The sequence below is a fragment of the Cystobacter fuscus genome, from assembly GCF_044360685.1.
Taxonomy (GTDB): Bacteria; Myxococcota; Myxococcia; order Myxococcales; family Myxococcaceae; genus Cystobacter; species Cystobacter fuscus_C.
In genome coordinates this window covers 7,590,435-7,705,777 of record NZ_CP043491.1, presented here as the reverse complement: position 1 = coordinate 7,705,777, position 115,343 = coordinate 7,590,435, and the positions used below count along the sequence as shown (strand labels likewise).

At 68.2% G+C, this 115,343-nt stretch carries 84 protein-coding genes and 1 tRNA gene (2 of these 85 cut by a window edge); 41 read left to right on the top strand and 44 right to left on the bottom strand.

Annotation, left to right across the window (positions count from 1 at the left end; all coding sequences use genetic code 11):
* On the bottom strand, positions 1 to 52 hold the 5' portion of the coding sequence (locus tag F0U63_RS31470) for a TetR/AcrR family transcriptional regulator (protein ID WP_395835525.1). 539 nt of this gene lie to the left of the window's left edge; only the first 52 of its 591 coding nucleotides appear in the window; it begins with the start codon at positions 50 to 52; the stop codon falls past the left edge of the window.
* Between the two features lie 46 nt (positions 53 to 98).
* Here F0U63_RS31470 and F0U63_RS31465 point away from each other — a divergent pair, with 46 nt between their 5' ends.
* Positions 99 to 2,390: a molybdopterin-dependent oxidoreductase gene (locus F0U63_RS31465; protein WP_395835523.1), complete on the top strand. Its 2,292-nt coding sequence runs from the start codon at positions 99 to 101 to the stop codon at positions 2,388 to 2,390.
* Between the two features lie 235 nt (positions 2,391 to 2,625).
* Positions 2,626 to 3,618, top strand: coding sequence for a LysR substrate-binding domain-containing protein (locus tag F0U63_RS31460; RefSeq protein WP_395835521.1), 993 nt, complete (start codon positions 2,626 to 2,628; stop codon positions 3,616 to 3,618).
* A gap of 10 nt (positions 3,619 to 3,628) precedes the next feature.
* Here the strand turns inward: F0U63_RS31460 and F0U63_RS31455 are convergent, their stop codons facing one another.
* Positions 3,629 to 4,342 (bottom strand): DOPA 4,5-dioxygenase family protein, encoded by a 714-nt coding sequence (locus F0U63_RS31455; protein ID WP_395835519.1) that lies wholly within the window; start codon positions 4,340 to 4,342, stop codon positions 3,629 to 3,631.
* Between the two features lie 203 nt (positions 4,343 to 4,545).
* Positions 4,546 to 7,155, bottom strand: a complete 2,610-nt coding sequence (locus F0U63_RS31450) for a hypothetical protein (protein WP_395835517.1) — start codon at positions 7,153 to 7,155, stop codon at positions 4,546 to 4,548.
* Positions 7,156 to 7,761: 606 nt separating this feature from the next.
* On the opposite strand from F0U63_RS31450, the gene F0U63_RS31445 reads away from it, so the two are divergent.
* Entirely contained in the window at positions 7,762 to 8,814 is a 1,053-nt protein-coding gene (locus F0U63_RS31445; protein ID WP_395835515.1) for a M57 family metalloprotease, read from the top strand.
* Between the two features lie 51 nt (positions 8,815 to 8,865).
* Here F0U63_RS31445 and F0U63_RS31440 read toward each other — a convergent pair whose 3' ends face one another.
* From F0U63_RS31440 to F0U63_RS31425, 4 genes are all read right to left on the bottom strand, one after another.
* On the bottom strand, positions 8,866 to 9,507 hold the full coding sequence (locus F0U63_RS31440) for a hypothetical protein (RefSeq protein ID WP_395835513.1): 642 nt from the start codon (positions 9,505 to 9,507) through the stop codon (positions 8,866 to 8,868).
* A 105-nt stretch (positions 9,508 to 9,612) separates the two neighbouring features.
* On the bottom strand, positions 9,613 to 10,695 hold the full coding sequence (locus F0U63_RS31435; protein ID WP_395835511.1) for a quinone-dependent dihydroorotate dehydrogenase: 1,083 nt from the start codon (positions 10,693 to 10,695) through the stop codon (positions 9,613 to 9,615).
* Positions 10,696 to 10,700: 5 nt separating this feature from the next.
* Entirely contained in the window at positions 10,701 to 11,696 is a 996-nt protein-coding gene (locus F0U63_RS31430; protein WP_395835509.1) for an adenosine deaminase, read from the bottom strand.
* A 36-nt stretch (positions 11,697 to 11,732) separates the two neighbouring features.
* A complete protein-coding gene (locus F0U63_RS31425) occupies positions 11,733 to 12,422 on the bottom strand; it encodes a Smr/MutS family protein (RefSeq protein WP_395835507.1) in 690 nt (229 codons plus the stop codon).
* 239 nt (positions 12,423 to 12,661) lie between these two features.
* On the opposite strand from F0U63_RS31425, the gene F0U63_RS31420 reads away from it, so the two are divergent.
* From F0U63_RS31420 to F0U63_RS31400, 5 genes are all read left to right on the top strand, one after another.
* Positions 12,662 to 17,683, top strand: coding sequence for an amino acid adenylation domain-containing protein (locus F0U63_RS31420; protein WP_395835505.1), 5,022 nt, complete (start codon positions 12,662 to 12,664; stop codon positions 17,681 to 17,683).
* Positions 17,680 to 19,194, top strand: coding sequence for a condensation domain-containing protein (locus F0U63_RS31415; protein WP_395835503.1), 1,515 nt, complete (start codon positions 17,680 to 17,682; stop codon positions 19,192 to 19,194). The genes F0U63_RS31420 and F0U63_RS31415 overlap by 4 nt, the downstream gene beginning before the upstream one ends.
* 242 nt (positions 19,195 to 19,436) lie before the next feature.
* Positions 19,437 to 20,381 (top strand): cytochrome P450, encoded by a 945-nt coding sequence (locus tag F0U63_RS31410; RefSeq protein ID WP_395835501.1) that lies wholly within the window; start codon positions 19,437 to 19,439, stop codon positions 20,379 to 20,381.
* A gap of 101 nt (positions 20,382 to 20,482) precedes the next feature.
* Complete coding sequence (locus F0U63_RS31405; RefSeq protein WP_395835499.1) at positions 20,483 to 21,067, top strand: Uma2 family endonuclease; 585 nt, start codon at positions 20,483 to 20,485, stop codon at positions 21,065 to 21,067.
* A 192-nt stretch (positions 21,068 to 21,259) separates the two neighbouring features.
* Positions 21,260 to 23,425: a hypothetical protein gene (locus tag F0U63_RS31400; RefSeq protein ID WP_395835497.1), complete on the top strand. Its 2,166-nt coding sequence runs from the start codon at positions 21,260 to 21,262 to the stop codon at positions 23,423 to 23,425.
* Between the two features lie 93 nt (positions 23,426 to 23,518).
* Here F0U63_RS31400 and F0U63_RS31395 read toward each other — a convergent pair whose 3' ends face one another.
* Positions 23,519 to 26,257 (bottom strand): PAS domain-containing protein, encoded by a 2,739-nt coding sequence (locus F0U63_RS31395; protein ID WP_395835495.1) that lies wholly within the window; start codon positions 26,255 to 26,257, stop codon positions 23,519 to 23,521.
* 205 nt (positions 26,258 to 26,462) lie between these two features.
* On the opposite strand from F0U63_RS31395, the gene F0U63_RS31390 reads away from it, so the two are divergent.
* Positions 26,463 to 27,230, top strand: a complete 768-nt coding sequence (locus F0U63_RS31390) for a pentapeptide repeat-containing protein (protein WP_395835493.1) — start codon at positions 26,463 to 26,465, stop codon at positions 27,228 to 27,230.
* Between the two features lie 24 nt (positions 27,231 to 27,254).
* Here F0U63_RS31390 and F0U63_RS31385 read toward each other — a convergent pair whose 3' ends face one another.
* Positions 27,255 to 29,333, bottom strand: a complete 2,079-nt coding sequence (locus tag F0U63_RS31385; protein WP_395835491.1) for a hypothetical protein — start codon at positions 29,331 to 29,333, stop codon at positions 27,255 to 27,257.
* 281 nt (positions 29,334 to 29,614) lie between these two features.
* Between F0U63_RS31385 and F0U63_RS31380 the strand changes: the two genes are divergently transcribed.
* Positions 29,615 to 31,024 carry a hypothetical protein gene (locus F0U63_RS31380; protein WP_395835489.1) on the top strand — a complete coding sequence of 470 codons (1,410 nt, stop codon included), beginning with the start codon at positions 29,615 to 29,617 and terminating at the stop codon, positions 31,022 to 31,024.
* Between the two features lie 121 nt (positions 31,025 to 31,145).
* Complete coding sequence (locus F0U63_RS31375; protein ID WP_395835487.1) at positions 31,146 to 31,676, top strand: DUF3060 domain-containing protein; 531 nt, start codon at positions 31,146 to 31,148, stop codon at positions 31,674 to 31,676.
* A 112-nt stretch (positions 31,677 to 31,788) separates the two neighbouring features.
* Here the strand turns inward: F0U63_RS31375 and F0U63_RS31370 are convergent, their stop codons facing one another.
* From F0U63_RS31370 to F0U63_RS31360, 3 genes are read right to left on the bottom strand one after another with little or no spacing between them, the layout of a single operon-like run.
* On the bottom strand, positions 31,789 to 32,625 hold the full coding sequence (locus F0U63_RS31370; protein WP_395835485.1) for a MetQ/NlpA family ABC transporter substrate-binding protein: 837 nt from the start codon (positions 32,623 to 32,625) through the stop codon (positions 31,789 to 31,791).
* A gap of 20 nt (positions 32,626 to 32,645) precedes the next feature.
* Positions 32,646 to 33,326: a methionine ABC transporter permease gene (locus F0U63_RS31365; protein ID WP_395835483.1), complete on the bottom strand. Its 681-nt coding sequence runs from the start codon at positions 33,324 to 33,326 to the stop codon at positions 32,646 to 32,648.
* Positions 33,319 to 34,317, bottom strand: a complete 999-nt coding sequence (locus F0U63_RS31360; RefSeq protein ID WP_395835481.1) for a methionine ABC transporter ATP-binding protein — start codon at positions 34,315 to 34,317, stop codon at positions 33,319 to 33,321. The genes F0U63_RS31365 and F0U63_RS31360 overlap by 8 nt, the downstream gene beginning before the upstream one ends.
* Positions 34,318 to 35,125: 808 nt before the next feature.
* On the opposite strand from F0U63_RS31360, the gene F0U63_RS31355 reads away from it, so the two are divergent.
* From F0U63_RS31355 to F0U63_RS31330, 6 genes are all read left to right on the top strand, one after another.
* Positions 35,126 to 36,334, top strand: a complete 1,209-nt coding sequence (locus tag F0U63_RS31355) for a DcaP family trimeric outer membrane transporter (protein ID WP_395835479.1) — start codon at positions 35,126 to 35,128, stop codon at positions 36,332 to 36,334.
* Between the two features lie 211 nt (positions 36,335 to 36,545).
* Entirely contained in the window at positions 36,546 to 37,991 is a 1,446-nt protein-coding gene (locus tag F0U63_RS31350) for an ATP-binding protein (protein ID WP_395835477.1), read from the top strand.
* 382 nt (positions 37,992 to 38,373) lie between these two features.
* Positions 38,374 to 40,653 (top strand): M4 family metallopeptidase, encoded by a 2,280-nt coding sequence (locus F0U63_RS31345; protein ID WP_395835475.1) that lies wholly within the window; start codon positions 38,374 to 38,376, stop codon positions 40,651 to 40,653.
* Between the two features lie 286 nt (positions 40,654 to 40,939).
* On the top strand, positions 40,940 to 42,457 hold the full coding sequence (locus F0U63_RS31340; protein WP_395835472.1) for a nitrous oxide reductase family maturation protein NosD: 1,518 nt from the start codon (positions 40,940 to 40,942) through the stop codon (positions 42,455 to 42,457).
* Positions 42,458 to 42,508: 51 nt separating this feature from the next.
* Positions 42,509 to 43,636: a biotin carboxylase gene (locus F0U63_RS31335; protein ID WP_395835469.1), complete on the top strand. Its 1,128-nt coding sequence runs from the start codon at positions 42,509 to 42,511 to the stop codon at positions 43,634 to 43,636.
* Positions 43,637 to 43,950: 314 nt separating this feature from the next.
* Positions 43,951 to 44,970, top strand: coding sequence for a hypothetical protein (locus tag F0U63_RS31330; protein ID WP_395835467.1), 1,020 nt, complete (start codon positions 43,951 to 43,953; stop codon positions 44,968 to 44,970).
* Here F0U63_RS31330 and F0U63_RS31325 read toward each other — a convergent pair.
* Entirely contained in the window at positions 44,964 to 46,718 is a 1,755-nt protein-coding gene (locus F0U63_RS31325; RefSeq protein ID WP_395835465.1) for an amidohydrolase family protein, read from the bottom strand. The two genes, F0U63_RS31330 and F0U63_RS31325, sit on opposite strands and share 7 nt — an antisense overlap.
* 195 nt (positions 46,719 to 46,913) lie before the next feature.
* Between F0U63_RS31325 and F0U63_RS31320 the strand changes: the two genes are divergently transcribed.
* The gene (locus F0U63_RS31320; RefSeq protein WP_395835463.1) at positions 46,914 to 48,476 is read left to right on the top strand and encodes a phytase; all 1,563 of its coding nucleotides are present in this window, start codon (positions 46,914 to 46,916) and stop codon (positions 48,474 to 48,476) included.
* Positions 48,477 to 48,526: 50 nt separating this feature from the next.
* Complete coding sequence (locus F0U63_RS31315) at positions 48,527 to 49,552, top strand: lipoate--protein ligase (protein WP_395835461.1); 1,026 nt, start codon at positions 48,527 to 48,529, stop codon at positions 49,550 to 49,552.
* A 6-nt stretch (positions 49,553 to 49,558) separates the two neighbouring features.
* On the opposite strand, the gene F0U63_RS31310 is transcribed toward F0U63_RS31315, so the two are convergent.
* Complete coding sequence (locus tag F0U63_RS31310; RefSeq protein ID WP_395835459.1) at positions 49,559 to 52,732, bottom strand: protein kinase; 3,174 nt, start codon at positions 52,730 to 52,732, stop codon at positions 49,559 to 49,561.
* A gap of 273 nt (positions 52,733 to 53,005) precedes the next feature.
* On the opposite strand from F0U63_RS31310, the gene F0U63_RS31305 reads away from it, so the two are divergent.
* The 3 genes from F0U63_RS31305 (at position 53,006) to F0U63_RS31295 (ending at position 55,590) form a co-directional block, all read left to right on the top strand.
* Entirely contained in the window at positions 53,006 to 53,392 is a 387-nt protein-coding gene (locus F0U63_RS31305; RefSeq protein ID WP_395835457.1) for a DUF3703 domain-containing protein, read from the top strand.
* Between the two features lie 224 nt (positions 53,393 to 53,616).
* Positions 53,617 to 54,789 (top strand): S8 family peptidase, encoded by a 1,173-nt coding sequence (locus tag F0U63_RS31300; RefSeq protein WP_395835455.1) that lies wholly within the window; start codon positions 53,617 to 53,619, stop codon positions 54,787 to 54,789.
* A gap of 93 nt (positions 54,790 to 54,882) precedes the next feature.
* Entirely contained in the window at positions 54,883 to 55,590 is a 708-nt protein-coding gene (locus F0U63_RS31295) for a 2OG-Fe(II) oxygenase (protein WP_395835453.1), read from the top strand.
* A gap of 107 nt (positions 55,591 to 55,697) precedes the next feature.
* Here the strand turns inward: F0U63_RS31295 and F0U63_RS31290 are convergent, their stop codons facing one another.
* A complete protein-coding gene (locus tag F0U63_RS31290) occupies positions 55,698 to 57,956 on the bottom strand; it encodes a di-heme oxidoredictase family protein (RefSeq protein WP_395835451.1) in 2,259 nt (752 codons plus the stop codon).
* Positions 57,957 to 58,286: 330 nt separating this feature from the next.
* The gene (locus F0U63_RS31285; RefSeq protein ID WP_395848456.1) at positions 58,287 to 60,452 is read right to left on the bottom strand and encodes a neutral/alkaline ceramidase; all 2,166 of its coding nucleotides are present in this window, start codon (positions 60,450 to 60,452) and stop codon (positions 58,287 to 58,289) included.
* 295 nt (positions 60,453 to 60,747) lie between these two features.
* On the opposite strand from F0U63_RS31285, the gene F0U63_RS31280 reads away from it, so the two are divergent.
* On the top strand, positions 60,748 to 62,382 hold the full coding sequence (locus tag F0U63_RS31280; RefSeq protein ID WP_395835449.1) for a hypothetical protein: 1,635 nt from the start codon (positions 60,748 to 60,750) through the stop codon (positions 62,380 to 62,382).
* 32 nt (positions 62,383 to 62,414) lie between these two features.
* Here F0U63_RS31280 and F0U63_RS31275 read toward each other — a convergent pair whose 3' ends face one another.
* Genes F0U63_RS31275 through F0U63_RS31265 form a run of 3 tightly spaced genes read right to left on the bottom strand, consistent with a single transcriptional unit; the run spans position 62,415 to position 64,058 of the window.
* Positions 62,415 to 62,522: a DUF5953 family protein gene (locus tag F0U63_RS31275; protein WP_395848455.1), complete on the bottom strand. Its 108-nt coding sequence runs from the start codon at positions 62,520 to 62,522 to the stop codon at positions 62,415 to 62,417.
* 16 nt (positions 62,523 to 62,538) lie between these two features.
* Positions 62,539 to 63,171: an ankyrin repeat domain-containing protein gene (locus F0U63_RS31270; protein WP_395835447.1), complete on the bottom strand. Its 633-nt coding sequence runs from the start codon at positions 63,169 to 63,171 to the stop codon at positions 62,539 to 62,541.
* Positions 63,172 to 63,227: 56 nt separating this feature from the next.
* A complete protein-coding gene (locus tag F0U63_RS31265) occupies positions 63,228 to 64,058 on the bottom strand; it encodes a hypothetical protein (RefSeq protein WP_395835445.1) in 831 nt (276 codons plus the stop codon).
* 285 nt (positions 64,059 to 64,343) lie between these two features.
* Here F0U63_RS31265 and F0U63_RS31260 point away from each other — a divergent pair, with 285 nt between their 5' ends.
* The 5 genes from F0U63_RS31260 (at position 64,344) to F0U63_RS31240 (ending at position 70,031) form a co-directional block, all read left to right on the top strand.
* Positions 64,344 to 65,192, top strand: coding sequence for a DUF2381 family protein (locus F0U63_RS31260; RefSeq protein WP_395848454.1), 849 nt, complete (start codon positions 64,344 to 64,346; stop codon positions 65,190 to 65,192).
* Positions 65,189 to 67,114, top strand: coding sequence for a serine/threonine protein kinase (locus F0U63_RS31255; RefSeq protein ID WP_395835443.1), 1,926 nt, complete (start codon positions 65,189 to 65,191; stop codon positions 67,112 to 67,114). Before F0U63_RS31260 ends, F0U63_RS31255 begins: the two co-directional genes overlap by 4 nt.
* 388 nt (positions 67,115 to 67,502) lie before the next feature.
* Positions 67,503 to 68,627 carry a serine/threonine protein kinase gene (locus F0U63_RS31250; RefSeq protein ID WP_395835441.1) on the top strand — a complete coding sequence of 375 codons (1,125 nt, stop codon included), beginning with the start codon at positions 67,503 to 67,505 and terminating at the stop codon, positions 68,625 to 68,627.
* A 347-nt stretch (positions 68,628 to 68,974) separates the two neighbouring features.
* Positions 68,975 to 69,367, top strand: coding sequence for a hypothetical protein (locus F0U63_RS31245; RefSeq protein WP_395835439.1), 393 nt, complete (start codon positions 68,975 to 68,977; stop codon positions 69,365 to 69,367).
* 295 nt (positions 69,368 to 69,662) lie between these two features.
* Positions 69,663 to 70,031, top strand: coding sequence for a hypothetical protein (locus tag F0U63_RS31240; RefSeq protein WP_395835437.1), 369 nt, complete (start codon positions 69,663 to 69,665; stop codon positions 70,029 to 70,031).
* Positions 70,032 to 70,256: 225 nt separating this feature from the next.
* Here F0U63_RS31240 and F0U63_RS31235 read toward each other — a convergent pair whose 3' ends face one another.
* A complete protein-coding gene (locus F0U63_RS31235) occupies positions 70,257 to 70,703 on the bottom strand; it encodes a hypothetical protein (protein ID WP_395835435.1) in 447 nt (148 codons plus the stop codon).
* Positions 70,704 to 71,022: 319 nt separating this feature from the next.
* Positions 71,023 to 73,062, bottom strand: a complete 2,040-nt coding sequence (locus F0U63_RS31230; protein WP_395835433.1) for a hypothetical protein — start codon at positions 73,060 to 73,062, stop codon at positions 71,023 to 71,025.
* A 135-nt stretch (positions 73,063 to 73,197) separates the two neighbouring features.
* Here F0U63_RS31230 and F0U63_RS31225 point away from each other — a divergent pair, with 135 nt between their 5' ends.
* Both F0U63_RS31225 and F0U63_RS31220 read left to right on the top strand, forming a co-directional pair.
* On the top strand, positions 73,198 to 73,632 hold the full coding sequence (locus F0U63_RS31225) for a PaaI family thioesterase (RefSeq protein WP_395835431.1): 435 nt from the start codon (positions 73,198 to 73,200) through the stop codon (positions 73,630 to 73,632).
* A complete protein-coding gene (locus tag F0U63_RS31220) occupies positions 73,629 to 74,501 on the top strand; it encodes an alpha/beta fold hydrolase (RefSeq protein ID WP_395835429.1) in 873 nt (290 codons plus the stop codon). The genes F0U63_RS31225 and F0U63_RS31220 overlap by 4 nt, the downstream gene beginning before the upstream one ends.
* 4 nt (positions 74,502 to 74,505) lie before the next feature.
* On the opposite strand, the gene F0U63_RS31215 is transcribed toward F0U63_RS31220, so the two are convergent.
* The 7 genes from F0U63_RS31215 to F0U63_RS31185 form a co-directional block, all read right to left on the bottom strand.
* A complete protein-coding gene (locus F0U63_RS31215; RefSeq protein ID WP_395835427.1) occupies positions 74,506 to 76,194 on the bottom strand; it encodes an AMP-binding protein in 1,689 nt (562 codons plus the stop codon).
* Between the two features lie 9 nt (positions 76,195 to 76,203).
* Positions 76,204 to 77,031 carry an acyl-ACP desaturase gene (locus tag F0U63_RS31210; RefSeq protein ID WP_395835425.1) on the bottom strand — a complete coding sequence of 276 codons (828 nt, stop codon included), beginning with the start codon at positions 77,029 to 77,031 and terminating at the stop codon, positions 76,204 to 76,206.
* A 19-nt stretch (positions 77,032 to 77,050) separates the two neighbouring features.
* On the bottom strand, positions 77,051 to 77,926 hold the full coding sequence (locus F0U63_RS31205) for an SAM-dependent methyltransferase (RefSeq protein WP_395835423.1): 876 nt from the start codon (positions 77,924 to 77,926) through the stop codon (positions 77,051 to 77,053).
* Positions 77,923 to 78,180 carry an acyl carrier protein gene (locus F0U63_RS31200; RefSeq protein ID WP_395835421.1) on the bottom strand — a complete coding sequence of 86 codons (258 nt, stop codon included), beginning with the start codon at positions 78,178 to 78,180 and terminating at the stop codon, positions 77,923 to 77,925. The genes F0U63_RS31205 and F0U63_RS31200 overlap by 4 nt, the downstream gene beginning before the upstream one ends.
* Before the next feature lie 233 nt (positions 78,181 to 78,413).
* Positions 78,414 to 78,932, bottom strand: coding sequence for a YkgJ family cysteine cluster protein (locus F0U63_RS31195; RefSeq protein WP_395835418.1), 519 nt, complete (start codon positions 78,930 to 78,932; stop codon positions 78,414 to 78,416).
* Between the two features lie 27 nt (positions 78,933 to 78,959).
* The gene (locus F0U63_RS31190; protein ID WP_395835416.1) at positions 78,960 to 80,960 is read right to left on the bottom strand and encodes an ATP-binding protein; all 2,001 of its coding nucleotides are present in this window, start codon (positions 80,958 to 80,960) and stop codon (positions 78,960 to 78,962) included.
* A gap of 145 nt (positions 80,961 to 81,105) precedes the next feature.
* A complete protein-coding gene (locus F0U63_RS31185) occupies positions 81,106 to 81,855 on the bottom strand; it encodes a TerB family tellurite resistance protein (protein WP_395835414.1) in 750 nt (249 codons plus the stop codon).
* An 80-nt stretch (positions 81,856 to 81,935) separates the two neighbouring features.
* Here F0U63_RS31185 and folD point away from each other — a divergent pair, with 80 nt between their 5' ends.
* Both folD and F0U63_RS31175 read left to right on the top strand, forming a co-directional pair.
* A complete protein-coding gene (gene folD, locus F0U63_RS31180) occupies positions 81,936 to 82,781 on the top strand; it encodes a bifunctional methylenetetrahydrofolate dehydrogenase/methenyltetrahydrofolate cyclohydrolase FolD (RefSeq protein WP_395835412.1) in 846 nt (281 codons plus the stop codon).
* Complete coding sequence (locus tag F0U63_RS31175) at positions 82,781 to 83,713, top strand: ADP-ribosylglycohydrolase family protein (protein ID WP_395835410.1); 933 nt, start codon at positions 82,781 to 82,783, stop codon at positions 83,711 to 83,713. Before folD ends, F0U63_RS31175 begins: the two co-directional genes overlap by 1 nt.
* Positions 83,714 to 83,770: 57 nt before the next feature.
* On the opposite strand, the gene F0U63_RS31170 is transcribed toward F0U63_RS31175, so the two are convergent.
* From F0U63_RS31170 to metF, 3 genes are all read right to left on the bottom strand, one after another.
* Positions 83,771 to 84,670: an alpha/beta fold hydrolase gene (locus F0U63_RS31170; RefSeq protein ID WP_395835408.1), complete on the bottom strand. Its 900-nt coding sequence runs from the start codon at positions 84,668 to 84,670 to the stop codon at positions 83,771 to 83,773.
* Positions 84,671 to 84,773: 103 nt separating this feature from the next.
* The gene (locus F0U63_RS31165; protein WP_395835406.1) at positions 84,774 to 85,172 is read right to left on the bottom strand and encodes a hypothetical protein; all 399 of its coding nucleotides are present in this window, start codon (positions 85,170 to 85,172) and stop codon (positions 84,774 to 84,776) included.
* Positions 85,169 to 86,041: a methylenetetrahydrofolate reductase [NAD(P)H] gene (gene metF, locus F0U63_RS31160; RefSeq protein WP_395835404.1), complete on the bottom strand. Its 873-nt coding sequence runs from the start codon at positions 86,039 to 86,041 to the stop codon at positions 85,169 to 85,171. The genes F0U63_RS31165 and metF overlap by 4 nt, the downstream gene beginning before the upstream one ends.
* 107 nt (positions 86,042 to 86,148) lie before the next feature.
* On the opposite strand from metF, the gene gcvT reads away from it, so the two are divergent.
* The 3 genes from gcvT (at position 86,149) to gcvP (ending at position 90,613) form a co-directional block, all read left to right on the top strand.
* The gene (gene gcvT, locus F0U63_RS31155; RefSeq protein ID WP_395835402.1) at positions 86,149 to 87,231 is read left to right on the top strand and encodes a glycine cleavage system aminomethyltransferase GcvT; all 1,083 of its coding nucleotides are present in this window, start codon (positions 86,149 to 86,151) and stop codon (positions 87,229 to 87,231) included.
* Between the two features lie 13 nt (positions 87,232 to 87,244).
* Positions 87,245 to 87,628, top strand: coding sequence for a glycine cleavage system protein GcvH (gene gcvH, locus F0U63_RS31150; RefSeq protein WP_395835400.1), 384 nt, complete (start codon positions 87,245 to 87,247; stop codon positions 87,626 to 87,628).
* 87 nt (positions 87,629 to 87,715) lie between these two features.
* On the top strand, positions 87,716 to 90,613 hold the full coding sequence (gene gcvP, locus F0U63_RS31145) for an aminomethyl-transferring glycine dehydrogenase (protein ID WP_395835398.1): 2,898 nt from the start codon (positions 87,716 to 87,718) through the stop codon (positions 90,611 to 90,613).
* A 19-nt stretch (positions 90,614 to 90,632) separates the two neighbouring features.
* On the opposite strand, the gene F0U63_RS31140 is transcribed toward gcvP, so the two are convergent.
* The 4 genes from F0U63_RS31140 to F0U63_RS31125 form a co-directional block, all read right to left on the bottom strand.
* The gene (locus tag F0U63_RS31140; protein ID WP_395835396.1) at positions 90,633 to 92,015 is read right to left on the bottom strand and encodes a sensor histidine kinase; all 1,383 of its coding nucleotides are present in this window, start codon (positions 92,013 to 92,015) and stop codon (positions 90,633 to 90,635) included.
* 152 nt (positions 92,016 to 92,167) lie between these two features.
* Positions 92,168 to 94,858, bottom strand: coding sequence for a methionine synthase (gene metH, locus F0U63_RS31135; RefSeq protein ID WP_395835394.1), 2,691 nt, complete (start codon positions 94,856 to 94,858; stop codon positions 92,168 to 92,170).
* A gap of 22 nt (positions 94,859 to 94,880) precedes the next feature.
* Positions 94,881 to 95,945 (bottom strand): homocysteine S-methyltransferase family protein, encoded by a 1,065-nt coding sequence (locus F0U63_RS31130; RefSeq protein WP_395835392.1) that lies wholly within the window; start codon positions 95,943 to 95,945, stop codon positions 94,881 to 94,883.
* Positions 95,942 to 96,898: an ArsR/SmtB family transcription factor gene (locus F0U63_RS31125; protein WP_395835390.1), complete on the bottom strand. Its 957-nt coding sequence runs from the start codon at positions 96,896 to 96,898 to the stop codon at positions 95,942 to 95,944. Before F0U63_RS31125 ends, F0U63_RS31130 begins: the two co-directional genes overlap by 4 nt.
* Positions 96,899 to 96,919: 21 nt before the next feature.
* Here F0U63_RS31125 and F0U63_RS31120 point away from each other — a divergent pair, with 21 nt between their 5' ends.
* Positions 96,920 to 97,807, top strand: coding sequence for an alpha/beta fold hydrolase (locus F0U63_RS31120; RefSeq protein WP_395835388.1), 888 nt, complete (start codon positions 96,920 to 96,922; stop codon positions 97,805 to 97,807).
* A 21-nt stretch (positions 97,808 to 97,828) separates the two neighbouring features.
* Here the strand turns inward: F0U63_RS31120 and F0U63_RS31115 are convergent, their stop codons facing one another.
* The 5 genes from F0U63_RS31115 to F0U63_RS31095 form a co-directional block, all read right to left on the bottom strand.
* Positions 97,829 to 98,740 carry a cation diffusion facilitator family transporter gene (locus F0U63_RS31115; protein ID WP_395835386.1) on the bottom strand — a complete coding sequence of 304 codons (912 nt, stop codon included), beginning with the start codon at positions 98,738 to 98,740 and terminating at the stop codon, positions 97,829 to 97,831.
* A gap of 10 nt (positions 98,741 to 98,750) precedes the next feature.
* Entirely contained in the window at positions 98,751 to 99,992 is a 1,242-nt protein-coding gene (locus F0U63_RS31110) for an energy transducer TonB (RefSeq protein WP_395835384.1), read from the bottom strand.
* 63 nt (positions 99,993 to 100,055) lie between these two features.
* Complete coding sequence (locus F0U63_RS31105; RefSeq protein WP_395835382.1) at positions 100,056 to 101,816, bottom strand: SpoIID/LytB domain-containing protein; 1,761 nt, start codon at positions 101,814 to 101,816, stop codon at positions 100,056 to 100,058.
* Positions 101,817 to 101,877: 61 nt separating this feature from the next.
* Positions 101,878 to 102,606, bottom strand: a complete 729-nt coding sequence (locus tag F0U63_RS31100) for a glutathione S-transferase family protein (RefSeq protein ID WP_395835380.1) — start codon at positions 102,604 to 102,606, stop codon at positions 101,878 to 101,880.
* A gap of 9 nt (positions 102,607 to 102,615) precedes the next feature.
* On the bottom strand, positions 102,616 to 104,841 hold the full coding sequence (locus tag F0U63_RS31095; protein ID WP_395835377.1) for a molybdopterin-dependent oxidoreductase: 2,226 nt from the start codon (positions 104,839 to 104,841) through the stop codon (positions 102,616 to 102,618).
* 319 nt (positions 104,842 to 105,160) lie between these two features.
* On the opposite strand from F0U63_RS31095, the gene purL reads away from it, so the two are divergent.
* Entirely contained in the window at positions 105,161 to 109,057 is a 3,897-nt protein-coding gene (purL, locus tag F0U63_RS31090; RefSeq protein WP_395835375.1) for a phosphoribosylformylglycinamidine synthase, read from the top strand.
* Positions 109,058 to 109,219: 162 nt separating this feature from the next.
* On the opposite strand, the gene F0U63_RS31085 is transcribed toward purL, so the two are convergent.
* Positions 109,220 to 109,291: transfer RNA gene (locus tag F0U63_RS31085), tRNA-Cys, on the bottom strand.
* A 188-nt stretch (positions 109,292 to 109,479) separates the two neighbouring features.
* On the opposite strand from F0U63_RS31085, the gene F0U63_RS31080 reads away from it, so the two are divergent.
* The 3 genes from F0U63_RS31080 to fdxA all read left to right on the top strand — a co-directional run bounded on the left by F0U63_RS31080 (position 109,480) and on the right by fdxA (position 111,436).
* Positions 109,480 to 109,824, top strand: a complete 345-nt coding sequence (locus tag F0U63_RS31080) for a rhodanese-like domain-containing protein (protein WP_395848453.1) — start codon at positions 109,480 to 109,482, stop codon at positions 109,822 to 109,824.
* Between the two features lie 99 nt (positions 109,825 to 109,923).
* Positions 109,924 to 111,012, top strand: coding sequence for an aspartate-semialdehyde dehydrogenase (gene asd, locus F0U63_RS31075; protein WP_395835373.1), 1,089 nt, complete (start codon positions 109,924 to 109,926; stop codon positions 111,010 to 111,012).
* A gap of 88 nt (positions 111,013 to 111,100) precedes the next feature.
* Positions 111,101 to 111,436, top strand: coding sequence for a ferredoxin FdxA (gene fdxA / locus F0U63_RS31070; RefSeq protein WP_395835371.1), 336 nt, complete (start codon positions 111,101 to 111,103; stop codon positions 111,434 to 111,436).
* Positions 111,437 to 111,504: 68 nt separating this feature from the next.
* Here the strand turns inward: fdxA and F0U63_RS31065 are convergent, their stop codons facing one another.
* Both F0U63_RS31065 and F0U63_RS31060 read right to left on the bottom strand, forming a co-directional pair.
* Positions 111,505 to 112,272, bottom strand: a complete 768-nt coding sequence (locus F0U63_RS31065) for a hypothetical protein (RefSeq protein ID WP_395835369.1) — start codon at positions 112,270 to 112,272, stop codon at positions 111,505 to 111,507.
* Between the two features lie 139 nt (positions 112,273 to 112,411).
* Positions 112,412 to 113,464, bottom strand: coding sequence for a hypothetical protein (locus F0U63_RS31060; RefSeq protein WP_395835367.1), 1,053 nt, complete (start codon positions 113,462 to 113,464; stop codon positions 112,412 to 112,414).
* Between the two features lie 118 nt (positions 113,465 to 113,582).
* Here F0U63_RS31060 and F0U63_RS31055 point away from each other — a divergent pair, with 118 nt between their 5' ends.
* Positions 113,583 to 114,056: a GNAT family N-acetyltransferase gene (locus F0U63_RS31055; RefSeq protein WP_395848452.1), complete on the top strand. Its 474-nt coding sequence runs from the start codon at positions 113,583 to 113,585 to the stop codon at positions 114,054 to 114,056.
* Between the two features lie 39 nt (positions 114,057 to 114,095).
* On the opposite strand, the gene hrpB is transcribed toward F0U63_RS31055, so the two are convergent.
* Positions 114,096 to 115,343, bottom strand: partial view of an ATP-dependent helicase HrpB gene (gene hrpB, locus F0U63_RS31050; protein WP_395835365.1) — the 3' end only. It continues 1,317 nt past the right edge of the window; only the last 1,248 of its 2,565 coding nucleotides appear in the window; its start codon lies beyond the right edge, outside the window; it ends in the stop codon at positions 114,096 to 114,098.

Genomic DNA, 115,343 nt, shown 5'->3' with positions numbered 1-115,343 from the left:
CGCGCACGAGCTTCTCTCGTGTTCTCGACTTCTGTTCAGTGGATTGGCGCATGGGACCTCGGCATGATAACGATCGTTATCCTTCCGGCAAGGGCCCCATGACCACCGAACAGACCGCCTGCATCCTGTGCTCCCGCAACTGCGGGCTCCGCGTCGAAGTCGACGGCTCACGCCTCACGAGCATTCGCGGTGACGATGCGCACCCGGTCTCCAAGGGCTACCTCTGCCAGAAAGCCGCGCGGCTGCAGCACTACCAGGAGAACGCGGACCGCCTCGAGCATCCGCTGCGGCGCGAGCCGGATGGCTCCTTCGTCCGCGTTGGCTGGGACGAGGCGCTCGCGGACATCGCCAGGCGCCTCATCGCCATCCGCGAACGGCACGGCGGGCGGGCGTTCGCGTTCTACGGCGGCGGTGGCCAGGGCAACCACCTGGGCGGCGCCTACAGCCGGCAGCTCACGAAGGCGATGAAGAGCCGCTTCGTCTACAGCGCCCTCGCGCAGGAGAAGACGGGCGACTTCTGGGTCAATGGACGGCTCTTCGGTGATCAGCGCTGCCATCTCACCGAGGACGTGGAGCACGCGGACTTCGTGCTGTTCATCGGCACCAACCCGTTCCAGGCGCACGGCATCCCCAACGCACGCGACACCCTGCGCGAGCTGAAGAAGGATCCCGCGCGCCAGATGGTGGTGGTCGATCCGCGCAAGACGGAGACCGCGCGCCTCGCCGACGTGCACCTGCAGCTTCGCCCCGGCACCGACGCCTTCCTGATGGCGGCCATCCTCGCCATCATCGTGCGTGAGGGCCTGCATGACCGCGAGTTCCTCGCGCGGCGCTGCACCGGCTTCGACGCGTTGGAGGCGGAGCTGCGCTCGATTCCAGTCGAGGACTACGTCCGCCGGGCCGACGTGCCCCTCGCCGACGTCGAGCGCGTGGCCCGGGGTTTCGCCCAGGCCCGCGCGGCCTGTGTGCGCATCGACCTCGGCCTGCAACAGAGCCTCCACAGCACGCTCAACTCCTACCTCGAGAAGCTGCTGTTCCTCGTCACCGGCAACTTCGGCAAACGAGGCGGGAACAACTTCCACTCGTTCTTCCTCCCATTTCTCGGCCACACCGACGAGCGGGACAGCCGGCACCCCCGCACGGCCCATCACAAGATGCACCCCATCGCCGGGCTCTACCCGCCGAACATCCTGCCGAGCGAGATCGAGCACGAGGGAGAGGACCGCATCCGCGCGATGTTCGTCGACAGCGCCAACCCCGCACTCACGGGCGCGAACACCGCCGCCTATGAGCGGGCCTTCTCCAAGCTCGAGCTGCTGGTCGTCGTGGACGTGGCCATGACGGAAACCGCCCGGCTCGCCCACTACGTGCTGCCCGCGGCGACGCAGTTCGAGAAGTGGGAGTGCACCGGCTTCAACCTCGAGTTCCCGGACAACGCGTTCCACCTGCGCCACCCCCTGTTCCCGCCGCGGGCGGAGGCCCTGCCGGAGCCAGAGATCTACACGCGCCTGCTCGAGGCGATGGGTGAGCTCCCGGCGTCATTCCCGCTGCTGCGGCGCATCGCCACGCGCGAGCCCGCGGCGACGAAGCACCTCGTCTTCCTCGCGGCGATGGGCGCCCTGCTGGTGAAGAAGCCCCGCCTTCGGCCCTTCGCCGCGTCCATCATCTACCGCACCCTGGGACAAACGCTCCGGACCCCCCGCGCGAGCGCCTCGCGCGTTCCACCCGCAGCGGCGGCGCCGCTGCTCGCTCTGGCTCTCCAGCTGGCGAGCCGGGAGCCCGCCGCCGTGCGCCGTGCCGGGCACCGGGGCAACCGGCTCACGCTGGGCGTGTCGTTGTTCCACGCCATTCTGGAGCGCGCGGAGGGGACCCTGGTCACCCGGCATGAGTTCGAGGACACGTGGTCGTTCATCCGGCACGGCGACGGGCGCATCCATTTCGACATCCCCGAGATGCTCCAGGCGCTTCACGCGCTTCGTGACGAACCCCTGGCGAACCACCCCCTGGTGCTGGTCGCTGGCGAGCGCCGGGGCTACAACGCGAACCAGATCTACCGGGATCCGGCGTGGCGGAAGACCGACCTCGACGGTGCCCTACGGATGCACCCCGACGACGCGCGTGCGCTTGGGTTGCGGCAAGGCGCGCGAGCCCTGTGCACCTCGGCGACGGGGGAGATCCCCGTCACCATCGAACTCGACGAGATGCTCCGTCCAGGCATGGCCATCCTTCCCCACGGATACGGCATGCGCTACCGCGGGGGCGAGCCGAACGGTCCGCAGATCAATCGCCTCACGGCGAGCGAGCATTGCGATCCGCTCTCGCGCACGCCGTACCACAAGCACGTCCCGGTGAGCGTGCGCGCCCTCCAGGATGCGTCCGAAGTGACGTAGGCCACCTGGGGAAGGTGTCAAAGGACTCGTTCCGGTACCTTTGCCACCTTGATTTTCCCTCGGATGTTGCAAGTATCGTGAGCGCGGATGGGTCGACGTCCGATCCACGATGCGGTGAGGAAGGCCGTCTTGAGCCAGGCGTTTTTCGAAGAGGGCGGGAAGGCCGTCCCCATGGGGTGTTGTCGGCGGTCGAGCTCCCTCGTGCCGATTCCCGCTGACCCCATCAAGGCAAGTCATGACGCTCACCCAGCTCCGCTACCTCATCGCCATCGTCGACGCCGGCCTCAACATCAGCCGCGCGGCTGAGCGCGTTCACGCCACCCAGCCCGGTATTTCCAAGCAGATCCGGCTGTTGGAGGACGAACTCGGTCTGCAGCTGTTCGCCCGCAGGGGAAAGAATCTCGAGCATCTGACCGACGCGGGCCAGGAGGTGGTGCGCCGGGCGCGGCTGATGGTCCTCGAGGAGGCCAACATCCTCGCGCTGGCCGCCAACCACCGCGACCAGAACAGCGGTGAGCTGCGCATCTCCAGCTCGCACACCCAGGCGCGCTTCGTGTTGCCCTCGGCGGTGGCTCGCCTGCGCCAGTCCTATCCATCCGTCGCGGTACACCTGCTCCCGGCCGATGAGAAGAACCTGCTGGAGTGGGTCGGACGGGGCGAGGTGGACCTGTCGATCGTCAGTGCCGTGGGCACGCCACAGGGCTGCGTGGCGGTTCCCGCTTTTCGTTGGCAACGGGTGCTGGTGGTGCCCAGGAGTCATCCGCTGGCCAGGCTGAAGCGGCCGCCGACCATCGCCGCTCTCGCCGCCTGGCCGCTGGTGACCTACGAATCGGCGCTGCGGCCCGAGTCCTCCCTGCGCCAGGCCTTCCAGCTCGCTGGTCACGCGCCCACGCTCGCCTGCACGGCGCTGGACGCGGACCTGATCAAGACCTACGTGCGGGCCGGGCTGGGGGTGGGCATCCTGGCGGAAATGGCCGTGCTGGCCGACGACGCACGTGACCTGAAGGTCATTTCCATCGAGGGCCTGCTACCGGTCTGCACCACCTGGATCGTGCTTCGCCGCGACCAGGTGTTGTGCAACTTCGCCATGGATTTCATCGCCGGGTTGGCACCGCGGGTCGACCCGCTCGACGTGCGCAGGGCACTGGCGGGTGAGGAGGTGGACTGGGGGGCCGTGCCTTCGTGGTCCGAGTTCACCGCGGTGTCGCGCCTCGCGTCCTTGGGATGACACGTCACGCTCAGCTCTCCAGCTTCACGCTGGGCCGGGTGTTGGGGTAGATCTGCTCGATCTCGGGTTCCTTGCCCGGTTCCGGTTTCGGCCAGTGATAGGCGTTGACCGGCTGCGAGCGATTGACCCATAGCGCGTAGTACAGATGATCCGAGCGCGGGTCCTCTGTATTGGGATGCAACAGGATGGTCAGGCCGAGGCTGTTGAGTTGCAGCCAGGGGATGATGATGGGAACCAGGTCATTGGTGAAGCCGAAGTAGAACGAGGGCGTGACATGCGGGCCGCGAGGTTCCAGGTTCCAGTCGCCCAGTTCGACGTTGAAGCGTTCGGCCGTCCATTTGCGGATCAGTGCCGCTTTTTCATGGGTGTCTTCGTCGAAGTAGACGTGCGCGTGGTAGCTCTTGATGTCGGTGTACCGGCGCGGCGTGGTGGGCAGCGTGCTCTCTCCTGGGCGCAGGCTGACCGGGCGTGGTGTGGGTTGTTTGTAGGTTTCGTATCCCCACGGGCTCTTGCCCGGCGTGGGGCGAGGCGGTGCCGGTGGTGGCGTCGCACCGGGAGTCAACCTGACCTGTTCGGCCGCCAGCGCGTCGGCGGAGAATGCGGTGGAGACGAGCGTGGCGGCGGCCAGTCCGGTGTTGACGAGCAACTGGCGCCGTCCGGGCGACAGCAGGTCGGCCCAGTCCTGATCACTCTGGGTGGTGTAGATGGGTTTTCGTTCTGACATCAGCCTCGCTCCCGAGCCGCGGATCCACCGTCAGTCAAGCCGCGTCCCGGGCACTCGGCCAATGATGATTGGGCATACCCATATACTCGCGCCGGATTCCCTGCCCACGCTGGGTGCGCTGCGGCACCGCGTAGCCCACCACCCCGTCTCCGTGCGGGGCGACGAAGATCGGTCGGGCGTGTGGATGGACCGGTCAACTCGGGTCAGGGCGCGGGTCCTCCGCCCCCAGTCACGCCCCCCACGGCCATGCCCACGAACTGCACGACCGTCTTGGAGAGCTGTCCCGTCAGCGCCGCGCCGAGGGTGGTGGCCAGGCTCGCGCCGAGCAGTGACAGGGAGGCGGTCACCGTCGTGAGGCCCGCGAACCCGAGGAAGGCGCGCCAACGGAAACGCTCTCCCCATGCCGCGCGTGCCACCCACACGTCGAAGCACAGCCCCAGCAGGAGGAAGATCATCACCGAGTGGAGCATGGAGAAGACGAAGAGCACGAGATCGTTCGTGCGCGAGAGTACCTCCAGCCACGAGGGCAGCAGACAGAGCTGTGTCACCAGGCAGAGCCAGAGCGCCTTGCGCAGGCCCGTGCGTCCCCGGAGGCCCGAGAAGAAGAACCCGAACAGGGCCGCCGAGGCGAGGACGTTGACCGTGTAGAAGATGAGCAGGAAGCCCAGACCCTTCCAGGAAAAGGCCTGGGTCAGCCCCCACGCCGTGTAGGCCAGCGTCACCGGCAGGAAGAAGAGGCACCCCAGGCGCATGGCCAGCTTCGCGTTCTCCCAGTCCCCCGCGAGGGGGCCATGCGCGAACACCAGGTCCCTGGCCGGGGTGCCCTCGAACGAGAAGTTCTTCTCGACCTCGGCGATCCGCTGCTCGAGCTTCGAGGCACGCTCCTGGTAGTCGTCCAGCGACAGCTCTCCCTTCGCGAACTTCGTGCCGAGCACCTCGAGGGCGGCGTGCATCTGTTGCAGCCACGCCAGGGGCAACTCCTCCAGCCACTGCTTGCGCAGGGACAGCACCTTGTCCCGTCCGGCGAGCAGGGCCTGGCGTCGCTCGAGTGGAAGCAGCAGGACGGTGGGAAAGAGCGCGAGGCCCAACAGGGCGGGAATCGCCCATCCCCCCAGCCTGTCGTGCAGGCCGATTCCGTGGCTCGCGAAGAGGAGAGCCCCCACCCACGGCGTGGGCCCTGGCTCCCGCTGCTCGGCGGAACTGGCGAGTGAGGCCAGCAGCCCCAGGAACAGGGCATGCCCCAGGACTTCCGGAAGAGCCGTGGAGGAGCGCAGTGCCTCCCAGACGAGGGGGAGGTGGGACGCCTCGGCTTGGGCACGCAGGGCGGGCATGGACAGGGCATAGGTGATCAGCCCCGGCAGCACGAACCAGCTCCATTTCCCCTGGGGCGAGGCCCGGCCGGAGGGCTGGAGCACCAAGGGTGTGAGGCAGAGCCCAAGCAGGCTGGAGGCCATGAACAGCCGCAGCCCCCAGAGGGCGTGCTCGGAGGGCGTGGGCAGCAGGACCGTCACCCCGAGCAGGAGGGCCGAGGCCCTCCAGGGAGCGGCGAGAAGACCTCCCCACCGCGAGTGGAAGGCGGGGAAGCGCCCGCGCACCAGCCGCGTCCCGACCAGCGTCACCAGCATCACCCCGAAGGGCCACAGGGCCGGGGGAAGACGCCGTGGCGGGTCCACCAGCGGGCGCAGCAGCTCGATGAGGGGGACCACCAGGGCGAAGGCGACGAGCCACTCCGCGAGCAGCCGCGTGCGCCAGGCCCGGGGAAGCTCCGGCTCGAAGAGCTGGACGAGACGGTTGGGAACCGGGGAGGGCACGGGGAGCGAGGTCCGGGCCAGCCGGTGGGCCAGCAGGAAGAAGGCCGCGACGAGCAGGAGCAGCTCCGGGCCAGGGGTGAGCAGGAAGGAGGGGAGGGCCGCACGCAGCCGCGCCAGTTGCTGGGAGAACCGGCTCACCCACCCCAAGGGCGTCGTTTCGCCCGAGAAGGCGAGGCGGAGCTCCGTCTCGCGTCCAGGGGCCTGTCCGGTGCCCTTCCACCTGCCGACCCCGCCTTCCAGCGAATCTGGCAGAGGGGCCACCGAGCGCAGCGCGAGCCCCGGACTCTCGATGATGAACTCGTCCGTGGCGCGCGAGAAGGGAAAGCCATCTCGCGAACGGAGCACCAGCCTCTCGAAAACCGGGTAGGCGCGGCGGGACAGCGGGATGGACTTCGAGAGCGTGACCTCGGAAGCGCCGAGGGAGAGGGTGGTCGCGTGCGGCCCGCGCCGGACGAGGCGGTCGACCGGGGTGCCGTTGAGGAGGACGGATTGGAACAAGCGGGCGAGGGCCTCGTTCGTGTCGTCCGCCAGCAGGCCCAGGGACGAGGCTTGCTCCCGGGGAAAGACGGTCTCCACGTACAGCAGGGCGCCCTCCGCCACGGCTCGCAGGCGCAGGACACGGCGCGGGGGCTCGATGCCGAGGAGCTCGACGCTCCGTACCGTCACCCGAGGGGGAGTGCCCACGGAGAACTGGAGCACGTTGCGGCCTGGCGCGAGCGCTACCCCCTGGAAGTGGAAGCGCTCGGAGGCGCACTCCGTGGTGACCGGGTTCCCCCCCAGGGAGAGCTCGATGCGCTGGATGTCCGGGGCACAGCGTCCGGAGATGTCGAGCGACGTGGGGGCTGGCAGCCAGGGCGGGAGCGGCGGCTCCAACGAGAGCACGGCGTCCCGCGAGGGCCCGGCCGCCCTGGAATAGATGCGGAGCCGCACCTGCATCAGCAGCAGGGTCATCACCCCCAAGGCGCCGAACGTCAGCATCAGCCGGAGCCAGGGGAGGGGCACTCTTGATCGGAAAGTCGCCATGGCGGGTGGCCCGCGAGAATAGCCACTTTGTCTCCGCTTGGAGCGCCCTCGTCACCGGCGTGGGCATCAGCGGCGAGGCCTTCTCCCGCGTCCCCGAGCCCGGAAGGCATTTCGTCCTCGTTTACTCCGGATTCATTTCTTTCCCTCACTTCGAGAGACCAGCTTCCCTCCAGGCAATCACAATCCAAGAAGACAGTAATACAACTCAAAATCCAACCCCTCATAAGACAATCTCAAAACGCCGTTCCGGAAGCCTGGTAGTGCGATTGTCGCGAACGAGGACAGGAATGTCCTCATCCAGGACAGCACTCGAGCCCACGAGAAAGCCCTTGGAATCGTGGCGGATGGGAGGGTGGATGTAAAATCGCTTTACATCCTCGGAATGCGCCATGGAGCCTGGATCCACCGACTCACGCTTGTTATTCCATCTATTCCTGGGGTCTGTGCGTTGGCACGATGTCTGCTCAAGGCGGACGCATGACCAAATCACTCATGGCTGTCTCTCTTGGCGGGCTCTCGCTGTTGGCCACTGTCGGCTGCGGCGGGGCCGATGAATTCCCTGTCACCGGGCCGGATACCGAACCGGTGAGCCAGGCTCTCTCGTGGGAGCAGTTCAGCTCCAAGGTCTACGTGGATCCCGAGGGGGCGTTCATCGTCGACGGGGACATTCCCCTCCATGATGAGAAGCAACTGCGTGAGTTCTATGAACTGTACGTGAAGCGCGGGCAGCTCATCCTCAACACCGTGGGTGGATCGGACACGAAGTGGAGCGACACGCAGAAGCTCAACCTCACGTATTGTGTGAGCACCACCTTCGGCACCAACTACGACCGTGTGGTGCAGGACATGGCGAGTGCCGTCGGCGCCTGGGAAGGCGTGACCAACGTCAACTTCATCCATGTGAGCGCCCAGGACGGCAGCTGCACCGCCAGCAACTCCAACGTCCTCTTCGACGTACGGCCGGTGACCACGGGAGGCCAGTACGTGGCGCGCGCCTTCTTCCCGGATGATACGCGCGCCAATCGCAATGTCCTCATCGACAAGACCGCCTTCAGCGGCCTCGCTCCGAGGACGCTGGCCGGCGTGCTTCGTCACGAGTTGGGCCACACGCTGGGCTTCCGCCACGAGCACACCCGCCCCGAGGCGGGCGGCGGCTGCTATGAGGATAGCAACTGGCGCGTCCTGACGGCGTATGACTCGGCCTCCGTGATGCACTACCCGCACTGCAACGGCAGCCAGACGGGGGACCTGGTCATCACCGCCAAGGATCAGCAGGGCGCCGTCAGCCTCTACGGTGCGCCGGGCAGCCAGCCGCCTCCTCCGACGGGTGGTGGCACTCCGGTGTCCGAGACGGCCAGCGGCAGCGTGGCCAAGAGCCAAGAGGTCCATCATGGCCCGTACGCGGTGGTGGCTGGCACCACCTTCAAGGTGACCATGACCGGTTCGGGAGACCCGGATCTGTTCGTGCGGTTCGGCTCGGCCCCCACCACCTCCTCCTACGCCTGCCGCCCGTACCTCTCCGGCGCTTCCGAGTCGTGCACCCTGTCCGTGCCCGCGGGCCAGACCAAGGCCTACATCATGGTGCGCGGCTACTCCGCTGGCAGCTACAGCCTGGGTATCAGCTACACCAAGCCGTAACGAGAATGTCGAAACCACGTCCCCCGCGAGCCGAATCGGGTCGCGGGGACGTCAGCTCCTCGGCGCCTGGTGCACCCGGGTGGTGAGCCCTGCGTAGATGTCGTCGACGTCGGGCTCGCTGAATTGCAGATCCTCCGCGGGCGCCCTCGCGAACGGCGGGAGGCAGAGCATGAGCGCACGGCGGGCGTGATGAATCGCTTGCGAGCGTCGATCCACCGCATGTCTGTCCGGGGCCTCGTCTCTTTCGATGCAGTTCTGGATGAACCTCAGGGCCTGCGTGAGCTCGCCATTGAGCACGAGGGCGGCTCGAGCGAAGTTGTCGCCGATCAGATAACGCTCCGTCCCCAGCGTGCCTTGAAAGCCGTCGATGCGCTTCTGGAGGTCATCCATCCTGCGGACAGCCTCTTGCCGCTGCTCGGTCACCGCCCTCACGTCTGTCTTGGTGCCCAGCAGGCCCACGGCGGACCACGCCAGGGTCAGGGCGAACTCCGTGCCCGACTCCGCCGCGAACACGCGGTGGTAGGCGGCGATGCGTGACTTGGCCAGCTCGGAGGCGTGGGCCTGGTCGCGCTTGAAGACCTCCAGCCGCTTCTGCAGGAAATAGGTGGCCAGAGCGAAGGCGCCACCGAGGATCACCTTGTCCACGACGGTGAGCAGGAACTTCGGCCAGAAGTCGTCCCAGGGTGATGCCACGCATGCCTCCGAAAAGGTGAGGGGCCGACCGTATCATCCTCGCGGCACTCTCACTCCCGGCGCATGGGTTCTCCTGGGCCTGCCCCGGTGACGGGGGCCGGGCGCTCAGGCCCGGGGGCGGTGATCGGCGCCAATGGCCTCGCGCACCGAGCCGAGGCCATCCCGGGCGAGCAGGGGGCCCAGGCCCGCGAGCAGCCGGCGCACCATGCCGGGCCCCTCGTAGATGAAGCCCGTGTACACCTGCACCACCGAGGCCCCGGCGCGCAGCTTCTCGTACACGTCCTCGGCGGTGAAGACGCCGCCCACGCCGATGATGGGCAGCGCGCCGCTGCTGCGCGCGTAGGCCCGGCGGATGACGGCGTTGGCGGCCTCGCGCACGGGGGCTCCGGACAGGCCCCCGGCTTCCTTGGCCACCGGGTGCTCGAAGGGCCGCGCGATCGTGGTGTTGGTGGCGATGAGGCCGGCGAGCCCGCAGGCGCGCGCCACGTCCACCACCTCGTCCACGGCCTCGGGCGTGAGGTCCGGGGCGATCTTCAGGAACAGGGGCTTGCCGGGCGCCACCTGGGCGAGCCGCGCCTGGACGGCCTGGAGCAGGGCGGTGAGGAGTTCGGGCTCCTGCAACTGGCGCAGGCCGGGCGTGTTGGGGGAGCTCGCGTTGACCACCACGTAGTCCCCGAGCGGGGCGAGCGCGTCGACGCACGCGACGTAGTCGTCCACCGCGCGCTCCAGCGGCGTGTCCTTGTTCTTGCCGATGTTCACGCCCACCGGAGCGGGCCGCCAGGTGCGCGCGCGCAAGCGCTCCGCGGCGGACGGGGCGCCGTGGTTGTTGAAGCCCATGCGGTTGATGAGGGCGTGGTGCTCGGGGAGGCGGAAGAGGCGCGGTGGGGGGTTGCCCGGCTGGGGCCGCGGGGTGAGGGTACCCACCTCCACCGCGGAGAAGCCCAGCGCGAACAGGCCGTCCACGGCCTCGGCCTCCTTGTCGAGCCCCGCGGCGAGCGCCACCGGGTGGTCGAACGCGAGGCCCGCCACCCGCACCGAGGCGTCATAGGTGGCGGGGGTGAGCGCGCGGGCGCGCAGGCGCCGGCACAGCCCCAGGAAATGTCCGAGGACGCGCAGGGCGGCCATGCCCAGGCGGTGGGCGCGCTCGGCGGACAGGAGGAAGAGCAGGGCGCGCAGCAGGGAGTACATGGGGCTCACGCGGGGATGAAGGAGGCCTGGCGCGCCCAGGCGAGCGTCTGATCCACCTGGGCGGGGGTGAGCAGGCCGTTCTTCTCGACGAGCTCCACCTCGCGCAGCATGTCCGTCTCCAGCAGGTAGGTGCCGTCGGTGTTGAGGGTGAACTTGACGCCCCGGTCCCAGAAGGTGGCCAGGATGTGCTTGAGCTCGGCGATGCCGTCCACGGCGCGGGTGTGCAGGTTGGAGGTGGGGCAGATCTCCAGCACCACGCCGCGCTCGCGCAGCATCTTCATGGCCGTCTCGTCGTAGGCGGCGCGGATGCCGTGGCCGATGCGGTGCGGCTTGAGCTTGTCCACCACCGCCATGACGCCCTCGGCACCGGTGCCCCGCGTCTCACCCGTGTGCACGGTGCACTTGAGGCCCGCCTGACGCGCGCGCTCGAAGAGCTCCTCGTACTGCGTCACCACCTCGGGCTCCAGCTCCAGCGCGTTCGTCTCCGTGCCGGCCAGGTCGATGCCGTACACGCCGCGGTTGCGGTACTTGATCGCCTTGTCCACGAGGATGCTGTTGAGCCGGTGATCGAACTCGCGCGCCAGGCAGAAGATGAGGCCCGCCTTCACGCCGTACTCGAGCACGGCCCGGTCCATGCCGCGCAGGGCCGCGTGGATGATGTGGTCCAGGTCCAGCTCGGAGTTGAGGTTGCGCTTCATGGGGTTGAAGCGCAGCTCCATCTGCGTGACGCGGCTGCCGCGGTACTCCTTGCCGATGATTTCGTACACGCAGCGCTCGACGGCCAGGGGCGAGCTTTGGAGCTTCTCCGTCCAGGTGTGGAGGATCTTCAGGTAGTCCTCGAGGCTGCCCACCTTGCCGGGACGGGAGGTGATGAGCTCGACGAACTCGAAGTAGTCCTTCACCGGGAGCTTGAAGCCCTGCTGGTGCGCGAGGGACCAGAGGACATGGGGAGCCACGGAGCTGCCCATGTGGATGTGCAGATCAATCAGATCGCGTGCCATGGCGGCATGTATGCACGGAGCCGCCCAGGCGTCCAGCTACCGGCGCAGCAGAACGTAGACCGCGCCCGTTCCACCGTCCTGGGGCCGTGCGGAGGCGAACGCCAGCACCGTCTTGCCGATCCGCTTCTGGCCGAGCCAATCGCGCAGCCACTCCTTGAGCACGGGGATTTGATCGTGGGAGTTCAGCCCCCGGCCGTGGACGATGAGCACGCAGCGCTTGCGGGCGCGGTGACTCTCGGTGAGGAAGCGGTCCACGGCCTCCTGGGCCTGGGCCCGGGTCTTGCCGTGCAGATCCAACTGGCCCTGGAGGACGAAGTCGCCGCGGCGCAGCGAGCGCATGAGCCGCACGTCGAGTCCCGGAGCGGAGCCCTCGATGAAGTCGTTCGAGCCGGCGATGTCGAACTCGCCCTGGCCCGCGACCATCTCGGCCAGCTCGGCGAGCGCCTCGGCGTTCTCGTCGATGATCTCCGGGAGGCGGGGATTGGGCACGGGGGCCTCGCCCCGGTGGGTGAGCTGCTCCACTCCGTCCATGGCGGACAGGAAGAGGGAGGCGTCGTCCTCCTCGCGGACGCGCGAGGCCTTGGTCGGCTTGGGGGGCGGGGGAGGAGCCTGGGGCTTCTTGGGAGGCTCGGCCTCGGCCTGCTTCTTCTTGAGGTCCGTGAGAGCCGCCTTGAAGGGATTGTTGAACGCCTCGTTCTTCTTCTTGGGAGGGCCTCGGTCGCTCATGGTCCTTCTGTAATGCGCCAGGTGGGGCCGCGGTTCAACCGGGTTTTTGCTCGATGCCGTTCCCCCCTTGTGTATCTAGGTAACCCAGACAGGAGACCTCATTGCGTTCCACGCCCCCCTCCACCCTGGTCACCGGAACAGAATACGAACGGCTGTTGTCCTGCCTCCGGCAGAAGAGCCCGTGGGCGCTCCAGGAGCACTCCAGGAGCGCTCCGCTGGAAGGCGGGGACGGGGCGCGGATGCTCGCGCGCGTGCGAGACAGCGAGGTCGACCACGGACCGTGGCGGTCGGCGCTGGACGAGATGGATCGGCAAGCGCGGCTGCATGCCCACCATGTCGCGATCTCGGACGGGACCGTCGAGGTGACCTACGCGCGACTGCACGAGCGCACCCGCGCCCTGGCTGGACGCTTGCGAGCCAGGGGGATCGGGCGCGGGGACGTGGTCGCGGTCGTGATGGACCGTGGCCCGGCTTTCATCGAGACCGTGCTTGCCCTCTGGCGGGTCGGCGCGGCCTATCTTCCGCTGGCTCCGGCGCACCCAGAGGACTGGCGCGGGGACGTCATCAGGAGGGCGGGGGCGGCACTGGTGGTGGGCCCGTCGCGGGCCAGCGCCGTGCCGGGCCTCCCCCATCTCGAACTCGGCGCCGAGCCCGGCACCGACGTGCCAGAGAGCGAGGACGTGGAGGGCGAGGCGGTGCTCGCCCCGGAGGATCTGGCGTACATCATCTGTACGTCCGGCTCGACCGGTGAGCCCAAGCTGGTCATGGCCGAGCATCGGGGAGTCGCCCATCTGCTCCACGCCCAGCGCGACGTCCTGGGGGAGCTGGGGCCGAGGACACGGGTGCTGCAATTCGCCCACCCGTCCTTCGACGCCACCTTGTTCGACATCCTGATGGCGCTGGCCAATGGCGGCTGTCTGGAGACCCTCGACGACTCGAGAACCTCCGGAGAGCTGCTGGCCGAGGTGCTGCTGACCCGTCGAATCACCCACGCGGTGCTGCCCGCGTCCGTTTTGCGCACGCTGAGGCCGGGCCGGTTCATCGACCTCGAGCTGGTGATCAGCACGGGAGACGTGTGCCTTCCGGAGACCGCCCGGCAATGGTCGGGGTTCCACCGCTTCGTCAATGGCTACGGGCCCACGGAGGTGACGGTGGCGAGCACGTTGCACACCGTCGTGGGCGCCCCGCACGGCGAGCGGGTGCCCATCGGCCGTCCCCTCTCCAACTCCCATGTCGTCATCCTCGACGAGCGCCTGCGGCCGGTCGCCGATGGAACCCCGGGGGAGATCTGTATCGGAGGGAGCGGTGTCGGGCGCGGGTATCTGGGGCAACCCGCCCTCACCGCCGAGCGGTTCGTTCCCGATCCCTTCAGCCCCGTGCCGGGAAGCCGCCTGTACCGCAGCGGCGATATCGGCAGGCGACTGGCGGACGGCACGCTCGAGTTTCTCGGCCGGCGTGATGACCAGATCAAGGTCCGAGGCGCACGCATCGAGCTTGGACAGGTCGAGGCCGCACTGGTCGCGCTGCCGAACGTGCGCGATGCGGTGGCCGTCATCGAAGGGCGGGGTGAGCGTCTGCTGGGCTATGTGCTACCGGCCGCGGGGGACGTGCTCTCGGCCGAGGCGCTCCGCGCCGAGCTGCGTCGTCGCCTGCCCGGCTATCTGGTGCCGGACGTGATCTGTGTGGTCGACGAATGGCCGCTGACCACGAGCGGCAAGGTCGACCGGGCCCGGCTGCCACGGCCGCGTCGGCCGGAGCACGATGCTTATCAACCACCGCGCACGCCCCTGGAAGAGTCCCTGGCGGGGATCGCGGCGGAGTTGCTCCGGATGGATCGGGTCGGGGTACGGGACGACCTGTTCGAGCTGGGCGGCCATTCCCTGTTCGCCATGCAGTTCGTCGCCCGCGTGCGCGGCGTGCTGGGGGCACACGTCGAGCTGAGCGCCGTTCTCGGCTCCCGCTCGGTCGCAGAGATCGCGGCGCGTATCAAGGCCGGGCACGGGGGGGTGGAGCCAGGCCCGCGGAGGGCGGAACCCGGCACCGGGATCGCTCCGTCGTACGGCCAGCAGCGGGTGTGGCTGATGCACAAACTCAACCCGGATGCGCGGGCCTACCACTCCCAGGCGGTGCTCCGGTTCTCGGGTGACCTGGACATCACCGCGTTGCACGCCAGCCTCACGGACATGGTTAGGCGCCACGACGTGCTGCGCTCGCGCTTCCCCGAGGTGGATGGAGAGCTGCGGTGTGAGCTGGAGCCGCCCTGGGACGTGGAGGTCCCGCTACGGGATCTGACTGGCGCGGACGAAGCCCAACAGGCGGCCCTGGTCGCCGCGGCCGTTCGCGACATGTTCCAGACGCCGTTTCCGCTCGCCGAGGGCAGGCCCTTCCGCTGGCTGCTGCTCAGGCTCGGCGCGAGCGAGCACGTCTTCGTGCACGTCGAGCACCACATCGTGCACGACGGATGGTCGTTCAACGTCTTCATCCGGGACCTCCTCGAGGGCTACGCCGACCACGTGCGCGACGGCCGGGTGCGGCGCCCGGAGCTGCCCGTGCAGTACTACGACTACGCTCGCTGGCAGCGGGAGTGGTGCGGCACGGAGGCCGCCGCGGCGCAGCGCCGCTTCTGGCGCCGGGAACTGGAGGGGGCCGAGACCGTGCTCCAGCTCCCTCGCCGCGCCGTGTCCACGACCCGGACGTTCCGCGGATGGGCGCCCCGGATGGAGATCGACGGTGAGCTCGCGTGCCGTCTGCAGGACCTGGCCGACCGGAACAAGGCCTCGCTCTTCACCACGCTGCTCGCGGCGTTCTTCGTGTTGCTGCACAGGTACACGGGCTCACAGGACATCCTCGTCGGCTCCGGGGTCGCCAATCGGCGCTGGCAGGACACCGAGAACCTGCTGGGGATGTTCGTCAACACGGTCGTGATGCGCGGCCGGTTGCACGGAGACCCCACGTTCGTGGAGTTCCTGGAGCGGGTGCGGCGGACCACCCTGGCGGTCTACGACCATCAGGAACTGCCCTACGAGATGATCTTCGCGGAGTCGCCCGCGAGGCACCACGGCGGACTCCATCCGTTGATCCAGGCCATGTTCAGCTTTCACGACTCACCGCTGGGCCCGCTCGACGCGGCTCCGCTCGACGTCACCCTCGTCGAGGGGCTGAGCAATGGTTCGGCGAAGTTCGAGCTGTGCGTCGTCGCCGTTCCCCTCCATGCCGAGCCGGGGCAGGTCAGCCGGCTGGCCAGCAACGTCGTGCACATCCCCCGGTCCGAGGACCCCGTACGTGACAGCCCTCGCTCGTCCCTGCGAGGCATCATGCTGGCCTGGGAGTTCGACTCCAACCTCTTCGAGGAGTTCTTCATCACGGGCATGCTGTCCGCGTATCAGCGGCTGTTGCGCGCCATCACCGACGCTCCAGACACGCCGGTGTCGGCACTGTCCCTGTTGGATGACGAGGAGCGCGGGGCGCTCGTCTCCGTGGGGCCCCGGCGAGACGCTCCGGCGCAATGGTTGCCCGAACTCGTCGAGCACTGGGCCGAGCGCACGCCGGACGCACCCGCCGTGGTGTCGGAGGACCCGCCGCTGTCCTACCGCGAGCTCACGCATCAGGCGGCGCGGCTGGCGCGTCATCTGCGCGGCATGGGGCTCGGCCGTGGGGACGTGGTGGCGGTGTGCGTCCCGCATTCGGCCCGGCTCGTCGTGGCCCAACTGGGTGTCCTCCAGTCCGGAGCCGCCTACCTTCCGCTGGATCCCCATCACCCGCCAGCCCACCTGGAGAGGCTCATCCAGGACGTCGGCGCACGAGCCGTGGTCACGACGGCGGAACTGGCCGGCCGGCTACCCGACATCCCCGTCGTGCGGATGGACGGCGTCTCCGACGCGCCGGGGATACCGCTGCGCGCGGGAGACCCCTCCGACCTCGCGTATGTCATCTACACGTCCGGGTCGACCGGCAGACCCAAGGGAATCCAGATCGAGCACCGCTCGGTCGTGGCCCGCCTGTACGGTTTCGACGCGATCGACCTGGCGCCGGGCAAGACGATGCTGGCCATGGCATCGGCTTCCTTCGACGTGTCGGTGCTGGAGATCTGGGGGCCGCTGGTGAACGGCGCGGCGATCCACTTCCTGGGGCCCGGCTGGGACGTGCGAGGCCTGGGGCGATGCCTCACCGGCAACGCGATCACCCACGCATTCCTCACCCCCGCGGTGTTCCACCAGATAGTGGCCGAGGCCCCGGAGGTGCTCGAGCACATGGACCGGGTCCTGGTCGGGGGCGACATCGTCTCCCCGGATGCGTTCCGCGCGCCGCGGAGCAGGGGGTTCACTCGGGTGACGAATGCCTATGGCCCCACCGAGACGACCATCCTCGCCAGCGGTCAGCGGCTCGAGGACTGGCATGACGCCGAGGCGGTCCGTGTGCCCATCGGCCGGGCACTGTCCAACGCCCAGCTCGTCGTGCTGGATGCCTTCTCGCAGGTGGTGCCACCGGGCGTGGTCGGAGAGATCTGCATCGGCGGACCCACCGTGGCGCGTGGATACCTGGGCCAGCCGGGCCTCACGTCCGAGCGGTTCGTGGCGCACCCATTGGGTTCGTTCCCGGGTGAACGGCTGTACCGCAGCGGGGACCTGGGCCGGTGGCTGCCTGGCGGGGTGATCGAGTTCATGGGCCGCCGCGATGACCAGGTGAAGATCCGGGGTTTCCGGGTGGAGCTGGCCGAAGTGAGGGCTGGACTGGCCGCCCATCCCGGGGTGCTCGACGCCGTTGCCATCACCGAGCGGGTGGGGGGCGAGCCGCGGCTCATCGGCTACGTCGTGGCCGCACCGGGGGTTGCGCTGTCCGGTCAGGCCGTACGCGAGGACATGGCACGCAGGGTGCCCGGACATCTCGTGCCGGGTGTCGTCATGGTGCTCGAGGCGTGGCCGTTGAACACCAGCGGCAAGCTCGACCAGACCCGCCTGCCAACGCCGCACGCGAGCGCGGACGCGCCCTTCCTGGCGCCGCGGAACGCGACCGAGGCCCGGATCGCCGCGCTCGTCGTCGAGTTGCTGAAGGTGGACCGGATTGGTGTCCATGACAGCCTGTTCGCGCTGGGCATGCATTCGTTGCAGGCCATGAAGCTCGCCGCGCGGCTGAGCAGGCTGGCGGGCCGGGAGGTGGGCCTCGCCACGATCTTCACCCGCCCGACCATCGCGCAACTGGCCGACGTGCTCTCCTCGTTGCCTCCCTCGCGGCCCACGATTCCCAGGTTGCCCCGCGCATGACGAACGTCTTCCCGATGTCCTTCGCCCAGCGGCGGTTGTGCTTCCTCCACGGGCTCGACCCCACGGGATTCGCTCACAGCACGGCCCGCTGCTTCCGGGTGACGGGTCCGCTGGACATCACCGCCCTGTGCTCGGCCGTGGACGTGCTGGTGGCCCGGCACGAACCGCTGCGGACCGTCTTTCCGCTCGGTGCGAGCCAACACGTGTCGCCACACGGGTGCTGCCAGGTGCGCGTGATCGACGTGCCGGACGAATCCGAGGCGCTGAGACACGCGGAAGTCCTCGCCGCACAACCGTTCGACATCGAGCGTGGACCGCTGCTGCGGCTCTCCGTGCTGAAGCTGGCTCCAGAGACGCACTTCCTCCTGTTGTCGGTACACCTGCTGGCGGCAGACGGATGGTCGTTGCAGATCCTTCTCGAGGAACTGGCCATGGCGTACCGGGCGGCGGTCTCCGGTGAGCCCATCGGGTGGACCGAACTGCCCGTGCAGTACGCGGACTGGGCGGTCTGGCAGCGGGAACAGCTCACCGAGCCGCGGCGCGAGGAATTGTCGCGCTGGTGGCGTCAGCATCTGGCTGGAACCCCGCTGGTGTTGGATCTCGTCCCGCCCCGCCGGGCGATGGGACGGGGACGGCGTGTGCACCGCGTTCTGCCCGCCGAGGTCGCCGCGGCGGTGCGCTCGCTCGCGAGCACCGGGCGTCAGACCGCGTTCACGGTGCTGGCCGCCGCCTGCGGGGTCGTGCTCGGGCACCACGCGGGCAGGGAGCGGGTGTTGCTCGGTCTGGCCGTGGCCAACCGCGAACTGCCCGAGGTCGAGCGCGTGCTGGGCTTCTTCGTCAACACCGTCGCGCTGCGGATCGATCTGAGCGGGGACCCGGACTTCCGTGAGCTGCTCGGGAGGGTGGCCGACGCCACCGCCGCCGCCCATGCGCACCAGGAGCTGCCTTTCGAGCAGCTCGTGGCCGAACTCGATCCCCCGAGAGACCCCGCCCGTTCGCCCATCGTGCAGGTCAACTTCGCCCATCACCCGGCGGGGTCCATTGGAGTTTTGTCACTGCACGGCTGCGTGGTGCGCGAACACCTGCTGGACTTCGCCACCGCCAAATTCGAACTCACGCTGCGTGTCGAGGAGACCGCGGACGGAGCGAGCGTCGTCTGGGCCGAGTTTGATGAGAGCGTGTTCGACACCGGCTTCATCGACGGCCTGTTGTCCTCCTATGAGGAAGTCCTGCGTACCGCCGCTCTCGAGGTGCCGGTGTCCCGCCTGCTGCCCGCCCGAGCCGGGACGGAACGGGTCCTCACCCGGATCTTCGCCGACGTGCTCGGCGTCGAGACCGTTGGTCCGCACGATGACTTCTTTCGTCTTGGCGGCCATTCCCTGTTGTTGGTCGATGTCGCGGTCCGGGTTCGCGCCGAACTCGGTCGTGATATCGGATTGCGTGACCTGTACCAGACCCCCACGGTGGCTGGAGCCGCTGCTCGCCTCGAGCGAGCTGGAGACACACGATGAGCGATTCCTATCCAATGCCCAAGGACTGGCGGTGCCCCCTGGATCCTCCGGCCGGGTTCAAGCGTCTCCGGCAGGAGGCGCCGGTGTCTCGTATTCGAGTATGGGATGGCAGTATGCCGTGGCTGATTACCGGCTACGCGCACGCCCTCGCGGCCCTGGCCGACCCACGGTTGAGCATGGACTTCAGGTCGCCGGGCTTCCCACACACTTCACCCGCGTCGGCGACCCGGAGGGACCGGCTCTTGCCGTTCCCGTTCCGCTCCGATGAAGAGTACCGGGTCCAGCGGGCCATGATCCTCCAGGAGTTCTCGCCGCGGCGGATGGAGGCCCTGCGGCCGTTCATCCAGCGCACGGTCGACGAGACGATCGACGCGATGCTGGCCGGACCGAGGCCGACCGACTTGATGGCGGCCTTCGCGCTTCCCGTGGCCAGTCTGATCATCTGCGAGCTGCTCGGCGTTCCCCGCGAGGACTACGAGCACCTGCACGTCCTCAGCCGCACCATCGGGTCCCGCACCGCGGGGAGGGAGGCGGTCGAACGCGCGCTGGACGAGATGGACGGCTACTTCCACCGCATGGTGGACGCGAACAAGCGCGAGCCCGGTGACACGCTCATGGGCCGTGTCGTGGCCGAACAGGTGCTTCCGGGGAAGATGAGCGAGCAGGACGCGGTCTCGATGTTCCAATTCCTCTTCTACACCGGGCATGGCCCGTCCGCTTACATGTTCGGGATGGGCGCGGTGGCACTGTTGCTCAACCCGGACCAGATCGGCGAGTTCCTCGCGGCGAAGGAGCCCCCCCAGGCCGTCCAGGAACTCCTGCGCTACGTCACCGTCTCACAGAACGCCCGGCAGCGCGCCGTCACGGAGGACCTGACCATCGGTGGCCAGCTCATTCGAGCCGGGGAGGGGGTCCTGATCCAGATCGACTCGGCCAACCGCGACGAGACGATCTTCTCCGACCCGGACCGTCTGGACGTCAACCGTGCTCCCCACCGCAACCTGGCCCTCGGCCATGGGGTCCACCTGTGCATGGGACGCGCGCTGGCCCTCATCGAACTCGAGGTGGTGTTCGGCACGCTGTTCCGACGCGTCCCCACCCTGCGGCTGGCCGTGCCCCTCGAGGACATCCCCTTCAAGCAGGACGAGAACCTGCTCGGCGCGCACGAGCTGCCAGTCACCTGGTAGCCAGGAGCACTCTGGCCGTGGCCGCCAGCCCTACCTTTCCCGTCAGACCTTCCGGTAGAATGTGAGCGGTCAGGCGGGAGTGCCTGTGGGGAGGAGCGGTCATGGGTCGGGGAAAGCGTCCAGCCACCTACGAGGACATCGAGGCCCTGCCACCGGGGTGGGTGGGGGAGATCATCGACGACGAGCTGTGGGCCTTCCCACGGCCGGCGAAGTGGCACGCGTGGGTGGCCTCGGTGCTCGGCGTGAGGTTGGGAGCCGCCTTCGGGGTGGGGGAGGGGGGAGAGGGAGGCTGGTGGTTCGTGGATGAGCCGGAGTTGCACCTCGGCCGGCAGGTGCTGGTGCCAGACATGGCGGCGTGGCGCTACGAGCGGGCCCCGGGGTTGTTCGAGCGGGATGCGCCCTTCTTCGACCTGGTGCCCGATTGGGTGTGCGAGGTGCTGTCTCCCTCGACGGCGGCGCTGGACCGGGGCCGTAAGCTGCCCCTCTACCATCGGGAAGGCGTGAGCCACGCGTGGCTGGTGGACCCGAGGGCCCACGCCCTGGAGGTCTACCGACGGGGGTCACGCGGCTGGCGGCTCTCCCGGTATGGGGGCGACGAGGTGGTCCGCGCCGAACCGTTCGACGCGGAGCCGCTCGACCTGGGGAGGCTCTGGGCACCCCGGTCCATGCCAGTTCCTGGGCCTTGAGCTCGCGCTCGTTTGCTCATCTGCTTGATAGGCTCTCTTGGCACCTGTTGGCGTCAATCGAACCAAGCGTGCAACCGTCAAAACAGGGCGTCTTGACGTTATCGAGAAAACAAGTTTTTCTTTGATTGCTGGTCCGCGATGGGAACGCGCGATGACGTGTCCCGTGAGCCAGACATCAAGGGGAGCCCTCAAATGTATCAGCAGTACGGTTGGCGTCGGTCCATCGTGGCCGGTCTCGTGTTCGCGTTCACCGCTTGTTCTTCGCCCACGGACGTCGTGGGTGCCAATGGCAAGAATGCCTCGGTCCGGCTTGTTCCGGAGTCGCCAGGAGCGAGGTGTCCGCAGGGGGGAACCGCCATCCAGACCGGTCTCGACGACAATGGGGACGGCTCCCTGGGTGACGACGAGGTGGAGCAGACGTCGTTCGTGTGCAGCGGGAGCGGCAGTCCGAGCGGCGGCATGTCGCTCGTGAAGCTGCTGCCCGAGGCTGCGGGCGCCCGATGCGCGAACGGTGGCACCGCCGTTCTGTCCGGCCTCGACGCGAACGCCGACGGGATCCAGGGGGATACTGAGGTCTCGAGCACGCAGTACATCTGCGACAATGGTGAGGGGAAGAGCGGGGGCGCGTACCTGGTGAAGCTGCTCCCCGAGGCTTCCGGTGCGAACTGCTCGCGGAATGGCACGGCCGTTCTCGGGGGCATCGACGTGAACGCCAACGCGCAGCTTGAGAGCACCGAGGTAACCACGAAGCAGTACGTCTGCAACACCTTGACGGAGACGACGGGCACCAACGCCCTCATCCGGCTCGATGTCGAACCGTCTGGAGCGAACTGCTCCCAGGGTGGCACGGCCGTGAAGAGTGGCCTGGACGCCAATGGCAACGGAACGCTCGAGACGAGCGAGGTGTCGAACACCACGTTCGTGTGTAACGGGCTGCGAGGCAATGATGGTCAGAACGGCAAGAACTCCCTCGTGCGGCTCGACCCCGAGCCCGCGGGAGCCAACTGCGTGTATGGCGGCACGACCGTGAAGAGTGGCCTCGACTCGAATGGCGACAGGACCCTGAACGACTCCGAGGTCACGGCGACCCAGTTCGTGTGCAGCGCGGCCAACCTCTTCCGGACGAAGTGGGCGAACAACCCACGGGGAAGCTACACCTCAGGAGAGATCCCAAGCCTGTGGGTCCCCGTATCGCGCCGGGTCACGATCTACAAGACCAAGGATACGTCTCGCATCAAGATTACCGTCTCCGACAACTTCCGGGTAGGTGCCAACATCAACGGAGGAAGTGGTTGGTACTCGGTGCGCATGAATGGCAGTGGGATGGGCTGCGACGCTCGGCAGTACAACTCGAACTCGTCGGGATGGGGTAATAATTACCACCTGCCGTTCGCGAATGTCTGCCTCACGGAGCAACTTCCCAAGGGTCTGTACGAGTTCGACGTGTGGGGATACTCGGATGTGGGTACTGGCTTTATCGGCCATGGAACGAGTGGCAGTGCGTTGCTTCTCGCCGAGGAAATGGATGATACCCAGCCCTACGCGTTTTCAAAAGCAGGCTCTCCGGGGGGGACGACAAGCTCGTCGTTCGTCAAGGCGAGCGGGCGCGAAGTGACCTTCACGAAGCAGTCCGCATCCACGCTGCTCAAAGTGACGCTCGCGGATACTCTTCGCGCGGGTTACGTACAGGATGGTGGAGCGGCGACGGTGATGGTGCGGCTTGATGGGGTGAACACCAGTTGCTACACGGGCAAGTACGATGCACAGGGCACTGGCGGCAACTTCCTCAATCCGTTCGTGATGACTTGCATCCTTCCAAACGTCTCGGCTGCTCAGCATAAGTTGGACGTCGCATTCTCGCTGAACGCAGGTGGTGGTGATGCATACCTTGGCTGGGAGAGGAGCAGCCCACTTCTTCTCGTCGAGGAACTTCCGAACACGGGATTCACCTACTCGAACATGAGCATCGGAAGTGGTGAACTCTCTGGGGACTGGGCTGGTGTCGGTGCGCGGCAGATCACGCATGCCGTCAGCGCAATCGGGAAGACCCTGAAGGTTACCTACTCGGACACGTTCCGGGCGGTTGCCAATTGCAATGGGCGGTGGGGTTTCGTCCAGCTGTATGTCGACTATCAGCCGACCGGTTGCGTCAACGGCCAGTATGTGTGGAACTCGGGTGCTAATCAACAACACCACCATCCGTTGAATATGACGTGCCTGGTTCCCAATCTGACGCCCGGCTACCACACGTTCTCCATCTGGTCGACCACGCAGCACCCGGATGGAAGCACCTGCGGTTCCAATTACTTCGGTTGGAGTCGTGGTCAGAACCTGCTGCTGGTCGAAGAACTGCCGTAGGCGGGGGAGTTCCCTCGGGTGGTGCGTCCCTCATCGTGTGCGGCCGACAGGCTACGCCGGGGGTCGTCCGCACCACCCTCGCTGACCGCCCTGTCAGGCGCGGCCGTGAAGGAGCGGGGCCGGTTCCACCGGCAGGGTGAAGCGGAAGGTGGTGCCCTGACCGTCCTGGCTCTCCGCCCAGATGCGGCCGCCGTGGCGCTCGATGAGGTACCGGCAGATGTAGAGCCCGAGTCCCAGCCCTCCAAAACCCGACACGGGGGCGTTACGGGCCCGGAAGAAGCGCTCGAAGAGAAGCGCCTGTTGGTCCTCCGGGATGCCGATTCCGCGGTCCGAGACGGAGACGAGGGCCTCCGCTCCCTTCCGGGTGAGCGTGACGCGAATCGGTCCCTTCATGGGGCTGTACTTGAGGGCGTTCTCCAGCAGGTGGAGCAGCACCTGCGCCAGCCGGTCCCGGTCTCCCAGGACGACGAACTCCTCCGCGCACTCCTCCGCGTACTCCAGCGGGTGCTGGAGACAGGCCGGGCGGAAGTCCTTCAGGGCCTCGTGGATGATCTCCTGGAGGGGCAGGGGCTCGCGCTCCAGCTCGAGCCGTTCCGCATCGATCAGCGATGCGTCCAGCATGTCGGAGATCAACCCCGAGAGCCGATCCACCTGGGCGAGTGCCTTCTCCGCGTACTGAGGCGGGAGGGGTTGTCCGGTGGCGCACTTCTGTTTGAGCCGCTCCAGGTGGAGCTTGAGGGGGGTGAGGGGCGTCTTCAGCTCGTGCGAGGCGACGCAGAGAAAGTCATCCCGGGTTTGAATGGCCTCCTGGGCTTCGTGGAGCAGCCGCTCCCGTTCCTGCTGGGCGCGGCGCTCCGCCGTGAGCTCGACGACCACGGCACCAACGCCCACGCTCCGCCCGCTCATGGTGCGGACGGGGTAATAGCTGACGCGCCAGTGGCGCAACTGGCCCGGGGTGGCCGGGACCTCGAGCGACAGATCCAACCCGATGAGGGGCTCGCCGGTGGTCAGGACCTGGCGCAAGAGGGGCTCGACGTTGGCCGCGACGCGGGGCGCCATCTCTCGAAGCGTCTGGCCCAGTTCTTCCTCCCGTGTCTTGCCGTGGAGCGCGGCCAGGGCATCGTTGACCTGGATGAAGCGCATGTCGCGGTCGAGGAAGCCCATTCCGATGGGCGCGTTGTTCAGGAAGGTGTCGAGCACGGCGAGCGACTCCTCCAGCTTCTCACGCGCGTTCTTCTCGGCCACGAACAGCCGCTCCTGCTCCGCCTTGGCGAGGCGCTCCTCCGTGACATCCCGGTAGCTCCAGACCCGCCCGATGATGGTGTCTCCCATCCGTTGGGGCATCGTGGTGCGCTCGAGGATGCGCCCGTCGCGGAGCTCGACACTGTCCACGGCCTCCTCGTTGGAGAGCACGAACATCTCCCGGAGCCGTGAGACGAACCGCTCCGGGTCCTTGACCAGGGGCGCGCAGGAGAGGACCGCCTGTATGGCGTCCATGTTCTCCAGCGGCGCGGTTTCGGGGATCCGCCAGAGCTGCTGGAACCGCTTGTTGAAGGCGGTGATCTTCTGGTGGGAGTCCACCACGATCACGCCATCGGCGATGGAGTCGAACGTGGCGCGCAACAGCGAGAACGTCTGCTGCTGCTTCTCCCGGGCCCGGCGCTCCTCCGTCACGTCGCGGTAGCTCCAGATGCGGCCGATGATGGTGTGGCCCATCCGTTGGGGAATCGTGGTGCGCTGGAGGACGAGCCCGTTGTGGAGCTCGACGATGTCCATCCCCTCCCGCTCGGGCGCCGCATACATCTCCTGGATTCGTGCGAGGAAGCGTTCGGGGTTCTTGACCTGGGCGATCGCGGCCGGGAGGGTCTGCTTGGGGTCCGGCGTGCCCTGGAGGGCCTCCTCGGAGTACCCCCAGAGTTGCTGGAAGCGCTTGTTGAAGGCGGTGATGTGCTGGTCCCTGCTCACCACGAGCACTCCATCGGTGATGGAGTCGAACGTGGCGCGCAGCAGCGAGGCCGTCTGCTCCAGCTTCTCCCGGGCCAGACGCTGCTCGGTGATATCCACCATGATGCCGCGCAGCTTCAGGGACCGCCCGTCCTCGGCGAGCACCGTGACGATGGTCCGCAGCCACACGACGCGGCCATCCGCGGCCAGCATGCGGTACTCGAACTCGTAGGGCCTGCGCTCCCGGCTCGCCTTCAGGCAGTAGGCCTGGGCCCACTCGCGGTCCTCGGGGTGGACGTGGTTCTTCCAGAAGTCCGGCTCCTGGAGCCATTGGCGGGGGGGATGGCCGAGCAGGCGTTCCGATTGTTTGTTGACGAAGGAGAAGCGGAAGTTCACATCGGCTTCCCAGACGATGCCGTCGATGGTGTTGAGCAGCTCCTCGTACTGTCGCTGGGTCCGGGTGAGCTCCTGCTCCAGGGCCACGTGGTGGGCCGACCCGGGCTTCACGGGCGCGCGTTCGCTCAGGCGTGCGCAGGCTCCCAGGCACTGGCCATCGTTTCCGAAGACGGGGAGCACCAGGGCCCTCAGCCACCGGTCCCGCTCGCCGCCCTCGCTGACCGTCTCCGTGCCGGTGAGGGCCGTGCGCAGGGCATCCACGAGCCACGGAAGGAGAAGGAGCACCTCCTCGAGAGGCCGTCCTTCGGGAGGCTCGCCGTCCCCCCACCCAGCGGTAATGGTCAGTGTGCTGTTGATCCGGGCAATCCGGCCCTGGTCATCGACGACCAACGTGGCATGGAGGCTTTCGCCTACCTGGAGGAGCAACTCGGGAAAGGAGCGCACACTTGCCTCCAGCCTCATGTCACCTCCATGCACGTCGGCCTTCGTCATGGGCTCCTCTGCTCCCCGTGCGACGAAGCGCCTCTCCGCCACATCGGATCTGCAACACGCGAAGTCCTTTACAAAGTCGGCTCCTCTCCTGCCTGTCCTGTCTGGCGGCCTCGGGGTGGCCGGGCGCCAAGTTCCGAGGGAACAGGATGAACGGCTCGAGGTCCTCTGCTTGGAGGACTGCCCGCTGGCGATAGACTCCGAGGCCATGGTCCCTCGTCTCCACCCACGACACCTGCTTCTCCTGTTGCTGCTGTCCGGGTCCGGCCTGTCCGCGTGTCGCGAGGAGTCCGAGCAAGCGCGCCAGCAGAAGGCGCTCCAGAAGTCCGTCAAGCAGCTGCTGGAGACGCGGGAGTGTGCTGGCTGCGAGCTCACGGGCGCCCAGCTCGAGGGGGCGGATCTGGAGGGTGCACGGTTGGCGGGCGCGACGCTGGAGAACGCGAAGCTGGCCCGAGCCCGTCTGCGCAACGCCGACCTGAGTGGTGCTTCCCTGGGGGGCGCCGACGTACGCGGGGCCGACCTGCGGGGCGCGCACGTCGACGGCGCTTCCTTCGGGGCCGCGCGATTCCAGGGCGCCATCCTGGAGGGACTCGACCTGCGCAAGGTGACGGAGCTGCCCTCGGCCAACTTCGAGGGGGCCAACCTCCGTGGCATCAATCTGGAGGGAGCGAGCCTCACGGGCACGGGCGGGCCCTATCGTCGCAGTGAGCCCTCGCATGCCTATTCCCTGTCGGCCGGAGGTGCGTGGCTCGTGCGGGCGGATTTCACCGGGGCGAAGCTCCGCTTCGCCGTCCTGGCCCGGTGCAACCTCGAGGGGGCCATCTTCCGGGACGCCGACCTGCGAGACGCCGACCTGACGCACTCCAACCTGAAGGAGGTGGAGCTCCAGGGGGCCCGGTTGGCGGACGCCCTCTGGGAGGATGGGCGCAAGTGCGCTTCTCGCGCCCAGGGCAGTTGCCACCTGGCGCCCCGGTGAGAGCACGCCTGGGCCCAGCCCTCCTCACCCTCCCTTGCTCAGGGTGGTGAGTTGCTGCTTCAGCGCCGTCTTCACGCCCTCGTGGAGGGTTTGCCGGCTGGTGGAGTGCGCGACCATGGCGAAGTACGGAATGCTGCCAGGCAGGGGCTTCAGCGCATTCGCTTCTTCCGCCTCGGGTCGCGGTGCCTTTGGCGCGTGCTTGCCGCAGTCACATGCCACCTGCGCCGAGGCCCCCTCCACCCCGGGCTTCTTCGCGGACTGCAGCTCCTTCACCCCGGGCTTCTCCACGTACTCCGCCTTGATACCGGGCGGAATCTGCACTTCGTCCACCTCCAGCTTCCCGACGTTGCGTGCCTTGATGATGGCGGCGTAGTCCAGCGCCACGGTCAACAGCCGCATCAGCTCCAGCTCGAACTCGCTCGTCTGTCCCCAGAACTTCTTCCACTTGATGGAGGCCTTCATCGCGGTGCTGAACCAACCCACGTACTCGGCATCGATGGGGAAGTCGAAGAGGTCGCGCACGGGCTCCAGGTGCGCCACCAGCGTGAAGAGCAGCTCCATCAGAGGCTGCCGGGCGGTGCGCAAATCCTTCCCCGCGAGCTGCGCCTCGATGCTCTCCAGGCGTTTGACGAATTTGTTGAACGTCGCGTCGTACCGCGCCGCCTCCTTCACCTGGGTGTAGTGGTCCGCGCGGGTGACCTCCACGGGCACGACGGTGAAGGCCCTTCCCTTGGAGTTCACCTTTCCCGCGAGCTGGTTGACCGGGGTGGCGCTCGTGTTGTCGAACACTTCGACCTGCTCGCCGAGAACCGAGGCCAGCAAGTCCCAGAGCGGCCCGCGAAGCGTTTTGGGGTTCACCGAGAAGAAGGTGATCAACGGCTTGAGGAATTCGACGACGTAGATGTCCTGGACGAGGCCCAGGGCGGGGAACCTGCCCTTGCTCAGACGGCTCGTGAAGGCCGCCTTGGTCTTGTTGAGCCCGCCTTCCAACCGATTCAGCTCCAGGATGAACTTCGCGGCCGTGGCCGGGTGCAAGACCTTGCGGGTCATCTTCTTGCTCGGGTGCACCGACTTGTGCACCTCGTAGGTGAAGCCATCCCGAAGCATGATGATGGCCGCGCGCAGCCTCGTGAAGATGTCATGGAGCCGCGACAACAGGCCGAGGACATGGGTGTAGAACCGTTTGGCCTCCGCCGTGCCGTAATGCGCCACCCGGATGTCCAGCTTCTTCATGTCATCCACGAGCGCGCCGGTCACGCCCCGGAGGTCGTCCCAGTCGACGCCGTCCTTCAGGTTGTCCTGCAACGTCTTCCAGGCCTTCGAGCTCGATCCTTCCTTCAGGAACGACACGTTCAACGAGCACACGAGCTCCTTGAAGAGCCGGGGCGTGGCTCCCGCGTCCTTGGCCAGGCACCTGGCGATGCAGCCAATCTCGTCGGAGTCCGCGGCCTTCATCAGGCCCGTCATCGGGTGCATCGAGAAGTCGGCGATGACCCGTTGGGTGATGTCGTATTTGCAGAAGGCGTTGATGATCTTGCAGTCGTCGTCAAAGGCAGTCGTGTCCACCTGGTGCAACTTGGAGAAGAAGGGCGTGGACAGATAGGTGATGGTGCGAATCCTCCACTGCTTGGGCCAGACCTTGGCCGCCTGGCGGGTCAGCTCGTTGATGACGTTGCCGCCGTGCGAGTGACCGATGAAGTGGAAGTGGACCTTCTTTCCGAGGTAGCCCGAGTAGAAGGCGGGCTCGCCCTCGGCCCCACAGAGCCGGTTGGCGAGGTAGGTCCCCGAGATCGTCCGGGCCTGCACCGAGTTGTCGCCCGTCCAGCCGTGCGCCTCGAAGATGTGCAGGTTGGTGTACTGCTTGCGCAGCATCCGGAGCTCGTTCCGGAATTGCCAGTTCTCCTCCCAATACCAATCCTTGTCTTTCGGCTTCTTCGCGGCGGGCTGCGACTTCTGGGCGGCTTTCTGGTGCGCGTCGGAATCGTCCAGGGGCACGAGGCTGGGCGCGGGGTAGCTGACGGAGCGAAGCACCGGATCCATGTTGACGGGATCGACGGTACCGCTCACCAACACCACGATGTTGATGACGTTCTCCTGCGACATGACGAACTCTCCCCTGGTGCGCACCGCGCCCCTGCGCATCCTGAGCTGAGCAGGGGCGTCAGGGCGGCCATGGGCAGCCTAGCGCACGCCGTCTTCCACGAGAACCCATGCCCCCCGTCACCCCGGAGGCCTTGGCTTGTCGTTCTGACAGACGCGCCGCGCGGACCCGCGTCAGGATGGACCGGCCGGTCGTGCGCGCGCCCTGGTGCCTCGGGTTGGCCACATGGGGCACAGGCCTTGCAGTGGGCACCGTCATGAGACCTGAAGGGTTCGCCATCTGGATGGCATTGCTGTTCCTGGGCGCGTGTACCGCTCGCCGTGACGCCACTCGGCCGCCTGCTTCAGCGCGAGCGTCCGCCCTCACCGTGCGGGTCCAGCGCGCCGTCAGTGGGACGGGCACCTGGAGCCTCACCTACGAACTCCCCACTCCCTCGCACTCCGTGCGCTTCACCCGCCCGGGACATGGATTCCGCCAGTCCCATTGGCGGGTAGTGGAGCCCGCGGCGGCCTCCATCGAGCGCCAGGGCGACGAGGACGTCCTCACGGCACCAGTGGGCTCGCCCTTCCGTACCCTGCGGATCGAAGTGTCCTCCTACGAGGTCAAGCCCGAGAAGGATTACCAGGTCTTCCTCCCGTACTCGGACGGCGCGGTCCTGTTCTACACGGGCGTGCTGGGGCTCACCTCTGGTGAGGAGGAGCCACAGCCCCTGCACGTCTTGCTGATCCCCCGTCCCGGAGAGCGGGTCGTCGTGGCCGGACAGAGCAGCGAGAAGGAGGTGCGCTGGGAGAATTCCCCCCAGGGCACCTATGCTTATTTCGGCTCGGGCTCGGTGGTTCGGGAGGGGGTGACGGCGGTGGTGGACCCGGGGATGCCCCGGCCGCTTCGCGAGCACATCGAGCGCCTGCTCCCGCGCCTCTTCACGCTGTACACCGCGCGCACCGGAAGTCCGCTCTCCTTCGAGCCCACCCTGTTCATCAGCTTTGGCTCAACACCGCGTCCCGGAAGCATCAACATGAGCGGGGGGACCCTTCCAGGACTCGTTCAGCTCGACATCCGGATTGGTGCCAACCGTCTGGCGGATCCGGAGGTGACCCGGCGCCTGTCCGAACTCGTGGCGCACGAGGCCGCGCACCTCTGGAACGGGGAACTGGCCGTCCACGAGGTCGCCGGTGGGGACTGGATGAACGAGGGCGGGGCCGAGGCCTTCGCTCTGCATGCGCTCGCGGAACTGGGCACGCTCCCTGGGGAGTACGTCCGCGAGCGCATCTCGGATGCCGTGTCCGAGTGTCTGTTCCTGCTCGAGGGAGCGCCCCTTCGGGAGTCCTCCCGTCCCGGCAAGTACACGAGCTACTACCGGTGTGGCTTGATCATCTCCGCCATGGCGGGGGCCTCCGCACGACAGTCGCGCCCGGAGGCGGACATCTTCACGCTCTGGGGACGGCTGCTCCGGGACGTGGGACCTCGGGGACACTACGACGAGGAGCGCCTGTACGCGGCGTTCGCGTCCGAAGGCGTTTCTCCCCGCACGCTCGCCGTCATCCGGCGGCTGGTGGACGGCCCCAACACAGATGCCGAGTCACGGCTCCTCGCGGAGTTGCGGCTCCTGGGATTCGAGCCACGGGTCTGTGACGGCGATTCCGCGCGTACCTCTTCTTGCGTGCGTGTCGGGCGCGTGCCCTTCCTTCCTTGACTCCTCCGAACGCGACGGAGCCTTGCACTTCGGCGACGCCGCGTGTTGATTGCACCGCCAGCGGAGGCCCTCCTGGCCTCCGTGTCATGTGTCCCAGGACATCGTCACAGGGAGGGGTGCAATGTCGAAGTTCGTTCGTGGAACGGTTCTGTCGGGTGTGATCGCGAGTCTGCTGCTGGCTCCAGCCATGGGCGCGGCGCAGGGCCGTACGTCCGTGAAGGTGGGCAAGGACGGCAATGTGGAGGTGAAGACGGGCGACACGGAAGTGAAGACCGGTGGCGCCGGGACGAGCGTCCGCACGGGTGACACCGAGGTGGAGACGCGGGGCGGAGAGGAGGGCGAGCGCGCCCGGACCGAGGAGCAGTCGGACGACGCGCGGATCGAGATCTCGGGCATGGGCGCCAAGGAGACGCACCGTTGCTCGTCGAAGACCGAGGTGGACGTTAGCGGCAGCGACAACGAGGTCACGCTGACGGGCGAGTGCAAGCGCGTGAGCGTGAGCGGTGCTGGCAACACGGTGAAGGTGGAGGCCGTCGGCTCCATCGACGTGACGGGTGCCAACAACGCCGTCACCTGGAAGAAGGCCGTGGGCGCCAAGAAGCCCAAGGTGAGCCGCAGCGGCGCCAACAACAAGGTGACGCAGTCGCCTTGAGGTAGCGGAACGAGCACACGGGAGGCGCGTATCGCCTCCCGTCCTCGGGAAGACGGGAGGCCCGTTCCACGGCAGCCCGCCGGTGTCTGACTTCAGGCGGGCCGGGGAGTTGTCAGAAGGCCGGAATCACCGCGCCGCCGTAGGTGGATTCGATGTAGCGGCGCACCTCGGTGGACTGGAGCGCCTTCAACAGCGTCTTGATCTCGGGCCGCTCTTCGTCGCCCTTACGCACGACCAGAATGTTCGCGTAGGGGTTGCCCTGCGCGGCCTCCTGGGCCAGCGTCTTCGCGTCGAGCTGGAGGTTCTTCTTGGCCTCGAGGTAGTAGTTGCCGTTGATGATGGCGGCATCCACGTCCTGGAGGGTGCGCGGCTGCTGCTCGGCATCAATCTCATTCAGCTCCAGCTTCTTCGGGTTGCCCACCACGTCCTTCAGGGTCCCGCTGGAACCCACGCCTTCGCGAAGCTGGAGCAATCCCTGCTGCTCCAGCAGGCGGAGGGCCCGGCCCGCGTTGGTGGGATCGGCCGGGATGGTCACCTTCGCCCCCTCGGGCAGGGCGGCGATGGTCGCGTGCTTCGTCGAATAAATTCCCAGGGGTTCCAGATGCACCGCGCCCACGTTGGCCAGCGATAGCTTGCGATCGGCGCTGAACCGCTCGAGATACGGCACGTGCTGGAAGTAGTTCGCGTCCAGCTGTTTGTCCGCCAGGGCGATGTTCGGCTGGACGTAGTCGGTGAATTCGATCACCTCGATGCGAACGCCGTCACGTTCGGCCAGCGGGGCGGCCACGCGCAGGATTTCCCCATGGGGCACGGGGTTGACGCCGACCTTCAACGTACGGACGGCGGTACCGGGCTGCTGCTCGGCGGGCGCGTCGGACTTCTTGCAGCCCGTCATCGTCAGCACGGAGAGCAGCAGGGGAGTGAGCAGTACCTTGGACAATTGCTTCATGGTTGGGTCCTCCAGGGAAATCAATCGAGGGCACGCGCGGGACGTGAGGTGGTGCGATCGAACCGGGCCGCCAGTCCGTCCCCGATCCACTGGACGAACTGTACCAACACCAGCAGCACCACGAGACATCCCAACATGACGTCGGTGCGGAATCGCATGTAGCCATACTTCACGGCGAGGTCGCCCAGGCCTCCCCCACCCACGGCCCCCGCCATGGCGCTGTAGCCCAGCAGGCTGATGATCATCAGCGCGGTGCCACGGATGAGCGAGGGCAGCGCCTCGGGGATGAGCACGCGGAGGATGACCTGGCGATGGGTGGAGCCCATGGCGACGGCGGCCTCCACCAGTCCGGCATCCACCTCCCGCAGGCTCTGCTCCACCACGCGTCCCATGAAGGGGATGGCCGCCACCACCAGGGGCACGATGGCGGCGGTGGTTCCAATCGTGGTGCCCACCAGCAGGCGGGTCAGCGGGACGATGGCCACCATGAGGATGATGAAGGGCACGGAGCGCCCCACGTTGACGAGCGTCCCCAGCACCCGGTGGAGCAGGGGCCGTTCCCACAGTCCTCCCCGGTCGGCGATCGCCAGCAGCACGCCCAGGGGCAGCCCCATCAGGAACACCAGCACCGCGGCCACCGACGTCATGTAGAGCGTCTCGAGGGTGGCCTTCCACAGCGAAACCAACAGCTCGCTAGACATGGGCCCGCTCCTCCACCGTCAGGCCCTGCTCGCGCAGGAAGGCCAGCGCCTGAGTGACGGCCTCTGGCTTGCCCGTGAGTTCGAAGAGCAAACGCCCCACCGAAGCCCCGGCCACGCGATCCAACGAGCCCTCCATCAGATTGGCGTCCACTTCGAAGCGGCGCGCCATGGTGGTGAGGACGGGCTGGCTGGCCTTCTCGCCCACGAAGGTCAGCTCCACCAACCGCCGTCCGGGATGGACCGGCCAGTCACGCGCCGCGAACGGCGCGTAGAACAGCTCATGCAACCGCGAGCCCGGACGCGTCACCAGATCGATGACCTTTCCCTGCTCCACCAGCTGCCCCCGCTCCAGCACCGCCACTGAGTCACAGATGTCCTTCACCACGTCCATCTGGTGGGTGATGAGCAGGATGGTCAGTCCGAGCTGACGGTTGATGTCGCGCAGCAGCCCGAGCACCGAGCGTGTCGTCTCTGGGTCCAGGGCGGAGGTGGCCTCGTCGGAGAGCAGGAGCTTCGGCCGTGGTGCGAGTGCCCGGGCAATCCCCACCCGTTGCTTCTGGCCGCCGGAAAGCTGGGCGGGGTAGGCGTGGGCCCGGTCCGACAGCCCCACCAGTTGCAGCAGCTCCGCCACCCGCTCCTGGATGCGTGGGCGCGGCCAGCCAGCCACCTCCAGCGGATAGGCGACGTTGCCCGCCACGGTCTGCGAGGAGAAGAGGTTGAAGTGCTGGAAGATCATCCCAATGCCCTGCCGGGCCTGGCGGAGCTCATGGGGCTCAAGGGCCAGCATGTCCCGACCCTCCACCCGCACCTCGCCCGACGAGGGACGCTCCAGGAGGTTGACGCAGCGGATGAGGGTGCTCTTGCCCGCGCCACTCTGTCCCAGCACGCCGAACACCTCGCCAGGAGCGACCCGCAGGGAGACGCCTCGCAGGGCAGCCACCTCGCGGCCCTCCTGCCTGTACACCTTGCTCACCTCTCGCAGCTCAATCACGCATCACGGCCACTCCGGCTCCCTCCAGGAAGGAGGCCCGCACCACGCGAGGCCTCCGTGTGTCTGGGCGCAGGGGGGAACCGGGGAAAGCGCTGCGCGTTGGAACTGGCGGAAATATGGGGACGGAGAGGGGATTGCAACGAGGAGCGGGATGAAGATCCCGGTGGAAACGAAAACGCCCCGGTCCGTTGTCGGGAACCGGGGCGGCGCAGAAGACGTCAGGCCTCTGGGGCTGACGTTGCTTCTAGGCATGAAACGCGCGCGCACAAGCTCCTTCTTCACCCGGGCGACAGGTGGTGGAACAGCGACAACAGCACTGGAGGGAGGCGCACACGTGCGGATTGCTACGACGTGCGACGCTCGGTGTCAAGCTGAGCCAGCGCTGATTCGACGGACTTGATGCCCTTGGCCGGGACGGGGCTGCTCCGCCGGACTTTTGCATCGGAGGCGTTCCCTGAAGTCTGGATTGCGTGTGCCTCGGCGCCGCCCTGTTCTCGAGCCCGGCCACCTCCACCACGCTGGCTGCTTTTACCGTCATCTCCTTGGCCGCGACCTTTCATTGGACGCGCGAGGGCCATGCTGGGTGAACGCCTGTCGACGATTTTCGAGACACACGTTGGCCGTAGCCGCCCTGTCCATCACCACGGTCAACCCGTGAGCTCCCAACGCCTTCAGCACCTTCAGCACCTCATTGAGCGCGAAGTGTCGTGATGACAGGTGAGGTGATGGCAGGAGCCGTGCTATGCCCTCGCGTCGGCTGGTTCGGGTGGGGTCCTCTCACTCCACTCAAATACTGGGAACTCAAAGCATGACTGGTTTGAAGCGCCTCGCAACGATGCTCGCCGTACTGACCTCGACCCTTCCGCTCGCCGCCGCCGCGGAAGATGCCGCCCTGCCGCCTGGAACGTTCCTGATTCCCGGCACCGACACGACCCTGAACGTGTACGGGTTCGTGGAGGTTGACGCGACGTACGACCTCGATGGTCGCACCTCGGACATCAACAACTTCGACTGGGCGAGTTTCCTCGCCGTGCAGCCGTTCGACAACCTCGGCGTCGCCGAGCCGATGAAGCGGCAGGTGTTCATCACCGGGCGGGCCTCGCGTCTTGGTGTCATGAGCAATACCCCCACGCCGCTCGGTGCCCTCACCGTGCGGCTGGAGGCTGACTTCGTCGCGCCGAACACGTTCCAGGGCGAGCTGGCGACGAACAGCACCGCGTTCCGTCTGCGCCACGCGTACGGACAGCTCGGCGGTCTCCTCATCGGCCAGACCTGGTCCACCTTCTTCGACGGCGAGTCGACTCCCGACACGGTCGACTTCAACCCCGCCGCCGCGCTCGCCCTCATGCGCCAGCCGGTGGCCCGCTACACGTTCAGCTTCAGCCCCGAGGCCTCTCTCGCCCTCGCGATCGAGAATCCGCAGAGCCTCACCTTCTCCAAGGACTATGACGCGGTGCCCGACTTCATCGGCGCCTTCCGCTACGGCGGGAAGTGGGGCCATGTGTCGGCCCGCGCGGTGACGCATGAGTTCCGCACCACCGAGCACACCAGGCGCGCCTACGGTGTGGGCCTCTCGGGCAGCCTCAAGTTCGCCAATGAGACGCTCGTCGCCGCCGTGCAGGGCGGTGATGGCATTGGCCGCTACATGTTCAACTCGCTCCTCCAGGGCGCGTTCGATACGGGCGACCAGCTCGAGCTGTGGCGGTCCTACGCGTACCACATCGGCCTCACCCACTCCTGGTCCCCCGCGCTCCGCTCGAACGTCATCTGGACCCAGACGTTCTTCGCCGAGAACGATCGGCTCGAGGCCGCGCAGCGCGCGTTCTCCGAGGGCGCCGGGACCACCGACTTCATCCCGAACAAGCGGATCGATCAGCTGTTCGTGAATACGTTCTGGAAGTTCACGAAGAACACCGAAGTGGGTCTCGAGTACACCTACGGCAAGCGCACCACGTTCGGGCCGGAGAAGGGCACGATGCACCGCGTGAACGCCCTGGCCCGCTTCAGCCTCTACTGAGAGGTTTCGGGAAGTCCTCCAGAGGAGGGCGGGAGGAGTCCCCCGGCGAGTCCGGCCGGGGATCCTCCTCGCTGGACGGGGTTGCTCCGCCGCGCTTCCGCCGCGGCGGCGGTCTGGCGGGAAGAGACTCGCGGCCCGAGGTGTTCTCTTGGGTCCGGTTGCCTCGCGGCGGCTCATTCGCCCACGGGAGCCCGGCGCTGGGAGCGTGGTGATGAGTCAGGCCCGGAATGGCCGTTCGGAGTGGTTCGAGTTGTCGGAGGAAGGCTGGCGGCGCTCCAACCGTGCCCGGCCGCTCGGTCAGCTCGTGCGCGAGGCCCTGCAGAACGCGTTCGATCAGCGCGCGAGTCGGGTGAAGGTGCGCCTGGAGGAGGACGAGGTCCGCATCGAGGACGACGCCCCCTCGGGACTGGCGCGCGACGAGTTCGCCTTCACCGTCTTCCTCGGGGAGAAGGACACGCCCCCCACGTGGCGGGGCCGCAAGGGCCGGGGCCTCAAGGAGATGATCGCCGCGAGTGACCGCGCCGAGGTGGAGACGGTGGGGCGCACGCTCGTCTTCGACCACACCGGGCGCCACGTGAAGCCCAACACGCGCGAGGTGGGCACGTGCCTGCGGCTCTTCCGCCGCACGAGCGCGAGCGAGCGCGAGGCCGCCGTCCAACTGCTGCGCCTCACCATTCCCCCGCCCGGCGTCGAGCTGGTCATCAACGGACGCACGGTCCGGCCTCCGCGCGTGAAGGACTCGCTGGAGGACTGCCCGCTGGAGACGGTGGAGCTGCACCGGGGCGTGGAGCGGTACGTCGAGCGGCCCACCCGGGTGGACCTCTACCACCCGCGCCCCGGGGAGACGCCGCACCTCTTCGAGCTGGGACTGCCGGTGGAGCCGCACCACCTGCCATGGCATGTGGACGTGCAGCAGCGCATTCCGCTGGCGGCCGAGCGCGACGCGGCGAGAGACGCCTACAAGCGCACGCTGGCGGCCATCCTCCTCGAGTCGCTGGCGCCCGAGCTCAGCCGCCAGGAGCTGTCGGGGGCGTGGGTGACGGAGGTGCTCGCGAATTTCACGCTGGGCCCGGAGGCGCTCGAGGCCTACGTGGCGAAGGTGTTGCCCGCGAGGGCGGTGCTGTCCGTGGGGCCCCGGATGGATGACCGGGCGCGCCAGCTCGGGGCGAAGGTGGTGGACCTGCGGGGAATGCCACTGCCGGCGCTGGAGCAACTCGAGACGCTGGTGGAGTCCGCGGAAGCGTACGTGGAGCGGATGGAAGGCCCGCCACGCGACATGCGGGTGAACCCCGGGGCGCGGGCCGAGCGCTTCGTGGGGCTGGTGCGCTGTCTCTCGCGCGAGCTCACCGGGCGCGAGGCGGGGGTGGAGTTCTTCGAGCGCAAGGTGCGCGACCCGAGCGCCCAGGTGGACGCGGAGTACGACCGCGAGCGCCACCTGCTGCGGGTGAACATGCGCGGGCAGGTGCGCTTGGACGAGCCGCTGGAGCCTCGCACGCTCGGCATCATCCTGCATGAACTGGCGCACGATCAGGGCGACGAGCACGACTTCGCCTTCATCGACCGGCTGGAAGGCTTCGCGGGCAGGGCGCTGCGCTGTCTGGTGGACCAGCCCGATCTCCTGGCTCCCTACGCGAGCCCGAAGAAGCGGACGGGGTAACAGGAAGTGTTTTCCCGGGGCCCTGGAGAAAGACTCTCGAATATCGAGAGGCGAGATGTCTCGTCACGGAGTCCCTGGTAATCCCATATCAAATGGAAGACGTGAATGGGCTCGAGGGTCGAACCAGACCCTGGACCGTCCGAATTCACGACAGGAAGAGGGGAAGGCGAAACCCCGCGTTTTCAAATGGGTTTCGCTGGATGTGTGTCAATTGAGTTGACATGCTCGTGCCCGCGGTATGTCGCATGCGAGCGCCAGCGGCGCTCCCATTGAAGGATGTATGTCATTGGAATCACGAGGATGAGGGGGATCGGCATGCATCCTGCTCAAGGTCCGCCCCACGCGGTGGCACCCCCGTCACCGCCGAGTTGGAGGTCAATCCTTGATTCGTCATCGCATTCTGGCCGCGCTGCTCGCCCTGCCGCTCGCGGCGTGCACGGTGGAAGACGCGGACACGACGCCGCCCATGAACGACGAAGGTGCTGGCACCCTGTCCACGTCCGATGTGAAGGCCGCCCTGAGTGTCATTCCCGGGGCCCAGGTGCTGGGCACCCATGACAATGGCCTGCCCTTCATGGTCCGTGGCGAGTTCGGTTCCACGGGACAGTCCTCGCGCGGACTGGCGGCGCGTGACGCGCATACCCTTCTGGGTGAGGCGCTCGGACGCATCACGCCCATCTTCCGGCTGAACACGGCGGACCTGGTGCTGGTGCGCAGCCGCGTGGACGAGCGCGGCCACACCCACGTGCGCTACGCCCAGATGAAGAATGGGCTGCCCGTGGTGGGCCAGGAGCTCGTCGTCCATGTGAATGAGTCCGGCCTCGTGTATGCCGCCAACGGCTCCGCCCGTGACGGCGAGCAGGTGGCCACGAAGGCGTCGCTCTCCGAGGCGTCCGCCGCCCGCGCGGCGCTGAGTGCCACCGAGGGCACGAGGCTCGCCGCCGAGAGCACCCGGCTGGTCTACTTCCGCCCCGAGCCGGGAGGCCCCCTCGCGCTGGCCTACGAGGTGGTGGTGACGGGCCAGGCCCCCGGACAGCCCATCCGCGACCACGTCTTCCTCGACGCGGGCAATGGCTCCGTGCTCGGCCGCTCCGCGGACATCCACACCGTGCTCAATCGCGCGGTGTACTCGGCCAACAACAGCTCCTCCCTGCCGGGAACGCTCAAGCGCAGCGAGGGCCAGGCACCCACGGGTGACTCGCACGTCGACGACAACTACACGCACCTGGGCACCACCTACGACTGCTACAAGACGAACTTCAACCGCGACTCGTACGACAACGCGGGTGCGTTGCTGAAGAGCTCGGTCCACTTCGTCGATATCGGCGATGTCTACACCACCAACGCCTACTGGAACTCCCAACTGCTCCAGATGCAGTACGGCGACAGCAATGGCGTGGAATCCGCCCCGCTGGGCAAGTCGCAGGACGTGACGGTTCACGAGCTGACGCACGCCGTGACGGGTTCCGAGTCCGGCCTCGTCTATGCCAACGAGCCCGGCGCGCTCAACGAGGGCTTGAGCGACATCTTCGCCGCCTATTGTGAGAGCTGGACGAAGGGCTGGTCCGTGGATGCCCCCATCTGGATGGTCGTCGACGACGTCTGGACTCCGGGCACCCCGGGCGATGCGCTGCGCTACATGGCCAACCCCACCCAGGACAACGTCTCGTATGACTATTACCCCGAGCGCTACGTGGGCAGCTACGACTACGGCGGCGTGCACCTGAACTCGGGCATCGCCAACCTGGCCTTCAAGCTGCTGTCCACGGGTGGCACGCACCCGCGCAACAAGACGGCCACGGTGGTGACGGGCATCGGCATCCAGAAGGCCGGCGCCATCTTCTACAAGGCCAACACGGAGTACTTCACGGCCTCCACCACCTTCGCCCAGGCGAAGACGTACACCGCGCAGGCCGCGACGGACCTCGGCTACGACGCGGCGGCCGTGACGGCGGCCTGGGAGGCGGTGGGCGTGGGCATCGCGGAGCCGCCTCCGCCCCCGCCCTGCACGTCCACCATCGCGCTGAGCAACGGTGTGGCCATCACCGGCATCTCCGTGGCCGCGAAGGCCTGGAGCTGCGCCTACACGCTGACCGTTCCCGCGGGCGCCACGGCCCTGAAGTTCGACATCAGCGGTGGCACGGGTGACGCGGACCTGTACGTGAAGTTCGGCTCCGCGCCGACCGAGTCGTCCTACGACTGCCGCCCGTATCAAGGCGGCAACACGGAGAGCTGCACCATCTCCACGGCTCAGGCGGGCACGTACTACGTGAAGCTCCTGGGCTACTCGGCGGTCTCGGGCCTGAGCCTCAAGGCCTCGTACACCACGGACAGCGGCGGCGGCGGTGACGTGTTGACCAATGGCGTGGAGACGGCCGCGTACTCGGGCACCTCGGGCTCGTGGACGTGCTTCTCGCTGAGCGTACCGAGCGGCAAGAGCTCGCTGGTCTTCACCCAGACGGGCAAGAGCGGCACCACGGGCGACGCGGACCTGTACGTGCGGCAGGGCTCGAAGCCCACCAGCAGCTCCTACACCTGCCGTCCCTACAAGAGCGGGAGCACGGAGAGCTGCACCATCAGCAGCCCGGCCTCGGGCACCTGGTACGCGTGCTCGTATGGCTACAGCGCCTACTCCAACGTGACGCTCAAGGGCACCTACTAGCCCCTCACGCCCGGGGGGCCCTCACTCCCCGGGCGGTCCCAGGCGGTGGGTTCACGCCGCCTGCTTCTCTTGTCCCGGACAGGGGAGGAAGCCGACGCTACCGCACCTGTTCGGCATCCAGGGTAGAGCCCCCTCCAAATCCTTGAAATGACATGTCTTGCCTGGGCCCTCGACGGGCGGCCGAGCCGCGGGGTGGAGGGGGAAGGGGAATGACGAAAGCCAGCCAACTGTCCGGCGCCCGACCCCCTGTTTCCCGTCGAGAGCGGGGCTCGCACAAGGAGCGTGGATGCGCATCAGCCGTTCGTCGAAGGCCGTCTCGGCCCTGGCCGTCGTGGGTGTTCTGACTTCTGGCACCGGAGTGCTCGCCGCCGCCAATGAGGCGGCCTTCCCCTCGGAGCTGTCCATGTCGGCCGCCGCGGCCACGCCGGAGTTCTCCCGCGTGCTGTGGGTGTCCCCCTCGGGACAGGACACCGCCGCGGGCACCGAGTCGGCGCCGTTTCGCACCGTGGCCAAGGCGCTGTCGCAGGTGAAGCCGGGCGAGGCCATCTTCCTCAAGTCCGGCACGTACACGGAGCGGCCACGGCTCGAGGAGAAGGGCGGCTCATCCAGCCTCTATCTCACGCTCAAGGCCGCGCCCGGCGCGAAGCCCGTCTTCAAGGGCGGCACCGGCAGCAAGACGCCCCTGCTGGACGTGCGGGGCGCGTACTGGCGCGTCGAGGGCCTCACCTTCGACGCGGCGGGGGACAAGGCCTTCGCGGCCTACTGGCGCGGAGGGGGAGCGCATCACGGCATTCTTCGTGGCTGCACGCTCAAGAATGGCACCGAGGGCGCGGGCGTCTACGTCGCCGACAAGGCCCGGGACGTGCTCATCGAGGGCAACTCCATCTCCAATTTCCAGCGCGCGGGAGATGACAGCCATGGCGTGTGCGTGCAGACCAACTCCAAGAACGTGATCGTCCGCGCCAACGACATCCATCACAACTCCGGGGATGGCGTGCAGTGCCTGAGCTCCGAGGGCGGCGCCACCGAGGAGGGCACCCCGTTCGACAACCTGCTCGTCGAGGACAATGACCTGCACGAGAACCAGGAGAACGGCGTGGACATCAAGACGTGCACCCACGTGACGCTCCGGGGCAACCGCATCTGGGGCCATCGCCGCACCCCGTCGTCGGCGGGAGAGGGGGTGGTGGTGCACCTGTCCGCGCGTGACGTCACGCTCGAGGACAACGAGGTGCGCGACAACGGCCGGGGCATCCAGATTGGCGGCATCCGCCAGGGAGAGCCCCCCACCCACATCGTCCTGCGGCGCAACCGCGTGTTCGACGGCTACAACGCCGAGAGCAATGATGGCTCGGGCATCCGCGTGGATGCCGCCATCGACGTGAAGGTGGACAACAACACGGTGTGGAACATGCCCGCCTACGGCCTCATCGTGGGCAACGGGGACACCGGGTCCAGCCAGGGCGTGCGGGTGCGCAACAACATCCTGGGCGCGTGCTCGGCCGCGACGGTGCGGCTGGGCACGACCCTCCAGGACACCGCGTTCGATGGAAACCTGTACGCCGCGCTCAAGGGGGCGGCCGTGCTGCGCAAGGGGGGCAGCTACCTGAACCTCACCGCCTGGCGCTCGGCCACCGGGTGGGACGCGCACTCGCTGGACACGAGCCCCTCGTTCCTGAGCGGGGCCACCGAGGACTTCTGGCTCGATCTCGCCTCTCCCGCCCGGGACGCGGGCCTGTCCCTGGGCGACACCTACTGTGGCAAGGGTCCGGACATCGGCGCGCGCGAGTCCGACTGCCCCTGAGCCCTCTGGCCTCTGTCTTCCCGGAGTGGTGAACTTGCGTCTGGAGATCTCATGCCCGCTTCCACGTCCGAGTTCCCACCCGTCGCCATCCTGTATCAGGCGGTCCCTCCGCCGGAGATCGATGGCATTCGCAAACCCATGAAGCCCGGGGGCTACAGTGACAGCGGGGCGGATATCGGCCATGCCCTGCGCGCGGCGGGCGTCCCGCTGATCACTCCCCGCCCGGACCCCGACCCCGCTCAGGCGATGGACTGGGTCTTCCCCGATACCGCCGAGGGCATCGCCGAGGCGCTCGGCCGGGGAGCCCGCGTGCTGTGGGCCAACACCGTGCTGTTCTCCGGTCACCCGCTGGAGGCCGTGGTGGGTCAGGGCGTGCGCGTCGTCGGCCAGCACCCGGCGCGGGTGGATCGTTACGATGACAAGTGGATCACCCAGGGGGAGCTGCGCGAGGTGGGATGTCCCGTGCCCGCCTCCGTCCTGATTGGCATGAAGGAGGAGTCCGGTGTCCTGGCCGTGGGCGCCCTGTCCGAGGCGCGGCTCCAGGAGCGGGGCTTGCTCTTTCCCCTCGTCATCAAACCCGTGCGCGGGCGGGGCAGCCAGGGGGTGGGGGTGGTGCGCTCCCTCGCGGAGCTGGAGCGTTCCGCGGCTGGATTGCTCGCGGCCCGGGATCCGGTCCTGGACATTCCCCGGTACGGCCAGCGGCTGATCCTGGAGCGCTTCCTGCCTGGAACCGAGGTGACCCTAACGGTGATGCCGCCGGGCTCCTACCTCATCGAAGGCACGGAGCGGACCTTCGCCTCGCACTGGGCCCTTCCCGCCGTCAGGCGTTTCAATCACCACGACGGCATCGCGCCCTACAGCGGCGTGGTCGCCGTGGTGGCCAACAGCGCCTTGCTCTCCGCGCGGGAACAGGGCGAGCCCGCCATGCAACGGCTCTCGGCATGGTGCGCCCTGGCGGCGAGCAAGGTCCAGGCACTCGCTCCCATCCGGATCGACTGCCGTTCGGCCGAGGACGGAGAGTTCCTCCTGTTCGATCTGAACATGAAGCCCAACATGACGGGGCCCGGCCGGCCGGGACGCGACGAGCAGGACAGCCTCTGCTCCCTCGCGGCGCGTGGCGTGGGCTGGTCCTACCAGGAACTCCTGCTCAACATGCTGCGGCAGGCCTGGCCCTGTTGATAGGATTTGGATTGTCTCTGGGGACGAGGGCTTCGCGTACCGGGTGACAGTCCGAGGCGCGGAGCAAAGACTTGTGCACATATGGCTCGGTAGTCCGAGCGCACGCGGTGCTTTGTTTCAGTACCCACCCTGGCATGTGTCCGGTTCCTCCACCCAGGGCTCCCTTCATGTTGAACTTCCGCCGTCGAATCCATCGTGCTCCGCGCGGGTGCGCGCTCGTGTTCCTCTTGCTCCTGACCGGAGTGGCTTGTGCCCCTCTGGCTCAGTCCGAGCAGGGCTTTGGAGTCCTCCCCGTTCCGTCTGGACTCAAGTCCGTGGCTGATTGGGAAGAGGAGTTTCTCTCCCATTGGGATGTCGAGCATGCGGAGAGCTTCCTGCCCGCGAGCAACTCGCGCGACAGTTGGCAGTTCTACAGCCTCGCCTATGGCATCGATGGCAACACCTCCATGTACCGGGCCACGGGCAAGGTCCAATACCTCGACCGGGCCCTGCTCTACGTCGACAACATGGTCAACACGGCCAGGGACTCCTGGTCGCTCGAGGGAAGTCAATTCGATGATGTGTACAAGGGCTGGTCCTCCGGGCAACCGGAGACCCTGGGGGAGGAAGTGCCGTTGTTCGAGAGCTATTGCTGGCGCTATGTGACCCGCCTGCTGCGCGTCATCCGTGAAACCCCCGCGCTCTACGACAACGCCAGATATCGCCGGCAATACGAACAGCTGCTGGAGTTCTCGGAGAAAGAGATTTTCGAGAAATGGTTTCAACGCGGGGCGGACGCCCATATCTACCGGGAAAACACGCACATGGCCTCGCACTGGGCCTCCATCGCCATGGACCTGTCGCTCATGACTTCCGATGCGGCACGCAAGGAGCGCTACCGGGAGGTGTTCAACCTCATCAACCGGGGTCTGCCGAACCACCCCTCGTCGCTGCGTGAGCAGTTGGGCACCCATCCCACCAACGCGGCGGCCTCCTTCTGGAGCGACGAGTGGGGGGTCCACTCCGGCCCTGGCCAGGACGTGTCCCACGGTAACGCCGTGGTGGGGTACATCGTCGAGGCGCATGAGGCGGGAATGGAATGGACGGACGAGGACGTGCGCACCCTCCTCGTGACGCTCGACTCCGTCATCTGGCCTTCAGACGGCCAGTACGCCCAATTCGTTGATGGCTCGGGGAAGGGCGATGGCTGGTTCAACGATGGCTTCATGAAGCTCGGCCGTTACGACGCCAAGCTCCAACTCCGGCTCGAGACCCACATGGTCGGCTGGAACACCCAGTTCTTCGGAAACGCCGCGCTCAATGTGCGATTGCTGTCCGAACGGTCCGCTCATTGAACTCGCAGCACGCGCCCGAAGCCGCGCTCCCGGCCCAGCTCGGGCACGGGCGCGCCGCCGTGCACCGCGAGCCGTCCGTTGATGAGCACCGTCTCCACCGCGCCCCCGTTCTGGTTCACCAGCCGCACGAAGCCATCGAAGCCCTCCACTGGGGACTCGCGGGGCGTGTCCAGCTCGGCGCCAAGCCGCTCCGGATCCAGCACCACCACGTCGGCCCTCCGGCCCGGTGCGAGCGTCCCCGCGTCCAGGCCCAGCCAGTCGGCGATCTCCCCCGTGAGCCGGTGCACCGCGCGCTCCACCGGCATCACCGGCTCCCCGCGCTTGTCCGCCTCGCGCACCAGCCGCAGCATCCGCAGCGGGAAGTTGTAGTGCGCCATGTTGCGCAGGTGCGCCCCCGCGTCGGAGAAGCCAATGAGCACGTCCGGGTGGCTCACGATGGACTCCAGCGCGCGCGGCCGGTCATTGCCCATCACCGTGTACCAGCGCAGCTCCGGGCCGTGGCGCGCCACGAGGTCCAGGAAGGTGTCCACCACGTCCTGTCCCCGCTCACGGGCGATGTCCGCGAACGAGCGCCCCACCAGTGAGGCGTCCGGCGCCTTCAGCACCTCGGACTGGTTGAAGTCCCGGTGGAACACCTTGGGCAGCAGCCGGCTCTTCCACTGCCGCTTGAAGCGGGCGCGATACGCCGGATCTTCCAGCAGCCGCTGGCGCTCGGCCGCGTCCTGCAGGTGCAGCGCCGCCGCTCCCGCGCCGAACTCCTCGAAGACCACGAGATCGATGCCGTCCGACCACAGATCGAAGATGTCCGGCAGCGCCTGCCAGCGGAAGTCCGCCTTCAGCATCCGGTTGAAGAAGCGCGACAACAAGCCGATCTGCCAGTGGATGCCCCGGTTGGCGCGGGTGTCCATCATGGAGATGGCCGTCGTCTTCAACGGCTGGCGGAACAGCCCCATGCTCTCCCACAGGAAGAGCAGGACGTTCACCTTGGTGGTGATGTTGGGCACGCCTTGGAAGACGCGCCGCCGCTCCCGGAGGATGCGCGTGAAGCGGCGGTATTCGGACCAGTTCGCGAAGGTGGAGGGGAGGGGACGGCTGCGGATGTCCCGGTTGCCGCCAATCTTGTCCCACGGCAGCGTCATGATGGAGAGGCCGGCGTAGCCCGCGTCGAGCCCCTCGTGCAGCAGGGCCTCCATCCGGCCGAGTTCCTCCGCCGAGGGCTTCACCCGCTCGTCCAGGCTGCGCTCCAGGCCCATCACGTACGCGCGGATGGCCGAGTGCCCCACGAAGGAGCCCACGTTGGGTCCCAGTGGCAGCCCGTCCAGGTGCGAGAGGTACCCGCCGAGCGAGTCCCAGTTCTTCCCGCGCTCCAGCAGCGCGCGCACGGTGTCGTAGGGGATGGCTTCCACGCGGCAGAACTGGTCGGCCAGGTCCTCGGGCGTGCCCACCGCGAGGCTGAGCGAGCAGCTCCCCACCATCACCGAGGTGACGCCATGCCGCACGGACTCGGAGAGCGAGGGGGCCAGCTCCACCTCGGCGTCATAGTGGGTGTGCAGATCGATGAAGCCGGGCATCACCCAGCGGCCGGTGGCGTCGACGACGCGCGTGCCGGGCCCGTGGGGAAGGGGAGACTCGCTGAGGGCCGCCACCCGCCCGTCGAGGATGCCCAGGTGCCGCACCCGCGGAGGGCTGCCTCGCCCGTCGAAGAAGAGTCCATTGGAGATGACGAGCTCGTACGGCGACGCGGGCATAGGGCCCTCCCGTGACAGCAACCGACCCCGAGCCTAACGGCCCCCAGGGGCGAAGGCCCAAGGCCATCCTCGGGTCCTCCGGGGGATGTGTTCCAGGGAGTGCTCTTCACGGAGTTGTTGCTCGGCTCCCGGGGACGCTCCCCCAACATGCGCCGCCCGCGCCGCATGGGCGCTGCATCCACCCTCGAGGAGTTCATGTCCGCAAAGCGTCGTGTCCTGGGAAGCGCCTCACTGGCGCTCGTGCTGGTTCCGCTCGCCTCGCTCGCCGAGCCGACCGTCATTCCTCCGCGCGCGGAGACTCCCGTGCTGCACCGCTACGACGAGGCACCGCGCTCCCCGGACTCGGACGACCCGGCCATCTGGATCCACCCGAGCCGTCCGGAGCGGGGTCTCGTCATCGGGGTGCTCAAGGAAGCGGGCCTGCAGGTTTACGACCTGAGCGGACGGGTGGTGCAGACCGTCCTCCCGCCGAACCGTCCAGCGATCTCGGCCGGAGATCCCGTGGCGCCCGGGCCGCGGCCCGAAGCGGCGACCTCCGCGTGCCCGGAGAGCGAGAGCGGCGAGACCTTCGGACGTTTCAACAACGTGGACATCCAGTACGGCTTTCCGCTGCGCGGCGCGGATGGCCGGGTCCGGAAGGTGGATCTGGCGGTGGTGACGGACCGCGGCTGTGACCGGCTGCGCATCTACGCCATCGACCCCGGGCGCGCGGGCGGGCCGCTGTTCGAGGTCACCGCACGCACGGCGCAGCGCGTCTTTCCGGAGCGCTTCGTGCGGCCTTCGCCCTTCCAGCCCACGGGAGAGCCGGAGGGCGTGAGGCCGAACCCGTTGGATGACCAGAACACGGCCTACGGGCTGGCGCTGTACCGCGACCCGTCCGACCGCTTCCACGCGTTCGTGACGCAGCGCAGCCGCGCCGTGGTGGCCTGGCTCGAGCTGTACGAGGCGGGCACGGAGCAGGTGGGCTACCGCAAGGTGCGCGAGTTCCGCTTCGACTCGCGCTTCTCCATTCCCCGGCCGGACGGCGGTGGACACCTGACGTGGTCGCCCTGCCGGGAGGAGCCGGCGGAGGATCCGCAGTTCGAGGGGCTCGTGGTGGATCAGCAGGAGGGCATCCTCTACGCGGCGCAGGAGGTGGTGGGGCTGTGGAAGATCCCGCTGAGCGTGTCGCTCCCCCGCGTGGTGGACGTCCCGCGTGGCCGCCTCATCGAGCCGGTGAAGTCCTTCGGGGCCCCGTACTGGGCCGTGCCGGACGACGGCGAATACGCGTGTGAGCCGGAGGCCCCGGCCCCGGCGCCCGAGGGCACCCTCGCCGTGCCGGGCAACCTCGCCGTGGGAGGCAAGCACCTGGAGGCGGATGTCGAGGGGCTCGCGCTGTACTACGCGGGAGAGGAGAAGGGCTATCTCGTCGTCTCCAGCCAGGGCGACGACACGCTCCACCTCTATGACCGCGAGGGGGGATGGACGCGTGAGCGTGGCAACCGCCATCTCGGCAGCTTCCAGGTGGAGGGCGTGGGCGAGACGGATGGTCATGACGTGGTGAACGTGCCCATGGGCGCCGGGTTCCCCCGGGGACTCGTCGTCCTCCAGACGGGCAAGGCCCCGCCACCGCCGGGCACCGGGCCGGTGAATGGCTACGAGTACGACGGCTCGACGCAGTTCAAGTTCGTGCGCTGGGACGACGTCGCGGAGGCGGTCCCTCCTGGTTTTAAAGTGGATACGGACGATTACGATCCGCGTGATCCGCACGAGGACTGAGGCGCGCGAGCCGGCGGCCAGGCCGGGGCGCGCGGTGTAGCCTCGCGTCCATGTCTCCAGCGCCTGTCCGCATCCTCCTGTCCCAGACGTTCAACCCCTGGTTCAACCTCGCCACGGAGGACTGGATCTTCCGTGAGATGGACACGCGCACGCGCACGCTCTTCCTCTGGCGCAACGCCAATACGGTCGTCATCGGCCGCAACCAGAACCCCTGGTCCGAGTGCAACCTGAAGCGCATGGAGGAGGATCAGGTCTTCCTGGCGCGGAGGACCAGTGGCGGCGGCGCGGTGTTCCACGATCTGGGCAACACGTGCTTCACCTTCCTGTCCTCCCGGGAGGGCTACGACAAGGCCACGAACGTGACCATCCTCCTGGAGGCGTTGAAGCGGCTCGGCGTGACGGCGGACTCCGCGGGGCGCAACGATCTGGTGATCCCCCTGCCGGACGGACCGCGGAAGATCAGCGGCAGCGCGTACCGGGAGACGCGCGAGCGGGCCTTCCACCACGGCACCTTCCTCATCTCCACGGACCTCACGCGCCTGTCCAACTACCTCACGCCCCACCCCAAGAAGCTCGAGTCCAAGGGCCACGCGTCCGTGCGCGCCCGGGTGATGAACATCACCGACCACCAGCCGGACGTCACCCACGAGGCCCTCGTGCAGGCGCTGATGTCCGCCTTCCAGGAGCACCACGGCGCCACGGCCGAGCCCGAGCTGTTGGACCAGGCCTTCCTGGAGCGCCAGCCCTCGCTCGCGGAGACGTTCGAGCGCTTCTCCTCCTGGGACTGGCGCTTTGGCAACGCCCCCCAGTTCAACCACCAGATGGCCGAGTACCTCTCCTGGGGGTTCTTCCATGTGCACCTGGACGCGGAGAACGGCCATGTCCGCCGCGCCCAGGTGTTCTCGGACTCGCTCCACTCCGAGCCGGTGCAGGAGCTCCAGGACGCGCTGGTGGGTACGCCCTACAGCCGGGCCGGGGTGGCGCGTGCCGTGGCCGGGGTCAAGGCCCGCCACCCGGCCCTGGAGCGGGAGCTGGGCGAGTTCGAGGCGTGGCTCATGGCCCAGGTGGAGGTGTGAGGGCCGTCAGCCGAGGGCCGCGCCCGCCTTGAGCGCCAGGACGCGGTAGCCGAGCCGGCCCGCTTCCGCCTCGAGGCTTCTCAGCTCCTCGGTGGCCCCGGTCTCTCCGCCCGCGAGCGCCAGCTCCGCCTGAAGCAGCCGCACCTCCAACCGCACGCCCAGCATCTTTCCCCGGGCCGCGTGGAGGCCGAGCACGTCGAGTTCCCGGGCCGCGGCCTGTCGTTCCTCGGGAGTCCCCGTGCGCAGCGCCACCCGCGCCTCGGTGAGCACCACCTCCGAGGTGACGAGCACGTGCTCGTTGTGCGCCGTCAGCTCCCGGGCCCGGGCGAGCGCCTCGCGGGCCCGCTGGGACTCGCCACCCGCCAGCAGGGCCTGGGCCCGCACCGCCTGGGCCCTGCCCTGCATGGGCAGATGCCGCTGCTCCGCGTAGAGCGCGCAGGCGCGCTCGGCCAGCGCCAGGGCCACCAGGGACCGCCGCGACTCCAGTTCCAGCCCCGCGAGCGCCAGCACCGTCTCGGCGATGAAGAGCCGCATGCCCTGGGCCTGGCGCAGCACCAGGGCCCGTTCCAACCACCGCCGGGCCAGGGTCAGCTCGCCCCGGTCCAGGTAGAGCAGGCCCAGCTCGTAGCTCGCCCAGGCCTCCATGAACTCGTCGCCGAAGACGATGTTCTGCACCTGCCTCGCCTGCTCGAGCAGACGCTGGGCTTCCTCCAGGTCACCGCGCCGCCGCAGCACCATTCCCAACTGCACGTCGTAGGCGGCCTCCTCGGCGCGCATCTCCAGGCGGCGGAACATCTCCTTCACCCGGCGCGTGTGCTTGAGCGCCACCTTCAAGTCCCCCAGGTTGCAGCTCAGCCACGCGGCATTGCCCAGGGCCTCGGCCTCGAGAACCTGATTCTGCAGCTCCCGGGCCACGCGCAGCGCGGTGGCGAAGGAGCTCCGGGCGTCGCGCATCCTCCCCAGGTCGATGAGCACGATGGAGCGCGCGATGATGCTCCGGGCCGCCCCGCCCCGGTCCCCCTTGGCGAGCGACAGCCGCACGGACTCCTCCAGGTGCGCGAGCGCCTGCACATGCTCGCCGAGGTTGCGCATGGCGAAGGCCTGGGCGAGCAGCGCGGAGGCGACGATGAGTTCCTGGCCAGCCCGGCGTGCCCGGGTCACCGCCCGCTCGGCGTGCCGCCGCGAGGCCTGGAAGTCACCCGCCTGGGCCGTGGCCGTCGCCGCCACCAGATCGATGCGCGCGTCCTCGCCCACCGGCAGCCGCTGCAACGCCTCGAGGGTGCTCAAGGCCTCGCGCGTCAGGCCCGCGGAGGCCTGTGCTCCGACGAGCGCCGTGCCGTACTCCACGTTGTCGGGGAAGAACTCGAAGAGCGTGCGGTAGGCCTCGATGGCGAGCGACCACTCGGCATGCATCTCGTGGTGGCGTGCCACCACCAGCAGCCGCTCCTCGCGCGGCAGGCCCTCGGACAGCTCGAAGGCCCGGCGCGCGGAGGCGCGGGCGCGCGTCTCGAGGAAGAAGTGCTTGAAGGCGGTGGCGAGCGCGGAGTGGCCGGGGGCGAAGTTCGGCTCCAGCGCCACCACCTGCTCGAGCCGCTCGACGGCCAGCGGGGCTTCATGGTTGCGCAGCGCGAGGAGCCCCTCGGCGTAGAGGCGCGCGGCGTCGGGATGGGTGGGCATGGCGCCGCGCACCCGGCGTACCTGCTCGTCCGTCAGGGGTCCGATTCCCAGCCGCTCGCGCAGCCGGGCCCCCAGTCCCAGGACGATGGACAGCAGCTCGCGCTCCATCCCGGTCTGGGTCAGCAGCACCGCCGTCTCCCCCGTGGCGGTCTCCTGCAGGCGCAGGTTGAGCCGGATCCCCGCGGAGTCCGCCGCCCCCAACACGAGGTAGGAGCCCGTGAGCACCAGCTCCACGCCCGAGTGGGCGCGGATGCGCTGGAGCGTGTCCGGGGCCAGGTTGTCCACCACGGGCAGGGAGAGTTCCCGGCACATCCGGTCCACGCTCTCTCCCGACAGCAGGCGCACCTGGCTGCCCGCGGTCAGCTCCGCCGACAGCATCTCCGCCAGGGCCGTGGAGAGCCACGCCGAGGAGGCCTGGCCAGAGAGGTTGCGTGGGGCGAGCACGGCCACCACGCGCCGCGCCGCCGCGTAACTCCCCGGCGAGGTCATCACCGGGACGGACTCGACGGAGGGGTGCTTCTCCGGGTGGAGGAGGGCCCGCGGGTGCTCGGGGGCACGGGAGGTGGTGCTGCCCCTCAGGGCCTCGATGAACTCACCCGCCGTGGTGAAGCGCTCCTCGGGCTGACGGGCCAGCCCGCGCAGCAGGGCGGCCTCCCAGGCGGCGGACAGCCCGGGAACGAGGTGGCGGGGCGAGGGCGGTGGCTCGAAGAGGCGCTTGACGGCGACGATCATGGGCGTGTTCCCCTGGAAGGGGAGCTGGCCCGTCGCCATCTCGAAGAGCACCACCCCGAAGGAGTAGAGATCGGAGGCGGGTGTCAGGCTCCGGCCTTCCACCTGTTCGGGGGACATGTAGCCGAGGGTCCCCATCACGGTGCCCTCCTGCGTCGCGATGTCGTCGTCGAGCCCCTCGCCGCACGCCAGGCCGAAGTCCGTCACCACCGCGCGCATGCCCGCGCAGGCCGTGGGCACCAGCATCACGTTGCTGCTCTTGAAGTCGCGGTGGATGACCTGCGCGGCATGCGCGGCATCGAGCGCCGCCGCCATCTGCTCGGCCAGGGGCAGCAGTTTCTCGGGAGCCAGCCGCCCGTGACGCGTCAGGAACTCCTTGAGGGTTTCACCTTCCAGGAACTCCATGGTGAGGAACGTGAACGCGGACGAGGCGGCCCCGGGCTCCGTTCCCAGGGGGTGCTCGCCCAGGTCGAACACCCTGCACACATTGGGGTGCGTCACGCGGCGTGCCAGACGCAGCTCGCGCTTGAAGCGCTTGAGCATCTGCGGAGCGGCAGCCCCGCCGGGGTGGATGATCTTGAGGGCCACCCGCTCGTGCAACGACAGGTCTTCCACCGCGTAGACCGCGCCCATGGCCCCCTCGTCCACGAAGCGGAGGATCCGGTAGCGGCCCGCGATCAGCTCGCCCTCGGTGAGCCGCCGCGAGGACAAGGCGGCGTGGCCGCTGGGAACCGTGCACGTGATGTCCTTGTCGCGAGGGCTCTCCCTGGGCACGGGTTCCTTTTCGGCACTGGGTGAGCGAAGACTCATGATGGACGTGCGACCCCGATGACGAACAGTTCCGCGCGCAGTGTAGCGGATGCGCTTTCACGGAAGGGGCGCGGATCACGACCCATTTCAAGGCTTCCCAGAAAAACAAGAGAGGTGTCCTGATCGAGAAGGTGTCAAACATCTCTCGGGAAGGTCTCGGGAAGGTCTCGGGAAGGTGGCGGGCGCGTGCCGCCCCTCCTTCGCGAGAAGGTAGCGTGGTCGCGGAGGAGGGAAGTCATGCCGATGGAGTCGACGCTGCGTGCCGCGTTCGAGGTCGAGTTGCGCCAGGCGGCCGAGGCGGAGCGGGAGGGGGGATTGCCGCGCGCCTGGCGTCACCTGGAGCGGGCCCACATCTTGAGCCAGGCGTATGCCGGGCCCCATGTCCGGGTGCATTGCCGCATGTTCGCCTTCGGGTGGCGGCGCGGAGACGTGCGCGAGCTGCTCGGACAGCTCGCGAGACTCCTGGTGGCCGGGCCTGGCTCGTGGCTCGGCCGGGCCCCTCTCGGCAACACGGGGGGCGCCAACGTGGGCATTTTCACCCCCATGCCGATTCCCGAGGACCTGCGAGTCCTTTTGGACACGGCCCGCTCTCCTGGTGAACGTAGACGGCCAGGCAGTCCGTGAGCCGTTACACGCCGATTGTCCTGGTGACATTCGGTTCTGGCGGGCGGCTCCGCCGGTAGCAGGCCTTTTTCCAGCCCGGCTCGATCTTCACGTTTCCCCTGCTGGGGCAGGAGAACTTGAGTCGCCTAGTTGCAACAGAGTTGCTTTTGCTATAGGGTTTCACTCGCTTCATTCGTGAAGCGAATCCCCCTCCCCATACATCAGTGGTCACAAAGGAAAACTCCATGCGCGCAATGCGTAATGTGCTGTTCCTTGGCTCTGTGCTGTCCCTGGCGGCTTGCGGTGGTAATGAGCTGGACATGGTGGCCGGGCCCGAGGAGCTCGGTCAAAGCGTGGCACCGTTGCATCAGGCCGTCCCGGGCATGCGCATCGATGGTGACTACATCGTGAAGCTGAAGGATGGGGCGGAGGCTCGCTCCGTGGCGGCCATCCTGGGCGTCTCGCCGAACCTCGTGTACACGCAGGCCGTCAATGGCTTCTCGGTGACGCTGAACGAGACGCAGCTGCGCGCCCTGCGCCGCAATCCCAACATCGAGTATGTCGAGGAGGACCAGTTCGTCACGTCGACCGCCACCCAGACGGGCGCCACCTGGGGCATTGATCGCATCGACCAGACCTCCAGCACGCTCAACAGCACCTATACGTACACCAGCACGGGCGCCGGCGTGCACGCGTACATCATCGACACGGGCATCCTGACGAGCCACTCGAACTTCGGTGGCCGCGCCACCGCGGTGTATGACGCGCTCGGTGGCAACGGCCAGGACTGCAACGGTCACGGCACGCACGTGGCTGGCACGGTGGGCAGCTCCACCTACGGCGTCGCCAAGGGTGTCTCCCTGCACGGCGTGCGCGTTCTGGACTGCAATGGCTCCGGCTCCAACTCGGGCGTCATCGCCGGCATCGACTACGTACGCACCAAGCACGTCAAGCCGGCCGTGGCCAACATGAGCCTGGGCGGTGGCTACTCCGCCACCATCAACACGGCGGTGACCAACCTGGCCAACGCTGGCGTGTTCGTCGCCGTGGCCGCGGGCAATGACAACGCCGATGCCTGCAACTACTCGCCCGCCAGCGCCCCGATCGTCACCACCGTGGCCGCCACCACCAAGACCACCGCCCGCGCCTCGTACTCCAACTACGGCAGCTGCGTGGACATCTACGCCCCGGGCTCCAGCATCACCTCGACCTGGTCCAACGGCAGCACCAACACCATCAGCGGCACCTCCATGGCCTCTCCGCACGTGGCCGGCGTGGCCGCGCTCTACAAGGCCACCTACGGTGATGCCTCCCAGGCCACCATCGACGCGTGGCTGAAGAGCAACGCCACCAGCAACGCCGTCACCAGCAACATCTCCGGCACGCCCAACAAGCTGCTCAACAAGGGCTCGCTGTAGGATTCCGCGGACGCACGGATGAGCCCACCGGGGGCCGTGGTCTCACGCCACGGTCCCCGGTGTGCATTGCGGGTAGACTGGGAGGCCACCGCCATGACCGATTTCATCGAAGTCCACGACGACGTCCTTCCTCCTGGGCTCTGCCAGGACATCATCCAGCGCTTCGAGCGGAGTCCGCACAAGCACCGAGGCCAGACGGGGGGCGGCGTCGACCTGAGCAAGAAGGACAGCCATGATCTCCTGCTCAATGCCCACCCCGAATACCAGGAGCTGCTCCGTCTCCTCCTGGAGCGTGCCTTCCCTCCGCTCCGAAGCTACCTGACCCAATACCTGTACGCCCTGGTCGGCGCCGTCTCGCTGTCGATGAAGCATCCCCAGACGGGTCAGTTGATGACGATCACCCGGGAGAACTTCTCCCAGCTCCAGGGCCCCGTCCTGGATCAACTCATCGGCACGGTCTATCGCTACGGCAACCTCCAGGTGCAGAAGTACCTCCAGGGCTCCGGCGGCTATCCGCACTGGCACTCGGAGATCTTCCCCAAGGACGCGAGCTGCGAGCCCCTGCACCGCGTCCTCGCGTTCCAGTTCTACCTGAACGACGTGAGCGACGGCGGCGAGACCGAGTTCTTCTACCAGGAGAAGAAGGTCCAATCCAAAGCCGGCCGGATGCTCATCTTCCCCGCAGGATTCACCCACACCCACCGGGGCAATGTCCCGCGGTCGGGTGACAAATACATCATCACCTCCTGGGTGTTGTTCCACCGCGCCGAGACGCTGTACGGCGGCAGGCCCCCAGCGTAGGGCTCGCGCGCTCCCACGAGGCCAGCAGGGAGCACGCGGGATGAGTCCCGCCGAGGGCACACCAGCCCCCAGCGGCTTGAATCAACACTCCGTACCGCGAGCCTGGCTCAGAGTGACTCGAGGAACGCCAGCACCGCGGTCCGATCGGCCTTGCTCAGCGCCTCGAACCTGGTGCGGCTGTTGGCCGCCTCGCCCCCGTGCCAGGCGATGGCCTCCATCAGCGTGCGAGCACGCCCATCATGCAGGTAGCGCACGTTCTGCGCGCCGCCCTGGACGTACTTGAGCGAGCCAATCCCCCAGAGCGGGGCGGTGCGCCACATGCCCGGCGCGGCCTGTCCTTCGGTCAGCGTATCGGCCAGCTCCGGCCCCAGGTCGTGGAGCATCAGGTTGGTGTAGGGATGAATGGTCTGGTTGCGCAGCTCGGCGAACGGATGGTTCGCGCCGGTCTTCAGCTGGGGGGTGTGGCAGGTCCCACACTGCGCCTGGGCGAACAGGGTGGCGCCACGGCTGATCTGAGCGGGGTCCACGTCATGCTCGGGCGCGACGCGCATCCCGTCGGGGTAGCCGCTGCGCAGGCTGCGCTGGGCCGGGACCCCGAGCAGCGAGAGGTAGGAGGAGATCCGCTCGAGCTCCGTCTCGGAGATGGAAGTCGCCGCGGTCGACGCGTTGCAATTGGCCACGCCCTTCTGGCAGTCGAGCGTCTTGTAGACGGGGGAGGTGACTCCCAGGTCCTTGAGGAGCGCGGCGCCCGACTGATGACGCAGGCTGGCCTTGCCCGCCTTCCAACCAAACCGGCCGAGGTGCTGCTTGCCGGTCTCCGGGTTGATGGCCCAGTTCGGCACACCCTTCACACCATCGCCGTTCGCATCCGTGGGGTCGGCCAGGGCCAGGAGCGTCGCCTCGTCCACGGCCTCGAGCAGGCCCAGGCCGACGACCTGGGGCGCCTGCCGGACGGAGTACTGCGCGGGCACGGGCCCCTTGAAGGCGTAGACGGGCTTCTGCAGTTCCACGGTCTCGCCATCCGGCAGGGTGCGCACGGTCTTCACATACGACTGCACGGAGACGGAGTAGTCGGGCGCGCCCACGGCCTTGGCCCGCTGCTGCACGTTGACGCCGTAGGTGGGATCCGGAGTGTTCCCCGCGGTGGTGCTCGCCGCGGCGGTTTCGATGGTCATGGTGTCCAGCGTGCCGCCCAGGGGGGTAACCGCGCTGCGCCCGTTGAGCGTGTGGCACCCGATGCACCGGATGTTGTTGTAGCGAGGCCCCAGCTGATTGGCGTGCTGGGTGAACGCGGGGTTGATGTCCGGGCTCTCGGAGTGCTTGCCGTCGACGAACGAGGTGTGGAACAGCCGCCGTCCCTCGACGAAGCGCCTGGTGTTGGCGATGCCGATGTTGCTGGCCATCTGCTGGAACACCCGATGCGGCTCCTCGGAGTAGTTGTAGGAGACGCTGGCCTCGCCACCCAGCAGGGCGCTGTCGGGCACGGGGACGGAGTCGAGGATGGGGGCAACGCCGTACCACGCGCGCATGCCCACGCCCACCTGGTACAGGTTCTCGAAGGAATAGTAACGGCTGCCTCCGCCATCGATGATGGCCTTGTTGTCGGCCGTATGGGGGAGGAACGGCGCGGGGGCCAGCTCGATCACGTCACCCACCTTGAACGGGGTGCCCGGCTTGGGGGCGCGCCAGTTGTCGGTGATGACGACCATGCAGTCTTCGCGCGCGGAGGTCGCGTGGCAGATGTTCTTGTTTCCCTCCTTGGGGTTCTGGAAGCCGACGTTCATCTTCCAGCCGTAATCCCGGATGTCGGGGTCATCGCGGCGGAACGCACTGAGGCCCGTGTTGATGAAGGTCCCGTCGTTCACGCGCAGGGAGATCTCGATGCGCGAACGCCCGGCGGGGACCTGGTCACGGATCATGAGACCAAAGGTCCGGTTCTGGAAATACCACGTCGGGAAGGTGAAGTAGTTGCCCGGGCCGACATCCGGCTCGAACCAGGGCTCGCCCCGCTCTCGGGCATGGCGGTTGGTCGGACGGAAGCCCGCGAGGGTGACGAGGGTTCCATCGGCCTCGGTGTACTGGATCTGCTCGAACACCGGCGTGCCGGCGGCGTAGAGCGGGACATAGTCCGTCGCTCCCAGCCCGGGAATGGGCACGGGCACGGGAGTGGGCTCCGGCACGGCCTCGACCGCCGACGGGGCCGCGGACGCGGGGGTCGGCTGCGGCGAGGCGTCGCTGGTCCTCGAGTCAGCGCCGCCGCACGCGGAGAGCGACAGCATGGCCGCGAACAACGCGGGCAGGGCGGCGGCCGGAGGTGGCCGCGCGAGATTTCTCTCCCGCCCAGCGGATGAGGCCCGGGTCTTCATTTCATTTTCTCCTCAAATGGAATGCATCGGCGCTGCTGATTTCTTTTAACGATCAGCAAGCCAGGAAAACAAGAACTTCTTGTGAATGAAGTCATGGCATGTCTGTCATGGGATGGTTGAACTGTCTTTCTCGAAAAATGAGAGGGATGTAGGGGATTGGCGCAGCGGGCCGGGAAAAGCCGCTGACGGTGCTGACGGAGGCATCCGGGATGACAAGAAGAGTCTTGGCATCGGGCCGGTAGCCAGCCGCCTCCAACAGGGATGCAGCCGAGGAGGGCCGCTGAGAGTGGTGCGGCACGTCCTCGGCTGGAATCCCCAGTCCAGAGTCGTTTACAGCACCGTGAATGGCGCTGAAACCCCTTCATAGGGACTGATCTGCCCGGTCCATCCAGACTTCCAATGGCCCTTGTGGCGGATGCGGTATGTGCCGGCCTCGGCGTTCTTCGTGTCCCAGGTGATCGTGATCTTGGAGTAGGAGATGCCGCTGCGTTCCCACCGGTAGGTCGTTGCCGGATCCCAATCCCACGCGATCGCGACCCATGCGCTGTTCACCTGTTTTTCGATCGCCAGGAACGAGCCCTGCGTCTGGAGATTGTTGTTCGGATGCCCGCCCCAGTACTGCACGGTCACCAGGCTGCCTCTCGCATAGCTCGCGGCCGGCTGGGTGATCACGCTCCCGAAGTCCTTGTCGAGCGGCTTGTCGTCCAGCACCACCTTCGGGGTCAGATCGACCGTCTGGCCCGTCACGTCCTCGGGCGTGGGGCCCGCCGGGACGTCGGCACCGCTGACGATGGCCTTGCTGAGCTTGACATATTCCTGCTGGAAGGCGGCCAGCTCGTTCGGGCCGAACTGCGTGCAGGCGCCCTCATACCACTGCAGGGCGTACTCCTCCCGGGTGGCCAGATAGGACGCGTACGAGTTGGAGAGCCCGGCGATGACCGCCGTGTCGACGCCGACGCTCGCGAGCTCCGTCTTCACCGTGTCCTCCAGGCGGCGGCCCGCCATGGTGGTCACCTCGGTGGGGACGGCGACGATGGCCAGGTTGCCGATCTTCAAGACCTGGAGGGGCATGATCTGCGGGGTCATGGTCGGACCATTGATGTTGAGGCCCGCCACACCGGTCGGGATCAGCACCGGTTTTTCCGCATGGCACTGCTTGTACGCCGCGTTGCTGGTCGCCGGCCACGCGAAGGCGAAGACACCACCCAGGAGGTTGAAGAGCGCTGCCTTGCCGGCGCCCTCACTCCACTGCACGCTGTCCACCGTGGTTCCGTTCGGGAAGAGCGGCGAGGGGCTCGGATTGTCATACGGGCTGCCGGCCGAGAAGGAAGCCCCCATGCCGGCCGCGCAGGTCGTGGTTCCCGCGGAAGCGACATAGAGCGTCCTCATGTCCACCCACTCGTGGCGGAAATCCACCGAGCCGGTCAGCTCCTTCGTCGCGCCGTCGTAGAGCTCCTTCGCCTTGTTGTATTGCTTGAGGGTGGCGTTCTCCAGGCTCTTGTTCTTCTCGAAGGTCAAATCAGGGGGCGCCTGGCCGAACCCGATGTTCGGCGTCACGTCGCCGGCGTTGGCCTGTGCGAACGCGGCCACGAACGTCTTGGACGCCAGGTAATCCGTCCCCTTGTCCTTCTCGAAGAGGTACGACGCCCAGCCCTTGTTGTCGCCGCTGATCAACTTGTTCTCGGGACCGATGCTGTCCGGGTGCACCGCGTACCAGTTCACCATGCCGAGCTCCTCGCCATCGAGGCCGACGAGCTTCAGGAGCGTCATGGTCTTGTCCGTGATGCCGTCATACCGGGCCCGCTCCGCCGCGGGGTTGTTGTTGTAGGCTTCCACCGCGCGGTTGCCACCGACGCCCTCGATCGTTCCTTCGTTGACGAGGATCCTGCCGGGCTTCACGTTGTTGTGGGCGCGCAGGATGGACTGGTAGATGCCGTCCACGATGGCGTCGAAATTCTGTTTCACGAACCCGTTGACGGTCGCGTCATACAGGAAATACCCCGAGTAACCCCCGGGGCCGCTGTGGGTATGCGTCGCCGACAGGAGGACGTTCTTCGTGTTGTAATACTGCGCGAGTTCGGTATTGGCCGCGATCTTCTCGCTCACTTTCAGTTTCACGCTCTGGAAGAGCTGGCCCAGATCGGCGCTGACGAAGACGACCCGCTTGCTACCGTCGCCGATGACGAACGCCCGTGACCTCAGCCGCATGTGGATGCCGGCAGTCTTCTGTTCCGAGACGGCGAAGCCCATCATCGTGATCTCTCCGGCCGGGCCGGTGATGTCATAGATGCCGCTTCCGATGAGAAAGACGTTGCCACCGGCCTGGGCGGTCACGCCACTCACGCCTTGATCGTTCCGGTGATGCACTGTCTCTTCCGATGACGAGCCGTTGTTCCGGGCTCCGTCCGAGCACCCGGGGGTACAGACGATGCATCCCCAAAGCAGCAAGGGCAGCAAGGAAAGAATCCGATGAATTCTGGCTGTGATTGTGCGCATGAACACCCTCCCATCTGTTCCTGGAAAACAAGCAAAAGCATCAAACAATGTACCAACCGTGTGGTTTTAGCAAATACATATGATTTGACATCATGCCCAATGCTGAACAATCCGTGCTTGACCTGAGCGCGTTGGGCTTGGAGCAGCGCACCCGGCCCGGGTCCATCCACTTCCGGCTGTCGTTCCAGACAGAGAGGGCGCGAGCCGCTCGGCCCAGCCCCTTGCCCGGAAGGCGCGGGTGAAGGTAGGAAGCCACCCTCTCTGGCCGGAGAGCAGTCGTGAGAGGGGGTTCTTCATGCAAGCCAGGGTTCTCCACCCGAGTCTTCGCGCGGCCTCACGCGCCGTGCTGCTCGTAGGAGCCATCGTCCTTTGCGCCTGTCCCTCGGGGGGTGGCTCGCGGCCCGAGCCCTCCGACGCGGGCACAGCGCCCACTCCCCGGTTCACCCTCGAGCTGGAAGCGGCTCCGGTGACGGTGGCCCAGGGTGCGCGCGTCACGACGACGGTGCGTCTCTCGCGTCTGGACGGCTTCCAGGAGGCCGTGTCGCTCGAGCTGAGGGACGCTCCTACGGGGCTCTCGGCGCCGCCGCTCACGGTGGGCGAGGGAGAGAGCCAGGCCGAGTGGAGCCTGGAGGCCGCGCCCGATGCCCCCGTGGGAGGCCCTCATGCGCCGCGGGTGCACGCCGTGGGCGGGGGCCTCGAGCAGCAAGGCGTGCTGACGGTCCATATCACCCGGCCTCCGCCGGGCTCGCTCGACCCCAGTTTTGGGCGGGGAGGGCGGGTGGTGCTGGAGGCCTCGCTCGGCTCGCTCCGCGGAGGACGCTCGCTGCCCGGGGAAGCCGGCACGTGGATCATCGCGGCACAGGTCATCGCCAAGGACGGCTACTCCTTTGGCTCCTGGCTCGACCGCTTCCTGGTGGATGGGCGCCGGGATCCGGCGTTCCGGTCGTCCGGGGTCCTCTTCCAGGACTTCCTGGAGACAACGCTCTCGCTCGTGCGGGACGGAGACGGCGCGCTGCTGTGCGCCTCCGAGGGGTCGCTCTCCCGCTACCTGCGCGACGGCGGGGTGGACGTGGACTTCGGCTCGGGCGGCTTCGTGCGCATCAACGAGCTCGACCACCGGCTCTTGCGCCCCCGTGCGCTCGCGGTGCTGCCCGAGGGACGGTTGCTGCTGGGCGGCGGGGTGGCGGACTGCGACCGTGGCTCCGCGCGGTGCCTGGTGGGGTGTAACGGCTGCATGCCCTTCGGACTGGCACGGCTGACCCCCCAGGGCGCGCTGGACACCTCCTTTGGCGGCGGAGGCTTCGTGGCCACGGCGCTGGGTCAGGACGCCGAGGTGCGTGCCCTGCGGCTCCAGGAGGATGGAAGGATCGTCGCGGCGGGTGTGGCGAGGACAGGCGAGCGGCGTCTGCTCTTCGTCGCGCGCTTCCTCGCGGGCGGCACGCTGGACCCGGATTTCCATGGGACGGGCGTGCACGCGCTGGACTGGAGCCCGACCGGGCGGGAGTGGGTGGACGTGCGCGTCCAGTCCGGTGGGCAGCCCGTCGTCGTCGCCGGGCATGAGGGGGACTTCCGGCTGGTGCGCTTCACCTTCGCCGGGGAGCTGGACGCCACCTTCGGCGGAGGAGGCATCGTCACGACCGACTTCCTGGGCGGGGTGGACGAGCCCTCCGTGTTGGTGCCGCTGGCCGGAGACCGACTGCTGGTGGGGGGCACCCGCTGGGCGGACGGGGGCGGCTCCCGAAGCGCCGTGCTCGCCCGCTACCAGCCGGACGGGACGCTGGACACGACGTTTGGCTCCGGCGGGCGCTCGGTGGTGGGCCCTGGCGGGGTCTGGGATCTGCACCTGTTTCCGGACGGCCACCTCTCCGTCCTGCTGCGCGAGGGCTCCGGGTTCGAGGAGTCCCTCGTGCTCGGCCGCCTCCTGCCGTGAGCATGCTCGCGCCGGACACTTTCTCGGAGACCTCAAGGGGTGGAGCGCCCGCCAATCTCCGGGAAGCGCTCGTAGGCCCGTTTGAGCGGGTCCAAGTGCGCGGGGTTGTCCAGGTCGAGCCGCGTGCCCGTGAGCCCGATGCGCGCGACCTCCGTTCTACAATGGCATGCGGTCCTTCGCTCCTCCGAGCAGCTCGAACGTGGCGTCCCACGTCTGGGAATCGGATTCAGCGCGCGGTGGCATGCAGTAATGAGCGGGCCGCTTGTCTTCGTCTGGGGCCCTCGGGTCAGCGCCTGCGGCGAGCAGCAGCTTGATCATGGGGAGGTCCAATCGAAGTGCCGCAAGCCCGAGAGCCGTGTATCCAGAAATCCCGCCCCAGTCGTTGATGGTCCGGGCTGCTCCCGCGTACAGGAGCAGAGCAGCCATGGCAAGGCTGCCCACCTCCGCGCTTATCCGCAGTGGCGTGTCGCCTTCGCCGCTGCGCACGTTGGGGTCGGCCCCCGCCCTCACGAGCACCTCAAGGGCCGCCACCTCTTGCTCGCAGACGGCCGTCAACAGGGGTGTTTGGTCCCGCTCGACATCCCAGGCATTGACGTCCGCGCCGTGCTCGATGAGCACCTTGAGCATGTCGACCTCGCCTCCATCGCAGAGTGCGAAGATGGCCTCTTGCAGTGGACGCAGCCCCCGCCCCTCTGACTGTGGCTCGTTCGGATTGGCTCCCCCTTCTAGCAGTGCCTTGACCCGTGCTGTATCGTGCTGTTTGATCGCAGCGAAGAGATCCTTCGACATGATTTACCTATCCGCCATCGGATGACCTGAGACGCAATTCGTCCCTTCGAGTCGCTTCAGGTACGCGATGCCTTTTTGGAGGTCACCGATTGCTTTATCATGGCCAGCATCGGATTTTCCTCCGATTCGAGTTCGTCGAGCTTACTGTTCTTACAGATTTGACCTTCGTGACGAGGAACACGGTCATACTCCTCGACGGTGGTGTAGAACTTACCTTTCGCTGGATTTACCGTGGTCCGCCAAATCTTGGGTTCCCTGACGGCCATGAGCGGGGCCGAATCAAAGTCCGGCACGACCTCCTCTGCTTCCTGACGCTCAAATTCCTCCATGAGCCGCCGCGACTCCTCCGCCACCTCCCGCAGACGGGCCTCATACTCCCCTTGAGCGTCGACCCACTTCGGGCGACGGTCGATGTTCGGCCCGGCGGTGCTGGAGGGATAGAGCAGGACGAGGCCCACGAGCAACGGACCTACGCGGGGGAGGAATTCAGCCAGCGTCCTGGCGCGTCCAGCCTGCGCGACGCCCTCCGCCCCCCTCACCACCTCGGCGGCCTGCCCGCTCGATTTCGCGGCGCGCGAGAAGCGCTCGAAGGCCCGTTCCGCTGCGGTGAGCTTGCGGTTCAACTGTTCCCACTGACGCAGCTCGATGTCTTGGCGTGCCCGAGATAGCAGTGCCCTGGCCTTGTCCAGGTCCGCCTTTCCAATCCACGACCGTTCCGGTGTCGGTTCCATCGGCGCGGAAACGAGCCGGATGCGCGGGCCCGAGGAGGGAGTCGACGCGAAGGCATGGGGCCGTGGCATCGACTGCGGGGCGGGCGCGCTCTCGCAGGCTGAGGCCAAGAGCAGAAGTACAAGGCAGGCTCGGAAACGCATGGGAAGGTCCTTCATTCGAGCTAGGACCTGGCGGGTCCTGGCGGGGCCGCTCAGAATATGAAAGGGCGCCCCGACAGCTACGGACAAGTGCGCCGGGGGCACGGAACAGGCCAGGGTGCCGCAGCTGCAACTCGGGCCAGGGCGAGCGCAAACGCAGCGGCAGCCCATGCTCGGGGGCGGTGCAGGCTCTAGGCCGCCCCACGGGTGAGCGCAGCCCACGCACGAAGTACTGCGGGAAGCTGCTAAGGTGCCCACCTGGGAGGTCATGCACCTTTGCTCCAATCCTCTACCTTGGCCCTCGTGCTTCTACTCCTCGGGGCCGTGGCACGGGCGCAGCCGGCACCGAATCGCATCCATCGCCAGCGCTCGATCACTGTCACCGGCAACCCCGCTGATCAGCTGCCCGAGGTACGCGGCGCAAAGGGCATCGGGATCACGTTCCACTTTGACGGGCTGATCCATGAAGAGTCCATCAGGGTGGACGAGTCCCGCATCCGCATCGTGGACGTGGGCAAGAAGTCTCTGCTTGTCGAACCCCTCACAGAGCCACGGGCGGATCAGCCCTCGGAAGTGTCAGTCATGTTCGCGGATGGAGAACAGGAGCGCGCCGCGTTCAGGATGGTTCCTCACCCCTCCGATGTGGATACGTGGATTGAAGTGACACGGCAGACGGAGCAACCCGGCGCAGTTTGTCAGGCGCGGATTGATGAACTGCGCGCCCGTTGTGGCGCTCAGCGCCCTACCGCGTTTCGGCGCTCAGGCCTCCTCCCGGACAGGGGCATCCTGGCGCGGACGTTTGAGCGGTACGCGGACACTGCTGGCGGCCTCGTGTCAGAGGGGGGCGTGTCCTTTCTTGGGCGTGATTGGGCTCTCGTGGACGTGGAGATCCGCAACCCGACCGGACAACCGTGGGCGCCGCGCGTGGCGACGTTCAAGAGCAAGGACGGAACGCCCGTAACCGTGCGCCTTGTGACTCCCGAGACGGAGGAGATTCCACCCGGAACGTCCCGGAATGTGCTGGTGGAAACGGACGATCCGCCCGCTGGGGCGGGGGTATTCTTCACCCTCGAAGTGAGCGGAGCGGATGGCCGTTTCCTGCGGGTGGGGAACGTGGAACTCGCGCCACGCACGCTGGAGGGCAAGCGGTGATCGTGTTCATGAGAAGCAAGGGGCTCCCAGCGGGCACCATGGTTGACGGCTGGAAGGTCGTGCGGGCGCTGGGCGGTGGGGGCTTTGGTGCCGTGCTGCTGGTGGAGAAGGACGGCAAGCTTTTCGCTCTGAAATTCGCCCTTCATCGAGAAGCCAGCCGCGACGATAAGCGGACGCACGCCCGCACGCTGCGCGAGTTGGCGATCCTGCTGACGACGGATCATCCCAACATCATCAAGCCGCACGGCTACGGCAAGTATCCCGACGCGCGGAAGGGAAACGTCTTCGTCGTCCTGGACTACGTGGAGGGCTGGACGCTGGCCCAGTGGGTGGAGCGCAAGCACCCCACGGCGGAGGAGATCATCCGCGTGTTTCGGAAGATCGCCGCCGCTCTGGCGTACCTGCACGCGCGGGGCGTGCTTCACCGAGACTTGAAGCTGTCCAACGTGCTGATCCGCAAGAGCGACGGGGCGCCCATCATCATCGACTTTGGGTGCGCGATTCACACTCACTCCGAGGAGTTGACGGACGTTCCCATTCCCCCAGGCACCCCGCGCTACCAGCCCCCGCAGGTGTTTCGCTTTGCTCGGGAGAACAAGAACAAGCCCGGTGCCCATTACCCGTTCCAGGTGGCAGACGAACTCTTTGCCCTGGGGGTGATGCTCTACGAGGTATTAACGGAGCCGCGCCCCACGGAGGAGGACGGGAAACCCGTGCTCAACAGTCTGCGGGAGGTGCCCGCGTCTCCTCGGGTGAAGAATCCCCGAGTGCCCGAGGCTCTTAGCGATCTGGTGATGGACCTGTTAGAGCGCGAGCCCGAAGACCGGCCAGAGAGCGCCGAAGCCGTGGAGCGCGAGCTAGCGGAACTGGAGGAGCACAAGGGGAAGGAGTACGCCGCGCCTGTTCACCCTCCCTCGGAGCAGCGAGCCCCCCCGGAAGACACGAACCTGATCCAGCTTCCCGAGACGGAGCGGCGCGGCTTGGCTGCCCGGCTGGCTCTCCACGTGGGCGCGCTCACTACGCGCATGCTCCGCTGGCGCAAGGGGTTGGCCATGGGGAGCGCGGTGGTTGCCGCCGTGCTGACTGCCGCGTTGGCCCTCTGGCCTTTTCAGGGGGAGGAGCACACGCACCCACCCGAGACGCGCGCGCCCGTTGTCGCATCCGCGCCAAGCGCGAGCCCCACCACGCCGCCTGCGTCGCCTGCCGTCCCTGATTCCCGAGCGGGAACGGCCCAGAACGCTTCGACGCCCCGAAGGGGGCAAGCGATGGACTCAGCGCCCGCCGTTCCTGCCGCCGTACAGAAGGAAGGATCAACCGTGACGACCGAGAAGCCTGACGCCTCCAAGCAACCGCCCACCGCACGGGCACAGAAGCCGCAGCGTGACGCGCACGCCGCCGAGTTCCTCGCGTGGTGCAAGTCCTTTGCGATTGTGGGCACCGTCGCAGCCGTTGCCGCCGGGTGCCCCGGTGCCCAGGTGCGGCCCGAGCCCTTCGAGTGCCCCGCAGGCGCGTGGGAGTTGATGTGGGAGAAATGGAAGTGGGGTGACAACGGGATCCGCGTGCTCCTTGACGACAGGTACAAGGAAGATGGGGACTCTTGGTTGCAGTCCGGTCCCGTTGTCGGCGTGTCGCTTCAAGAGACACAACAGACGCGCTCCAAGAAGCCTGTCCCCGTGGGCACCCGGTTTATCGGGCACCTGTGGGTCGTGCCCGAGCCGTCCCGGAGCGGCAAGCCTGGGCATGTTGTCGTGAGGTATGACCGCATGGAGTTTCCCAATGGGGATAAGGCGCCCGTGTGCCTGATCGCAGGTGGCGACCGGACCCTTCCCGTGGAAGAAGTGAAGGACGGCACCGGGAGAGTCACGGGCATGGTCGGCCGAGCCCGTCCCGTCTACCGCTGGAAGCTTGAGCGGCCCGAGTAGCGCTTCGCGTCCGCCCTCCGCAGCGGCGCACGGGCGCCGCAGCTTCCCGGTCCCGGTGGAGAGCGCGCCAGGGGCGCAGCGGGGCTCTCCCCGGCGCCGCGCGCCCATCAGACACTCCGGGAGCTCTGCTCGGGCAACCCTTCCCGTGGAACATGCGCTAGGGTTCGCAGCAACACCCACCGTGGTACGCGGCGCGCGTCGGACGATCACTCACTCGTGCGCGGCTGTCTTCCTTGGCTGCTACCTCCCAGGTAGGTAGGCAGATTTTCCTCTGTCCCGCACGCTTTTTTCTGACCTCCTACATCGTTCACTCCAGGCCCATTCCTTGGGTAGCCTCCTCTTCCGCGCGCGGCGATTGCGCCCCGCGAGTTCAAGGAGAGTCCCACACATGGATGTTACGGAGTTTCACATCCCGAAAGGGGCCATCCTCTTTTCCGAGGGAGGGGTGTCCTACGAGTTCCGCAAGCACCTGGGAGAGGCCAATCACGGGCTGAGTCTGTTTCTGGCTCGCAAGCGCACCACAGAGGGGCCAGGGGGCCGTGTTCTCCTCAAAGCCATTGGACTGCCGAGCGGGCGGGCTGGCGCGCGCGCCTTCAAGGCCCGCGCGAAGCTGGAGGAGGAGGTGACGCTCTCCATGGCCTTGGAGCACCCGGGCATTTTGCGCGTCCTCGGGATGCACAAGGCGGAGGGAGCTTGGTACGTCATCATCGAGCACCCCGAAGCCAACCGCTTGGAGGATCTGTTGACTCTGGTGATGGAGGGTGACGGGTACTTCTCGCCGTCTTTCGTGCTCTACGTGGGCGCGAAGGTCGCGGACGCTCTGCACCATGCCCACTCCCGCACGGATACGAACGGGCGCCCGCTGGGCATCGTTCACCGTGCGATCAACCCCGCAACCGTCTTCATAGACTGGCGCGGAGGCGTGAAGCTGGCGGACTTCGGTCTAGCGCTCTCCAGCTTGCCCGGTCGCATCGTGTCCACGGTGCGGCGCCCCCAGGGCGATGCCTATTACTCCTCGCCTGAGATGCTCATGGGCGTCAAGCCCGATGCCCGCTCGGATCTGTTCTCCCTCGGGCTGGTGATGCTGGAGAGCGCCACCGGAGAAAACCTGCTCTATGCGCCTGACGGTGTACCGGAGAAGGTCAAAGCGACGCTCTCCCGCAGCAAGCGTGCCCGCGTGGAGCGAGCGATCAGGCGGGCGAAAAAAGCGGGCTGTCCTGATGAGGTGGAGGGCATGATCTGGCGGGCAGCGACCTACACGCCCGAGGAGCTTGACGCGCTGACCAAGGAGCTTCCGCAGTCATTGAAGGTGCCCCTGTGCAAGCTGCTGGCGCGTTCACGCTCGGAGCGCTTCCAGACGGCCGCAGAAGTGGCGGACGCTCTGCGGGGCTGGCTCGGGTCTTCGTTCGGTGCGCGGGAAGCGGCGGACGAATTGGCGAAGGTTGCAGAGGAGGGAGCAGACAGGCTGGCGGAACTCGACATGCCACGGCGCAAGAGTGCACGGAGCGCGTAATGTGTCCCGAGGGGGGCCGCGTGTCCGACGCGGGCGCGCTCTCCCGCCGCTTCCATGTGTCGGCGCGCCATCGAGGCGCGCGTCTCGCCGTCGTTGACCCCGCCCGTTGGAAGGCTGGGGGCCGCATGTGCCCTCAGTGTTCCCCTCCAGCGGGGAATTGAACGGGACGAGGCGGGACGGAGCGGGGGAACGATCCGGTGGATGTCCCCCGGGCTGTGCGCCGGGCCGGTGGGCAGACTGTGGAGGCTCCTTGGGGTACACGCCTGCCCAGGCAGGATCCACCATCTTCCGCTTTGCACGCTGACGATCTCACCCGGTAGGCTGCGTCCGCAGCTACGGGGGCATGCATGGGCAATTTTCTCGCCAGCGGCAACGGACATCAGAACGCCAACCGCCGGAAGGCGCTGGACTACGTGCTCAATAACATTGAAGGCGTCACCGCCGTAGATGAGCGTACTGTGGAATTCCCACCGTATGGCCGGTGCCACTTCGCCGCCTACACTGACCCGAAGGGCGCCATGATCAGCACGCCGGGCCGAGGAGATGACGTGTTCGGCTCGGTCGATTGGCACTTCCGCGATGCGATCATGATGTTCCGAGACTTCGGCGACGGGCGCTGCATCATCTACGTGTGCCCGATCAAACCGCTCTTCAGCGTCCGCACCATCGGACACCACGGAGTTCGCTGGGAAGACGTGCTCAATCTGGCCAGGTTCAAGCACGTCTTCAAGCCGCAGTAGCCGGTCCGCGCGTCCGTACTCTTGGGCGATCCGGCCGATGCACATGGCGATTGGACAGTCCGAGGATCAATGCACTGGCACGGTTGGTGGCCTTACTTGTGCCGTGGCACTGAACGCCGAGGGCTGCGGAGCCGCCTTCCTCGCAGACTTCTACCGGGCCAGAAGGTCTGACGCGCGGGGCTCCATGGGCCCCGCAGGCGAGCCTGGACGCGTGCGCTCCACCGGGTATAGATGGCCGTGAGGATCCGACGAAAAATGACGGTCGAGTCGAGCGAAGGACCGAGGGCTGAGCACAATGGTTGACCAGGACGTGCTGTACAGATTGCTCGTCAGTTGGGCGCAAGGTCTGCCGAGCAGGCAGATCGGGACGTATACGCGGCTCACGCAGGAGTACTACGCGCAAACGAACGTACGGATCGATCCGCACCATGGCTGGTCTGAACCGTTAGGCGAGCTTAACAACCACCTGCACGCGAATCTGCCGGGCTCACCGCCGCTTTCGGCGCTCGTCTACAACGAGAGCGAGAACGAACCGGGAGCTGGTTTCTGGGGTAGCGCCCCTAATGTGCCACCGAGGCCCGCGCAGATGCAGCAGGCGCAGGCGCTCTGGGCGGGAATCGTACAGCAGGTCATCAACTTCAACTGGCCAGCGCAGCGGCCCTGAGAATGTGCTGACGAGGGGAGGTACGGGTCAGTTCGGAGAGCTACAGCAGAGGCTGAGAGCCGCATGTGCCCTCACCTGGACGCACGAAGGCTCCACGAGTCCGGCTCCACCTGCCTGACGCGCGTCCCACGAGCCCAGCAGGTGAGCCAAGAAGTCTCTTCCCAGTTGTCGCGGGAGTGCCTGCTCGGGCAGGGTGCAAGACCCATTTCCAAACGTACCTATAGCCTACAGGGTCCGGGGCGGATTCATGGAAGCAAGCTGGATTTCGCGCTCCCATTGACGGATGGTCTCGAAGGACAACTCCTTCGCACGAAGGCGCCGCCACTCATCGGTCACGCGGTTGATGTGGGCGTTTCTGAAGTCCATCCCTGGTGCCGCGTCCCGCAGTACGGCGGATTCGGCGTAGTCAGCAGATGAATATAACGGGACGTCGTTGAACATGTAGTCGAGGATGCCGACCGTGACCACCACGGCCCGTGGCTTATCGTAGTCGGCCGCAGGATCGACCACCGGTTTCAGAAGTGATTGGTAATCCGGAGTCACGAACGCACCGCTGCTGTCGGTAAAACCGAAGCGTACGCCCAAGAACATGAGCAGGCGGCTGTAATATTGGTCGTGGAGGATTGGCGGCAGCCCAGTCAGGAACTGCCAGAGAGCTTCATTCGGTTTCATGGAGTCACCCTGTTCGCTTCCACAGCGTGGTTTAGCGGACCCGCTCAGAGTCGCAACCGCACCGACCCATTGAACCGGGCAGCTTTGTTGGCATCTGGCCAATATGCACCGAGGCTTAGACGCGCAGTCGGTGATGACGGAGGGGCACTGCATGTGCCCTCAGTGTTCCCCTCCAGCGGGGAATTGAACGGGACGAGGCGGGACGGAGCGGGGGAACGATCCGATATGAGAGCAAGGCGTTAGCCGGTAACAGCGCGACCTGCTTAGGGTTTTGCTTCCGCCTTGTTGCGGGTTCGATTCCCGCTGCCCCGCGCGGGGATTACTCCACCACCACGGTGGCCGTGGTGCTCGCCGCGAGGCCGAAGTCCTCCTGATAGAGATTCAGGTCCACCGTGTGGCTGCCCCACGCGCTCGTGGGAATGCTCTTCGTCATCGTGAAGGTGAAGGCCCCGCCTGGAGGCAGATTCACGCCCCACTCGGACCAGGTCGTCTCCCACGCCGAGGGCAGGGTGGACACGAAGTCGTACCAGACCCAATCGCACGAGGCGGAGTCGTTGTTGGTCACGTTCACCGTCCAGGTGACCGCCGAGCCCGGAGCCGCCGTCCGCGTCGCCGGAGACAGCATGAGCGTGGGCGGTGTCTGGATGCAGCGCTCGACGAGCTTCACCGTGCTCGTGCCCTCCACCGTGTAGCCGTCGCGGGTGACGGCCACGCCCGCCGTGTAGAGGCCGGGCTCCATGCGGTAGGGCACATACGTCTGGAGGGTCAGAGAGGCCGTGCTGGACGCGGCGACCGTGACTCGCGAGGGCAGGGGATCGGCGCTCCAGCCGCTGGGAATGATGGGCGCGAGCTGGAAGGTGCTCGGGCCGCAACCCGCCGAGTCCGGATTGGTGAGGGCGAGCTCGAACTCCGGCTGCCCCCCGGGTGACACCGTGTCCGACAAGGGCGTCGCCTTCACCTGGGGCAATGCCCTCACGCACGGCTTCTGCGCATACCGCACGCTCACCGTGAGCCCCGCGGCCGTCGCGGACTCCACCGTCACGGAGAGGGTGCTGTACGGGTCGTTCCACGTCCTTCCCGGCCGCAGCACGGGATCGCTCCAGGACGCGGTCTCCGGTGTGAAGTCGAGCAGGTCCGAGGACTCCCGCGTCTCCGCGTCCTCGTAGTGCACGAGCGCGCCACCGAAGACCTGGGCGTCCAGCGTCCCCTCATAGGCCCCCAGGGGCTGGTGGTACTCCAACCACAGCCAGCCGCCACTCGTGGCGCCACGGCGAACCTTGAGAGCCTTCAACCCACCGGAGGACACCACCGGCGCGAGCGTGAAGGTGCCCCCCTCGCCCTCCACCTGAGCCACGGAGGCCGCGTCCAGCCAGCCGATGCGTGCCTTGTGCGGTGCCGTGTAATGGCCCAGGTTCCACGCGCCCATGGTCGAAAAGACGTCCCCGTACTCCACCACGGTTCCCGGGGTGCCCAGGTAGCCGAGCGGCTCGGCGCCGAAGTCGCGCGAGCGCGCATGGCCCAGGGAGAGGTTGTGTCCCGCCTCGTGCGTCACCAGCTCCACGGCCCGGTCGTGGTGGGACAGCTCCTCGGCCACGAGCCACGCGCTGGAGGCGGTGACCGTGCCATCCGGCGTCGACAGCGTGCCGCAGGACAGCGAGGCCTGGCCCGAGTAGGAGCAGCCCTCCTGGGGCCGGGGATGGACGATGAAGACGCGGTCATACCGGGTGAAGTCCACGTCCGCGTTCGCCGCTCGCAGGGCCGCGTCGCGCATGGCCTCGGTCTCGTTGCAGGAATAGGCCCGGTCCAGCGTGTACCAGCCCTCCACGTCGCCCGTGGTCGTGGTGCGGCCCTCGGACACCTCCCGCCAATAGCCGGCCAGCGAGCGGCGCGTGGTGGAGAAGAAGATCTCCCGCGTGGCTTCCACCGTGTTGGCCGGTCTCGGCATGCCCGGGAACGCCGCCAGGATGACCAGGGCGCGTTGCTCGCCCATGACGCCGCACGTCCCGGCGGCGGCGGGAAGAGCCTCGGCGTGGCGCTCCACCTCCACCTCCTCGGCGAGGAACTGGTGGCCCATCTCGCGCCCGCGCAGCTTCAGCCGCGCGCCACTGCGCAGCCCCTCCGGCTCGCCCCGGCTGAAGACCACCGGGCGGCGCTGGCCCTCCCGGTCGAGGACGTACTTCAGACGCGACTTTTGGAGCGACGGGGAATCCTCCACGAAGACCTCCAGCTCCCCCTCCCACTCCTGCCGCGGCGACACCTCGTCCTGGGCCGGTGACGGGCTCCTCTCAGAGGACGGCGCCTGCGTGCCACAGGCCATGAGCCACATCGCCGCCAACATGCTCCACGTGCGGGACATCATTCCTCCAGCCAACGGCGGCCCGGGAGGACCGCCGCGCGCCTTCTGCCCGCCGCCGCGCACGGTTGCAACGCCTCTTGAAAAAAACACCTATACTGAGACTCCTCTTCACGTTCACTCGCCTCCGGGGGAGAGCCGATGACGTCCGAGTCACCCAACGAGTTGTACTTCGCCTCACTCCACAGGCTCTTCGAGCGCACGCCCGCGCTGAGCTTCGTGAGGCAGACCCTCGAGGAGCTGGCACCGGGGCGGGCGCGGCTCGCGCTCGAGCCGGATGATCGTCACAACAATGGCGCGGGCTGCATCCACGGAGGCCTCATCGCGACCGTGCTCGACAGCGTGGGCTGGTTCGCCTGTGCCACCCGGAGCGAGGGAAATTGGCTCGTCACGGCGGAGTTCAAGGTGAACTTCCTGGAGGTCGCCGCTCATGAGCGGGTGATCACCACGGGCGAACTGCTCAAGAAAGGCAGTGAGCTGTTCCACGCCCGGATGGATGCGCGGACCGAGCGCGGCCGGCACGTGGCGACCGCCCTGGGCACCTACACCCTGCTGCCGCGGAAGTTCCGGCCATGAGTGCGAGCGGACAGGCGCTGTTCATCGAGGGCCCGGGCCCTCGCATCGCCTGTGAGGTGCTGGGGGCGGGACCGGACGCGCCGACGCTCCTGTTCGCTCATGGCAACAGCAGTCACCGTGGCGTGTGGCGGCCGGTCGCGCGGCTGCTCCCGCGCGAGTTGGACGTGCGCTCCGTCCTCATGGACATGCGCGGGCACGGTGACAGCGAGCATGTCCATCCGCCCGCCTACAACCCGGCCGATCACGCCACGGACCTGGAGCGCGTCGCACGCCACCTCGCGCCGTCACGTCTGGCGGTCATCGGGCACTCGGCGGGCGCGCTCGCCGTCACGGCCTTCGCGGCACGCTGTGCGCGCGGAGAGGCGGACTGTCCGCGCCCCTCGGCGCTCGCCTGGGTCGACATCGATCCGTGTGTGCCCTCCTGGCAGGTGGAGTTCTTCCACGCGCGGGCCGACGGCATCCGGCGGAGCCATGCGGACGCGGACACGGCGATCCGTCAGCTCATCCGTGGCATCCAGAAGACGAGCGTGGGCGTGAGCGAGGAGGCCCTGTGGGACTTCATCGCCACGGGCCTGAAGCAGACGCCCGAGGGCTTCTCGGTCAAGTTCGATTCCCAGACCTATGCGACCTGGAGCCCCGGGGATCTCCGTTCGCTCCTTCCGCTCGTGGACATCCCGGCGCTGCTCATCCGCGCGGGTGACAGCATCGTCACCAGCGAGCAGGGCATGGCCGAGCTCCAGACGGGCTTCCCGCGCTCCACCCGGGTGGACATTCCGGGCGGAACCCATTTCGTCCCGCTCGACCACCCCGAGGAGCTGGCGCGGGCCCTGGCCCGGTTCCTCCAACAGGAGTGGCTGTCCCGGGAGTGAGGGCTCAGAGGCGGAGCTGGAACAGCAGGGACGCATCCCCCGGTCCCTGGCTCCTGCGCTTCATGACGTGGCGCTGCAACTTGCCGCTCGTCGTCCGGGCGATGGAGCTCTTCTTCACGAGCAGCACCTCGAGGCTCGCGAGGCCCACCTTGCGGCGCACCACCTTGCCGATCTCCCGGGCCAGGCCCTCGAGCTCGGTGGGCGCCCGCAGCCCCGTCTCGGCCAGGCAGATGATGCGCTCCTCGCCCAGGGGCCCTCCCACGAAGGCCACACAGCCTCCCCGGTGGACGCCCTCCAGGGGACGGACCACGGCCTCGATGTCCTCGGGGTAGTAGCTCTCTCCCGACTGCTTGAGCACGTCCTTCGCCCTGCCGACGACGTAGAGGCGGCCGTCCTTCTGGTAGCCCAGGTCTCCCGTGCGCAGCCACCCCTCCTGGAAGATCTCCGCCGTGAGCCTCGGGTTGCGGTAGTAGCCCCGCATGACGGCGGGCCCGAGGAGCTGGATCTCTCCCACCCGGTCCTCGCCCAGGACCGCTCCGTCCTCGCCCACGATGCGCAACTGGAGGCCCTCCACGGGCCGGCCCAGGGCCACCACGCCCCGGCTCCCCGGCACCGAGCGCTCCACCCGGCGCACCTGCCTGTCATTGCCCAGGGCCGCGCGATCGACCCAGTCCACGTGCACCGGCTCGCCCACCGCGGGGAAGGTCGCGGCGAGCACCGCCTCCGCCAGCCCATAGACGGGGTAGAGCGCCTCGGGCCGCAGTCCGGCGGGGGCGAACTTGTCGGCGAAGGCCTCCATCAGCCGCGCATCCACGGCCTCCGCTCCGTTGACGGCCAGGCGCACCGAGGACAGATCCAACGCCGCGACCTCACCGGGCTCCACGCCGTCACACAGCCAGGCATAGGAGAAGTTCGGTCCGGTGTAGATGGTGGCCTTCACCTGGGAGAAGTAGGCCAGCCAGCCCGAGGGATCCTTGATGAAGGAGTAGGGCGACCAGACATGCGCCTGACAGCCATTAAAGAGGCTCGTCAACAGGATGCCCACCAGCCCCATGTCATGGAAGTGGGGCAGCCAGCCACAGAACACGTCCTCGGAGTTGAACCCTCCACTCGCCACGATGGAGCGCAGCCCCGCGATGGCATTGGCATGGGTGATGGCGACGCCCTTGGGCGCGGCGGTACTTCCGGAGGTGTATTGGATGAACGCCAGCTCCTGCGGCTCCGGCTCGAGGGGCTCCGGGCTCTCGCCCGCGCCACCTTCCGCGACGAGCTCCTCGCTGGACAGCAGGTGCAACCCCTCGGGCGGCTGGCCCGCGCCGAGCAGCTCCATCAGCGAGGTCTCGACACACAGCCACTGGATGTCCCCATCCCTCAGGATGGGCGCGAGGTGCTCGAAGTAGCCCGAGAGATCCCTGCCGCCCGTCAGGGCGAGGGGAACCGGGACGCCGCCCGCCCGCTGGACGCCGAAGAAGGACAGCAGGAACTGGGGGCCCGTCTTGAGCAGCAGGCCCACGGGCTGGCCGCGCTCAAGCCCCCGCGCTCGCAGCCGCCGCGCCACGACCTCGCTGCGTGTCTCCAGCGCCTCGTAGCTCAGGAAGGCGTGCTGCGCGGGATACGCATAGCCCCGTGTGGGAAACGCGCTCCGGGTCCACCGCAGCGCCTCCACCAGCGTCGAGATGTGCTCAGGTGTCATGGCCCGCTCCTAGGTGGCGCGGACCGCTCGCACCCAATCCGCCAGCTTCTGGGATGCACTGGATGCGTTCGCGGCCCTCTGGACGACGCGCAGCAACTCCGCGTAGGCGACGGTGTGATCATAGCCACCCGCCGTGTCACTGACTTCCAAGGACCATCGCCAGTAATTGTCGAGCTGCTCGGCCAGCGGCATCTTGAAGGACTGGAGCGCCTCCTGGATCGCCGGGAGGACGTCCTGTCCCAGCTCCTCGATGTAGGCCTCGAGGATGCTCGCGTAGAAGGCGAAGTGCCGGGCCTCGTCCTTCTGGATCCGGTTCAGGAGCACCTTGAGCACGGGCTCTTCCACCGTGCGGCCCAGCATCTGGTAGTAGAGCTGGGTGGCCTTCTCCTGGATGACGGTGTACGTGAAGATCTGGACGGGAAGCTCGCGAGGGAAGTGCCACGTCTTGCGGCCCTGCCGGCACAGCTCGGCGTGAAGGGCTTCCTCGCTCTGGATGCCGGCGCGCACCTGGTAGCGGCCAAAGAGATCCGCGTGCCGGTCCTCCTCCTGGGCCCAGCGCATGAGGAAGCGGAACAGCTCCCGGTTGTGCATGAACTGGCCGGGAGAAACCGAGTCATCGGTGGGAAAGTGTTTCAGCACGTCCTGGATGTAGCCCGGGACGTGATCCTCGATGAGGGTGACGAAGCGGATGGCCGAGCCCTGGGCCTCGGTGAGGCGGTCCGCCTGGAGCTGCTCCCAGGGAATGTCCACCGCTCCCCAGGGCCTGGTCTCCCACCGATCGATGTAGTCGGTGACGAGCCGGCGCATGCGCTCAGGCTGGATGTGCGTCTTGTGCATAGGCCCCCCCGGGACGCCGCTAGCGGCGCTTCGATGCGACCAGCGCGTATTGCTTGCTGGTGTAACCCCAACCCGCGTTCGAGATCTCGAAGTACTTGAGCAGCCGCTCGGACAGGTTCGGCTCGATGGCGTCGAGCGCCTGGCTGTTGCGCCGCGCGTTCTCGCTCCACAGCTCGATCGTCCGGGAGTACTCCGCGGTGAGATCCACCAGCCCGCGCAGCGAGAAGCCCGCGTCCTCGAAGTAGCGCACGTAGTCCGAGACGGGGATGAGCTCCGCCCAGCCGAAGGTGTCCTGGAGCACGAACTTCGTGCCGGGCCGGGACTCGAACTCCCGCCGCTTCGCCGCGTTGCCGAAGCAGGTCTCGGAAAGATAGACGTTGCCGGTGGGTTTGAGCAGCGACCAGGCCCTGGCGAGCGTCCCCGGCTTGTCGGGGAAGTGGGTGATGGAGCCGACGAAGCTGATGCCCTGGAAGGCCCCCGTGGGAAGCGAGACTTCATGGAAGTGGCCGACCTCGATCCGCACCTTCCCGGCGACGCCGAGCCGCGCCGCGCGCGCGCGGATGTAGTCGGCCTGGCGCGCGGCGGGTGTCACCCCCACCACCTCGCAGCCATACTCCCGCGCCAGGAAGCAGACGAGACTGCCCCAGCCACACCCCACGTCGAGCACGCGCTCTCCGCCCTGGAGTCCGAGCTGCCGGGCAATGAAGTGCATCTTCTTGTGCTGCGCCGTCTCGAGATCCTCGTTGCCCTCTGGAAACAAGCCCGGGCTGTATTTCATCGAGGCGTCCAGGAAGAGCTGGAAGAGACGTGGATCCTGATCGTAGTGCGTGTTGGTGACCCCGTGAGACCAACCTTCCCCCGCCCCAGGCGTCTCATGCTGGCCGGTGGTGTTCACGGCGTCTGCCGCTCCTCGACCAGCTTCGACACCGCGCCCGCCAGTTCCTCGATGGTGCTCACCCGGAAGACGACCTGATCATCGAGCCGGACGTCGAACTTCTTCTCCAGGCTGGCGACGATGCGGAGGATCTTGATCGACTCGACCCCAGGCAGATCCCGGAGGTTGGTGGACGACTCGATTTCGCCCTCGGGTAGATTGAGCGTGCTGCGCACGATCTTCTTGATGGCGTCTTCGATACCCGGCTGGATCATGGGTGGAAAAGGTATGGAAATAAATACCATCATGTCAAGCTATACACGTTTTGCAGGCTAGTACTTACGAGCGAGGGGGAGGTAGATGTCAGCCACCTCACAGGGATGGCCCCAGCGGATTTCCGCTCGCATTGGAGCTGGGAATGGCATTGGACTCCAGTACAGCCCTTCAAGTTGAAGCGCGTCAGCCGACTGTGAGCCGTTGGACGCCGCCCCCTGGCTCCGGGAGTGCCTCAGCCGGGGTGGGCGGAGAACCATTGGAACAACGAGAGTGGGGGACCACTCAGCCGCTCCAGGGTGGCCTCCATGGCGTCATGGTTGCCCCAGAGGATGTCCCCCTCTCCGTGCTGCCCGAGCAGCGCTTGGATGAAGTGGCACCAGGTGCCCACGCCCCGGCTGACGTAGAAGCCATACGTGCGGCAGGCCAGGGGCCGGTGCGTGTACACCCGGCACCCACCGGACTCACGATCCAGGAAGGGGCAGGTATAGGGCCGCTGAGTGCCTTGGAGCCCGGCCACCCGCGTCCGGATCTCCTCTCGCACCTCGGGGGACAAGGCCTGGAATGCCTCCCAGAGGTAGGTCCATTCCCATTCGGAGACGGTCAGCGGCTCCGCCAGGTGGCGGCAGCAGTGATCACACCCCTTGCGGCAGGGCCACCAGTCATGGCCCTCGGAGATGGAGGACGCTCGCGCGTCGACACGCCGGTAGAGGTCTTCCAGGGTGGCTCGGTGTTCCTCGGTGAGTGGCTTCATGGCACGTGCATCATGCCCCAGCCTGGGTCAACTCCCGCGCGGCAGGCGCACGGCGAAGAGGGTGCCCTCGCGCGCCGTCGAACTCACCTGGATGCGCCCCGCGTGCGCGCGCACGATCTGCTCCACGATGTACAGACCCAGGCCCACGCTGCGGCTCTTCTTGTCGGTGCCCTCCACGGCGCGCTGCAGGGGCTGGAAGAGCCGGGGCAGCGCCTCGGCGGCGATGGGCTCCCCCAGGTTGTGCACCTCCAGCCAGACGTCCTCGGGTCCACCCTGGCTGCGCACCGTCACGACGCTGTTCGCGGGGCTGTACTTGAGCGCGTTGCCCACCAGGTTGCCCACCAGTTGCGCGAGCCGGTCCCCATCCCATTGCCCACGGCCGTCTCCCCGCGTCTCCAGCCGCAGCTCGCGCTCGGGGTGCGTCGCCTGCAACTCCTCCACCGCCGCGCGCACCACCTCGTGCACGTTCACCGGCTCGCGCTCGATCTTCAGTCTTCCGCCCAGGCGCGCCTGGGTGAAGTCCAGCAGGTCGCGCACCATGCGCACGGCGCGCTCGGTGCTCGAGTGCAACCGTTTGAGGCACTTGACGGTGTGCGCGTCCAGATCCTCGGGGCGCAGCAGTTGCCGCAGGCCCAGGAGGATGGCGTTCAGGGGGTTGCGCAAGTCATGGCTGACGATGCCGATGAGGTGCTGCTCGAAGTCCCGGCGGCCTCGTTCCTCCTTGGCCATCCGTTGGGCCTCCTGCCGCAGGCGCACCTGCTCCGTCACCTCGAACACCAGCGAGAGCACGCCATCGATGCCTCCACTGGGCGAGCGTACGGGCTGGTAGATGAGATCGAACAGGCGTTCGCTCAACGGCCCGCCGAGCCCCCGGGCCACCCGGACGGGTACGGCCCGAACCATGTAGGGCACCCCTGACTGGAACACCCGCGTCAGGTTGGAGGGAAACCCTTGCGAGGCCAGCTCGGGGAGGGCCTCCAGCGCTTTCATGCCCACCACGTCCCGGCCCACGAGCTGGCGGTAGATGGGATTGGCCGTCTCGAAGACATGCTCGGGGCCGCGCAGGTAGCTCACCGCCACGAGCGTCTGCGCGGAGAGCGCGTCCATCATCGCGGCGCGGGCCTGCTCGGACTCCCGGGTGCGCTGCAGCAGGGTCTCCACCTGCTGGCGGGCGAGCACTCCTTGCGTCACCTCCGTGGCGACGATGATGACGCCCTCGACATGGCCCCTCTCATCGCGCAGGGCGTCGTAGACGAAGTTGAAGTACGCGGTCTCCAACGCCCCATGCTCACCCCGAGCGAACCGGATCGCCTGCTCCTTGGCCACGAAGGCCACGCCCGTGGCCATCACCTCGCGCATCAGATCGTCGAACCCGTGCCCTTCCAGTTCTGGCAGTGCCTCCAGCATGGGCTTGCCCACTATCTGCTCGGGACGGCGCCCGCAGAGGCGGCAGAGCTGGGGATTGGCCAGATCGATGACAGCCCGGGGGCCCCGGACGATGCCAATGGCCACGGGCGCCTGGAGGAAGAGGGCGTTGAGGCGGGCGCGCTCTCCCTCCTCCTTGCGCTGTCGGAGGCGGAGTCCCTCGGCCTCCCGCTCCTCGTGCCGCGCGTGCGCCTGCTGGAGGGCATGCTCCGCCACGGCTTCGGCGGTGGCCATGGCCACGAGGTTCATCAGCAGCCGTATCTCTCGCAGCGAGAGCAGGCGGCCGTCGTCGACGAGCAGCTCCAGCAACAGGTCGCTCAGCAGGCCGTACTCGCGCACGAGCCCGCCCGGCGTGAAGCCCAACCGGAAGCGCTGGGCGCCATGCTCGCGCCCGACGGCACCCATGCCCACTCCAGGAATGGAGCGGCGCCCGGAGTCCCCACCCCGGAGGGCCCTCCTCATCTGGCGCAGGATGGAAGGGAGAGGGTCCTCCAGCTCCGAGCGTGAGACGCCCCCCGGAGCCAGGTGCTGGCGTACGCGCTCGCTCCACTCGTGGAGCACTTCCTCGCCGCGCTCCTCCAGCAGCTTCGCCAACTGACCCATGTCACTCTCTTCTCGCCAGACTGGCCGGAGCGGAGCCCTCTCGCGGACAAACACCCCGCCGCCCGGTTTTCCTCGCGCCGGGCCCGGCCTTCCGCTCGCCCGCCCTCTGGGGTGCACCCTCCACCCGGCTCCGCCTCGCGTGGACTCAGCCGCCGCGTACCTGGCGGATCTTCTCGTAGGCCTCGCGAATCTCCTGGAAGCGGCGCGACGCCTGTTCGACGGCTCCGGGGCCGAGATGGGCGACCCGGTCCGGGTGGTGGATGGCGGCGAGCTGGCGGAAGGCCCGCTTCACGTCCGCGTCACTGGCCTCCGGGGTGAGGCCCAACCGGGTGTAGTGGGCCTGGGCCTCGCCGAAGTGGCGCGCGGTGACGGAGCGTATCTGCGCCTCGGACAACCCGAGCCCCTGGGCGATCCGGCGCAGCGTCTCCTGCTCGGCGCGGTGGAGCTGCCCATCCACGAGCGCCAGCCCGTACAGGGCATCGAGCAGCAGCAGCCGTGCCGACATGGTCAGCTCGTCACGGCACGCGGCGGCGGAATCCTCCAGGGTAGGCGGACGGGCGAGGTGTTCCTTGAGGTAGCGGCGCACGAGCTCGAGTGACTCGGGGCCGTAGCGAAGCTGCTCGGCGAAGTACTCGCGCACCACGCGCACCTCGTCGCGCACCAGGTCGCCATCGGCCCGGGCCACCTCGATGAAGAGGGCGCACAGATGGCGGGCGAAGTGTTGTTGGGCTGCCAGTTCCTGAGGCTCGGGGGCGGCGGGGGCAGTCGTGCCGGCCGGGCGCGCGGGGGGCTGGAGCAGCCCGTCGAGCTGATGGCCCACCAGGACTCCGGCGAGCACGAGCACCACGATGGGCCAGAGGCCGCCGATCAGCAGCCCCACGCCAAGCCCAAGCATCGCTCCGAGAACTTTTCCAGGTGCCACGCGTGCGTCACTCCCTAGACCGGCGGGAAGTTTCGCATAGAGTCCGCCGCGCTATGGGCCAGTTGATCGACGGAAAAGCGGTGGCGGCGAGGGTACGCGCCGAGGTGAAGCAGGAAGTGGAGCGGCTCAAGGCCGAGCGCGGCCTGGTGCCGGGGCTGACGGTGGTCCGGGTGGGGGAGGATCCCGCCTCGAAGATCTACGTCACCGGCAAGAAGAAGGCGGCCGAGGAGGTGGGCTTCAACTCGTGGGAGGAGCACCCGGACGCGAGCATCACCGAGGAGGAGCTGCTGTCGGTGGTGGAGCGGCTGAACGAGGACCCCGCGGTCCACGGCATCCTCGTGCAGCTGCCCCTGCCCAAGCACATCGACTCGGAGCGGATCATCTCGGCGGTGCGTCCGGAGAAGGACGTGGACGGCTTCCATCCGATGAACGCGGGCAAGCTGTCGCTCGGCAAGCCGGGGCCGCGGGCGTGCACGCCCTTCGGGGTGATGCGGCTGTTGCGCGAGGTGGGGTGCGATCCCGCGGGCAAGCGCGCCGTGGTGGTGGGGCGCAGCAACATCGTGGGCAAGCCCATGGCGTTGATGCTGTTGCAGGCGGACGCGACGGTGGTCATCTGCCACCGCAAGAGCAACCTGGCCGAGGAGGTGTCGCGGGCGGACATCGTCGTGGCGGCGGTGGGCGTGCCCGAGCTCATCAAGGGTGAGTGGATCAAGCCCGGCGCGGTGGTCATCGACGTGGGGATGAACCGGATGCCGGATGGGAAGCTCAAGGGGGACGTGGAGTTCGCGGCCGCCCTGGAGCGCGCCTCGTTCATCACCCCGGTGCCCGGCGGCGTGGGGCCGATGACGATCGCCATGTTGATGCGCAACACCCTGGACGCGGCCAAGGGAGGGGTTTGATGCCGACGCGGCGCGAGCGGATCGAGGGCGGGCTGTATGGGTTGCTCATCGGGGATGCGCTGGGTGTTCCCTACGAGTTCCATTCTCCGGACCGGATTCCGCCGCCCGCGCTGCTCGAATTCACGCCTCCGGCGGACTTCCCCCGGGCGCATGCCCAGGTGCCGCCGGGGACGTGGTCGGATGATGGAGCGCATGCGCTGTGCCTGCTCGATTCGCTCCTGTTCCGGGGGATGTTGGATCCGGAGGACCTCGGGCGGCGGCTCGTGAACTGGTTCGAGTGGGGCTACCTGGCGGTGGACGGCGAGGTGTTCGACGTGGGCATCCAGACGCGCACGGCCCTGTCGAACCTGCGCGAGGGAGCGCCCGCCCTGAAGGCGGGGCCGGCGGGCGAGCGGGACAATGGCAATGGCTCGCTGATGCGGGTGTTGCCGCTGGCGCTCTGGCACCGGGGAGATGATCAAGCGCTGGCGCGCGATGCCATGCTCCAGTCCCGGGTGACGCACGGGCACGTGCGCTCGCAGGTGTGCTGCGCGCTCTACTGCCTCTGGGCGCGGCGGACGTTGGAGGGCTCCTCGCGGGCGTGGGCCGATGCGCTGGCCTCCTTCCGGGCGCTGTACCCCGAGGGGTTGGAGCAGCGCACGGAGCTGGAGGCGTCGGTGCGGCCGGACGTGCCCTACCGCGGCAAGGGGACGGGGTACGTGGTGGATTGTCTGCTCTCGGCGCGAGATTGCCTGGAGGCGGACTCCTTCGAGCGGGTGGTGAAGGCGGCGATCGCGCTCGGGCATGACACCGACACGACGGCGACGGTGGCCGGAGGCATCGCCGGGCTGCGCGAGGGAATCAACGCCATCCCCAGCCGCTGGCGCGACGCCTTGCGTGGCCAGGAACTGGTGAAGCCCCTGCTCGACAAGCTCCTCGCGTACGCGGCCTGAGTGCCTCGCCCCGCCCACCACCCTCCCGCGGGTGGCGAGCCTTCCACCCCCCGGGATTCAGGGCACCTGGGTGGTGTTCAGGAAGTTGCGGATGAGCTGGCTGACTTCCTTGGGCTTCTCGAGGGTGGCCCAGTGGGTGGCCTCCGCGAGGCGCTGGATGGAGATCTGGGGCACGAACTCGCGCAGTCCCCGCTGTCCGTCCGGCAGCAGGTAGGTGTCCTGCTCGGCGTGGATGAAGAGCACGGGCTTGTGCACCACGAGCTGGTCCGGCCGCATCCCCTCGGTGAGGTTGCTGCCGCCCACGTGGCCCTGGTGATCGGGCGGGCCCATCTTCGCCGCCCGGTAGTAGTTGAGCGCGCCGGTGATGGCGCCCGGCTGCTTCCAGGCGCTGATCCATTCGGACATGTCATCCTCGGACAGGATGGCGCCGTGCGCCCGGGCGTCGTTGAGCACGGCCTGCCGGGCCCACGCGTAGTCATCGCCGATGATCTGCCCTTCGGCCTGCGGCGTCTGGAAGACGAGCATGTACTGGGCCGCCAGTTGCTGGCGGGGGTTCTCGCGCAGCTCCCGGTCGAACAGGGCGGGGTGGGTGATGTTGATGGTGACGAGCCGGCGCACGTACTCGGGCTGACGCAGCACGAAGCTCCAGCCCACCAGCGCGCCCCAGTCCTGGGAGACGATGTTCGTCTTCTCGATGCCCAGGTGCTCCAGCAGGCAGCGCAGATCCTCGACGAGGTGCCGGATGTGATAGGCCTCGACCTCCTTGGGCTTGGAGGTCAGGTTGTAGCCACGCATGTCCGGGGCGATGACGAAGTAGTCCTTGCCCAGATCGTGCAGCTGCTTCTTCCAGACCCCCCAGTACTCGGGGAAGCCATGGATGAAGAGGATGGGCTCCCCCGCACCGTGCGTGACGTAATGCATGCGGATGCCGTTGATGTCCGCGTAGTGATGATCCATGGACCACTCTCCCCATCGGGTGAATGCCCCGCGAGAATAGGGCGCGGGGCGGGGGAGAGAAAGATCGCTTTCGCGGTGACCGGGAGCACCCGACAAGCGCACTTCAGGTGAAGTGCTTGCGGACGTCCGTGTCGTTCAGCACGAACAGCATCCAGGCGCCCACCGGCACGCCGAAGCAGCACGCGGGGGCGAGCGGCAGCATGACGGTCAGTGAGCCCACCATGCCAATTCCCCATTTTTTCAGATTCACGATGTTGAGCGCCGCCCAGATGGTGATGCCGCGTGCCACGAGCGCTCCCACGATGTTGAAGACGAACGGCCAGAGCTGCTCCGAGGGCACGACGTAGTCGCCCACGTGGAAAAGATGCAGGATCACCATGACGATCCAGAAGAGGATGTCCAGGATTCCCGTACAGAGCAGGAGAAATGCGGGAGGACGTACCCGGCGCAGCGTGGGCAGGCGGGGATCGTTCAGGGGGACATTGAGACCGGGACCACTCATGTACGGGCCCTCAAGGCGCTCACGATCATCCGCGTGGCGGGTGACTTGTTGAGCGTGTAGAAGTGGATTCCCGGCACACCCCGCGAGAGCAGCTCCATGCACTGCACCGTGGCGTGCGCCACCCCCAGTTGCACCAGGGCCTCCGGCTGGTCCTTGAGTTGTTCCAGTTGGAGGGCCAGGCGCATGGGGATGGTGGCGCCGCACATGCGGGTGAAGCGCTGGATCTGCTCGTGGTTGGTGATGGGCATGATGCCCGGGACGATGGGGACGTTGATGCCGACGCGGCGAGCGCGCTCGACGAAGTCGAAGTAGAAGGCGTTGTCGAAGAAGAGCTGGGTGATGACGAAGTCCAGGCCGGCGTCCACCTTGGCCTTGAGGTGCAGCAGATCCTCGTCCCGTGAGCGCGTTTCCACGTGGCCCTCCGGATAGCACGCTCCGCCCAGGCTGAAATCGAAATCCTCCTCGCGGATGAAGCGCACGAGATCCGTGGCATGACGGAAGTCCGTGTTCGCGAGGGTGTCGGGGGAAGCGCCCTGGGGCACGTCACCGCGCAGCACCAGCACGTTGTCGATCTTCGCTTCCTTGAGCCGCCGCAACAACTCGCGCAGCTCCTCGCGCGTGTGGCCCAGGCACGTGAGGTGGGCCATGGCCTCGATGCCCGTGTCGCGCTTGATGCGCGTGACGAGATCCACCGTGCGATCGCGCGTGCTGCCCCCCGCGCCATAGGTGACGGAGACGAACCCCGGCTCCAGGGGTGCCAGGTCCTCCAGCGTCTGCAGCAGGTTGGCGGTTCCCGCGTCCGTCTTCGGTGGGAAGAACTCGAAGGAGAAGCAGGGGTTGGATGGGTTCAGGCGATTGCGGATCTTCATGACGCGAACAGTCTAGAACGTCCCCGGTGGCTTCCCGAGAACCTTGATTGAGGGAGGTACGCGGTTATAGTCCGCGCCGTTTTCACCCCCCTTCAGGAGAGACGAACATGACCCGGCGCACGCCGCTCAACGCCGCCCACCGCGCGCTGGGCGCCCGGATGGTGGACTTCGCCGGCTGGGACATGCCGGTGCAATACAGCTCCGTCATCGGCGAGCACGAGGCCGTGCGCACCGCGGTGGGCCTCTTCGACGTGTCCCATATGGGGGAGATCGAGTTCCGCGGCCCCGGCGCCCTGGAGACCGCCAACCGGCTCATCACCAACGATCTCTCCAAGTGCGCGGATGGCCAGGCGCTCTACGCCGGGCTGCTCAACGAGCAGGGCGGCTTCGTGGACGACGTGGTGGCCTACCGCTTCTCGCCCGAGCGCATCCTCATCGTCGTCAACGCCTCCAACAAGGACAAGGACTTCGCCTGGATGCTCGCGCGCGCCGAGGGCGTCAAGCCCGTGGACCGCAGCGACGACTACGCGCAGATCGCCGTGCAGGGCCCCAAGGCCGCGGCGCTCGTGCAGCGGCTCACCCCGGTGGACCTGTCGAAGATCGGCACCTACCGCTTCGCCGAGGGGCCGGTGGCGGGCCATGCCTGCATCGTCTCGCGCACCGGCTACACGGGCGAGGACGGCTTCGAGCTGTACTGCGCGCCCGGTGACGCGGAGGCGCTCTGGAAGGCGCTGCTCCAGGAGGGGCAGGCCGACGGCGTGAAGCCCTGTGGCCTGGGCGCCCGCGACAGCCTGCGCACGGAGATGAAGTTCGCCCTCTACGGCAACGACATCGACGACGCGCACACCGCCCTGGAGGCCGGGCTCGGGTGGATCTGCAAGCTGGACAAGGCGGGTGGCTTCATCGGCCGCGACGCGCTGGCGAAGCAGAAGGCCGAGGGACTCCAGCGCAAGCTGGTGGGCTTCGAGGTGACCGGCTCGGGCATCCCCCGGCATGGCTACCCGCTGCTCAAGGATGGACAGCGGGTAGGCGAGGTGACGAGCGGCACCCAGGGCCCCTCGGTGAAGAAGCCCATCGGCATGGGCTACGTGCCGGTGGAGCTGTCCACGGAGGGCTCGACCTTCGACGTGGAAATCCGGGGCCGCGCGGTGCCCGCCGTGGTGGTGAAGACCCCCTTCTGGAAGAAATAGAGGAGCGACGCACATGGCTGGCAACATTCCCCCGAATCTCAAGTACACCGAGGAGCACGAGTGGGCCCGGCAGGAGGGCTCCGTGGTGGTGGTGGGCGTCACCGACCACGCCCAGTCGTCCCTGGGTGAAGTGGTCTACGTGGAGCTGCCCAAGGTGGGCGCCACCCTCACCGCCGGCAAGCAGTTTGGCGTCATCGAGTCCACCAAGGCCGTCTCCGACCTCTACTCGCCCCTGACGGGCAAGGTCGTGAAGGTCAACGAGGAGCTGCTCTCCGACGCCTCCGCCATCAACACGGACCCCTACGGGGCCGGGTGGATCCTCGAGCTCGAGCCCTCGGACAGCAGCCAACTGGCGGGACTCCTGGATGCCGCCGCGTACGGGAGCCTGTTGAAGTAGTCCTGACGCCTTTCGGACTGGAACGCGCGAGGCCGGATGTTATCCACGGCCTCCCGGATTCACCCGCACCGCGAGTGCTCGATACCTATGTCCTTGAACTGGAAATACCAGGAGTCTTTCGCCGACCGGCACATCGGTCCGGATGAGAAGGAACTGCAGGGGATGCTGAAGACGATGGGCGTGGGCTCGCTCGACGAGCTCATCGACCAGACCGTCCCCCCCGCCATCCGCTCGAAGGAGCCCCTGTGGGTGGCCGGCGGCTGGTCCGAGACCGAGGCGCTCTCGGCGCTGGAGTCCATCGCGGCGAAGAACCAGCTCTTCCGCTCGTTCATCGGCATGGGCTACCACGACACCCAGACGCCGCTCGTCATCCTGCGCAACATCCTGCAGAACCCGGGCTGGTACACCCAGTACACGCCCTACCAGGCGGAGATCGCCCAGGGCCGGCTGGAGGCGCTGCTCAACTACCAGACGATGGTGATGGACCTCACCGGCCTGGAGGTCGCCAACGCCTCGCTGCTCGACGAGAGCACGGCCGCCGCCGAGGCCATGGCGCTCGCCGTCGCCCAGTACAAGGGCGAGGGCAAGGGCGTCTTCTTCGTGTCCGAGACGTGCCACCCGCAGACGCTCGACGTGGTGCGCACGCGCGCCCAGCCGCTGGGCGTGGAAGTCGTCGTGGGGGACCACCGCACGGTGGACCTGTCCGCGAAGAAGTACGTGGGCGGGCTCGTGCAGTACCCGGCCACGGATGGCGTCGTGCACGACTACCGCGCTTTCGGCGAGAAGCTGCACGCGGCGGGCGGGCTCTTCATCGTCGCCACGGATCTGCTGGCGCTCACGCTGCTCACGCCCCCGGGCGAGTTCGGCGCGGACGTGGCGGTGGGCAGCGCCCAGCGCTTCGGCGTGCCCATGGGCTACGGCGGTCCGCACGCGGCCTTCTTCGCCACGAAGAACGCCTTCACCCGCATCATGCCGGGCCGCATCATCGGCGTGTCCGAGGACGCCCAGGGCCAGCGCGCCCTGCGCATGGCGCTGCAGACGCGCGAGCAGCACATCCGCCGCGAGAAGGCCACGAGCAACATCTGCACCGCGCAGGTGCTGCTGGCCATCATGGCCGGCATGTACGCGGTGTACCACGGGCCCCGGGGCCTCAAGGCCATCGCCGAGCGCGTGCACGGACTCACGGTGCTGCTCTCGCGCGGGCTGGCGAAGCTCGGCTACAGCGCCGCCCACGAGCACGTCTTCGACACGCTGCGCGTGGTCGCCACGCCTCCGCAGGTGCGCGCCATCCTCTCGGCCGCCGAGGCCAACCGGATGAACTTCCGCCGCATCGACGAGCGCACCATCGGCCTGAGCCTGGACGAAGTCACCCGCGCCTCGGACGTGGAGGCCATCCTCTCCGTGTTCGCCGGTGGCAAGGCCCTGGGCTTCTCCCTGGACGAGCTGGGCCAGGGGCTCGACACCCCGCTGCCCGCGAACCTGCGGCGCACGAGCGCCTACCTCACGCACCCCGTCTTCAACAGCTACCACTCCGAGACGGAGATGCTGCGCTACATCCGCCGGCTCGAGTCGCGCGACCTGTCGCTCACGCACTCGATGATTCCGCTCGGCTCGTGCACGATGAAGCTCAACGCCACCGCGGAGATGGTGCCGGTGACGTGGCCGCAGTTCGGTAAGCTGCACCCGTTCGCGCCCAGCTCCCAGGCCTCCGGCTACCGGCTCCTGTTCGAGCAGCTCGAGGGGATGCTGGCGGCCGTGACGGGCTTCGCCGGCGTGTCGCTCCAGCCCAACGCGGGCAGCCAGGGCGAGCTCGCGGGCCTGCTCGTGGTGCGTGCGTACCAGCAGCACCGCGGCCAGGGCCACCGCGACGTGTGCCTCATCCCCTCGTCGGCGCACGGCACCAACCCGGCCTCGGCGGTGATGGCGGGCTACAAGGTCGTCGTCGTCAAGTGCGACGAGAGCGGCAACATCGACGTGGCCGACCTGCGCGCCAAGGCGGACGAGCACAAGAACAACCTCGCCGCCCTCATGGTGACCTACCCGTCCACGCACGGCGTGTTCGAGGAGGACATCAAGGAGATCTGCGCCGTGGTGCACGAGCGCGGCGGGCAGGTGTACATGGACGGGGCGAACCTCAACGCCCAGGTGGGGCTGACCAAGCCGGCGGAGATCGGCGCGGACGTCTGCCACATCAACCTGCACAAGACGTTCTGCATCCCCCACGGCGGTGGCGGCCCCGGCATGGGTCCCATCTGCGTGGCGAGCCACCTGACGCGCTTCCTGCCGGGCCACCCGGTCATCGCCACGGGCGGCAATGATGGCATCGGCGCCATCTCCGCGGCCCCGTGGGGCAGCGCGAGCATCCTCGTCATCTCGTGGATGTACATCGCGATGATGGGCGGGGACGGGCTCACCCGGGCCACGAAGACGGCCATCCTCAACGCCAACTACATCGCCGAGCGGCTGCAGCCGCACTACCCGGTGCTCTACCGCGGCAAGCGCGGCCGCGTGGCGCACGAGTGCATCGTGGACCTGCGCCCGCTCAAGAAGACGTCGGGCGTCGAGGTGGAGGACGTGGCCAAGCGGCTCATGGACTACGGCTTCCACGCGCCCACGGTGTCCTTCCCGGTGTCGGGCACGTTGATGATCGAGCCCACCGAGAGCGAGTCCCAGGCGGAGCTGGATCGGCTGTGCGACGCGCTCATCGCCATCCGGGAGGAGATCCGCGAGATCGAGGACGGCCGGATGCCCCGGGACAACAACGTGCTGAAGAACGCGCCGCACACCGCCCGCGTCATCACCGCGCCCGAGTGGAACCGTCCCTACTCGCGTGAGAAGGCGGCCTTCCCGGCTCCGTGGGTGAAGGAGCACAAGTTCTGGCCCTCGGTGGGCCGGCTCAACAACGTGCTCGGCGACCGCAAGCTCGTGTGCTCGTGCCCCCCCATCGAGGACTACCTGCCGCCCGAGCCGTCCAAGGCGGCGTAGTCGCGACGAGTACCGCCGTTCATCCCAGGGCCCCGGGTTTCATGGAACCCGGGGCCCTCGTGTTTGGGACCTCGTAGGCGGCGGGGCCAGGGACGCCCGAGGCCGCCGGCAGCATCAGGACGAAGCAGGCCCCGCCGGAGTGGTTCTCCGCCTGGAGCGTGCCCCCGACGCGAGCCACGTAGTCGCGGCACAGGGCGAGCCCCAGTCCCGTCCCCTGGCCCGGGGGCTTGGTGGTGAAGAAGGGCTCGAAGAGGCGGGGCAGCACGTCCGCGGGGATGCCCGGTCCGTTGTCCTCCACCCGCACGCACACGGCTCCCGCCTCCTGGTGCGCGCTCACCTTGATGTGGGGACGGCGCGGAGGCCGGGCCGACTGCGCCGCGTCCGCCGCGTTGATGAGCAGGTTCACCAGCACCTGCACCATGTGCCGCTGCCCCAGCCGGACCGCCGGCAGCGCCGGGGCGAGCGCCAACGAGACCTCGCCGCCCTCGCGCAGGCGCACCGAGGCGAGCCGCTTCGCCTCCTTCAAGGCCTCCTCCAGCACACCCGGTTCCTGTTCGCCCAGGGGGTCCGCGCGCGAGAAGCCCCGCAGATCCGTGACGATCTGCTGGATGCGCATCACGCCCTGCTTCGTCTCGTCGAGCACGTCCCGGAACTCCTCGCGCTCGATCTTCCACGCCTCGTCCGCGGTCTCCCGCTGCAGGTAGCTCAGGTTGGCCTTCACGAAGGCCAGGGGGTTGTTCACCTCGTGCGCCACTCCGGCGGCCAGCTGCCCCACCAGCACGAGCCGCTCCACCTCCGCGCGCTCGAGCGCGGCATGCGCGCGCAGGCGCTCGCTCTCCGCGAGTTGCTCGAGCGCCCGGAGCCGCTCCTGCTGGGCTCCGAGCTGCGCATCCAGCATGTGCCGGTACATGCGCGTGCCGACGAGCGCCAGTCCCAGAAAGGTGCTGTAGCTCGTCACCTGGAGGATCACCCGCGGCAAGGGCACCTCGGCCATGGCGTTCACGATGACGATCGCCACGAGCGACACGCTCCCGCTCAGCAGCGTTGGCAGGCGGCTGTCGGGGGTGAACACCGCCAGGATGAAGGGCAGGGCGGCGTACATGCTGAAGTAGGGGCTCTCCGGGCCTCCACTCAGGAGAATGAAGCTCGTGAGGGACACGAACCCGATGACCGAGGCGATCACCCCCGCCCACTTCATCGACAGCCAGCCCGCGCCCACGCAGACGCCCATCAGCGCGAAGACCGTGCTCCATGTGACCTGCAGGCCCACCAGCAGTCTGGGAAAGGACCGCATCACCACGCAATGCAGCACGAGCCCGAGCGTCAGGCAGCCCGCACCAATGAAGTAGTTTCGGCGCTGCATCCGCAGCAGGGCCTTCAAACCCGAGGAGTCGGCCGTCATCGCGCGCCGATGCTAACCCCCGGGGTGTCCTGGTGCCGGGCGAGCCCCCTCGGGGGCTCCGCTCTCCTTCCGCGTGTGTACGGAAGTCGACCTTGAGCGGGTTGCCTTCGTTACGGCCCTGAACACGAGGTGAGTGTCCGGGACCGCGCGACTCAGGCCGCCACGCTCGCCGCCGGGGCCCTGTCCTCGTCGAGCTGAGGGCCGAGCCACCGCGCCGCCTCGTCGACCGACATCCCCTTGCGGCGCGCGTAGTCCTCGAGCTGATCCCGGCCGATCTTCCCCAGTCCGAAATACTTCGCCTCGGGGTGGTTGAAGTAGAAGCCGCTGACGCTGCTGGGCGGCGTCATCGCGTAGCTCTCCGTCAACGACACCCCCGTCGCCTTCGTGGCCTCCAGCAGCGCGAAGAGCGTGCCCTTCTCCGTGTGCTCCGGACACGCGGGGTAGCCGGGCGCCGGACGGATGCCGCGGTACTTCTCGCGGATGAGCTGCTCGTTGGACAGGTCCTCGTGCCTGCCGAAGCCACAGAACTCACGGGCGCGCTTGTGCATCAGCTCCGCCATCGCCTCGGCGAGGCGGTCTCCCAGCGCCTGCACCATGATGGCCGAGTAGTCGTCGTGCTTCTGGCGGAAGCGCTCGGCGAAAGACTCCACGCCGTGCCCCGCCGTCACCACGAACCCCCCGCAGTAGTCGATGCGGCCGCTGTCCCTCGGCGCCACGAAGTCCGCCAGGCACAGGTGGGCCTGCTCCGGCGGCTTCTCGGCCTGCTGCCGCAACATGCGCAGCGTGCCCAGCACCTTCGAGCGCGCCTCGTCGGTGTACAGCTCGATGTCATCGCCCACGGCGTTGCAGGGCCAGAAGCCCAGCACCGCCCGCGCGGTGAAGCGCTTCTCCTCGACGATGCGCTTGAGCATGACGCGCGCGTCGTCGTACAGCTTGCGCGCCTCGGCGCCCACCACGGCGTCCTCGAGGATGCGCGGGAAGGCCCCGTACAGCTCCCAGGCGTTGAAGAAGGGCCCCCAGTCGATGAAGGGCACCACCTCCGCGAGCGGCACGTCGTCGAACACCCGCGTGCCCAGGAACTCGGGCCGGGGGATGTCGACCTGGGCCCAGTCATACGTGGCGCGGCGCCGGCGTGCCTCCTCGAGCGTCAGCAGCTTGCGCTGCACCCGGCGGGCGGCGAAGTCCTCGCGGGCCCGGTTCTGCTTCTCGGCCACCTCCGCCAGGAAGCCCGGCTTCTGCTCGGGGGAGAGCAGCGCGCTCACCACGTTCACCACGCGCGAGGCGTCCAGCACGTGCACCACGCCGGGCTCGTACTCCGGCGCGATCTTCACCGAGGTGTGCGGATGGCTGGTGGTGGCGCCTCCGATGAGCAGCGGCACCTCGAAGCCCAGGCGCCTGGCTTCCTTCGCCACGTTCACCATCTCGTCGAGCGAGGGCGTGATGAGGCCCGACAGCCCGATGACGTCCACCTTCTCCTTGTTCGCCGTGGTGAGGATCTTCTCGGTGGGCACCATCACGCCCAGGTCGATGACCTCGTAGTTGTTGCAGGCGAGCACCACCCCCACGATGTTCTTGCCGATGTCGTGCACGTCGCCCTTCACCGTGGCGAGCAGCACCTTGCCCTGCGTGCGCGCCTCGCCTCCCGCCTCCACGTGGCGCCGCTTCTCCTCCTCCATGAAGGGCGTCAGCCACGCCACCGCGCGCTTCATCACGCGCGCCGACTTCACCACCTGCGGCAGGAACATCTTGCCCGCGCCGAAGAGGTCTCCCACCACCCGCATGCCGTCCATCAGCGGGCCCTCGATGATGTCCAGCGGGCGCTTGTATTGCAGCCGCGCCTCCTCGGTGTCCGCCTCGATGAAGGCATCGATGCCCTTGACGAGCGCGTGGGAGAGCCGCTCGGCCACCGGGGCGTTGCGCCAGGCGAGGTCCTCCTTCGCCTCGAGCTTCGAGTCGCCTCCCTGCCGCGCCTTGAGCTGCTCGGCGTAGGCGATGAGCCGATCCGTGGCATCCGGGCGGCGGTTGAGCAGCACGTCCTCGACGTACCCGAGCAGCTCCTTGGGAATCTCCTCGTACACGCCGAGCATGCCGGCGTTGACGATGCCCATGTCCATGCCCGCGGCGACGCCGTGGTACAGGAAGGCGGTGTGGATCGCCTCGCGCACCGGGTTGTTGCCCCGGAACGAGAAGGACACGTTGGACACGCCGCCCGACACCTTGGCATGGGGCAGGGTGGCCTTGATGATGCGCGTGGCCTCGAAGAAGTCGACGGCGTAGTTGTTGTGCTCCTCGATGCCCGTGGCCACGGTGAGGATGTTGGGATCGAAGATGATGTCTTCCGGCGGGAAGCCGACCTGGTCCACCAGCAGCCGGTAGGCGCGCGTGCAGATGCGCACCTTGTCGTCACGCGTGGCCGCCTGGCCCTGCTCGTCGAAGGCCATCACCACCGCGGCGGCGCCATAGCGGCGGATGAGCCGCGCGCGGCGCAGGAACTCGGCCTCTCCGTCCTTGAGCGAGATGGAGTTGACGATGCCCTTGCCCTGGATGCACTTGAGGCCCGCCTCCAGCACGCTCCACTTCGACGAGTCGAGCATCAACGGCACGCGCGAGATTTCCGGCTCGGCGGCGATGAGGTTGAGGAACTTCACCATCGTCGCTTCACCGTCGATGAGCGCCTCGTCGACGTTGATGTCGAGGATGTTGGCGCCCGACTCCACCTGTTGCCGGGCGATGGAGAGGCACTCGTCCCAGTTGCCGGCCTTGAGCGCCTTGGCGAACTTGGGAGAGCCGGTGATGTTGGTCCGCTCGCCGATGATTTGAAAACGCGAAGCCTGGTTCGTCACGGCGGTGTCCTCTTTCGTCGGGCTAGGGGACGACGAGCGGCTCGAGACCACTGAGCCTCATGGTGTGGGAGGGGGTGATCGCGGAGCGAGGCGCGAAGGACGACACGGCGGAGGCGATGGCGGCGATGTGGTCCGGCGTCGAGCCACAACAGCCCCCCACCATGTTCACCCAGCCCTGCCGGGCGAAGTCGCTCAGGGAGCTGGCCATGTCGGCGGGCGTCTCGTCGTAGCCGCCGAACGCGTTGGGCAGGCCGGCGTTGGGGTAGCAGGTGACATGGCACTCGGCGATCCGCGCCAGCTCCTGCATGTAGGGCCGCATGTCCTTGGCTCCGAGCGCGCAGTTGATGCCCACGCTGAAGGGCCGGGCATGGCGGATGGAGTGGTAGAACGCGCTGATGGTCTGCCCGGACAGCGTGCGCCCCGAGGCGTCGGTGATGGTGACGGACACCATGACGGGCACGCGCGTGCCCAGCTCCTCGAAGCAGGTGTCGATGGCGAAGAGCGCGGCCTTGGCGTTGAGCGTGTCGAAGATGGTCTCCACGATGAGCGCGTCCGCTCCGGCCGACAGCAGCGCGCGCACCTGCTCCGCGTAGGCGTCCACCACCTCGTCCCACGTCACCGCGCGGTAGTCGGGGCGGTTGACGTCGGGCGACATCGACAGCGTGCGGTTGAGCGGCCCGATGGCCCCGGCGACGAAGCAGCGCCGGCCCGGGGTGGCGGCCTCGGCGGCCAGCGCGGCCCGCCGGGCGCACTCCACCGCGGCCACGTTCAGCTCGGTGACGAGCGGGCCCAGCTCATAGTCGGCCTGGGCGATGGACGTGCTGCTGAAGGTGTTCGTCTCCGCGATGTCGGCACCCGCGGCGAAGTAGCGCGCGTGGATGTCCTCGATGACGTCCGGCCGCGTGATGCACAGCAGATCGTTGTTGCCCTTGAGATCCCTGGGGTGGGCCTTGAAGCGCTCGCCGCGGAAGTCCGCCTCGGTGAGCGGATAGGTCTGGACCATGGAGCCCATGGCGCCATCCAGCAGGGCGATGCGCTGGGTGAAGAGCTGCTCGAGTTCCTGGGCGGTGTGGTGGGGCCGGCTCATGGGGCTCTCGGGGCAAGGGAAGTGGGGCGAAGGGGCGAGGGAGGTGGCAGGGCCGGCGCCAGGGGACGCGTGCCCGTGAGGAGGAAGGCCTTGAACGGAGAGGCGGCGTCGCGCGGCGCGGCCACCAGCGTGGGCGTCTCGAGCCCCGCCGCGCGCATCGCGTTCTGGAGCGCCACGGGCTCGAAGCCCAGGTGCTGGTGGCCCAGACGCGAGCGCACCCACTGCTCGTCGTGCGGCATCAGCTCGAGCACCACCATGCGCCCACCGGGCCGCAGCAGCCGCGCCCCCTCGGCCAGCACGCGCTCGCTCGAGTTCACGTGGTGCAGGCTCTGCGAGAGCACCACCAGATCCTGCGCCCCGCTCTCGAGCGGCAGCGCCTTGAGGTCGGCCTCGAGGAAGGTGATGTTGCGCAGGCCCAGGCGCCCGGCCTCGGCGCGGGCCTTGTCCAGCGCGGCCGGGTTGTGGTCGATGGCCGTGACGTGCCGCGCCCAGCGCGCCAGCTCCACCGTGAGCACGCCGGTGCCACAGCCGAAGTCCACCACGTCCAGCGGGGGCAGCAGGCTGGCCAGCGCCGAGGCCCACAGCCGCCAGGACTGGCCGGGCTCCAGCAGCTTCTCGTTGAGCGTGAGCGCGTCCTCCCGGCGCTGCAGCAGCTCCGTCAGCCGAGCCAGGTCGCCGTGCTCGTCGGGTGCGTCCTTCGCCAGGCGGATGAGTGGCCACAGCGGCGCCTTCTCGTCCACCATCAGCGAGTAGTAGGTGAACCCACCCTGGCGCTCCTCGCGGATGAGCTCCAGCGCCTTGAGCTTCGTCAGGTGGTGCGACACCGACGACTGCGCCACTCCCACCAGCGACACCACCTCGGACACGTTGAGGCGGGCCTCGCCCACGAGCCGCAGAATGCGCAGCCGCGTCGGGTCTCCCAGGGCCTTGAAGGTTTCAGTCAGCTCGAGCATTCGACGTATGTCGATATATCGATGCCGGTGCCCCAGGGCAAGGCCGGAGCCGTATTTCCGGGCTATACCGTCAAGAGGTGGGCCTGCTCGCCCGCCCGCGAGGGGTGCCTCATGGACATGCCGCTGGTGACGAAGGGGGACCCGGAGCAGCCAGCCATCCTGTTCCTGCATGGGTCGGGCGTCAGTGGGTGGATGTGGGAGGCCCAGCTGGAGCCGCTCTCGAGCCGCTACCACTGCCTCGCGGTGGATCTGCCGGGGTTTGGCAAGAACACGGCCGCGCCCTGGGAGTCCCTGGCCCACACGGCCGAGCAGCTCGCCCGGCTCGTCGCCACCCGGACGCGGACGGGCTCCGCCCATGTCGTGGGCCTGTCCCTGGGAGGACACCTCGCCCTGCGGCTCCTGGCCGATCATCCGCGGGTGTGCGGCGACGTCATCGTCAGCGGGGTCACCACCCGGCCCTTCTCCTCGCCTCGGGCGATGCGGCTGATGTACGCGGCCGTGATGCGCCTGAGCACGGCGAAGGTGGTGCTCCAGATGAGCGCGCGGGCGATGAAGATCCCCGCCGCCTACATGGAGCGCTTCCTCGAGGACATGCGCACCTCGTCGCCCGTGGTGATGAAGGCGGTGTTCGAGGAGGTGCTCGGCTCGCGGCTCCCCGAGGCGCTGGGGGCGGCTTCCGGTTTCGACGGGGCCGCCCATCGGGTGCTCGCCGTCGCGGGCTCGCGGGAACATCCGAAGATTCGCGCCGAGCTGCCGGACTTCACCCGGCTGGTTTCGGGCGCCTGGGCCGCCCGCGTACCGGACGCGGGCCATACCTGGAACGTGGAGCACCCGGAGCTGTTCACGCGGATGATCGACGACTGGTTCAGCGGGCACCAGTTGACCCCGGGCCTCGCGCGGGTGGAGTAGGGCGCGGCCTGGTGCTCCCGGCTACGTGTTTCCGGGAGGAAGCGCGGCGCGCGAGCGCGTCGGCTCGACGTGCACCACCACGTCCACGACCTCGGGGAACTCCGCCTGCAGCCGTGCTTCCACCGCGTCCGCCAGCTCATGGGCGCGGGCGGTGGACATCTGGGGATCCACCTCGATCTTCAAGTCCACGTACACCGTGCCCTCCATGCCCCGGCTGCGCACGTCGTGGCAGGAGCGCACCCCGGGCACCTGGAGGGTGAGGGTGGCCACCTTCTGTTTGTCCAGCCGTGCCGTGTCCGAGAGGATGCCCACCGCCTGCTTGACGATGCCCCAGGCCACCCGGGCCACGAAGACCATCACCCCGAGCGTCACGAGGCCATCGGCCTTCGGGTAGCCCAGCCACACGAGCCCGAGCGAGGCGAGCACCGCCAGCGTGACGCCCACGTCCGAGAGCGTGTGCCGGGCGTCCGCGAGCAACAGGGGACTCTGGAGCTTGCGCCCCCAGTGGTGCTCCACGCGCGTGACGCACAGGTTGACGAGCAGGGTGCCGACCATCACGCCCAGCATGAGCGGCGTCACCTCGGGGTGGCGGCCGTGGAGCAGCGAGTCGAGCGCCATGCGCCCCAGCTCCAGCATGGACGTGCCGATGAGCGCGCCAATGCCCAGGGAGGCGAGGGCCTCGAACTTGCCGTGGCCATAGGGGTGATCCTCGTCGGCGGGCCGCGAGGCCACGGACATGGCCACGAGCGCGAGCACGTTGGAGCCGCCGTCGATGAAGGAGTGCACGCCGTCGGCCGTCACCGCGGCCGAGCCACTCCTCAGGCCCAGGATGAGCTTGATGAGGGCCACGGCCCAGTTGGCCACGAGGATGGCGGCGAGCACGGTGCGCACCTTGCGGTTGCGCTCGAGTGGGAAGGCGTCCACGCGGCGCACCCTAGTGCCATCAGTTGGGTTGGCGGAAGAGTCTCATCCGGGGGCCGCCGCCCATGTCCATGAAGAAACCAAAGGAGAAGCGCACCTTGGCGTCGTCCTCCAACAGGCCCGGCGGGGGGTTGGGGAAGGGCTGGGCGCGGCGGAAGGACTCGACGGCCTCCATGTCCAGGAAGTCCAGGCCGCAGCTCTTCTCGATGGTGATGTCCGCCACCTTGCCCTGCTCGTCCAGGGTGACGCGCACCAGCGTGTGGCGATCCCTGCCGGCGTACGTGGCGCCCGTGGGATCCCGGCGCATGAGCGCCATGTTCGGATTCCAGTGCGTGCCCACGCTCTGCTTCACCCGGTTGAAGAAGCTCGCGTACTTCCACTCGCGCGTGTTGAGGAAGGTGCCGTCCCCCTCGTCCACGTCCTTGAGGTGATCATTCGGGGCTCCGCCGATGATCTGATCCATCACCGCCTGCGAGGGCATGAGCCGGGCGAGCCCCGACGTGCCCGCGCGGCCCTCGGAGCCCTCGTCGCCGTCGCCCGAGCCCTCCTGGACGCGCAGCCGCTTCGCGTTGCCGATGACCTCGTCGCTCTCATCGCGGTTGGACACGTCCATGCCGGGCCCGCGGTTGTTCGGGTCCTGCCGCATGGCGATCTCCTGCTTGCGCCGGGCATCGGGCAGCTCGAAGGCGGACTTCTTGCCGCCCTCGCTCAAGGGCCGGTCATCCGCGCCCCGGCCGTTGTTGCCCGCCACGTGCCCCGCCTGCTCCTCGCTCACGCCGGAGCCCTGACGCGCCTCGCGCGCCGTCGTGCGGGGCTGGGCCGTCTTGTAGTTCGGCGTCTGCTCGCGCGCGCGCGTCTCCTTCTCCACCTTGTTGTCCTGCTCGGCGAGGTACTTCGCGTCCGGCGCTTCCTGACGGTTGCCCGGCGCCACGTCCACCACCTGCCCATCGGGGCGCTTCTCGGGCTTCTTCTCCTCCTTCTTCTTCGGAGGCGGCGCCTTCGCGGTGGAAGGGGTGTTGGACAGGGGGCCCCGGTTCTTCTCCCACTCCTGGGCCGTCATGGGCCGCAGCGCCACGGCGCTCGGAGGCTTCGGCTTGGACTCGGGGGGCAGGTTCACCTGGATGTACGCCAGGAGGGCGAGCAGGCCCACGAACGCTCCCTGCAACAGCAGGGCCAGGAGCGTGGCAAGGAGGTAGCGGGCGGGGTGTTCCCGCCGACGCCGACGCCTGGATGGCAGCTCTGGATGCGATGGACCCGTCGACACGCGCGTGGATGATAACCCCTGGGCAGGCTCCATACTCCCGAACCGTCGCCAGGACGACAGGAGTCAGTAGATGGGCGCGACCTCGGCGCCGTTGAAGTAGAAGCGCAGGATGTCCTGGTAGCGCTGGCCCGCCTCGGCCCGGCCGATGGCGCCCGTCTGGCACATGCCCACGCCGTGGCCCCAGCCGCCGCCCCGGAAGTGCCAGCCGGTGAGGTGGCCCTCCGCGTCACGCTCCTCGTCCACCAGCGCCATGGAGCTGTTGAGCATGCCGAAGAGGCGGCGGATGTTCAGCTCGCCGCGCACCTGCGTCACCCCGCGCTCTCCCGCCACCGTGAGGGTGCGGGCCCGGCCGGACACGCCCCGCTCCCCGAGGCTCAACGCCCGCACGGGTCCCACCCCCAGGCTGGCCGTGAAGGCGTTCACCTGCTCCACGCTGAAGCGCTTCTCCCAGCGGTACTTGCTCGGCTGCGCGAAGGTGGACAGCCGGCAGGCCGTGGGCAGCTCCGCGCGCAGGTACTCGGAGAGGGAGTCCGGACCGGGCAGTCCTTCCGTGGGGCCCAGCACGTCGGGACGGCCGCGCAGGTTGGGGTTGGGCGGGCCGCCCCAGACGACGTCGTTGTCCTCCGTGTGGCCCCCGCACACCGCGCTGTACACCGAGTCCACCAGCCGCCCCTGCCGGGAGAAGAGGCCCTCGCCCCGGGTGGCCTCCACCGCCGCCGTGGTGCTGGCCGCCTCGCCCGTGCGCCCGCGGTACACCGCGCAGTGCTGCTCGGAGCACAGGAGGAAGGGATCCGCCAGGTGTTTGATGCCCACCTTGGCCAGCACCTCGCCGCGCGCCGTCACCGCCTGCGCCTTGAGGGCCTCCGGGTGCGCCCGCGCGTAGATTTCCGAGGGCACCAGCCCCTTGAGCAGATCCTCCAGCCGCACCAGGTTCACCGCCGCGAGCGTGCCGTGGCGATCCACGGTGAGCTGGAGCGTGCCCCGGAAGCTGCGGTCCTCGAAGCCGTGGTTGTCGTAGCCCACGTCGTGCTCCACCTGCCGCACGTCGAAGCCGGACTCGTCCAGCGTCTCCGCGAGGACCGAGTCCTGGGCGAGCCCCACCACGCCACCGGACTCGTCACGCACCTCGAGGATGGCGCGCGAGGGGACGCGGACCTCCTCGAAGAGGGTGGTGCGCGCGCCGTACTCGCGCAGCAGCTCCGCCTGACGCGCGGGCGCCTCGGTGGCGGAGAGCTGCTCCTGGGACAGCAGCAGGTAGCGCCGGTTGTCGATGACCTTGCCGGCGATGCCGTAGAGCACGCCCAGCACGTGCACGCGCACCGCCACGCCCCGGGCGCGCCACTGGGCCTGGGCCTCGGCCAGTCCCGCCTTGTCCGGGAAGGGCACTTCCGCGAGCTGGAGGTACGAGGACAGCTCGGCGGGCGAACCCTCCGTCACCCGCACCGTCCACACCGAGCCCGCGGGGGCCTCGAGGACCCGGTTCTCCTCGCCGCCGAAGCGCAGCCGCATCCGCCCCCGGGGCGAGAAGCGCACCTCGCGGCGGCCCTGCATCAAGCCGATGGGGACCTGGGGCTCTCCGCCCCGGAAGTCCAGACGCCGGAGCGTGTCCGGCGCGGGCAGGGGCTCGTCGAGGGATTTGAGCTCGGGCTCGGCGGGGAGCGCGAGGGCGTCCGGCGCGGGAGCGGACGCGCCGCCGTCCAGGGAGCGGGGCCCCGGGCCGGGCTCCACGGTGGAGGCGGGCGTGGGCGGCGCCACCGGAGGTGGACGGGGCGCGGCGCAGGTGGCGAGGACGAGCGGGAGGAGGGCGAGGACGGCTTTGTGCAAAGCCCCCCGACGCTAACCGTGGACCGCTCCGCCCGCCATTCCCTGTTCGCGCGCGCGGACTTCAGGCGGCCTTGAACTCGGGCGGCTTCCAGTTGGCGAAGTAGCGCGACTTGAACTTGGCGCAGTAGCGCACCAGGTTCGTCTGGCTCAGGGTGTACTGCTTGAGCTCCGTGTCCACGGGGTTGGCGATGATGCTCACCAGGAACGAGTACACCACCGCGTCGAACGACGAGGGCGTCTCGCTCAGCAGGTAGGGCTTGTTGCCCATGATCGTCGCGATCGAGTAGATGTCCGCCTTGGCCAGCTCCTGCACCTCGTCCATGGCGTGGCGTCCCGTGCCCTGGTCATGGAGGATCTGCAGCATCTTCTGGCGCAGATCCGACAGCGGCACCTGGCCGCCCACGACGTGGGGCACCATCGTCTCGGCGACGGGCAGATAGGCGAGCCAGCCGGCCTCGTCCACCCAGCGCATGTACACGATGTACCAGTAGGTGCACTCCTCCAGCATGCGCCGCACCGCGTGGCCCACCGCCACCTGCTCCGGCGTCAGCTTCGAGTCGAGCGGATCCCCATACTGCTTCTTCAGCCGCTCGATGATGAACTGGGAGTCGCCCATCACCGTGCCGTCGATGTCGGCGTAGGGCGCCTTGCCCTTGGGGGCATAACGAAGGTCCGCCAGCTTCACCTCATAGGGCAGGTCCACCATGCGCAGGTAGGCCTCCAGCTTGAAGCAGAACGGGCTGAGGTTCGGGGTCCCCCAGGCCACGGGGGTTTGATACAGGGTGATCATGGCGTCGTCTCACTCGATCGCGGATTGCCGCGGTTGCACGTTCGTGGTCATTGATTGTACCGGTTGGACCCGCACCTGAATCCCGCTGAATGCGGCGTTTCCACCGATTGCATCCAAAACCTGATCATCGGTGACATCGTTGATGCTGACGCCGGCATGTGCGCCGGCCACCTGCATCTGGATGCCCTGGCGCGCGTGGCCGTAGCCGTGGGGCAGGCTCACCACGCCGGGCATCACCTCGTCCGTCACATTCACGGGGGCCTTGACCTCGCCCACACGGGAAGTGACGAGCGCTTCCTGCCCCTCCTCGAGGCCGAGGCGCCGTGCGTCCTCGGGGTGCACCATCAGCGTGCAGCGTGGCTTGCCACTGACGAGCCGGGGCACGTTGTGCATCCACGAGTTGTTGTCGCGCACGTGGCGCCGGCCGATGAGCAGCAGCGCGTCCTCGGAAGCGGAGGCCGGGGGCGCGGCGGGGAAGGCCTGGCGCAGCCGGTCCACGTCGGCCACCAGCGGCTCGGGGGCGAGCTGGAGGCGGCGGCCGCGCGTGACGAGCCGCTCGGGGAGGCAGGGCTTCAGGGGGCCCAGGTCCACGCCATGGGGCGCGGCCTTGAGGCTCGCGAGGCTCAGCCCCCGGCGCCAGGGCCGCAGCCGCATGCCGTAGGGGCCCGCGCGCAGGCCGAGGTCGAGGATGCCCTCGGGGCCGAGCGCCTTGAGCGCCCGGTAGGGCAGCTCGCCGCGCGTCGGGGGCTCGCCGTTGAGCGAGTCCAGGCGGTGCTTGAGCTCCAGGAAGATCTCCCAGTCCTGGAGCGCGCCCGGCGGCGGCGTGAAGAGGGGCGGCGAGTACTTCACGGTGTTGCGCACCGCGAACGCGTTGAAGACGAGATCGTAGTGGCCGCGCTCGAGCTGCGTCACGGGCGGCAGGATGATGTGCGCGTGCCGGGTCGTCTCGTTGATGTACGGGTCGATGCTCACCATGAAGTCGAGCGACGCGAACGCCTCATCCAGCTGCCGGCCGTTGGGGGTGGAGACCACGGGGTTGCCCGCCGAGGTGACCATGGCGCGGATCCGCCCCTCGCCCGGGGTGAGGATCTCCTCGCCGAGCACGGACACGGGCAGCTCACCGGAGAACTCGGCCAGCCCGCGCACGCGGCTCTTGAAGCGGCCCATGCTGCCGCGGCCAGCCGTCAGGGGGCGGGGGCCCTTGATCAAATCGAAGGCGGGCAGGGTGAACATGGCGCCGCCCTCGCGATCCATGTTGCCCGTCACCACGTTGATGACGTTGATGAGCCACTGGCACAGCGCGCCGAAGGGCTGGGTGGACACGCCCACGCGGCCGTAGCAGACGGCGGAGGACGAGGCGGCCAGCTCGAGCGCGAGCCTGCGCGTGGTGTCCGCGGGAATGCCGGTGTGGACCGCGGCGCGCTCGGGGGTGAACTCGCGCGCGAGCTCCTTCACGTGCACCAGGCCGTCGGTGAAGTCCGCGAGCCGCCCGAGCTTCGGCCCCGCGCCCAGCAGCACGTGCAGCAGCGAGAAGAGCCAGAGCGCGTCGGTGCCGGGGCGGATGAAGAGGTGCTCGTCCGCGATGCGGGCCGTCTCCGTGCGGCGCGGGTCCACCACCACCACCTTGCCGCCGCGCTGCTGGATGGCCTTGAGCCGGCCGCGCACGCCCGGCGCCGTCATCAGGCTGCCATTGGAGGCGAGCGGGTTGGCCCCGAGGATGAGCATGAAGCGCGTGCGGTCGATGTCCGGGATGGGAATGAGCAGCTGGTGCCCGAACATCAGGTAGGAGGCGACGTGGTGCGGCAGCTGGTCCACCGACGTGGCCGAGAACTTGTTGCGCGTGCGCAGCGCCTTGAGGAGGAAGGGCAGCAGGAGCATGGCGCCGTGGTTGTGCACGGTGGGATTGCCCACGTACGCGCCCACCGCGTCCCGGCCGTGCTGCTTCTGCACGGCGTGCAGGCGCTTCGCCGTCTCGTCGAGGGCTTCCTTCCACGACAGGGGCTGCCAGCCCGAGGCGGTGCGCCGCACGGGGTGGCGCAGCCGGTCGGGGTCCTCGTGGAGATCCTGGAGCGCGACGGCCTTGGGGCAGATGTGGCCCTGGCTGAAGGGATCCTCGTCATCCCCACGGATGGAGGTGACTCGGTCCCCGGCGGTTTCGATGCGCAGGCCGCACATGGCCTCGCACAGGTTGCAGGTGCGGAAGTGGACGGCGGAGGGGGCGGGGGAAGGGCTCATCGGGAATCTCTCGGAGAAACCACGGAGGAGGAGAAGGGATGTCCTGGCGATCGGCGGAGGACTGGAGGGGGGGCTACCCTACTCAAGCCCGAGCATCCGTGTCCGGCGGAGTGACGGACCTCGGGCGTGTGTTCACACCGGTCCCCCGCTGTCCTCGACACATCAGCCCCCTGAATGCCTGCTCGTACTGAATCCCGCCCCATGGCCGCGCATTCAACCACACTTCGGCGCGAGATCTCCTCGAATGAGGATGGCGCCTCGGTGATAAGACGCCCGCGTTTTGAACCCATCCCCTCGGCCCCCCTCTCCCAGAGATTCCATGCTCACCCTGCGTGGCGCCCCCGCACTCTCCGAGTTCCGTCTGGCCAAGCTGCTCGCCCTCTGCCGTGAGCGAGAGCCCTCCGTGGGCTCCGTCTACGCCGAGTTCGTGCACATCCTCGACGTCCCCGCTTCCCTGGCCGCTTCCGAGCGCTCCTTGGTGGACAAGCTACTGGAGTACGGTCCCCGGCTCGACCGGAAGGAGCCGCGGGGCAGCCTCCAGCTCGTCATCCCCCGGCCCGGGACGATCTCCCCCTGGTCTTCCAAGGCCACTGACATCTTCCAGAACTGTGGCTTGCTCGGCGTGCGGCGCATCGAGCGCGCCATCGCCTATTGGATCGCCGACGAGGCGGGCAAGGCCCTCGCTCCCGAGTCGCTCGCCCGGGTGCAACCGGTGCTGCACGACCGGATGACGCAGGTGGTGCTGGGGCGCGAGGAGGACGCGGCCATCCTCTTCTCCGCGCACACGCCCCGGTCCTTCACCCGGGTGGGGGTGATCGAGGGTGGCCGGGAGGCGCTCGTCACGGCCAACCGCGCGCTGGGCCTGGCGCTGGCGGAGGATGAGATCGACTACCTGGTGGCGCGCTTCACCGAGCTGAAGCGGGATCCCACCGACGTCGAGCTGATGATGTTCGCCCAGGCCAACAGCGAGCACTGCCGGCACAAGATCTTCAACGCCTCGTGGACGGTGGATGGGGTGGCGCAGGAGCGCTCGCTCTTCCAGTCCATCAAGAACACCTACGCGGTGCGCTCCGAGGGCGTGCTGTCGGCGTACAAGGACAACGCGGCGGTGATGGAGGGCTTCGAGGTGGAGCGCCTCTTTCCGGATCCCGACAGCGGGGAGTACCGCTTCCACCGCGAGCCCACGCACATCCTGATGAAGGTGGAGACGCACAACCATCCCACCGCCATCTCCCCCCATCCGGGGGCCTCCACGGGCGCGGGCGGAGAGATTCGCGACGAGGGCGCCACGGGGCGGGGCGCCAAGCCCAAGGCGGGCCTGAGCGGCTTCTCCGTGTCGAACCTGCGCATCCCCGGCCACGAGCAGCCGTGGGAGACGCCCTATGGCAAGCCGGAGCGCATCGTGTCCGCGCTCGACATCATGATCGACGGCCCCCTGGGCAGCGCCGCCTTCAACAACGAGTTCGGCCGGCCCAACCTGTGCGGCTACTTCCGCAGCTTCGAGATGCAGGTGCCCACGTCCGAGGGCGTGGAGGTGCGCGGCTACCACAAGCCCATCATGATCGCCGGCGGGCTGGGCAACATCCGGGCGGGGCACGTGCGCAAGGGCACGCTCCAGCCGGGAGACCGCATCGTCGTGCTGGGGGGCCCGGCGATGCTCATCGGCCTGGGCGGCGGCGCGGCGTCGTCGATGGCGCAGGGCTCGAGCGCGGCGGACCTCGATTTCGCCTCGGTGCAGCGCGACAACCCGGAGATGGAGCGGCGCTGCCAGGAGGTCATCGACCAGTGCTGGGCCCAGGGGGAGAAGAACCCCATCCGCTCCATCCACGACGTGGGGGCGGGCGGCCTGTCCAACGCGGTGCCGGAGCTCATCCACGACAACGGGCTGGGCGGACGCTTCGAGCTGCGCGAGGTGCCCAACGCCGAGCCGGGCATGTCGCCGGTGGAGATCTGGTGCAACGAGGCGCAGGAGCGCTACGTGCTGGCGATCGCGCCGGAGGATCTGCCGCGCTTCACGGCCCTGTGCGAGCGCGAGCGCGCGCCCTTCGCGGTGCTGGGCGAGGCCACGGACAAGCAGGTGCTGACGGTGGAGGACAAGCAGTTCGGCAACGCGCCCATCGACATCCCCATGGACGTGCTGTTCGGCAAGCCGCCGCGCATGCATCGGGACGTGAAGTCGCGTCCGCTCTCGCACGCGGAGCTGAAGCTGGACGCGCCGGTGAAGGAGCTGCTCGGGCGGGTGCTCGCGCACCCCACGGTGGCGGACAAGGGCTTCCTCATCACCATTGGGGATCGGACGGTGTCGGGCCTGACGGCGAGGGATCAGATGGTGGGCCCGTGGCAGGTGCCGGTGGCGGACTGCGCGGTGACGCTGTCGGCGCACGCGGGCTACACGGGCGAGGCCATGGCGGTGGGCGAGCGCACCCCGGTGGCGCTCATCGACGCGGCGGCCTCGGCGCGCATGGCGGTGGGCGAGGCCGTCACCAACATCGCCGCGGCGCGCGTGGGGCAGCTCGGCGACGTGAAGCTGTCGGCCAACTGGATGGCCGCCGCGGGCAGCCCGGGCGAGGACGCCAACCTCTACGCCGCGGTGAAGGCGGTGGGCATGGAGCTGTGCCCGGCGCTCGGCCTCACCATCCCCGTGGGCAAGGACTCCATGTCCATGCGCACCGTCTGGGAGGAGAACGGCCAGCGCAAGGCGGTGACGGCGCCCCTGTCGCTCATCGTGTCGGCCTTCGCGCCGGTGCTGGACGTGCGCCACTCGCTCACCCCCCAGCTGCGCGATCCGGGCGCGGACACCCGGCTGGTGTTCGTGGACCTGGCGGGAGGCCAACAGCGGCTGGGCGGCTCGGTGCTCGCCCAGGCGTACTCCCAGGTGGGCCCGCGCTGCCCGGACGTGGACAACCCGGAGACGCTCAAGGGCTTCTTCGCCGCGGTGCAGGCGCTCAACGAGACGGGCGCGCTGCTCGCCTACCATGACCGCTCCGACGGCGGGTTGATCACCACGCTGGTGGAGATGGCCTTCGCCGGGCACTGTGGCTTCGAGGTGGACGTGACGGGCCTGGGGGCGGACGCGGTCGCGGCGCTCTTCAACGAGGAGCTGGGCGCGGTCCTCCAGGTGCGGGTGGCGGATCTCCCCCGGGTGCGCGAGGTGATGAAGGTGCACGGGCTGGAGGGGCACTGTCACGAGCTGGGCCGTCCCCAGCCGGCCCTGACGGCCCGGGTGCGCCACGGGGAGCGGGTGCTGCTGGAGGAGGACGTGACGGGGCTGCGCGCGGTGTGGTCGCGCGTGAGCCACGAGATGCAGAAGCTGCGCGACAACCCGCGCTGCGCCGAGCAGGAGTACGCCGCCAAGTGTGATCCGGCGGATCCGGGCCTGTCCGCGCGGCTCACGTTCTCGCCCTCGGAGGACGTGGCGGCGCCGTTCATCGCCAAGGGGGCGCGGCCCCGGGTGGCCATCCTGCGCGAGCAGGGGGTGAACAGCCAGTTGGAGATGGCGCGGGCCTTCGTGCGCGCGGGCTTCAGCGCGGTGGACGTGCACATGAGCGATCTGCTCACCGGGCGCGTGTCGCTCAAGGACTTCACGGGCCTGGCGGCGTGCGGCGGCTTCTCGTACGGAGACGTGCTGGGGGCGGGAGGCGGCTGGGCGCGCTCCATCCTGTTCAACGCGCGGGCCCGGGACGAGTTCGCCGCGTTCTTCGCGCGCGCGGGCTCCTTCACCCTGGGCATCTGCAACGGCTGCCAGATGATGGCGCAGCTGCGTGAGCTGATTCCCGGGGCCGAGCACTTCCCGAACTTCGTGCGCAACGCCTCCGAGCAGTTCGAGTCGCGGCTGGTGCAGGTGGAGGTGGCGCAGAGCCCCTCGCTGTTCTTCCAGGGCATGGCGGGCAGCCGCATCCCCATCGCCTCGTCGCATGGCGAGGGCCGCGCGGAGTTCTCCACCGCCGAGGAGGCGGCGCGGGTGAACGGGCTGGGCGTGGTGCCCGTGCGCTTCGTGGACAACCACGGGCGGGTGACGGAGACGTACCCCTCCAACCCGAGCGGCTCGCCGTACGGCATCGCGGGCCTGACGTCCCGGGACGGCCGGGTGACGGTCATGATGCCGCACCCGGAGCGCGTGAGCCGCAGCGTGCAGTACTCGTGGTGCCCGCCGGAGTGGGGCGAGGACAGCCCGTGGATGCGGCTGTTCCGCAACGCCCGCGTGACGCTGGGCTGATGATCGCGGGACGGTGACGGGGGCCGCGCTACCGGGCCCCCGGCTCCACTGGCGGGGCAGGGAGCGCGGCGAGCCTCCTCCCGCTCGCTCGCGGACGGAACGGACAGTGGAAACACGAAGGCCCGATGAGGACCGGAGTCCACATCGGGCCTTGTCTTGATGAGGCGCCACCCGGATTCGAACCGGGGAATGAGGGTTTTGCAGACCCTTGCCTTACCACTTGGCTATGGCGCCGCGAACCGTGCGTACGGCCTTATATGGACCTGAATCCGCCGGGTCAAGACAGGAGCGTGGGGCCTCTGGCGGTTCCGGGCTTGGGGAGCACCCAGGGCGGCTGCCTGCCTTCGGGATGGGATTAATGGGGCTCCGGGTTGCCCCTACATAGACACCGCAACAGGAGGTTCCGGGTGGTGGATGCCCGTATGCCCTGTGCCGAGCTGTACGTGCGGCTTGGAGATGATGAGGTGCTCGTCCTCGACTGCCGCGAGCCCGAGGATTGGGCTCGCTACGGGCTCCATGTTCCCGGCGCCTTGTGGATGCCCTTCGAGGAGATTCTTCGGGATGGGGCGGTGCTGCCCGACGACGAGCTCATCGTGGTGTGTGGGTGTGCTCCAGATGGCTCCGACGCCCGCCGGGTCTGCCGGCTGCTGCAGCGCCTGGGCTTCAACGCGGTGTGCCTGGAGGGGGGCCTCCAGGGGTGGCTGAGCCACGGGATGCCCACCGAGTGCCATCATGTCCCGCAGGTCATGGCCAGCGAGGCCTGTTGAGAATCCGGGGAGTCCAGTGCACCCCCGGGCATGATGAAGTGCGGTGCCAAAGCGTGTAAAGACGCGGGCAACCCACGTTTCACCCAAGGATGTCACGTCATGGCCAAGCTTCGTGCCGTGCTGATCGGTGCCACTGGACTCGCCGGCCAGCAGTTCATCTCCGCGCTCAAGGATCACCCTGACATCGAACTGACGGGCCTGGCGGCCTCGCCGCGCTCGGCGGGCAAGTCCTACGTGGAGGCGTTGCGCGCCTCCAACGGGATGACGGCCTGGTTCGTCCCCGAGCCGCTCCCGGAGTCCGTCGCGAAGCTGAAGGTGATGAGCGGGGAGCAGATCAACGCCCGGGACTACGACATCGCCTTCTCGGCGGTGGAGTCGGATGTGGCCAAGGAGCTCGAGCCTCGGCTCGCCCGCGACATCCCCGTGTTCTCCGCGGCCAGCGCCTTCCGCTACGAGGCGGACGTCCCGCTGCTCATCCCTCCGATCAACGCCTCCCATGCGCCGCTCATCCGCGCGCAGCAGAAGCAGCGGGGCTGGAAGGGCTTCATCGTCCCCATCCCCAACTGCACCACCACGGGTCTGGCCATCACCCTGGCCCCGCTCGCCGAGCACTTCGGCGTCAAGTCCGTGCTGATGACCTCGCTGCAGGCCATGTCTGGCGCGGGCCGCTCGCCGGGCGTCATCGGCCTGGACATCCTGGACAACGTCATCCCCTACATCCCCAAGGAGGAGGAGAAGGTCCAGGTGGAGACGAAGAAGATCCTCGGCACGCTCAACGCCGGGGGCGCCGCCCTGACCCCGCACGATGTGAGCGTCTCGTGCACCTGCACCCGCGTGGCGGTGATGGAAGGCCACACCGAGTCCGTCTTCGTGTCGCTCTCCCGCAAGGCCTCCGTCCAGGAGGTGGTGGCGGCGATGCGCGAGTGGCGGGGCGCCGAGGTGGCGCGCCAGCTCCCGTCGGCTCCGCCGCGCTGGATCGAGGTGCTCGACGAGCCGTTCCGGCCCCAGCCCCGCCTGGACCGGGACACCCACGGCGGCATGGCCACCACCGTGGGCCGGGTGCGCGAGGACTCGGTGTTGGAGAATGGCTTCAAGTACGTGCTGGTATCCCACAACACCAAGATGGGAGCGGCCAAGGGAGCGATCCTGGTGGCCGAACTGATGCGTGCCCAGGGACTCCTCGGATGAGGTAGAGGAGGCACTCAAATTAGGAGTGCCTCCCCCGTGACAACCCACTACTGTGGGCGCGCACGGTCCTGTCCTATCGGAGATCTCAATGGCTTATGTAGTTGCCGAGCCTTGCATCAAGTGCAAGTACACCGACTGCGTCGAAGTCTGCCCCGTCAACTGCTTCTATGAGGGGGCCAACTTCCTGGTCATCCACCCGGACGAGTGCATCGACTGCGGTGCGTGCGAGCCCGTCTGCCCGACGAAGGCGATCTTCCCGGAGTCGGAGCTGCCCAAGGAGTGGAAGGAGTACCAGAAGCTCAACGCGGACTACGCCCCCAAGTGGCCGAACATCGCCGAGAAGCGCGCGGCCCTGCCGGAGGCGGAGGAGTACAAGGACAAGAAGGGCAAGCGCGACATGCTGGAGCTCAAGCCCGGCAAGTAGTCATCGGGCGGTTAGCCCAGGCCCCGTGCCGTGAGGCGCGGGGCCTTTCCTTTTGGAAAGTGGGGCGCTCAGGCGCTCGACAGGGCCTTGAGCCTCAGTCCGCGCGCGGCCAGCTCCTCCTGGATGCGGGCCAGGTTCTCCCGGGGCAGGGGCCCACGGTGGCCCTGGATGCGCAGCGCCACCTCGCGGGGGCCCGTGCGCTCCACCTCCACCGTGGCCTCCAACGCCCCGCCCAGCCGCATCGCGAGCGCGGGCCGCTGCGAGCGCACGAACACCTCGATCTTCTCGATGAGCTCCAGGGTGGCCTGGACGCGCGTCTCCCCGGGCGAGGCGGCTCCGGCCGTCGCCGGGCCCGAGCCCCCTTCCAGGCGTGTCCCGGGTGGGGTGGGGCGGGCGTCTGGCGGTTCGGCCGGGAGGACCTCCGCGCCTCGCGCCGCGGATTCCCCTTTGCCCGTCACCGGCTCCGGGGGCGATTCCCGCGCGAGCTCGCGGGCGAGGAGCGCCGTCAGGCGCTGGTGGACCCGTTCCTGGCTCGTTTGGTGGGCTTCCCCCCGGACCTCCCCGAGCCGGTGGGCCTCGGCACTCAGCCCCTGGCGCACCCGTCCCAGTTGCTCGGCGCTGGCGAACGCTCCCCGGGGAGCGGCCTGGAGGGCGCCGGGGGCGGCACGGGCGCCGAGGCTTCCCCGGGCGAGCACCCCGGGTGAGCGCACCCCCTGAGCACCCGGCGGTGGGCGCTTCATCGGCTCGGGCGGAGCCCTCTTCATCAGTTCCTGGAAGCGGTCCTTCTCCGGGACGGACCGGGTGGGCGGGGTGTCTGGGCGATCGTCGACCTTCATGCTCCCTCGCGGCGCTGGGGGTGATCCCCACCGGGAGCACGGGGTGTGCCAGGGAGCGCCGCGGGGAGAACTTCGCGGCGAGCCCTCTCCCGTCATGGACGGGGGACTCGCCGCCGGGATGGTGCGTGTCCCGTGAGTCCTAGCGGCGGGGCTGTCCGAAGGCCCCGGCCTGGGTGGGCGCCGCGCCCATCAGATCATTGATGGCGACGGGGCACTGCGCCACGGAGGCGGGGTCCACCAGGGTGTTGCCCTGGGACCAGTCGCGATCCTGGAAGATGAGGGCGTCGCGCAGCTCCAACTCGTCCACGCCCTTGGCGAAGGACCAGAAGCGCCCACGCACCATCAGCCGGGTGCCCTTGGGAATGCGGCTCAGGTCCAGGTACTGCTGGGCGGCGAGCTTCGCGGTGATGCGCACCTCGAGGGGCTTGTACTTGCTGAAGGGATCGATCTTCCCGGCATTGGGATCGGGCGGGTACCACACCATGCGGGCCACAGCGGTGGGCGGCGGGGCTTCCTCCTCGGGCTGGCCCTTGCGCTTCTTGGGCTTCTTGGGTTGCTCCACCGTCACGTCGACGAGCCTCAGGTCACCAAAGGCCACCTGACGGTCGAGGTAGTTCTCGCGGAACATCTTCTCGGCGGAGCGCGCGGCGGTGGCGGTGGCGCGCCGGACCTCGATGTCGTAGCGCTCGCGCAGGGCCGGCAGGGTGAGGAAGAAGCTGTCGATGGGCTGGAGGCCCTCGGCCAGGAAGCGCAGCTTGCCCACGTCGATGGTGAGCACCAGGGGTCCGAGGGTGGACGCGGTCTGGAACCAGCTCTCGGGCAGCTTCCGATCGATCAGCACGCGCCGCACCATGGCCACCAGGTACGCGTTGGCCTGGAAGCGCGGGGTGCTCAGCTGGGTGTTGAGCGCCTGGGCGAGCAGGGGATCCAGGTAGAAGTTCTCGTCGCGCTTGTGCAGCAGGGGGGCGGTCTCGCCGAGCAGCGTGAGCATGCCGCCGAGCAGCCGGGCGCAATTGGCGTCGTTCGTTCCCCGGGAGAGCGCCTGGTAGAAGCCGGAGCGGAGGAAGCGGCGGTCGAAGTCCTCTTCCTTGAGGTTGGGCGCTTCGCGGTTGGAGCCGAAGAAGACTTCCGGCTGGGCCGCGGCGGGGAGGGAACAGAGCGAGAGGACGAGTGCGAGGAGGGCGGATCGCATCGCGCGTCAGGGTAGCACGGCGGAGAGTGCTCGCTGGGATAAGACGGAGAGTGCACTCAGGCGAGCCCGCCTTTTGGCCTGTTTGAGCCGCCGGGTTTTGTGTACCTTGCTCGGCGATATGTCGAACCCGGACAACCCCCAGCCGGTCACCATCGCCCAGATTCGCTCCGAGGCGGAGCTGTTCCAGGCGCTCGCCATCCGCGAAGTGGTGTTCATCGAGGAGCAGCACGTTCCCGAGGGCATCGAGCGCGATGCCGAGGATGCCAAGGCCTACCATGTGCTCGCGTTCCAGGGCGGCCACGCCATCGGGACGGGGCGTCTGGTGATGTTGCCGGAGCCTCCTCCCGGAGAGAAGGGCACGTGGGCGAAGATTGGCCGCATGGCGGTGCTCAAGGCGCACCGCAAGGCCAACGTGGGCGGAAGCCTGCTGGCGGCGCTGGAGGAAGAGGCGCGCAGCCGCGGCGTGCAGGGCATCGTGCTGAACTCACAGCTCTACGCGCTCGAGTTCTACAAGAAGAAGGGCTACACGCCCTGGGGCGAGGTGTTCGACGAGGCGGGCATCGAGCACCTGGAGATGCGCAAGCAGCTCTGAGTCTTCGCGGGACGCCTGTGGGCGCCCCGCCGCGCCTCGTCAGATTCTCCGTCCGCGCTCGGCGGGCGTCTGCGCGTGGCGGGGATCCTCGGGCCAGCTGTGCTTGGGGTACTTGCGGCACAGCTCCTTGCGCAGCGCGGGGTAGTGCCGCTCCCAGAAACCCGCGAGGTCGGTCGTCACCTGCACGGCGCGCATGTTGGGCGCGAGCAGGTGCAGCACGAGCGGCACCCGTCCGGCGCAGACGCTGGGCCCCTGGGCCATGCCGAAGAAGTCCTGGAGGCGCGACTCGACCCAGGGCGGCTTGCCGGGCTCATAGTTCACCTGGGCCTGGCGGCCTCCGGGCAGGGACACCTTCTGCGGGGCGTGCTGGGACAGGAGCCGGGCCTGCTCCTGGGTGAGCCGGGCCTGGAGCGCGTCGAGCAGGGACACGCCCTCCAGGTCCGCGAAGCTCCGGGCCCCGGCGCACAGGGAGGCGAGCGCGTCGCGCATGAAGGCGTCGTCCACCTGGGGGAAGCCCGCCTCGGGGAAGGCCTGGGCGAGCAGCGCCACGCGGGTGCGCCAGTGCAGCAGGGCCTCGGGATTGGCGAAGCGGCCGGGTCCCGCGGCGAGCGCCTGTTCCACGAGCACGCGCGCGGTGGCCTCGGAGGGGGGCGCGGGGGCGCGGGTCTCCTCGAGCACGAGGTTGCCGTAGGCCAGGCGGGTGATGCGCTCGACGCGCCGCGCCTCGGCGTTCCACTGCAGGGTGTCCACCTCCTCGAGGGCGTCGGGGTAGAGATCGAGCAGCCACTCGGGCTCCACGGAACTGGCGAGCCGGACGATGACGCCCCGGCCCGGACGCTCCTCGATGTCCACGGCGACGAGCAGCTCGGGCTCCTGGACGGTGCTGTTCTCGGAGAGCTGCGCGGTGCCGCCGCCGAAGAGGAGGAGATCGGGCGCGCGGGGCTTGCGGCGCCGGGCCACCCGGTCCGGATAGCCCGCGAGCACGCTAAGCATCAGCGCCTGCTCCTGGGCCTCGGGGGTGGGGGGCTTGGAGCCTTGTTCACGCACGGCGCGCCGCAACTGGCGCTGGACCCGGTCCACGGCCTGCACGGCGCCCGGCTCCAGGGAGAGGGACTGCACGCGGCCGGAGGCGAACTGGGCGCGCTCGGCCTGACGGAAGCGCTCGCTCAGGTCCAGCAGATCCGAGGGCCCGGCGACGACGTGGGCGGCGCGGCCCGGGCCCGACATCTGGGTGCGTGCCTCGCGGCGGATGTCGCGCTCGCCCACGAGCGCGGCGAGCAGGGCCGC

Coding starts and splice junctions, on each gene's coding strand:
- F0U63_RS31100 (WP_395835380.1), bottom strand. CDS start 102,606: ATGATCACCCTGTATCAAACCCCCGTGGCCTGGGGGACCCCGAACCTC.
- F0U63_RS31365 (WP_395835483.1), bottom strand. CDS start 33,326: ATGTCTAGCGAGCTGTTGGTTTCGCTGTGGAAGGCCACCCTCGAGACG.
- F0U63_RS31435 (WP_395835511.1), bottom strand. CDS start 10,695: ATGTACTCCCTGCTGCGCGCCCTGCTCTTCCTCCTGTCCGCCGAGCGC.
- F0U63_RS31290 (WP_395835451.1), bottom strand. CDS start 57,956: ATGAAGACCCGGGCCTCATCCGCTGGGCGGGAGAGAAATCTCGCGCGG.
- F0U63_RS31265 (WP_395835445.1), bottom strand. CDS start 64,058: ATGAAGGACCTTCCCATGCGTTTCCGAGCCTGCCTTGTACTTCTGCTC.
- gcvP (WP_395835398.1), top strand. CDS start 87,716: ATGTCCTTGAACTGGAAATACCAGGAGTCTTTCGCCGACCGGCACATC.
- F0U63_RS31370 (WP_395835485.1), bottom strand. CDS start 32,625: ATGAAGCAATTGTCCAAGGTACTGCTCACTCCCCTGCTGCTCTCCGTG.
- F0U63_RS31140 (WP_395835396.1), bottom strand. CDS start 92,015: ATGACGGCCGACTCCTCGGGTTTGAAGGCCCTGCTGCGGATGCAGCGC.
- F0U63_RS31420 (WP_395835505.1), top strand. CDS start 12,662: ATGCTCGCGCGCGTGCGAGACAGCGAGGTCGACCACGGACCGTGGCGG.
- F0U63_RS31080 (WP_395848453.1), top strand. CDS start 109,480: ATGCCCTGTGCCGAGCTGTACGTGCGGCTTGGAGATGATGAGGTGCTC.
- F0U63_RS31285 (WP_395848456.1), bottom strand. CDS start 60,452: ATGCGCACAATCACAGCCAGAATTCATCGGATTCTTTCCTTGCTGCCC.
- F0U63_RS31170 (WP_395835408.1), bottom strand. CDS start 84,670: ATGGATCATCACTACGCGGACATCAACGGCATCCGCATGCATTACGTC.
- gcvH (WP_395835400.1), top strand. CDS start 87,245: ATGGCTGGCAACATTCCCCCGAATCTCAAGTACACCGAGGAGCACGAG.
- F0U63_RS31065 (WP_395835369.1), bottom strand. CDS start 112,272: ATGAAGGTCGACGATCGCCCAGACACCCCGCCCACCCGGTCCGTCCCG.
- F0U63_RS31425 (WP_395835507.1), bottom strand. CDS start 12,422: ATGAGCGACCGAGGCCCTCCCAAGAAGAAGAACGAGGCGTTCAACAAT.
- purL (WP_395835375.1), top strand. CDS start 105,161: ATGCTCACCCTGCGTGGCGCCCCCGCACTCTCCGAGTTCCGTCTGGCC.
- F0U63_RS31165 (WP_395835406.1), bottom strand. CDS start 85,172: ATGAGTGGTCCCGGTCTCAATGTCCCCCTGAACGATCCCCGCCTGCCC.
- F0U63_RS31250 (WP_395835441.1), top strand. CDS start 67,503: ATGGATGTTACGGAGTTTCACATCCCGAAAGGGGCCATCCTCTTTTCC.
- F0U63_RS31305 (WP_395835457.1), top strand. CDS start 53,006: ATGCCGATGGAGTCGACGCTGCGTGCCGCGTTCGAGGTCGAGTTGCGC.
- F0U63_RS31380 (WP_395835489.1), top strand. CDS start 29,615: ATGGCATTGCTGTTCCTGGGCGCGTGTACCGCTCGCCGTGACGCCACT.
- F0U63_RS31215 (WP_395835427.1), bottom strand. CDS start 76,194: ATGACACCTGAGCACATCTCGACGCTGGTGGAGGCGCTGCGGTGGACC.
- folD (WP_395835412.1), top strand. CDS start 81,936: ATGGGCCAGTTGATCGACGGAAAAGCGGTGGCGGCGAGGGTACGCGCC.
- F0U63_RS31390 (WP_395835493.1), top strand. CDS start 26,463: ATGGTCCCTCGTCTCCACCCACGACACCTGCTTCTCCTGTTGCTGCTG.
- F0U63_RS31430 (WP_395835509.1), bottom strand. CDS start 11,696: ATGGCACGCGATCTGATTGATCTGCACATCCACATGGGCAGCTCCGTG.
- F0U63_RS31335 (WP_395835469.1), top strand. CDS start 42,509: ATGCCCGCTTCCACGTCCGAGTTCCCACCCGTCGCCATCCTGTATCAG.
- fdxA (WP_395835371.1), top strand. CDS start 111,101: ATGGCTTATGTAGTTGCCGAGCCTTGCATCAAGTGCAAGTACACCGAC.
- F0U63_RS31295 (WP_395835453.1), top strand. CDS start 54,883: ATGACCGATTTCATCGAAGTCCACGACGACGTCCTTCCTCCTGGGCTC.
- F0U63_RS31340 (WP_395835472.1), top strand. CDS start 40,940: ATGCGCATCAGCCGTTCGTCGAAGGCCGTCTCGGCCCTGGCCGTCGTG.
- metF (WP_395835404.1), bottom strand. CDS start 86,041: ATGAAGATCCGCAATCGCCTGAACCCATCCAACCCCTGCTTCTCCTTC.
- F0U63_RS31320 (WP_395835463.1), top strand. CDS start 46,914: ATGTCCGCAAAGCGTCGTGTCCTGGGAAGCGCCTCACTGGCGCTCGTG.
- F0U63_RS31230 (WP_395835433.1), bottom strand. CDS start 73,062: ATGATGTCCCGCACGTGGAGCATGTTGGCGGCGATGTGGCTCATGGCC.
- gcvT (WP_395835402.1), top strand. CDS start 86,149: ATGACCCGGCGCACGCCGCTCAACGCCGCCCACCGCGCGCTGGGCGCC.
- F0U63_RS31415 (WP_395835503.1), top strand. CDS start 17,680: ATGACGAACGTCTTCCCGATGTCCTTCGCCCAGCGGCGGTTGTGCTTC.
- F0U63_RS31210 (WP_395835425.1), bottom strand. CDS start 77,031: ATGCACAAGACGCACATCCAGCCTGAGCGCATGCGCCGGCTCGTCACC.
- F0U63_RS31055 (WP_395848452.1), top strand. CDS start 113,583: ATGTCGAACCCGGACAACCCCCAGCCGGTCACCATCGCCCAGATTCGC.
- F0U63_RS31175 (WP_395835410.1), top strand. CDS start 82,781: ATGCCGACGCGGCGCGAGCGGATCGAGGGCGGGCTGTATGGGTTGCTC.
- F0U63_RS31235 (WP_395835435.1), bottom strand. CDS start 70,703: ATGAAACCGAATGAAGCTCTCTGGCAGTTCCTGACTGGGCTGCCGCCA.
- F0U63_RS31060 (WP_395835367.1), bottom strand. CDS start 113,464: ATGCGATCCGCCCTCCTCGCACTCGTCCTCTCGCTCTGTTCCCTCCCC.
- F0U63_RS31195 (WP_395835418.1), bottom strand. CDS start 78,932: ATGAAGCCACTCACCGAGGAACACCGAGCCACCCTGGAAGACCTCTAC.
- F0U63_RS31315 (WP_395835461.1), top strand. CDS start 48,527: ATGTCTCCAGCGCCTGTCCGCATCCTCCTGTCCCAGACGTTCAACCCC.
- F0U63_RS31460 (WP_395835521.1), top strand. CDS start 2,626: ATGACGCTCACCCAGCTCCGCTACCTCATCGCCATCGTCGACGCCGGC.
- F0U63_RS31270 (WP_395835447.1), bottom strand. CDS start 63,171: ATGTCGAAGGATCTCTTCGCTGCGATCAAACAGCACGATACAGCACGG.
- F0U63_RS31355 (WP_395835479.1), top strand. CDS start 35,126: ATGACTGGTTTGAAGCGCCTCGCAACGATGCTCGCCGTACTGACCTCG.
- F0U63_RS31395 (WP_395835495.1), bottom strand. CDS start 26,257: ATGACGAAGGCCGACGTGCATGGAGGTGACATGAGGCTGGAGGCAAGT.
- F0U63_RS31185 (WP_395835414.1), bottom strand. CDS start 81,855: ATGCTTGGGCTTGGCGTGGGGCTGCTGATCGGCGGCCTCTGGCCCATC.
- F0U63_RS31280 (WP_395835449.1), top strand. CDS start 60,748: ATGCAAGCCAGGGTTCTCCACCCGAGTCTTCGCGCGGCCTCACGCGCC.
- F0U63_RS31405 (WP_395835499.1), top strand. CDS start 20,483: ATGGGTCGGGGAAAGCGTCCAGCCACCTACGAGGACATCGAGGCCCTG.
- asd (WP_395835373.1), top strand. CDS start 109,924: ATGGCCAAGCTTCGTGCCGTGCTGATCGGTGCCACTGGACTCGCCGGC.
- F0U63_RS31095 (WP_395835377.1), bottom strand. CDS start 104,841: ATGAGCCCTTCCCCCGCCCCCTCCGCCGTCCACTTCCGCACCTGCAAC.
- F0U63_RS31120 (WP_395835388.1), top strand. CDS start 96,920: ATGCCGGTGCCCCAGGGCAAGGCCGGAGCCGTATTTCCGGGCTATACC.
- F0U63_RS31325 (WP_395835465.1), bottom strand. CDS start 46,718: ATGCCCGCGTCGCCGTACGAGCTCGTCATCTCCAATGGACTCTTCTTC.
- F0U63_RS31200 (WP_395835421.1), bottom strand. CDS start 78,180: ATGATCCAGCCGGGTATCGAAGACGCCATCAAGAAGATCGTGCGCAGC.
- F0U63_RS31465 (WP_395835523.1), top strand. CDS start 99: ATGACCACCGAACAGACCGCCTGCATCCTGTGCTCCCGCAACTGCGGG.
- F0U63_RS31125 (WP_395835390.1), bottom strand. CDS start 96,898: ATGCTCGAGCTGACTGAAACCTTCAAGGCCCTGGGAGACCCGACGCGG.
- F0U63_RS31130 (WP_395835392.1), bottom strand. CDS start 95,945: ATGAGCCGGCCCCACCACACCGCCCAGGAACTCGAGCAGCTCTTCACC.
- F0U63_RS31385 (WP_395835491.1), bottom strand. CDS start 29,333: ATGTCGCAGGAGAACGTCATCAACATCGTGGTGTTGGTGAGCGGTACC.
- F0U63_RS31455 (WP_395835519.1), bottom strand. CDS start 4,342: ATGTCAGAACGAAAACCCATCTACACCACCCAGAGTGATCAGGACTGG.
- F0U63_RS31220 (WP_395835429.1), top strand. CDS start 73,629: ATGAGTGCGAGCGGACAGGCGCTGTTCATCGAGGGCCCGGGCCCTCGC.
- F0U63_RS31240 (WP_395835437.1), top strand. CDS start 69,663: ATGGTTGACCAGGACGTGCTGTACAGATTGCTCGTCAGTTGGGCGCAA.
- F0U63_RS31350 (WP_395835477.1), top strand. CDS start 36,546: ATGAGTCAGGCCCGGAATGGCCGTTCGGAGTGGTTCGAGTTGTCGGAG.
- F0U63_RS31190 (WP_395835416.1), bottom strand. CDS start 80,960: ATGGGTCAGTTGGCGAAGCTGCTGGAGGAGCGCGGCGAGGAAGTGCTC.
- F0U63_RS31375 (WP_395835487.1), top strand. CDS start 31,146: ATGTCGAAGTTCGTTCGTGGAACGGTTCTGTCGGGTGTGATCGCGAGT.
- F0U63_RS31225 (WP_395835431.1), top strand. CDS start 73,198: ATGACGTCCGAGTCACCCAACGAGTTGTACTTCGCCTCACTCCACAGG.
- F0U63_RS31245 (WP_395835439.1), top strand. CDS start 68,975: ATGGGCAATTTTCTCGCCAGCGGCAACGGACATCAGAACGCCAACCGC.
- F0U63_RS31300 (WP_395835455.1), top strand. CDS start 53,617: ATGCGCGCAATGCGTAATGTGCTGTTCCTTGGCTCTGTGCTGTCCCTG.
- F0U63_RS31400 (WP_395835497.1), top strand. CDS start 21,260: ATGTATCAGCAGTACGGTTGGCGTCGGTCCATCGTGGCCGGTCTCGTG.